The organism is Mesorhizobium sp. LHD-90 (assembly GCF_030929505.1).
Lineage (GTDB): Bacteria > Pseudomonadota > Alphaproteobacteria > Rhizobiales > Rhizobiaceae > Kumtagia.
In genome coordinates this window covers 57,038-169,900 of sequence record NZ_JAVFVV010000009.1, presented here as the reverse complement: position 1 = coordinate 169,900, position 112,863 = coordinate 57,038, and the positions used below count along the sequence as shown (strand labels likewise).

Annotated in this window: 109 protein-coding genes (2 of these 109 only partly in view); 70 read left to right on the top strand and 39 right to left on the bottom strand. The window is 65.9% G+C overall.

Translation table 11 applies throughout. The features are described from left to right. Positions 1–432 carry the end of a dihydroxyacetone kinase subunit DhaK gene (dhaK, locus tag RB623_RS14670; protein ID WP_308057604.1) on the top strand. 555 nt of this gene lie to the left of the window's left edge, so the window shows 432 of its 987 coding nt (coding positions 556–987); its start codon lies beyond the left edge, outside the window; its stop codon occupies positions 430–432. 201 nt (positions 433–633) lie between these two features. Here dhaK and RB623_RS14665 read toward each other — a convergent pair whose 3' ends face one another. From RB623_RS14665 to RB623_RS14655, 3 genes are all read right to left on the bottom strand, one after another. Continuing rightward, the gene (locus tag RB623_RS14665) at positions 634–2,544 is read right to left on the bottom strand and encodes a TIM barrel protein (RefSeq protein WP_308057603.1); all 1,911 of its coding nucleotides are present in this window, start codon (positions 2,542–2,544) and stop codon (positions 634–636) included. Between the two features lie 247 nt (positions 2,545–2,791). Then, positions 2,792–3,718 (bottom strand): hypothetical protein, encoded by a 927-nt coding sequence (locus RB623_RS14660; protein WP_308057602.1) that lies wholly within the window; start codon positions 3,716–3,718, stop codon positions 2,792–2,794. Between the two features lie 189 nt (positions 3,719–3,907). Beyond that, entirely contained in the window at positions 3,908–4,588 is a 681-nt protein-coding gene (locus RB623_RS14655) for a TetR/AcrR family transcriptional regulator (protein WP_308057601.1), read from the bottom strand. Between the two features lie 442 nt (positions 4,589–5,030). Between RB623_RS14655 and RB623_RS14650 the strand changes: the two genes are divergently transcribed. The 10 genes from RB623_RS14650 (at position 5,031) to RB623_RS14605 (ending at position 14,367) form a co-directional block, all read left to right on the top strand. Then, complete coding sequence (locus tag RB623_RS14650) at positions 5,031–5,939, top strand: shikimate dehydrogenase (RefSeq protein ID WP_308057600.1); 909 nt, start codon at positions 5,031–5,033, stop codon at positions 5,937–5,939. Next, a complete protein-coding gene (locus RB623_RS14645) occupies positions 5,936–6,823 on the top strand; it encodes an SMP-30/gluconolactonase/LRE family protein (RefSeq protein ID WP_308057599.1) in 888 nt (295 codons plus the stop codon). Before RB623_RS14650 ends, RB623_RS14645 begins: the two co-directional genes overlap by 4 nt. 22 nt (positions 6,824–6,845) lie before the next feature. Continuing rightward, the gene (locus tag RB623_RS14640; protein ID WP_308057598.1) at positions 6,846–7,832 is read left to right on the top strand and encodes a sialic acid TRAP transporter substrate-binding protein SiaP; all 987 of its coding nucleotides are present in this window, start codon (positions 6,846–6,848) and stop codon (positions 7,830–7,832) included. A gap of 49 nt (positions 7,833–7,881) precedes the next feature. Then, positions 7,882–8,868, top strand: a complete 987-nt coding sequence (gene dctP, locus RB623_RS14635; RefSeq protein WP_308057597.1) for a TRAP transporter substrate-binding protein DctP — start codon at positions 7,882–7,884, stop codon at positions 8,866–8,868. A gap of 119 nt (positions 8,869–8,987) precedes the next feature. Further along, entirely contained in the window at positions 8,988–9,506 is a 519-nt protein-coding gene (locus tag RB623_RS14630; RefSeq protein WP_308057596.1) for a TRAP transporter small permease subunit, read from the top strand. Then, positions 9,503–10,804, top strand: coding sequence for a TRAP transporter large permease (locus RB623_RS14625; RefSeq protein WP_308057595.1), 1,302 nt, complete (start codon positions 9,503–9,505; stop codon positions 10,802–10,804). Before RB623_RS14630 ends, RB623_RS14625 begins: the two co-directional genes overlap by 4 nt. A 10-nt stretch (positions 10,805–10,814) precedes the next feature. Continuing rightward, a complete protein-coding gene (locus tag RB623_RS14620) occupies positions 10,815–11,249 on the top strand; it encodes a type II 3-dehydroquinate dehydratase (protein ID WP_308057594.1) in 435 nt (144 codons plus the stop codon). Between the two features lie 273 nt (positions 11,250–11,522). Then, entirely contained in the window at positions 11,523–12,512 is a 990-nt protein-coding gene (locus RB623_RS14615) for an ABC transporter substrate-binding protein (protein WP_308057593.1), read from the top strand. A gap of 69 nt (positions 12,513–12,581) precedes the next feature. Continuing rightward, positions 12,582–13,628, top strand: a complete 1,047-nt coding sequence (locus RB623_RS14610; RefSeq protein WP_308057592.1) for a ribose ABC transporter — start codon at positions 12,582–12,584, stop codon at positions 13,626–13,628. Beyond that, positions 13,621–14,367, top strand: a complete 747-nt coding sequence (locus RB623_RS14605; protein ID WP_308057591.1) for an ATP-binding cassette domain-containing protein — start codon at positions 13,621–13,623, stop codon at positions 14,365–14,367. The genes RB623_RS14610 and RB623_RS14605 overlap by 8 nt, the downstream gene beginning before the upstream one ends. Before the next feature lie 34 nt (positions 14,368–14,401). On the opposite strand, the gene RB623_RS14600 is transcribed toward RB623_RS14605, so the two are convergent. The 7 genes from RB623_RS14600 to RB623_RS14570 form a co-directional block, all read right to left on the bottom strand. Continuing rightward, entirely contained in the window at positions 14,402–15,130 is a 729-nt protein-coding gene (locus tag RB623_RS14600; protein ID WP_308057590.1) for an SDR family oxidoreductase, read from the bottom strand. 63 nt (positions 15,131–15,193) lie between these two features. Further along, positions 15,194–16,195: a LacI family DNA-binding transcriptional regulator gene (locus tag RB623_RS14595; protein WP_308057732.1), complete on the bottom strand. Its 1,002-nt coding sequence runs from the start codon at positions 16,193–16,195 to the stop codon at positions 15,194–15,196. Between the two features lie 154 nt (positions 16,196–16,349). Then, on the bottom strand, positions 16,350–17,630 hold the full coding sequence (locus RB623_RS14590; protein WP_308057589.1) for a D-tagatose-bisphosphate aldolase, class II, non-catalytic subunit: 1,281 nt from the start codon (positions 17,628–17,630) through the stop codon (positions 16,350–16,352). Then, a complete protein-coding gene (locus tag RB623_RS14585) occupies positions 17,627–18,625 on the bottom strand; it encodes a sugar kinase (RefSeq protein WP_308057588.1) in 999 nt (332 codons plus the stop codon). Before RB623_RS14585 ends, RB623_RS14590 begins: the two co-directional genes overlap by 4 nt. 42 nt (positions 18,626–18,667) lie before the next feature. Then, positions 18,668–19,195, bottom strand: coding sequence for an AAA family ATPase (locus RB623_RS14580; RefSeq protein ID WP_308057587.1), 528 nt, complete (start codon positions 19,193–19,195; stop codon positions 18,668–18,670). A 4-nt stretch (positions 19,196–19,199) separates the two neighbouring features. Next, positions 19,200–20,069, bottom strand: a complete 870-nt coding sequence (locus tag RB623_RS14575; protein ID WP_308057586.1) for an ROK family protein — start codon at positions 20,067–20,069, stop codon at positions 19,200–19,202. 5 nt (positions 20,070–20,074) lie between these two features. Next, positions 20,075–20,995: a tagatose-bisphosphate aldolase gene (locus RB623_RS14570; RefSeq protein WP_308057585.1), complete on the bottom strand. Its 921-nt coding sequence runs from the start codon at positions 20,993–20,995 to the stop codon at positions 20,075–20,077. Between the two features lie 356 nt (positions 20,996–21,351). Between RB623_RS14570 and RB623_RS14565 the strand changes: the two genes are divergently transcribed. From RB623_RS14565 to RB623_RS14545, 5 genes are all read left to right on the top strand, one after another. After that, positions 21,352–22,428: a Gfo/Idh/MocA family oxidoreductase gene (locus RB623_RS14565; protein WP_308057584.1), complete on the top strand. Its 1,077-nt coding sequence runs from the start codon at positions 21,352–21,354 to the stop codon at positions 22,426–22,428. After that, positions 22,428–23,249, top strand: coding sequence for a sugar phosphate isomerase/epimerase (locus RB623_RS14560; RefSeq protein ID WP_308057583.1), 822 nt, complete (start codon positions 22,428–22,430; stop codon positions 23,247–23,249). Before RB623_RS14565 ends, RB623_RS14560 begins: the two co-directional genes overlap by 1 nt. Then, positions 23,246–24,076, top strand: coding sequence for an alpha/beta hydrolase (locus tag RB623_RS14555; RefSeq protein WP_308057582.1), 831 nt, complete (start codon positions 23,246–23,248; stop codon positions 24,074–24,076). Before RB623_RS14560 ends, RB623_RS14555 begins: the two co-directional genes overlap by 4 nt. Next, the gene (locus RB623_RS14550) at positions 24,073–24,795 is read left to right on the top strand and encodes a ribulose-phosphate 3-epimerase (protein ID WP_308057581.1); all 723 of its coding nucleotides are present in this window, start codon (positions 24,073–24,075) and stop codon (positions 24,793–24,795) included. Before RB623_RS14555 ends, RB623_RS14550 begins: the two co-directional genes overlap by 4 nt. 418 nt (positions 24,796–25,213) lie before the next feature. Beyond that, positions 25,214–26,404 (top strand): hypothetical protein, encoded by a 1,191-nt coding sequence (locus RB623_RS14545; protein WP_308057580.1) that lies wholly within the window; start codon positions 25,214–25,216, stop codon positions 26,402–26,404. Positions 26,405–26,425: 21 nt separating this feature from the next. Here the strand turns inward: RB623_RS14545 and RB623_RS14540 are convergent, their stop codons facing one another. Then, positions 26,426–26,857, bottom strand: a complete 432-nt coding sequence (locus RB623_RS14540) for a hypothetical protein (RefSeq protein WP_308057579.1) — start codon at positions 26,855–26,857, stop codon at positions 26,426–26,428. Between the two features lie 374 nt (positions 26,858–27,231). Between RB623_RS14540 and RB623_RS14535 the strand changes: the two genes are divergently transcribed. From RB623_RS14535 to RB623_RS14500, 8 genes are all read left to right on the top strand, one after another. Further along, positions 27,232–27,945 carry a FadR/GntR family transcriptional regulator gene (locus RB623_RS14535; RefSeq protein ID WP_308057578.1) on the top strand — a complete coding sequence of 238 codons (714 nt, stop codon included), beginning with the start codon at positions 27,232–27,234 and terminating at the stop codon, positions 27,943–27,945. Next, positions 27,942–29,123, top strand: coding sequence for a PLP-dependent transferase (locus RB623_RS14530; protein WP_308057577.1), 1,182 nt, complete (start codon positions 27,942–27,944; stop codon positions 29,121–29,123). Before RB623_RS14535 ends, RB623_RS14530 begins: the two co-directional genes overlap by 4 nt. Before the next feature lie 36 nt (positions 29,124–29,159). Next, the gene (locus RB623_RS14525) at positions 29,160–30,422 is read left to right on the top strand and encodes a sugar ABC transporter substrate-binding protein (RefSeq protein ID WP_308057576.1); all 1,263 of its coding nucleotides are present in this window, start codon (positions 29,160–29,162) and stop codon (positions 30,420–30,422) included. Positions 30,423–30,524: 102 nt separating this feature from the next. Then, entirely contained in the window at positions 30,525–31,457 is a 933-nt protein-coding gene (locus RB623_RS14520; protein ID WP_308057575.1) for a sugar ABC transporter permease, read from the top strand. Positions 31,458–31,462: 5 nt separating this feature from the next. After that, positions 31,463–32,293: a carbohydrate ABC transporter permease gene (locus RB623_RS14515; protein ID WP_308057574.1), complete on the top strand. Its 831-nt coding sequence runs from the start codon at positions 31,463–31,465 to the stop codon at positions 32,291–32,293. A 5-nt stretch (positions 32,294–32,298) separates the two neighbouring features. Then, positions 32,299–33,375 (top strand): sn-glycerol-3-phosphate ABC transporter ATP-binding protein UgpC, encoded by a 1,077-nt coding sequence (locus tag RB623_RS14510; protein ID WP_308057573.1) that lies wholly within the window; start codon positions 32,299–32,301, stop codon positions 33,373–33,375. A gap of 133 nt (positions 33,376–33,508) precedes the next feature. Then, positions 33,509–34,033 (top strand): peptide-methionine (S)-S-oxide reductase MsrA, encoded by a 525-nt coding sequence (gene msrA / locus RB623_RS14505; RefSeq protein ID WP_308057572.1) that lies wholly within the window; start codon positions 33,509–33,511, stop codon positions 34,031–34,033. A 336-nt stretch (positions 34,034–34,369) separates the two neighbouring features. After that, a complete protein-coding gene (locus RB623_RS14500) occupies positions 34,370–35,134 on the top strand; it encodes an SDR family oxidoreductase (RefSeq protein WP_308057571.1) in 765 nt (254 codons plus the stop codon). A 151-nt stretch (positions 35,135–35,285) separates the two neighbouring features. On the opposite strand, the gene RB623_RS14495 is transcribed toward RB623_RS14500, so the two are convergent. Beyond that, complete coding sequence (locus tag RB623_RS14495; RefSeq protein ID WP_308057570.1) at positions 35,286–36,086, bottom strand: IclR family transcriptional regulator; 801 nt, start codon at positions 36,084–36,086, stop codon at positions 35,286–35,288. 246 nt (positions 36,087–36,332) lie between these two features. Here RB623_RS14495 and RB623_RS14490 point away from each other — a divergent pair, with 246 nt between their 5' ends. Genes RB623_RS14490 through RB623_RS14475 form a run of 4 tightly spaced genes read left to right on the top strand, consistent with a single transcriptional unit; the run spans position 36,333 to position 40,846 of the window. After that, positions 36,333–37,388 carry an ABC transporter substrate-binding protein gene (locus RB623_RS14490; protein WP_308057569.1) on the top strand — a complete coding sequence of 352 codons (1,056 nt, stop codon included), beginning with the start codon at positions 36,333–36,335 and terminating at the stop codon, positions 37,386–37,388. A gap of 19 nt (positions 37,389–37,407) precedes the next feature. Then, positions 37,408–38,916 (top strand): sugar ABC transporter ATP-binding protein, encoded by a 1,509-nt coding sequence (locus RB623_RS14485; protein WP_308057568.1) that lies wholly within the window; start codon positions 37,408–37,410, stop codon positions 38,914–38,916. Next, positions 38,913–39,884, top strand: coding sequence for an ABC transporter permease (locus tag RB623_RS14480; protein ID WP_308057567.1), 972 nt, complete (start codon positions 38,913–38,915; stop codon positions 39,882–39,884). The genes RB623_RS14485 and RB623_RS14480 overlap by 4 nt, the downstream gene beginning before the upstream one ends. A gap of 17 nt (positions 39,885–39,901) precedes the next feature. Further along, positions 39,902–40,846, top strand: a complete 945-nt coding sequence (locus tag RB623_RS14475; RefSeq protein WP_374121679.1) for an ABC transporter permease — start codon at positions 39,902–39,904, stop codon at positions 40,844–40,846. On the opposite strand, the gene RB623_RS14470 is transcribed toward RB623_RS14475, so the two are convergent. Further along, entirely contained in the window at positions 40,832–41,758 is a 927-nt protein-coding gene (locus RB623_RS14470; RefSeq protein ID WP_308057565.1) for an amidohydrolase family protein, read from the bottom strand. The genes RB623_RS14475 and RB623_RS14470 overlap by 15 nt on opposite strands. A gap of 144 nt (positions 41,759–41,902) precedes the next feature. Here RB623_RS14470 and RB623_RS14465 point away from each other — a divergent pair, with 144 nt between their 5' ends. The 3 genes from RB623_RS14465 to RB623_RS14455 all read left to right on the top strand — a co-directional run bounded on the left by RB623_RS14465 (position 41,903) and on the right by RB623_RS14455 (position 43,909). Continuing rightward, the gene (locus RB623_RS14465) at positions 41,903–42,247 is read left to right on the top strand and encodes a RidA family protein (RefSeq protein ID WP_308057564.1); all 345 of its coding nucleotides are present in this window, start codon (positions 41,903–41,905) and stop codon (positions 42,245–42,247) included. Between the two features lie 5 nt (positions 42,248–42,252). After that, positions 42,253–43,266, top strand: coding sequence for a succinylglutamate desuccinylase/aspartoacylase family protein (locus tag RB623_RS14460; RefSeq protein ID WP_308057563.1), 1,014 nt, complete (start codon positions 42,253–42,255; stop codon positions 43,264–43,266). Between the two features lie 148 nt (positions 43,267–43,414). After that, the gene (locus RB623_RS14455; protein WP_308057562.1) at positions 43,415–43,909 is read left to right on the top strand and encodes a hemerythrin domain-containing protein; all 495 of its coding nucleotides are present in this window, start codon (positions 43,415–43,417) and stop codon (positions 43,907–43,909) included. Here the strand turns inward: RB623_RS14455 and RB623_RS14450 are convergent. Beyond that, complete coding sequence (locus RB623_RS14450; RefSeq protein WP_308057731.1) at positions 43,890–44,618, bottom strand: Crp/Fnr family transcriptional regulator; 729 nt, start codon at positions 44,616–44,618, stop codon at positions 43,890–43,892. The two genes, RB623_RS14455 and RB623_RS14450, sit on opposite strands and share 20 nt — an antisense overlap. A gap of 617 nt (positions 44,619–45,235) precedes the next feature. Here RB623_RS14450 and napE point away from each other — a divergent pair. The 16 genes from napE to RB623_RS14370 all read left to right on the top strand — a co-directional run bounded on the left by napE (position 45,236) and on the right by RB623_RS14370 (position 58,839). Then, on the top strand, positions 45,236–45,427 hold the full coding sequence (napE, locus tag RB623_RS14445) for a periplasmic nitrate reductase, NapE protein (protein WP_308057729.1): 192 nt from the start codon (positions 45,236–45,238) through the stop codon (positions 45,425–45,427). A 4-nt stretch (positions 45,428–45,431) separates the two neighbouring features. After that, a complete protein-coding gene (locus RB623_RS14440) occupies positions 45,432–45,737 on the top strand; it encodes a chaperone NapD (protein WP_308057561.1) in 306 nt (101 codons plus the stop codon). Further along, positions 45,734–48,235, top strand: coding sequence for a periplasmic nitrate reductase subunit alpha (gene napA / locus RB623_RS14435; protein ID WP_308057560.1), 2,502 nt, complete (start codon positions 45,734–45,736; stop codon positions 48,233–48,235). The genes RB623_RS14440 and napA overlap by 4 nt, the downstream gene beginning before the upstream one ends. Further along, entirely contained in the window at positions 48,208–48,705 is a 498-nt protein-coding gene (locus RB623_RS14430) for a nitrate reductase cytochrome c-type subunit (RefSeq protein ID WP_308057559.1), read from the top strand. The genes napA and RB623_RS14430 overlap by 28 nt, the downstream gene beginning before the upstream one ends. Position 48,706: 1 nt before the next feature. Further along, a complete protein-coding gene (locus RB623_RS14425; RefSeq protein ID WP_308057558.1) occupies positions 48,707–49,432 on the top strand; it encodes a cytochrome c3 family protein in 726 nt (241 codons plus the stop codon). A gap of 201 nt (positions 49,433–49,633) precedes the next feature. Further along, positions 49,634–51,274, top strand: coding sequence for a cytochrome-c oxidase, cbb3-type subunit I (gene ccoN, locus RB623_RS14420; protein WP_374121676.1), 1,641 nt, complete (start codon positions 49,634–49,636; stop codon positions 51,272–51,274). Between the two features lie 4 nt (positions 51,275–51,278). Beyond that, the gene (gene ccoO, locus RB623_RS14415; RefSeq protein ID WP_308057557.1) at positions 51,279–52,031 is read left to right on the top strand and encodes a cytochrome-c oxidase, cbb3-type subunit II; all 753 of its coding nucleotides are present in this window, start codon (positions 51,279–51,281) and stop codon (positions 52,029–52,031) included. A 12-nt stretch (positions 52,032–52,043) separates the two neighbouring features. After that, positions 52,044–52,217 (top strand): cbb3-type cytochrome c oxidase subunit 3, encoded by a 174-nt coding sequence (locus RB623_RS14410; protein ID WP_308057555.1) that lies wholly within the window; start codon positions 52,044–52,046, stop codon positions 52,215–52,217. Continuing rightward, positions 52,205–53,086: a cytochrome-c oxidase, cbb3-type subunit III gene (ccoP, locus tag RB623_RS14405; RefSeq protein ID WP_308057554.1), complete on the top strand. Its 882-nt coding sequence runs from the start codon at positions 52,205–52,207 to the stop codon at positions 53,084–53,086. Before RB623_RS14410 ends, ccoP begins: the two co-directional genes overlap by 13 nt. Beyond that, on the top strand, positions 53,083–53,277 hold the full coding sequence (locus tag RB623_RS14400; RefSeq protein ID WP_308057552.1) for a hypothetical protein: 195 nt from the start codon (positions 53,083–53,085) through the stop codon (positions 53,275–53,277). Before ccoP ends, RB623_RS14400 begins: the two co-directional genes overlap by 4 nt. 11 nt (positions 53,278–53,288) lie before the next feature. After that, complete coding sequence (locus RB623_RS14395) at positions 53,289–54,107, top strand: DUF2189 domain-containing protein (protein WP_308057551.1); 819 nt, start codon at positions 53,289–53,291, stop codon at positions 54,105–54,107. Positions 54,108–54,110: 3 nt separating this feature from the next. Beyond that, the gene (locus tag RB623_RS14390) at positions 54,111–56,396 is read left to right on the top strand and encodes a heavy metal translocating P-type ATPase (RefSeq protein WP_308057550.1); all 2,286 of its coding nucleotides are present in this window, start codon (positions 54,111–54,113) and stop codon (positions 56,394–56,396) included. Beyond that, on the top strand, positions 56,393–56,581 hold the full coding sequence (gene ccoS / locus RB623_RS14385) for a cbb3-type cytochrome oxidase assembly protein CcoS (RefSeq protein ID WP_308057549.1): 189 nt from the start codon (positions 56,393–56,395) through the stop codon (positions 56,579–56,581). The genes RB623_RS14390 and ccoS overlap by 4 nt, the downstream gene beginning before the upstream one ends. A 19-nt stretch (positions 56,582–56,600) precedes the next feature. Continuing rightward, positions 56,601–56,732 (top strand): hypothetical protein, encoded by a 132-nt coding sequence (locus tag RB623_RS14380; protein ID WP_308057548.1) that lies wholly within the window; start codon positions 56,601–56,603, stop codon positions 56,730–56,732. Between the two features lie 220 nt (positions 56,733–56,952). Continuing rightward, entirely contained in the window at positions 56,953–57,876 is a 924-nt protein-coding gene (locus tag RB623_RS14375; RefSeq protein ID WP_308057547.1) for a heme o synthase, read from the top strand. 156 nt (positions 57,877–58,032) lie between these two features. Beyond that, the gene (locus tag RB623_RS14370) at positions 58,033–58,839 is read left to right on the top strand and encodes a DUF2189 domain-containing protein (RefSeq protein WP_308057546.1); all 807 of its coding nucleotides are present in this window, start codon (positions 58,033–58,035) and stop codon (positions 58,837–58,839) included. A 54-nt stretch (positions 58,840–58,893) separates the two neighbouring features. Here RB623_RS14370 and RB623_RS14365 read toward each other — a convergent pair whose 3' ends face one another. The 7 genes from RB623_RS14365 to RB623_RS14335 all read right to left on the bottom strand — a co-directional run bounded on the left by RB623_RS14365 (position 58,894) and on the right by RB623_RS14335 (position 71,508). Then, the gene (locus tag RB623_RS14365) at positions 58,894–59,367 is read right to left on the bottom strand and encodes an aminoacyl-tRNA deacylase (protein WP_308057545.1); all 474 of its coding nucleotides are present in this window, start codon (positions 59,365–59,367) and stop codon (positions 58,894–58,896) included. A 146-nt stretch (positions 59,368–59,513) separates the two neighbouring features. Next, positions 59,514–59,903, bottom strand: coding sequence for a cytochrome C oxidase subunit IV family protein (locus tag RB623_RS14360; RefSeq protein WP_308057544.1), 390 nt, complete (start codon positions 59,901–59,903; stop codon positions 59,514–59,516). Positions 59,904–59,912: 9 nt separating this feature from the next. After that, positions 59,913–60,629 carry a heme-copper oxidase subunit III family protein gene (locus RB623_RS14355; RefSeq protein WP_308057543.1) on the bottom strand — a complete coding sequence of 239 codons (717 nt, stop codon included), beginning with the start codon at positions 60,627–60,629 and terminating at the stop codon, positions 59,913–59,915. A gap of 12 nt (positions 60,630–60,641) precedes the next feature. Further along, positions 60,642–61,346: a cytochrome c oxidase subunit 3 gene (locus tag RB623_RS14350; RefSeq protein WP_308057542.1), complete on the bottom strand. Its 705-nt coding sequence runs from the start codon at positions 61,344–61,346 to the stop codon at positions 60,642–60,644. Beyond that, positions 61,343–63,112: a cbb3-type cytochrome c oxidase subunit I gene (locus tag RB623_RS14345; protein ID WP_308057541.1), complete on the bottom strand. Its 1,770-nt coding sequence runs from the start codon at positions 63,110–63,112 to the stop codon at positions 61,343–61,345. The genes RB623_RS14350 and RB623_RS14345 overlap by 4 nt, the downstream gene beginning before the upstream one ends. 83 nt (positions 63,113–63,195) lie before the next feature. Then, on the bottom strand, positions 63,196–64,023 hold the full coding sequence (locus RB623_RS14340; RefSeq protein ID WP_308057540.1) for a cytochrome c oxidase subunit II: 828 nt from the start codon (positions 64,021–64,023) through the stop codon (positions 63,196–63,198). A gap of 168 nt (positions 64,024–64,191) precedes the next feature. Continuing rightward, the gene (locus RB623_RS14335; RefSeq protein WP_308057539.1) at positions 64,192–71,508 is read right to left on the bottom strand and encodes an autotransporter outer membrane beta-barrel domain-containing protein; all 7,317 of its coding nucleotides are present in this window, start codon (positions 71,506–71,508) and stop codon (positions 64,192–64,194) included. A gap of 27 nt (positions 71,509–71,535) precedes the next feature. Between RB623_RS14335 and RB623_RS14330 the strand changes: the two genes are divergently transcribed. Genes RB623_RS14330 through RB623_RS14310 form a run of 5 tightly spaced genes read left to right on the top strand, consistent with a single transcriptional unit; the run spans position 71,536 to position 80,678 of the window. Next, positions 71,536–72,213 (top strand): helix-turn-helix transcriptional regulator, encoded by a 678-nt coding sequence (locus RB623_RS14330; protein WP_308057538.1) that lies wholly within the window; start codon positions 71,536–71,538, stop codon positions 72,211–72,213. A gap of 38 nt (positions 72,214–72,251) precedes the next feature. Continuing rightward, a complete protein-coding gene (locus tag RB623_RS14325) occupies positions 72,252–73,934 on the top strand; it encodes a TIGR02677 family protein (protein WP_308057537.1) in 1,683 nt (560 codons plus the stop codon). Beyond that, positions 73,931–75,214, top strand: a complete 1,284-nt coding sequence (locus RB623_RS14320) for a TIGR02678 family protein (RefSeq protein WP_308057536.1) — start codon at positions 73,931–73,933, stop codon at positions 75,212–75,214. The genes RB623_RS14325 and RB623_RS14320 overlap by 4 nt, the downstream gene beginning before the upstream one ends. Next, a complete protein-coding gene (locus RB623_RS14315; protein ID WP_308057535.1) occupies positions 75,211–79,386 on the top strand; it encodes a TIGR02680 family protein in 4,176 nt (1,391 codons plus the stop codon). The genes RB623_RS14320 and RB623_RS14315 overlap by 4 nt, the downstream gene beginning before the upstream one ends. Then, complete coding sequence (locus RB623_RS14310; protein ID WP_308057534.1) at positions 79,383–80,678, top strand: TIGR02679 family protein; 1,296 nt, start codon at positions 79,383–79,385, stop codon at positions 80,676–80,678. The genes RB623_RS14315 and RB623_RS14310 overlap by 4 nt, the downstream gene beginning before the upstream one ends. Positions 80,679–80,807: 129 nt before the next feature. Here the strand turns inward: RB623_RS14310 and guaA are convergent, their stop codons facing one another. From guaA to RB623_RS14295, 3 genes are all read right to left on the bottom strand, one after another. Then, positions 80,808–82,361: a glutamine-hydrolyzing GMP synthase gene (gene guaA, locus RB623_RS14305; RefSeq protein ID WP_308057532.1), complete on the bottom strand. Its 1,554-nt coding sequence runs from the start codon at positions 82,359–82,361 to the stop codon at positions 80,808–80,810. A 146-nt stretch (positions 82,362–82,507) separates the two neighbouring features. After that, positions 82,508–83,137: a 5'-methylthioadenosine/S-adenosylhomocysteine nucleosidase gene (locus RB623_RS14300; RefSeq protein WP_308057531.1), complete on the bottom strand. Its 630-nt coding sequence runs from the start codon at positions 83,135–83,137 to the stop codon at positions 82,508–82,510. A gap of 133 nt (positions 83,138–83,270) precedes the next feature. Further along, a complete protein-coding gene (locus RB623_RS14295; protein ID WP_308057530.1) occupies positions 83,271–83,495 on the bottom strand; it encodes a hypothetical protein in 225 nt (74 codons plus the stop codon). 506 nt (positions 83,496–84,001) lie between these two features. Between RB623_RS14295 and hisS the strand changes: the two genes are divergently transcribed. From hisS to hisG, 3 genes are all read left to right on the top strand, one after another. Further along, entirely contained in the window at positions 84,002–85,609 is a 1,608-nt protein-coding gene (hisS, locus tag RB623_RS14290) for a histidine--tRNA ligase (RefSeq protein ID WP_308057529.1), read from the top strand. Positions 85,610–85,967: 358 nt separating this feature from the next. Next, on the top strand, positions 85,968–87,071 hold the full coding sequence (locus tag RB623_RS14285) for an ATP phosphoribosyltransferase regulatory subunit (RefSeq protein WP_308057528.1): 1,104 nt from the start codon (positions 85,968–85,970) through the stop codon (positions 87,069–87,071). Continuing rightward, a complete protein-coding gene (hisG, locus tag RB623_RS14280; RefSeq protein WP_308057527.1) occupies positions 87,068–87,778 on the top strand; it encodes an ATP phosphoribosyltransferase in 711 nt (236 codons plus the stop codon). Before RB623_RS14285 ends, hisG begins: the two co-directional genes overlap by 4 nt. Positions 87,779–87,785: 7 nt before the next feature. On the opposite strand, the gene RB623_RS14275 is transcribed toward hisG, so the two are convergent. Then, entirely contained in the window at positions 87,786–88,691 is a 906-nt protein-coding gene (locus RB623_RS14275; protein ID WP_308057526.1) for a hydrogen peroxide-inducible genes activator, read from the bottom strand. Between the two features lie 157 nt (positions 88,692–88,848). Here RB623_RS14275 and katG point away from each other — a divergent pair, with 157 nt between their 5' ends. The 8 genes from katG (at position 88,849) to RB623_RS14235 (ending at position 96,568) form a co-directional block, all read left to right on the top strand. Further along, positions 88,849–91,047 (top strand): catalase/peroxidase HPI, encoded by a 2,199-nt coding sequence (katG, locus tag RB623_RS14270; protein ID WP_308057525.1) that lies wholly within the window; start codon positions 88,849–88,851, stop codon positions 91,045–91,047. Between the two features lie 130 nt (positions 91,048–91,177). Beyond that, complete coding sequence (locus RB623_RS14265; RefSeq protein WP_308057523.1) at positions 91,178–91,459, top strand: type II toxin-antitoxin system Phd/YefM family antitoxin; 282 nt, start codon at positions 91,178–91,180, stop codon at positions 91,457–91,459. Between the two features lie 3 nt (positions 91,460–91,462). After that, positions 91,463–91,876: a type II toxin-antitoxin system VapC family toxin gene (locus tag RB623_RS14260; RefSeq protein ID WP_308057522.1), complete on the top strand. Its 414-nt coding sequence runs from the start codon at positions 91,463–91,465 to the stop codon at positions 91,874–91,876. A 16-nt stretch (positions 91,877–91,892) separates the two neighbouring features. Continuing rightward, positions 91,893–92,402, top strand: coding sequence for a GNAT family protein (locus RB623_RS14255; protein WP_308057521.1), 510 nt, complete (start codon positions 91,893–91,895; stop codon positions 92,400–92,402). Between the two features lie 59 nt (positions 92,403–92,461). Continuing rightward, a complete protein-coding gene (locus RB623_RS14250; RefSeq protein WP_308057520.1) occupies positions 92,462–93,751 on the top strand; it encodes an RsmB/NOP family class I SAM-dependent RNA methyltransferase in 1,290 nt (429 codons plus the stop codon). Positions 93,752–93,845: 94 nt separating this feature from the next. Beyond that, a complete protein-coding gene (locus RB623_RS14245; protein ID WP_308057519.1) occupies positions 93,846–94,304 on the top strand; it encodes a PaaI family thioesterase in 459 nt (152 codons plus the stop codon). A 123-nt stretch (positions 94,305–94,427) separates the two neighbouring features. Next, positions 94,428–95,375, top strand: a complete 948-nt coding sequence (locus RB623_RS14240; RefSeq protein ID WP_308057518.1) for a tripartite tricarboxylate transporter substrate-binding protein — start codon at positions 94,428–94,430, stop codon at positions 95,373–95,375. A gap of 353 nt (positions 95,376–95,728) precedes the next feature. Beyond that, positions 95,729–96,568, top strand: a complete 840-nt coding sequence (locus tag RB623_RS14235; RefSeq protein ID WP_308057516.1) for a hypothetical protein — start codon at positions 95,729–95,731, stop codon at positions 96,566–96,568. 300 nt (positions 96,569–96,868) lie between these two features. On the opposite strand, the gene RB623_RS14230 is transcribed toward RB623_RS14235, so the two are convergent. Beyond that, positions 96,869–97,510, bottom strand: a complete 642-nt coding sequence (locus RB623_RS14230) for a DNA-3-methyladenine glycosylase I (RefSeq protein ID WP_308057515.1) — start codon at positions 97,508–97,510, stop codon at positions 96,869–96,871. A 237-nt stretch (positions 97,511–97,747) separates the two neighbouring features. Between RB623_RS14230 and RB623_RS14225 the strand changes: the two genes are divergently transcribed. Both RB623_RS14225 and RB623_RS14220 read left to right on the top strand, forming a co-directional pair. Next, on the top strand, positions 97,748–98,548 hold the full coding sequence (locus RB623_RS14225; protein WP_308057727.1) for a L,D-transpeptidase: 801 nt from the start codon (positions 97,748–97,750) through the stop codon (positions 98,546–98,548). Between the two features lie 223 nt (positions 98,549–98,771). Then, positions 98,772–99,464 carry a DUF2161 family putative PD-(D/E)XK-type phosphodiesterase gene (locus tag RB623_RS14220; protein ID WP_308057514.1) on the top strand — a complete coding sequence of 231 codons (693 nt, stop codon included), beginning with the start codon at positions 98,772–98,774 and terminating at the stop codon, positions 99,462–99,464. 9 nt (positions 99,465–99,473) lie between these two features. Here the strand turns inward: RB623_RS14220 and glcF are convergent, their stop codons facing one another. The 9 genes from glcF to RB623_RS14175 form a co-directional block, all read right to left on the bottom strand. Beyond that, the gene (glcF, locus tag RB623_RS14215; RefSeq protein ID WP_308057512.1) at positions 99,474–100,796 is read right to left on the bottom strand and encodes a glycolate oxidase subunit GlcF; all 1,323 of its coding nucleotides are present in this window, start codon (positions 100,794–100,796) and stop codon (positions 99,474–99,476) included. Continuing rightward, a complete protein-coding gene (locus RB623_RS14210) occupies positions 100,796–101,146 on the bottom strand; it encodes a hypothetical protein (protein WP_308057511.1) in 351 nt (116 codons plus the stop codon). Before RB623_RS14210 ends, glcF begins: the two co-directional genes overlap by 1 nt. Further along, on the bottom strand, positions 101,143–101,367 hold the full coding sequence (locus RB623_RS14205) for a DUF433 domain-containing protein (RefSeq protein WP_308057510.1): 225 nt from the start codon (positions 101,365–101,367) through the stop codon (positions 101,143–101,145). The genes RB623_RS14210 and RB623_RS14205 overlap by 4 nt, the downstream gene beginning before the upstream one ends. Positions 101,368–101,397: 30 nt before the next feature. Then, the gene (glcE, locus tag RB623_RS14200) at positions 101,398–102,600 is read right to left on the bottom strand and encodes a glycolate oxidase subunit GlcE (protein WP_308057726.1); all 1,203 of its coding nucleotides are present in this window, start codon (positions 102,598–102,600) and stop codon (positions 101,398–101,400) included. 7 nt (positions 102,601–102,607) lie between these two features. Beyond that, positions 102,608–103,186, bottom strand: coding sequence for a Uma2 family endonuclease (locus RB623_RS14195; protein ID WP_308057509.1), 579 nt, complete (start codon positions 103,184–103,186; stop codon positions 102,608–102,610). A gap of 130 nt (positions 103,187–103,316) precedes the next feature. Further along, positions 103,317–103,949: an ASCH domain-containing protein gene (locus RB623_RS14190; protein ID WP_308057508.1), complete on the bottom strand. Its 633-nt coding sequence runs from the start codon at positions 103,947–103,949 to the stop codon at positions 103,317–103,319. A 6-nt stretch (positions 103,950–103,955) separates the two neighbouring features. Continuing rightward, positions 103,956–105,452, bottom strand: coding sequence for an FAD-linked oxidase C-terminal domain-containing protein (locus RB623_RS14185; RefSeq protein WP_308057507.1), 1,497 nt, complete (start codon positions 105,450–105,452; stop codon positions 103,956–103,958). Positions 105,453–105,556: 104 nt separating this feature from the next. Further along, the gene (locus tag RB623_RS14180) at positions 105,557–106,825 is read right to left on the bottom strand and encodes a DUF3422 family protein (RefSeq protein ID WP_308057725.1); all 1,269 of its coding nucleotides are present in this window, start codon (positions 106,823–106,825) and stop codon (positions 105,557–105,559) included. 173 nt (positions 106,826–106,998) lie between these two features. Continuing rightward, positions 106,999–107,226, bottom strand: a complete 228-nt coding sequence (locus tag RB623_RS14175; RefSeq protein ID WP_308057506.1) for a hypothetical protein — start codon at positions 107,224–107,226, stop codon at positions 106,999–107,001. 171 nt (positions 107,227–107,397) lie between these two features. Between RB623_RS14175 and RB623_RS14170 the strand changes: the two genes are divergently transcribed. The 4 genes from RB623_RS14170 to RB623_RS14155 are packed head-to-tail and all read left to right on the top strand — an operon-like array spanning position 107,398 to position 110,382. Beyond that, positions 107,398–108,198: an FCD domain-containing protein gene (locus RB623_RS14170; RefSeq protein ID WP_308057505.1), complete on the top strand. Its 801-nt coding sequence runs from the start codon at positions 107,398–107,400 to the stop codon at positions 108,196–108,198. A gap of 53 nt (positions 108,199–108,251) precedes the next feature. Beyond that, on the top strand, positions 108,252–109,028 hold the full coding sequence (locus RB623_RS14165) for a (Fe-S)-binding protein (protein WP_308057504.1): 777 nt from the start codon (positions 108,252–108,254) through the stop codon (positions 109,026–109,028). Then, positions 109,028–109,594: an O-acetyl-ADP-ribose deacetylase gene (locus RB623_RS14160; RefSeq protein ID WP_308057503.1), complete on the top strand. Its 567-nt coding sequence runs from the start codon at positions 109,028–109,030 to the stop codon at positions 109,592–109,594. The genes RB623_RS14165 and RB623_RS14160 overlap by 1 nt, the downstream gene beginning before the upstream one ends. 50 nt (positions 109,595–109,644) lie before the next feature. Further along, on the top strand, positions 109,645–110,382 hold the full coding sequence (locus RB623_RS14155; RefSeq protein WP_308057502.1) for a metallophosphoesterase: 738 nt from the start codon (positions 109,645–109,647) through the stop codon (positions 110,380–110,382). A 34-nt stretch (positions 110,383–110,416) separates the two neighbouring features. Here RB623_RS14155 and RB623_RS14150 read toward each other — a convergent pair whose 3' ends face one another. After that, a complete protein-coding gene (locus RB623_RS14150; protein ID WP_308057501.1) occupies positions 110,417–110,548 on the bottom strand; it encodes a hypothetical protein in 132 nt (43 codons plus the stop codon). Positions 110,549–110,728: 180 nt separating this feature from the next. Further along, entirely contained in the window at positions 110,729–111,427 is a 699-nt protein-coding gene (locus tag RB623_RS14145; protein WP_308057500.1) for a type 1 glutamine amidotransferase, read from the bottom strand. 87 nt (positions 111,428–111,514) lie between these two features. Here RB623_RS14145 and RB623_RS14140 point away from each other — a divergent pair, with 87 nt between their 5' ends. Next, the gene (locus RB623_RS14140) at positions 111,515–112,159 is read left to right on the top strand and encodes a hypothetical protein (RefSeq protein ID WP_308057499.1); all 645 of its coding nucleotides are present in this window, start codon (positions 111,515–111,517) and stop codon (positions 112,157–112,159) included. Between the two features lie 13 nt (positions 112,160–112,172). Here RB623_RS14140 and RB623_RS14135 read toward each other — a convergent pair whose 3' ends face one another. Together RB623_RS14135 and RB623_RS14130 are read right to left on the bottom strand one after the other, a co-directional pair. Continuing rightward, positions 112,173–112,460 carry a YiaA/YiaB family inner membrane protein gene (locus RB623_RS14135; protein ID WP_308057498.1) on the bottom strand — a complete coding sequence of 96 codons (288 nt, stop codon included), beginning with the start codon at positions 112,458–112,460 and terminating at the stop codon, positions 112,173–112,175. A 69-nt stretch (positions 112,461–112,529) separates the two neighbouring features. Next, a protein-coding gene (locus RB623_RS14130) for a PspA/IM30 family protein (protein ID WP_308057497.1) crosses the window boundary here: on the bottom strand, positions 112,530–112,863 show its end. Its footprint extends 353 nt past the window's final position; only the last 334 of its 687 coding nucleotides appear in the window; its start codon lies beyond the right edge, outside the window; its stop codon occupies positions 112,530–112,532.

The window sequence follows — 112,863 nt, the reverse complement described above, 5'->3', positions numbered from 1 at the left end:
GCGCTGACCTCCTGCACCGTGCCCGCCGCCGGCAAGCCCAACTTCGAGATCGGCGACGACGAGATGGAATTCGGCGTCGGCATCCATGGCGAGCCCGGCCGCCGCCGCGCGAAAGTCGCTTCCGCCGACGCTATCGCCGAAGAAATCTGCGAAGCCATCGCCGGTGATCTCGGCGCGGCCGCCAGGGGCAACGCGCTGCTCTTCGTCAACGGCTTCGGCGGCACGCCATCGATGGAGCTTTATCTCATGTACAACAGCGCGCGCCGGCAGTTCGAGAAACGCGGCATTACCATCGCGCGCTCGCTGGTCGGTTCCTACGTGACCTCGCTCGACATGGCCGGCTGCTCGATCACGCTGTCGATGCTGGACGACGAGGCGGCGCGCCTATGGGACGCGCCGGTGCATACGGCAGCGTTGCGCTGGGGCATGTGAGGACCACGCTGCCAAGCCTGACGGCACGCCGCGAAGCGACGCTCGCTTTGCTCGTGCTCCGACGAGGTGCTGATCGCGCGACAAGGCAAACAGTATTTCGGCCGCCCCACGCAGGATGACGGCAATGCCGAAGCGGCCGGGCATCCGGACGCAAAACTTGATGGAAGCGCTTTCCAGCGCAAGCGGACGCCGCATGAACAGTCATCGGAGAACGTCGCTCGCGACCTTGGGCATGCCCTTCGGCCTCATCAGCCGTTTCTGCGCCGCAATACGAAACGGCGCGTTGGGTGCGCCGTACCCCGCATAGTCTCCTCGCCGTTCCACGATCTCGACGATGAAGCCCTCCGCGAAGGTCGGCGCATAGAGCTGGAAGAATTCGCCCCTGTCGTCGCGGTCGTAGAGGATGTTGGCGGCGCGCAGCCGGTCGGCGGCTTCCGGCTCAAGGCCGAAGCGGGCCTCCACGTCGTCATAGTAGTTGGGGGATATTTCGAGGGGTTTGAACCCGTTCGCCCGCAGCCGCCCGGCGGCCGCGAAAATGTCGTCGGTCGCCAGCGCCAGATGCTGGACGCCGGACCCGAAGGTTTCGGCGATGAAGTGGCCCGCCAGCGTCCTGCGGCTTTCGGCGCCGTTCAGCGTGAGGCGGAAGCGCTTGTCCAGGCCTTCGATCACCTGGCTGCGCACGAGGCCGGCCGGATCGACGACGTCGACCATCGGCGTCTTCGTCGTGCGAAAGATCGAGACATAAAACAGCAGCCAGCTTGGCATTTCCTCCTGGCTCATCGTCTGCCCGACATGGTCGATGCGGGTGAGGCCGACACCTTTGGCGGCGCTTGCCGCCGCGAGCGGCGTGAAGTCGATGTCCCACACCTTCGCCAGGTCGGTCTTGCCGTCGAGGAAATAGATCAGCCCTCCGCCGACGCCGCGGATGGCGGGAATCGACAACTGGCCGGGGCCGACCTGCTGGTCGAACATCTCCGCTCCCAACGCCGTCGCCCGTGCCATGGTCGCTGCGGCGTCCTCGACCTTCAGGCCGATCGCATAGGCCGACATGCCGTGAACCACGAAGGAGGAATGCGCGAAACCCTGTCGATCAGTGTTGACGACGATGTTGATGTCGCCCTGCCGATAGAGTGCGACATCCTTTGAGACATGCCGTCCCGCCTCGACGAAGCCGAGCGTGCCCAGCAGCGATCCCAGTTCGGCGGCTCCCCGGCGATCGGCCGCGAATTCGATGAACTCGACCCCTTCGACGCCGATCCGGTCCGGCATCGCCGGAATGACCACGTCGAGCGCCGGCTCCTCGCGTCGCACCTGGTCCATCAGCCATACCAGCGAACGCCTGCCGTCGGCCGAAATCGCCTTGGCGGAGCCGCCGCGGAACTGGTCGTTGAAGATCTCCAGCGACAGGTAGCCGTCATAGCCGGTCGCCGCCACGGCTTGCATGAATTCCCTGACCGGCAGGTCGCCTTCGCCAGGCATGTTGCGGAAGTGACGGCTCCAATAGAGCAGGTCCATCTCAATCAGCGGCGCGTCGGCGAGCTGGACGATGAAGATCTTGTCGGACGGGATCGAGCGTATGGAGGCGAGATCGATCCTGCGCGCCAGCGTGTGGAAGGAATCGAGGATCAGCCCGATGTTGGGGTGGTCGGCGCGGCGCACGATTTCCCATGCGTCGCGATGGTCGTTGACGTGGCGGCCCCAGGCCAGCGCCTCGTAGCCGACGCGCAATCCGCGGCTGGCGGCGCGTTCGCCGAGTTCATGGAAGTCGGCGGCGGCACGGTCGACCCCGCCGAGCGATACCGGCGACACCGAGGAGCAGACCAGCATCAGGTCGGTTCCGAGTTCCTGCATCACGTCGAACTTGCGTTCGGCCCGGTCGAAAGCCCGGCTGCGTTGCGGCTCGGGCAGGCCCTCGAAGTCCCGGAACGGCTGGTAGAGCGTGATCGTCAGTCCCGCGTCGCGGGCCATGCGCCCGACATCGCGGGGCGAGCCGTCGAACGCCAGGAAATCATTCTCGAATATCTCGACGCCGTCGAAACCGGCCGCTGAAATGGCGCTAAGCTTCTCCGCGAGATCGCCGGCGATCGACACAGTCGCGATAGAGGTTTTCACCGGAGCTCCTCCGCTCAGCCGCCATGTACGAACCAGTTCGTACAATCCTAGAGCAAGGCGCGCGGACGGGCAAGCACGGCCGGATAGCCTGTCAGGGCAACCGCTCGAACCCTTGACCGGGCTAGACGAGCAACAGGAGCGAATACCGCATCGCCCGCTGGTGGCAGGCACAAGCTTCATCGCCGCCACGCCACGAAAAATCCGCGCCGGCGTCGATCCTTCGGGTTTTTTGATCCGGGGCCGCGCGTCAGGACGTGTCAGGGTTTTCCAGCGCGTAGACGGCCAGCGCGTGGGCGTGCGCCAAAATCTCGTCGATCTCGCGGATGTTGCGCGGATGAGTGGCTGTCGGATCGTAGCGCGACAGCCGGCCGCCGGGCGGACGCCCGCGCCGCAGCGGCGAGACGCGGCGAGGCCGCCACGCCTCGCGGCCTTGTTGGTCTTGCGCGCCCATAGCGCGGGCGCGGGCTTGCCTCGCCTGCGCGGCGTCGTCGCGCCGCGCTTTCCAGCGGGCGAACCGCCTGGCCTGGCCCGGCAGGTCGTCCAGTGCCCGACCCAGCGCCTCCAGCCGCAGGGCCAGCCGCGATGCATTGACGGGATCGTCGGGCGATGGCGGGGCAGGCAAGGGACGGAGTTGCGCGCCGAAATCGAGCCCCGAGATGCGCGGCACGCTTTTGGTTTTCGGCCGGATGGGATGGCTCCAGGGCCGTGGCATGCGCAACGGATCGAGCAGCGGCAGGTTGATGCTGCGCGGTGTCGACCAAGTACGTTTCTTCGGCCCGACCGGCATGAAGGCGCGGGGTCCCCGCCGGATCGCGGCTTCTTTGGGTTTTCGCGGGCGCAATGGCGGCAAGGTCACGACGAGGCCCCGCGCCGCCGCGATGATCAGCCGCCGCGCCGTGGATTCGGCCGGACGCAGCAGTTTGAGGATAGCGCGGTAGAGATGGCGGGGAAGGGTAAGTGCCGATGTAAGTGCCGGGGACAGTTTACTTTTTTCCGCCTGCGCCTCGTTCTGAGCTGCCGCGTCCTTCTGCGGAAACAAAGTAAACTGTCCCCCAGCAGTTTGTCCCCCAGCACCCAGTCCGAGCCCAAAACCCAGTTCGGCCATCCCGACAAGCATGGCCAGCAAGCGCTTCAGCGCCTGCCAGTTCTTGTCGATCGCCGCAGTCGCGCCCATCACCGCCCTCCTTCAAGGCGGCGCGATCATCGCACCGATCAGTGAATAAGTAAATAGTCCTAGGAACATATCCCTCTTGACGCTACTGTGAAGGCCGTCTTTGGCGAGAACGCCACTGCAATTTCCGCTTTGCGCGGACATTCGAGTCCTGCCTAAGCACTGCAACTTCAAGCGATTGCCCTGGATACGCTATTCGGCCGGCGCCTCTCCCCTGGCGACGAAGCGCAGCATCATCTCGACGGTGTTTTGCTTGAGGCGCTCCAGTTGCGCCGGGGCGCCGAAATCGCGCCCGAAGATCATCGAGAACGTGGCCCGGTTGGAGACGTTGAAAAAACACAGCGCGCTGACCTGCCAGTGCAGTTCGACCGGGTCGAGCCCCGGCCGGAAGATACCGTCCTCCACACCGCGCGAATAGATGCGCGAGATATGGTCGATGGCCGTCACGTTGAGCGCGCGGATCGCTTCCGACTGTTTGAGATACTGGCCGTGGTGGATGTTCTCGATCATCACCATCCGGATGAACTCCTCGTGCCGGTGATGATGGTCAAAGGTGAACTCGACCAGGCGGGTCAGGGCCGCGACAGGGGAAAGACCTTCGATGTCGAGATGGGCTTCCCCCTCGCGCACCTGGCGGTAGGCATCCTCGAGCGCGCGCAGGTAGAGGCCTTCCTTGTCGCCGAAATAATAATAGATCATGCGCTTGCTGAATCGCGTCCGCGCCGCGATCTCGTCGATGCGCGCGCCCGACAGCCCGTTGAGGGCAAACTCCTTGGATGCGATCTCCAGGATGTTGCGGCGCGTCCCTTCCGGGTCCGGAACGCGCGCCGCGCCGGCATCCGGCTTCGATTTATCAGTCTTGGCGACAGTCATGAACTTTCCAACTCCTCCGGCCGCGCGGGCAATTGACTGTACTATCTAGTTCGTACATCATTCCGACATCGGGTGCATCTGTTTAGAGCAGTTTGCATTCATGTCGACCCATTCTGCCGGCGACGGTTTGGGCCAAGGTCGAGGGCTTCGTCGCAGGTCGGGCTGGTGGCCCGGACAAGACGAAGCCCGATGGATTTGGCCCAAACCGGCCCGGCCCTCCGGGTTTCCGTTTGGCGGGCGCCCACGTCGTCGGATGGACTTGGCCGTGCCACCAGCACGACCCGCGCCATCCTCCTCGTGGATCGCCTCGCCAAACGAGAAACAGAATGAGCCGACCTGAGTGCAAACTGCTCTAACGGCGGCATCCGCGCGAACACAAGTGCGGTCCGGCGGACCGCGTGCGAACCCTGGACCGGTTCGCTTTGGGAGGAACCTGGCGCAGATGGCCGACAAGCTTGTCGACCTGTTCCGTCGCATCGCGGCCGGGCATCGCGGAACGGCCGTATCCGGCCGTGAGCACGTGGTCGTCGGTCTCGTCGGCCGCGGCATCCAATCCTCCCGCACGCCCGGCATGCACGAGCGCGAAGCGCAGCGCCTGGGCATCGGCTATTCCTATCGCCTGCTCGATTTCGACGGGTTGGCGCTGCCGGATGAAGCGATCGGCGACGTGGTCGCGGCGGCGCAGGCCACCGGCTTCCAGGGGCTCAACGTTACCCACCCGTTCAAGCAGGCCGTCATGCCCGCGTTGGACGGCCTGTCGCCGGAAGCGCGGGCGATCGGCGCGGTCAATACGATCGTGTTCGCGGACGGGCGCAAACAGGGCCACAACACCGACGCCTGGGGTTTTGCCGAGAGTTTTCGCGAGGCGATGGCCGGCGCCCCGTTGGAGAGGGTGGCGATGTTCGGCGCCGGCGGCGCGGGGGCGGCGGTCGCCTATGCGTTGATGGAACTCGGCGTGCGCGACCTTGTCGTCGTCGACAGCGATGCGTCGCGGGCCGACGATCTCGCGCAACGGATGACGGCGCGCTTTCCGCGCCGGGTCCGCACGGAGAGGGACGCGGCGGGGGCCGTCGCGGCGGTGGACGGCATAGTCAACGCCACTCCGGTCGGCATGGCGAAATATCCCGGCACGCCGTTCGACACGGCCCTGCTCACGCCGGAAAAATGGGTTGCCGACATCATTTATTTCCCGGCCGAAACCGAACTGCTGCGCGCGGCCCGTGCCGTCGGATGCCGAACGCTGCCGGGCATCGGCATGGCGATCGGCCAGGCCGTCCGCGCCTTCGAACTGTTCACCGGCCGGAAGGCCGACCGGCGCGCGATGGCGGACCATTTCGAGGCGGCGGCATGAACGTGCATGCGGCCGGATACCACATCGAATGTGCCGTGCCGAGCCACGACCGGCTGGGCGAGACGCCGCTGTGGTGCGACCGCACCCGGAAGCTCTGGTGGATCGACATCGAGGAACCGAAGCTGCAGTCCTTCGACCCGGCGACCGGAGCGCACGAACGGACACCGCTGCCGGGAATTTTTGCCGGCACGCAGGCGCTGACCAAAGCCGGCGACCGGCTGCTGGCCGAGGACTTGACGCTCTACGCCCGCGACGCCGACACCGGCTACCGCTGCGATCTGCTCTCGCTGGAGCGCGGGTCCGACAACCGTCTGAACGACGGCAGGGTCGATGCGCAGGGCCGCTTCTGGGTCGGCACGATGGACAACGGCCTGTCCTTGCCGAACGGATCGCTCTACCGCGTCGATCCGGAGGGCACGGCGACACGGATGGAGACGGACATCGTCGTCTCCAACGGCATCGCTTTCGCGCCCGACGGTCGCACGCTCTATTTCACCGACACGCGCCGCTACACAAGCTACGCCTACGATCTCGATCCCGATGACGGAGCGATCAGCAACAGGCGGATTTTTGCCGACTACAGCGCGACCGGCGACCGTCCGGACGGCGCCTGCGTCGACGTCGACGGTTGTATCTGGGCGGCCTTCTTCGCCGGAGGCCGCATCGTCCGCTACCGTCCGGATGGGCGCGTCGACCGGACGATCGCCGTGCCGGTGAGCAATCCGACGTGCCTCTGCTTCGGCGGGCCCGGGTTGAAAACGCTCTACGTGACCACCGCCCGGAAATTCCTGAGCGAGTCACAACTGGCGGCGCAGCCGCTCGCCGGCGCGCTGCTCGCCATAGACGGCGTCGGGCAAGGCTTGCCGGAGCACCGCTTCGGATGACGGAAGCATTCTGGAGGAATTCATGACTTCATTCACGAGACGTACCTTGCTGGCAGGCGCCGCGGCCCTGGGCATGCTTGCGGCCGCGGGCCAGGCGATGGCCGAACCGATCAAGCTGCGCTTCGCCGACTCGACCACCGCCGACGCTCCGCGCTCGGTCGCGCTGGTCGACATCTTCGCCAAGCAGATCGGCGACGACTTCGTCTTCGAGCCGTACTTCGGTTCGACGCTCTACAAGCAGGGCACGGAGATCGTCGCGGTGCAGCGCGGCAACCTCGAGATGGCGCTGATGCCGCCGTCCGACTTCGCCAAGCAGGTTCCCGCCTTCTCGATCCTGACTGCCGCCTACCTTGTGCGCGACGCCGCCCACATGAAGGCGATCTTCGACAGCGAGATCGGCGACGAGTTCAAGAAGATGGCGCGCGACGAGATGGGCGTCGTCGTGCTGGCGCCGGCCTATTACGGCGCGCGCCACGTCAACCTCAAGGGCGACAAGAAGATCAACACGCCGGAAGACCTGGCCGGCGTGAAGTTGCGCATGCCCGGCGGCGAGGCCTGGCAGTTCCTGGGCGAGTCGATCGGCGCCAACCCGGTCGCGATGGACTATGCCGAGGTCTACACGGGGCTTCAGACCGGCGCGATCGACGGCCAGGACAACCCGCTGCCCAACAACAAGCTGATGAAGTTCCACGAGGTGACGAACCAGATCGCGCTCACCGGCCACAATGTCGGCTTCGGGCTGCTGATGATCAACGCCAAGGTGTTCGACGCCTTGACGCCGGACCAGCAGAAGAAGATCCGGGACGCCGCCGACGCGGCCTTCGAATGGAGCAACGCCGAATACCTCAAGCAGGAGGCGGAGCTGATCGACTTCTTCAAGGGCGCCGGGCTGGACGTCTATACGCCCGATGTCGACGCATTCCGGGCCTATTCGAACGAGAAGTATCTGGCTTCTCCGCTTTCAAAGGACTGGCCGGAAGGAATGGTGGAACGGATCAACGCCCTCTGAGAAGCGGGCGCCGGCCACCTGGAAGTTGCAACAGGGAGGAAATGAAACCATGAGCTTCGAAACGACACGCCGCCGGCTGCTGATCGGCGCCGGCATGCTCGCCATGGCGATGGCCGCGCCGGCCTTCGCCCAGGACAAGCCCAAGCTGCGCTTCTCCGCGGTGTTCTCCGAGCAGGACATCCGCGCCGAAATGATGAAGATGTTCGCCGACGCCACGAAGGACGACTTCGTCTTCGAGGGCTACTACGGCGGCAATCTGTTCAAGCAGGGCACCGAGCTGGTCGCGCTGCAGCGCGGCAACCTCGAGATGGGCAACATCGCCCCGCAGGACATCTCCAAGCAGGTTCCGGCCTGGTCCATCGTCACCGCCGGCTACCTATTCCGCGACGCGGCGCACCTCAAGGCGTTCTTCGCCAGCGAGGCCGGCGCGGAGCTGAAGAAGATGGCCGAGGACCAGCTCGGCATCAAGGTTCTTGGCCCGACCTACTTCGGCGTGCGCCAGGTCGGGCTGAAGCCGGACAAGGAGATCAAGACACCCGCCGACCTGGCCGGCGTGAAGCTGCGCATGCCTGGCGGCGACGCCTGGCAGTTCCTCGGCACCGCGCTCGGCGCCAACCCGACGCCGATGGCCTATGCCGAGGTCTACACCGGCCTGCAGACGGGAGCCATCGACGGCCAGGACAATCCGCTGCCCAACGTCGAGAACATGAAGTTCTACGAGGTCATGTCGCAGATCGTGCTGACCTCTCATCTGGTCGGCTTCGATCTCCTGGTCGTCTCCAAGAAGGCATGGGACGAGATGGGCGCGGAGAAGCAGGCGAAGGTGCAGGCAGCGGCCGACGCGGCGATCGACTTCTCGACCGAGAAACACCTGGCGCGCGAGAAGGAACTCGTCGAGACCTTCAAGGGCAAGGGTCTGAAGATCTACGAGCCCGACGTCGCGGCCTTCCGCAAGCATGTGCAGGAGCAGTACCTCGCCTCCGACCTGGCCAAGGCGTGGCCGGCGGGCATGATCGACAAGATCAACGCACTGTGAGCCGAGGAGGGCCGGACGGCGGACCGTCCGGCCCTCCTTTCCGGAACGCAAGCATGGGATAGCTCCGGCTGGCGCCCCGGCGCCGGCCCGGGCAGCGGTGACTTCCCAGGAGGATGACGATGGACCCAAGACTGCGCAGGGCCAGCGACTGGCTATACCGGCGCGCGGAAAACGTGCTGGCGGCGATGCTGGCGGTGATGTTCTTCGCTTTCCTGCTGCAGATCCTGTTCCGCTACGTGCTGAACTGGCCGACCGGCTGGACCAACGAGATCAGCGCCATCCTCTGGATCTGGATCGTGCTCTGGGGAGCCGCCTTCGTGTTGACCGAGCAGGAGGAGATGCGTTTCGATCTCATCTACGCCTCGGTCGGCGCGCGTACCCGTAGCGTCATGTTCCTGATCTGCGCCGCCTCGCTGATCTTCCTCTACGGGATCTCCTTTCCGGCCGTGCTGGACTACGTCACCTTCATGAAGGTCGAGAAGAGCGCCTACCTGAAGATCCGCTTCGACTGGCTGTTCTCGATCTACATCGTCTTCGTCGTCGCCATCATCGTGCGCTACCTGTGGCTCTCCTGGCGGGTTCTGCGCGGTTCCGCGCCTGAAGAATTCGATCCCACCAAGGCAGGATCAGGCGTATGAGCTTCGCCAGCCCGTTCTCAATCTCCATCGTCGCGATCACGGCGCTCGCCCTGCTTGGCCTGCCGGTCGGGCACGCCATGATCGCCGGATCGATCCTCTACCTGCTGATGGCGGGCCTCGACATGGGCACCGCCGCCGAGCAGTTCCTCAACGGGATGTATTCGAACTACATCATCCTTGCCGTGCCGCTCTTCATCCTGGCCGCCGAACTGATGAACATCGGCTCGATGACGGAGCGGCTGATGACGTTCTGCAATGCGATCGTCGGACGTTTCCGCGGCGGGCTGGCGCAGGTCAACGTGCTGCAGTCGATCATCTTCGCCGGCATGAGCGGTTCGGCCATCGCGGACGCCGCCGGTTCCGGCAAGATCATGCAGAACATGATGACGGCCGACGGCAAGTACCCCGCAAGCTACGCGGCGGCCTTGACGGCGGCGACGGCGGTCATCGGGCCGATCATCCCGCCGTCGATCCCGATGATCATCTACGCGCTCGTTTCGGATGCCTCGATCGGCTACCTGTTCCTCGGCGGCGTGATCCCCGGCCTCTTGATGGCGCTGCTTCAGATGGTTCTGGTCGCCATCCACGCGCGCACCCGCAACTTTCCGGTCGAGCCGCCGACGCCGCTGCGCGAGATCCCCGGCATCACCTGGCGGGCCCTGCCGGCGCTGCTGATGCCGGTGGTCCTGCTGGGCGGAATCTATTCGGGCGTAACCACGCCGACGGAGGCCGCCGCGGTCGCGGCAGCCTATGCGCTGTTCATCTCGGTCGTGCTCTACCGGAGCGTCAGTTTCCTGGATTTCTACAAATCGGTGCTGGCGAGCGCCCGCACGACGGCCTCGATCGGCATGCTGATCGCCGGCGCGCTGGTGTTCAACTACGTCGTGACCGTCGAGAACATCCCGCACTCGCTCAGCGTGATCCTGACGAGCTGGGATCTCTCGTCGACCGGCTTCCTGATCCTCGTCAACATCATCCTGCTGCTGCTCGGCTGCGTGCTGGAGGGGACGACGATCATCCTTGTCATCCTGCCGGTGTTCATCCCGACAGCCAACGCGCTCGGCATCGACCTCGTCCATTTCGGGGTGATGTGCGTCGTCAACATCATGCTCGGCCTGGTGACTCCGCCTTATGGGCTGCTGCTGTTCATCATGACCCGCATCGCCAACGTGCCTCTGTGGGACATCGTGCGCGACGTGCTGCCGTTCCTCTACGTGATGATCCTGTCGCTGGTCGTGATCACCTTCTTCCCGGAAGTGGTGCTGTGGCTGCCGCGCCTTTTCGGTTACCAGGGCTGACGGAGGCCAGATGACCAAGCCGATCTTCGTCCTCAACGGGCCCAACCTCAATCGCCTCGGCAAGCGCGAACCCGAGATCTACGGCACGACGACGCTTGCGGAAATCGAGGCGATGTGCCGCCAGGCGGCGGGAGACAGGCCAATCCGCTTCCACCAGTCGAACGCCGAACATCAGCTTGTCGACTGGGTACATGAGGCGATCGACGAGGGCTCCGGCATCCTGATCAATCCGGCGGGACTGAGTTTCCGGTCCATCCCGCTTCTCGACGCGCTCAAGATGTTCCCCGGCCCGATCGTCGAGTTCCACATTTCCAACATACACCGCCGCGAGGAGATCTATCATAAGTCTCTGGTTTCGACGGTGGCCACGGCGGTTCTGGCGGGGCTTGGGCCAGGCGGCTATGCGCTAGCCATCAAATGGCTTCTCGACCAGATGCGCGAGTAGATGTTGCATCCAGGCTACCGACCGGCGTAGCGTCCCGATACCAGCCGGACATTGCTCCAATTGGCTGACTTTTCGACTCAAGACGAGGCCATCCAGCGGCCCCGTGGGACAGCGACATGGCCCGCCTTGCGGGCAGGCGGCCTTGCGCTGCCAGATAGTTTACGCATGTAAAAAATAGAGTTGACGAAGATTAAGAATATTGCAATCCTCATTCTCGGGGACGGCCTGCCTTGGCCTTGTTCCTATGGTTTTCACTCGGGAGGAGAACTGCAAATGGAGCGTCGCTCATTCGTTAAATTTATGGGAGCCGCCGGCCTTGCCGCGCCGGCGATTCTGACCGCGGGACGGGCTTCGGCCCAGGACAAGCCGACGATCGCCCTGATCCCCGGCCTGACCGCCGACGGCTTCTACGTCACCATGCACAAGGGCGCCCAGGCCGCGGCCGAGGCGGTCGGCGCGCAACTGATCTATCAGGGCGCGGCGGAATGGAACGTGTCGCTCCAGGTGCCGATCCTGGAAGCGGTCATCGCCAAGAAGCCTGCCGCCATCCTGATCGCGCCCAACGACAAGACCCAGATGATCGAGCCGCTGCGCAAGGCGCACGAAGCGGGCATCGCGGTCGTCTGCGTCGACACCTTCATCGGCAACGGCGTGTTCCAGACCGGCGCCGGCGACGCCGATTTCCCGATTTCCTATGTCGCCTCCGACAACGTGCTCGGCGGCCGCATGGCGGCGCGCGCGCTCGCAACGGCGATCGGCGAGAAGGGCAAGGTCTACGTCTCCAACGTCAAGCCGGGCATCTCGACCACCGACCAGCGTGAGGAAGGCTTCAAGTTGGAAATGGCCCAGCACAAGGACATCGAGATCCTGGAGACGCAGTTCAACGACGACGACGCCAACAAGGCGGCCGCGCAGTTCCAGGCCGTGCTCGGCCGCGTGCCCGACCTCGCCGGCGTGTTCGGCGCGAACCTGTTCTCGGCCGGCGGCACCGCCAACGGCGCCAAGCAGGCGGGCGTCGCCGGCAAGGTCAAGATGGCCGGTTTCGATGCGCCGGAATCGATCGTCGAGCAGCTCAAGGACGGAACCTTCGAGCTGACCATCGCCCAGCATCCGGCGGAAATCGGCTATTTCGGCTTCATGGCCGGCTACGCCCATGCCACCGGCAATCCGGTCCCGACGCATATCGGCACGGGCTTCACCGTCATGACGGCGGCCAACATCGACGATCCGAACGTCAACCGGTATCTCTACAAGAGCGAGTAGGACCGGGAATGGTCCTTGACCCGGTCGCCGCCAACAGCGGCGGCCGGAGCTTTTGAGACGGGGAGGATTATGGCGACCGCAACGACATTGGCCGGCACGGGCGTGCCGTTGACCCGCTGGCGAAGGATTTTGCTCGTCATCGCCGAGCAGCGCGCCTGGATCTTCCTGGCTGTCCTCGTGCTGTTCTTCGAGATCTGGTCGCAGATCGCCTACGGCGCGACCTTCCTCTTCAACACCTACAATTTGCGCGCCATCTCTGTCGCCGCGGCGGCGCCATTGATCCTGGCGCTGGGCCAGACCTTCGTCATCATCTCCGCCGGCATCGACCTGTCGCTGGGCTTCGTGATGGGGTTCGCGTCGGTGATCGCCGCCCACACCGCGAACTGGGCCGCCCAGCAACTGGGGCTGCCGCCACTCGCCGCAATGCTCGTTGGCGTTTCGGCCGGTGTCGGCATGGCGGCGATCCCGGGACTCGTCAACGGCTGGCTGATCGCGTTTCTCAAGGTGCCGCCGTTCATCGGCACGCTCGGCATGTACGGCGTGGCGCGCGGCGCCGCCTACCTGATCGCCGGCGGCATGACCATCGCCATATCCAACCGCTGGTACTCGTCGGTCGGCAACGACCGGGTGCTCGGACTGCCGGTCCTCGTGATATTGGCGGTGATCTGCTGCCTCGTTCTGCACTACATCCTGTCGCAGACCCGTTTCGGCCAGCACACCTACGCGCTCGGCGCCAGCAAGGCCGCCGCCAGCCGTGCCGGCATCAACGTCAAGCGGCTGACGATCAAGATTTATGTCCTGTCGGCGGTGATGGCCGGCATCGCAGGCGTCCTATACACCGGCCGCTTCTCGGCCGGCGCGCCACAGGCCGGCGAACCGCTCCTGCTGCTCTCGATTGCCGCGGTGGTGATCGGCGGCGCCAGCCTTTTCGGAGGCTCGGGCACTATCTGGGGCACCGTCGCCGGCGCGCTGGTGATCGCGGTCATCGACTACGGACTTGTCTTCGTCAACGTGGAGCCGTTCTGGCAGTTCATCGCAGTCGGTCTCGTCATCATCATCTCGGTTCTGGTAGACCAGGCGCAGCGGCGGTTCATTGGAGGGCGGCAGGTTGAGTGAACAGGCTCCCATTCTTTCGGTCCGCAACGTCTCCAAACATTTTGGCGGCGTGCAGGCCCTGAACCGCGTCTCGCTCGATGTACTCCCGGGCGAGGTCGTTGCGCTGGCCGGCGACAACGGCGCCGGCAAGTCCACCGTGATCAAGGCGATCTCGGGCGTCTTCGGCTACGAGGAGGGCGACATACTGCTCGACGGCAAGCGGGTGGCATTCTCGACCCCCGAGGAGGCCCGCGACAACGGCATCGAGACGATCTACCAGGACCTCGCGCTCGCCGACAATCTGTCTATCGGCGCCAACATCTTCCTGGGCCGCGAGCCGATGACAAAACTGTTCGGCTTCCTGCCGATCCTCGATCGCAAGAAGATGGCCGAGGCGGCGCGCGAGACGATGCATCGCCTCGACTTCCACGTCGACCGGCTCGATGCGCCTGTGGCGGCGTTCTCGGGCGGGCAAAGGCAGGCGGTGGCGATCGGCCGGGCGATGTACTGGAATGCGCGCCTGGTGATCATGGACGAGCCGACGGCGGCGCTTGGCGTGCCCGAGCAGCGCAAGGTCATGTCGCTGATCCAGTCGCTGAAGGCCGCGGGCAAGGGGGTCATCTTCATCTCGCACAATCTGCGCGACATTTTTGAGGTCGCCGACCGCATCGTGGTGTTCCGGCGCGGCGAGAATGCCGGCGAGCGCATACCGACGGAGACGACGGGCGACGAGATCGTCAGGCTGATGGTCGGAAAATAGGCGCGGGCCTCGGCGGACGCGCCCGTTCCGCGGTTCAGATATCCTGGTTCTGGGGCAGGATTACCAGGTCGCGGATGGTGACGTTGGCCGGTCGCGTCAGCATGTATAGGATCGCGTCGGCCACGTCTTCCGAGCGAAGCCCTTCATGCGCCTCGGCCTTGGCTTCGATCGCGGCCGGATCGTGGTAGCCCCACAGCTCGTTGAGCACGACGCCGGGCGCCACCGCTCCGACGCGGATGTTGTGCGGAGCCACCTGCCTGCGCAATCCGTGCACGAAGGACTGGATCGCATGTTTGGAGGCCGAATAGACCGGTTCCCAATGAAGGGCCTGATGCCCGGAAATCGACGAGGTAACGATCACGTCGCCGCTTCTGCGCGCGATCATGCCCGGCAGGACGGCACGTACCAGCCGAAACACGCTGTTGACGTTGACGGACAACATTGTGTCCCATGCGTCCGCGTCGCCGTCGACGACATCTCCCGGGATGTAGAGCCCGGCATTTGCAAGCAGGATGTCGATCCGGCCGAAGCGGGCGAGGGCGTCGGCGACGACCCGATCGACATCGGCCGAGCGTGAAAGGTCCGCCGGCAGGACCAACGCCTTGCCGCCGGCATTTGCCGCCACCGCCTCCAGGCGGTCCGCCGAGCGCCCAACCAGTACCAGATCCGCTCCTTCCTCGGCGAGCGCCAGTGCGGCGGCGCGCCCGATGCCCGAACTGGCGCCAGTGACGAGCGCAACCTTCCCTGAAACCGATTGATGCATGTCTGACTCCCCTCTCGATCTCGCCCCCGATCCATACCTGCCGTCTGGCCGGCGAACGTCGCGTCAGGCCGACTTGCGCAGCACCAGCGCACCGGCCAGCAGGATCTTTTGGCCGCCGGCAACCTGATCGTCGCCGGCGATATGATCCAGCAGCATGCGGACGGCGACCCGTCCCATCTCGTCGCAGTCCTGCGCGACCGTCGTCAGCGGCGGCGCCGTGTAGGCGCTGAATCGCTGGTTGTCATGGCCGGCGACGCGGTAGTCGCAGTCCGGACCGTAGCCGACCTTCAGCCCCGCCTCGTACATGGCAGCAAGCACGCCGAGGGCCATGCGATCGTTGGGGCAGAGCACGGTGCGGGTGGCAAAACCGCCCTCGCGCAGGATGCGCGCGGTCTCTTCGAACGCCACCCTCTCGAAATCCCAGTCCGACGCCGGCACGCCGGCATAGCACGGCTCCAGCCCGAGCCGATCCATCGTGGCGGTATAGGCGGCGCGCCGGTCGGAGGAATTCCTGTTGGTGCGGGGCATTTCCAGATAGGTCGGCGGCTCGCCCGACCGGCACAGATATTCGGTGATGAGCGGAATGGTCTGATGGTTGTCGGTGCCGACGAAGGGACCGTCTTCATCGAGCGGAGCATCGACGAAGATCAAGGGCGTCTCGCGCGCCAGGCTCTTCAACTGTGCACGGTGCGACGTCTCGCCCAGCGGCGCGATAAGGGCTCCAGCGACGTTGAGCGCGGTGATCGTCTCGATGGCGCGCGCCTCGATCTCCGGGCGCCCGTTGGAACTCAGCACCAGGGCAAGGTAGCCCGCATTGGTCGCCTCGGTCTCCACGCGCTGCGCCAGCGTCATGTAGAACGGGTCGGTGGGATCGGGGATGATCAATCCGATGATCTTGGACCTGCGCCGGTTCAGGTTCACGGCGAAGAGGTTCGGCCGGAATCCCGATTTCTTGAGGACGGCCTCGATCCTGGCCCGCGTCTTGGGGCGGACGGACATCGGATCCTGGAAGAATTTCGAAACGGTCGGCCGCGACAGGCCGACCGCCTGCGCAAACTCTTCCATCGTGCCGATCTTCTTCGATTGCAAGGCTTGGATTCCGGCTGTCCCATCTGACTAACAGTCGCCTCGTAAGTTTACAACGGTCAGAATAAATTTACGGGTGTAAACTTTAAGGTTACCTCGGCGCATTTTCTGCCGCGGCCGGTTCCTGCTGCCGTCAGCTTGCAGCCACCTCACCCATACAAGCAAAACGATAGTCGTCGAGTGCGCGCTGAACCGCGGCCACCAGCAGACTCTCGGGATCGAGCGCCCTGCCCGCGAAATCCGAGAACGCGGGGAGATGCTGCCGCATCAGCGTCGCCGGAACGTTCCTACCGCGCAAGGCGTCGAGCAACCGCGCAACCGCGGCCTCCGCCTCGGGCTGGTTCCAATAGTAACGGATACGGTCGGAATAGGAATAATGGCGCTGCAACCGCCGTTCGCCCGGCGGACCGTGATAGTGCCCCTGCCAATGGCCGGGCAGAGCCAGCATCAGCCGCTCCATGGCATGATACAGCGGACGCTCGCCATAGTCCGGCACAAGGTCGGAAGCCACGAGATCCAACCCATACAGCGCCTCGCGCAGCACGAAGGTCAGTTCCGGCCCGACCTTGAGGATCGGAAAGCCGTCCTCGACGAGCTGGCGGAGCGGCGCACGGCCCTGGTAGTCGGTCGAATGCGCCTCGTAGACGAATTGCGGGACCGCATCGAGCAGGCGCGTCAGGCCGGACGCCTTGGCGCGGTCGTAAAGCACGACGTTCTCGTTGCCGAACTCGACGCCGGGTTGCACGGCGAGCGCGATGACCCGTGAGAACGCCTGGTGCAAACCGTTTTCGACAAAGATCGTGCGATGGATCTCGATCGTCCGCCGCGCCGCGGCCGGGCCGGTCGGTTCAAGCGCGCCGATCGCATGGTCGGCGCCGCCGGGCGGAGGCACTTCGGTACCGATGATGTAGACCGGCATCGGCCCACCGGTCGAAGCCGCTGCGTCCTCGGCTGCCCGAGCCAGGCGCGCGGCACGCGTGGCGGTGGTGGCGTCGTCGAGTGCGGCCGGCTCGCCGGCGCAGCCCATCGAGGCGTCGAGATGGATTTTTCGGAAACCCGCCGCGACATAGGCGGCCACCATGGCTTCAGCCTTCTCCAGGGCGCTGTCGGCGCTTTCCTTGCGCCACGGATTCGGACCGAGATGGTCGCCGCCAAAAATGATGCGCTCGCCCGGCAGTCGCTCCTCCGTCGCGATGCGGTTGACCAGCGCGACGAAATCCGCCGGCTGCATGCCGGTATAGCCGCCAAACTGGTTGACCTGGTTGCAGGTCGCCTCGATCAGCAGCGTGTCGTCATGTTTCGCGGCATTGCGGGCCGCAGCGCGGATCACCAGCGGATGCGCGGAACAGACCGAGACAATTCCCTTCGGCGAGCCGTTGCGGCGCGAGGCGGCAAGGTCCATCAGAATTTTCATGCGCCGCGCCTCGGCGTGGTCGCGATGAATGCGTCGAGTTGTTGCCGCGAACCGGCGCCTTCCATGGGGCCAAGCACCGCGACGTTGCGCGCGCCGGCGGCGTTGGCGTAGTCCAGCGCGATCGCCGCCGGCATGCCAAGCCGCCGGCAGGCGACATAGGCGCCGCCGAAACAGTCGCCGGCCCCCGTCGGGTCGACCTCGTCCACCACGAAGGCCGGGCAATCGACGCGAAAACCGTCGGCGCCGAAGAAGGTCGAGCCGGCCTCGCCGCGTTTCAGTACGATCTCCGTGGCATGCTTGGCGAACAGGGCCGCCGTTGCAGCCGCCTCGCCGTCGGCCCGCGCGGCAACGAACAGCTCGTCGCCGGAGGGCAGCAGCAGGTCGGCAACTTCGATCAGTCTCGCGAACCGCTCCTCGGTCTGCCCGCCAAGCAGTTCCTTGCGCAGGTTCGGATCGAGCGAGATGCTGCCGCCGCGCCGCTTGATAACGCCGATGGCGTGCTCGAGGATCGCCCAGACTTCGGGAATGGCCAGCGCCGTGCCCATGACATGCAAATGGCCGGCGCGCGCGATCATGGTTTTGGCTTCAGCCGTCAACGCCAGAAGCCCCGCCGCGGATTTGGCGATGTTGTAGACGAAGTCGCGCGAGCCGTCGGCGCGGTAGCGGACGAAGGCGCTACCGGTCGGATAGTCGGGATTTACGGAGATCGCCGAGACATCGGCGCCGTCGGCGCGCAGCCGCTCGACGTTGAGGCGGCCGAAATCGTCGTCGCCGACCGAGGCGATTATGCCCGCCGCCCCGCCGATCTTTGCGCATTGGTCGATGAAGATCGCCGGCGCGCCGCTGGGAAAGGGACCGACCAGGTTGATCGGCTCGAGAAAGCCGTTGCCGCGTGTGCGGGCCATGATCTCCACCAGAATCTCGCCAACCACGATGGTGGGCCCGAGCGCATCGGGCGCCAGCCTGGTCCGGGTGTCGATCGACTCTGCGGGCATCGCCAAGAACTCTGTTGCTGAACGCCGGCGTGGCGGTGACGGTTATTGGAGGGACTCGACCCAGTCCATCAGCCCGGGAAGGTCCAACGGCCGCGTCGTGTCTACCCTAAACAGCGGCCAGGCGCCAAGCGGGGCGGCGCGGCCGGCGAGTTCGATCAGTTCGGGCACGTAGGACTCGCCGAGATGGCCGGCATGGCGCTTCGACAGCCTGGACCCGTAGCGTTTTCCGATCACAGCCGGCGGCGCGTGGCACCAGACCTCGGCGACGCGGGATATTTTTGCCTTCTCCAGATGGGTGTTCAGCACATCGGTCGGCTGGAAGCCGAACCAGGCGTCGACCACGGCCGTGCTGCCTTCCGGAAAATCGCCGATGAGGGCAAAGATCGCCTGATAGCTGGCCTTGCCGAGCAGGCGGTTGTAGTCGCGGTCGCCGGTTCCGAGATGCGCGAACAACGCCTCCTTGACCGTGTCGAGCGTGAGCAGCGGCCAGCCGCCGGCCTGCGCCAGAACGCGGGCGACGCTGCTCTTTCCCGATGCCGGCACACCGTTGACCAGAAGCACGCGCTTCATCGGCTCATCCTTGCCGGCTCAGCGCCGCCAGGCCGGCGCCGATGACGCCGGCGCGGTCGCCCAGCGCCGCCGGCACGACGGGGCAGCGATACCACACCGCTTCGTCTGGAATCTGCGCCAGGGCCTCGTGCATCGCGGCACCCAGGCCGCCGCCTAGAACGACCATTTCGGGATCGAAGGCGGCGATCGCCGTATCGATGGCGAACCGCATCGGCCCGGCCCAGGCGGCCAGCACCGACCCGGCAGCCGCGGACGCATTGCGGGACTCTTCGAGCAGCTTGTCCACGGAGGTCGCCGCTGGCAGCCCCGCCGCAGCCAGATGGCCGGCCAGGGCGGTGCCGGAACTGGTCGTCTCGACGCAGCCGCGCCGTCCGCACAGACAGCGCGCACCGTTACTGTCGACGGTCAGGTGCCCGAGCTGGCCGGCGGCCGCCCTGCCCCGCAAGATCCTGCCGTCAGCAAGGACGGCGCCGCCGATGCCGGTGCCGATGGTGAACATCACCGCCGTTCCGGCCGACCGCGCAGCGCCGATGGCATGTTCGGCGTAAAGCGCCATGTTGCCGTCATTGTCGAGCACGACCGGCCGCCCGAAGGTTTTCGCAAGGATACTGCCTAGGTCAATGGATGAGAGATCGACGTAGCCGCCGGACATCATGCGGTTGCGGCTGATATCGACGCGTCCCGGCACACCGATGCCGACCGCTTCCACCGTCGCATCGTCGAGGGCGTGGACGAGGTCTTCGATCTGCGCGCAGACCAAATCCGGCGCGCCAGCCGTCGGCTGTTCCAGCCGGACCAGCACCTGACCGGCCGCATCGACCCGCGCGACGCGGACGCGGGTTCCGCCGACGTCGACGCCGATGGCGGTGGCCATATGGATCAGGCGGCCGCGCCGAGCGGCAGGTTGCGGGGATAGCGATCCAGCACAGCCTGGATCTGCCTGAGCCGCGGCACCGCCCGGCTGACCAGCAACTCGCGCTGGCGGTCGCGGTCGAGCGAAACACAATCCTTCCACAACGCGCGGCCGGCGATGACGCCCGCCGCGCCGTTCGCCATGGCGACCTCGACCTGGCCGAGAAAGGTCTCGTGGTCCACGCCCGCCGACAGCACCGACCACGGCACAGCGCCGCACATGGCGGTGATCGCCGCGCAGGACTCCGCGCTGCCGGGATAAGGTAGCTTCAGCACTTTTGCGCCGGCATCGAGGCAAAGGCGCGTACCGCCCTCGATCAGCGCCGGGAACTTTTCCGCATAGGCCGCCTTGTCCTCGCCCGGCAGTGCATAGGTCAAAAACTCCACCACCAGCAGCAGATCCTCGCGGGCGAAATCGGCGATGCACTGCTCGATGATCGCCATGTTGTGGCGATTGGCTTCCGGCCGGTCGGCGCGCAGATAGACCATGATCTTGCCGCCGGTGCCGCCCAACTCGCGGACGCGCCGCGCGGTCAGGCCGGGTGTCAGCCGCGACTGCCAGAAACCGTTGTCGTCGGTGTCGTAACCGGATGCGTCGAGGCCGATCAGCAGCGCCACGTCGCGCAGCAGCACGCCCTCGTCGACGACGCGCGGCACGGCGCAGACCGCATCCAGCAATATGCAGGGCGCATGGCTGGCGAGATAGCGCACCACGTCGGCCTTGGTGTCGCCCAGCATGCCGTCGGTGATTTTCGCCTCTTCCTCCGGCGTCGCGGCGAGCAGCTTGCGGATGCCGCCGCGCTGGTCGCAGGCGATCGCCATGATCAAACCATTGGCGCCGCAAATCTGCTGGTAGCCGCGTCGTTCGGAGGTGGTCATTTCGGACATGGCGGCATTCCAATTGAGGTGTCGGCAGGGCCGCGATAAGCCGTGCGGGCCCATTGCGGCAAGCGGGCGGATATTCCAGTAAAAATTTACTCGTGTCAATATTGAAATCGCCGTGCGTAAAGTTTATCCGACGCCAAGCGACCTGTCACGGCTGGTGGCGCGCGCAGGAATGTCCCCGCGACGGCAGCACGGCGTTCGGGCGCCCATAGGCGAGGTTTCCCGGACGTAACCAAATTTTACATGCGACAAGAATTTGCGCTACCTACCAGATGTGTCGAAATTCGCCGTAAGAGTTTGGCCTTGCGGCGCGTCGTCGACGCGCCGTATCTGATCGGACATTGCTCTAAGGACCGACCATGATCAAAAAAGACGAACGCCGTCTGCGCGTGGGCGTGCTGGGCGCCGGGCCGATCGCCCAGTTCGCGCATTTCGAATCCTGCACCAAGGCCAGGAATGCCGACCTCTATGCCATCTGCGATGTCGCGCCCGATCTGCTCCAGCGCATGGGCGCCGCCTGGGAGCCGCAAAAGCTCCATGACGACTACGACAGGATGCTGGCCGATCCGGAGTTGGACGCGGTGATCGTCGCCACCTCCGACGCCTATCACGTGCCGATGTCGATCAAGGCGCTGGAGGCGGGCAAACATGTGCTGTGCGAGAAGCCGATCGGCGTCTCCGTCGAGGAAGGCCAACAACTCGCGGAGGCGGTGAGGCGCACCGGAAAGATCCTGCAGGTCGGCCATATGAAACGCTTCGACCAGCCGATCGAGGCGGCGCGCGATTTTGTCCGCGACGAGATCGGCGAGGTGCTGGCGCTGAAGGCGTGGTATTGCGATTCCACCCACCGCTATACCAATACCGACGCCGTGCAGCCGCTGCCGGTCACCAGCAAGCTGGCCAGAAAACCGTCCGGCAACCCGAAGGCGGATCTGCGGCAATATTTCATGCTGGCGCACGGCTCGCATCTGGTCGACACGGCGCGCTTCCTGTGCGGCGACATCGTCGCCGTGCGTGCCCGCCTCGCCGAGCGCTTCGGCGCCTATTGCTGGTTCGTCGAGACGGAATTCGCCTCGGGCGCGCTCGGCCATCTCGACCTGACGGTGGCGGTGCGCATGGACTGGCACGAGGGTTTTCAGCTCTACGGCGAGAACGGGTCGGTGATCGCGAAAACGTTCAATCCCTGGTTCTTCCGCTCGAGCGAGGTCGAGATTTTCCACGAGAAGGACGCGACCGTGCGAAAACCGCTCGGCGCCGACGGGCATTTTTATCGCCGCCAGCTCGAGGGTTTTGCCGACACGGTGCTGACAGGCGCGCCGATGCGCGGCGCCGACGTCGAGGATGGCATCGCCTCGATCCGCGCCATGGTGGCGATCGCCCGCTCGGTGGAAAGCGGCGAGCGGGTCGAGCTCGCCTCGGTGACGGGCGCGGTCTGATGCAGATCGGGATTTTCGCCAAGACGTTTCCAGGCACCGACCCCACCGGCGTGCTCGCGGCGGTGCGCAAGGCGGGTTATGCGACCACGCAGTTCAATCTCGCCTGCGCCGGCCTGCCGTCGATGCCGGAGGCGGTGCCGGCGGAAACGATCGCCGCGATAGCGGCAGCGGCAAAGGCATCCGGCGTGTCGCTGGCGGCGCTGTCCGGCACCTACAACATGGCCCATCCCGATAAGGTTGTCCGGGACGACGGAATGCACCGGCTGGGCGTGGTGATCGAGGTCGCGGCGACGCTGTCGATACCGCTGGTCACGCTGTGCACCGGCACCCGCGATCCCGACGACCAGTGGGCGCACCATCCCGGCAACGCCGATCCTTCCGCCTGGGCCGACATGGCCGGCGAGATGGAAAAGGCGCTGGAGCTCGCCGAACGCTGTCATGTCGACCTCGGCATCGAGCCGGAACAGGCGAACGTCGTCACCTCGGCCGCCGACGCCATGCGCTTGATCGCCGAGATGGGATCTTCCCGGCTAAAGATCGTGCTCGACCCGGCCAACCTGTTCGAGCAGGCGACGCCCGGTCAGGCCCGCGTCATCGTCGCGGACGCGGTCGAGCGCAGCGCCGGCCATGTCGCCATGGCGCATGCCAAGGACCGGCACGCCGACGGCCGCTTCGCCACGGCCGGCCAGGGCGTCGTCGATTTTTCCGATTTCGCCGCCCGGCTGAAGAAAACTGGCTTCGATGGTCCGCTGGTCACCCACGGTCTCTCGTCCGAGGAGGCGCCCGGTGTAGCCCGATTCCTGACGGGGCTGATGCGATGACCGTAGCCACGCTCGGCCGCGACGATGCCGCGCTAAAAATCTTCGACACCGGGCAAGGCCCGGCGGTGGTGTTCCAGCACGGCCTGGGCGGCGACGAGGCGCAGGTGGCGCAGACATTTCCGGCATCGCTCCCCTGCCGGCGGCTGACGCTGGAATGCCGGGGTCATGGCGGCTCCAACCTGGGAAGCAAGCGCCCCTTCTCCTTCGCCCTGTTCGCCAACGACATCGTTGCCGCCGCCGATCGGGCCGGCATCGGGCGCTTTGTCGCCGGCGGCATTTCGATGGGTGCGGCGCTGGCGCTGCGGCTTGCCGCCCGCCATCCGGATCGCATCGGTGGCCTGATCTTGGTGCGTCCCGCCTGGACATTTTGTTCCGCCCCCGAAAACCTCGCGCCGATCGGCGAAGTCGCGCGGCTGATCAAGAACCATCCGCTCGCCGAGGCGCGAACCACCTTCGAGTGGTCGAACACGGCAGCACGGCTGAAAGCCGAAGCCCCGGACAACCTGAACTCGCTGCTCGGCTATTTCGACCGGCCCGACATTTTTCGGTTCGCCGAGGTACTGGCGGATATTTCCAGCGACGGACCGGGCACCTCCGAAGCCGAAGCTGCCGCGCTCGCCATTCCGACGCTGGTGATCGGCAACGAGATGGACGCCATCCATCCGCTGCCCATGGCGCGGACACTCGCCGCAGCCATTCCCGGCGCCGCCTTCCGCAAAATCACGCCCAAGGCCGGCGACAAGGACCGCCATTTCGCCGAGGTGCAGGCGGCGATCGCCGCCTTCCTGAACAGCCATTTCGACATCCCCAACGGTGCATCCTCATGACGACCAAACCCCTTTCCGGCCGCGCCGCGATCGCCGCCCTGCCCCGCGACCGGCTGCTCGGCGAGTTCTCGCTGTGGTCGGCCGACCTCGCCAACATGGAACGCGACCTCAAGCGCATCGAAGATCATGTCGATCTGCATCATATCGACGTCGCCGACGCCCGCTTCACCCCGGGTTTCCTGTTCTTTCCCGATTTCGTCGCGCGCATCGCCAAACTGACCGACAAGCCGATTCATGTTCATCTGATGGTCGAGAAGGAGATCGTCGAGGAACAGACGCGCCAGTTCATCGAGGCCGGCGCCGACCTGATCAGCGTCCACGCCGAGAACGGCGAGACCGGCCTGCGCGCGGTCAGGCTGGCGCATGAGCTCGGCGCCGAGGCCGGCGTGGTGCTGCGGCTGGAAACGCCGGTGGCCGCGGCCGCGCCGTTCATCCCGCATGTCGCCTTCTTCACGCTGCTCGGCACCTCGATCGGCGTCAAGGGCCAGAGCCTGTCCGACCAGGCCTGCCCGCGCCTCGCCGAAGCGCGCGCGCTGATGCGGCAGGCCGGCCGCGAACAAGACATCGTGCTGGCGGCCGATGGCGGCATCCGCCACGAGACGGTGCCGCGCCTGCGCGCCGCCGGCGCCGAGACCGTGGTGCTGGGCTCGCTGGCCTTCGGCGATCCCGATCTCGCCCAGCGCATCGCCTGGCTGCACGGGCTGGAGGTCGCAGCCTGATGGCAAAAGTCGCCCTCGCCTTCGATCTCGGCGGCACGGAGTTGCGCGGCCCGGCTCGGCGGCAATGCCGGGCTCATCGGCGCCGCCAGCCTGATTCTTTGGGAAGGCGAGCCCGGCGCGCCGATTGCGATCGCGCAGGACGAGGACACATCCGACCGCTCCGTTTCCGGCGAAGCACTCCACGGCTGAGCGCGCGCTGCGCAGCCCTGCGAAAATCCTACGGAGCTGTCGAGATCATCAAGAGTCAGTTCTGGACAAGCCAATCTGTCACGCCATACACCGGCATCTGCCGGACGTGTCATGGCGTCGGAGCTGGGCTTGCCTCGGCTGCCGCGGCTCACCTCCTCCGGCGTTTTGCCGCCAATCGGCATACGGGCCCGGGCCCTTGATCGGACCAGAGAGCAGGAGACGAGCGACGATGCATCTTTCCATGTGGGCCTATCCCTGGGACATCCAGGACCAGGGGATCGAACGCACCGTCGCCGACCTCTCCGCCCGCGCCGGACTGAACACAATCAGCCTCGCCACCTCCTACCATGCGGGCCGCTTCCTCCAGCCGCGCAGCCCTTCCCAGAAGGCGTACTTTCCGGAGGACGGCACGGTCTACTATCGCCCGGACGAGGCGCGCTGGACCGGCAAGGAGATCCGCCCGCTGATGGCGCGGAACGTGGCCGAGCGCGGCGACATGCTGGACCTGCTTGTGCGCCAGCGCGAAGCCGGCGGCGTGAAGGTTTCGTGCTGGACGGTGTGCCTGCACAACACCCGGCTCGGCATGCTTCATCCCGGTCATGTGACGCGCAACGCCTTCGGCAATCCGAACTATTACAACCTCTGCCCTTCCAGCCCGGCCTCGCGCGACTACGTCGTGACCATGGTGGAGGAGGTGACCCGCCGCTACCGGCCCGACATGCTGGAGCTCGAAAGCCCGAACTTCATGGGTTTCGCGCATGAGTTCCACCACGAGAAGGACGGCGTCGGCATGCTGGCCGAGGACGATTTTCTGCTTTCGCTCTGCTTCTGTCCTCACTGCATGGCACGCGCCCGGCAGGCAGGTGTCGACGCCGAGGCGGCGCGCAAAATTGTCGCGGAGCTGATCGCCGCCATGTGCGAACGCGAGGTGCCGCAGGCGCAGTTCCCGGATTTTCCCATGGCGGGCATCGGCGCATTCAGCCGCCACGCCGCTCTCCACGACTTTCTCATCTGGCGCACCGAGCCGGTGACCAGCCTGATCGGCGAGATCCGCGAGCGCGCCGACCCCGCCACACGCATCGTCCTGATCGACCTCAAGGACGGCTGGCTGGGCGGTGTCGACCTCGAGGCCGTCGGCGCATTGTGCGACGGCGCGATCCTGTGCTGCTACTTCATGCAGCCGGACGCCGTCGACGCGCTGATGCGGGAAGGGCGGGCAGCACTGGGACCCGACAAGTACCTGGGCGCCGGGTTCCGCGTGTTCTATCCGGAGTTCCACTCCGGCGGCGAACTGGCCGCGCGAGCCCGCGCCGCCGTCGCGGCGGGGGCGGACGGCATCAACTTCTACAATTACGGACTGATCCCGCAAAAGCGGCTGGACTGGGTGCGCAAGGCGGTCGACGGCCTGCCGGTCACTTGAGCGCCACGAATTCTTTCGTACTCACTTGGTGGCGCCAAGCAGGTAGCCTCCGTCCCAGTGCCAGATCTGCTTGTCATCGACCGTCACCTTGACGACCGCCTGGAACCCGGCGAGCGTCCCGCTGCCGGCATGGAACGCACAGGTTCCGAGCGGCGGGCTGGCCGTGTCGTAGGTGACGCAGTACCCGACCGCCGAGTCGCCGTTTCCGACGGCGATGACCGCCGTGCTGCTGCCGAAATTGGGATTGCTTGTCACCGGCCCATAGTAGAGGATCTTGGTGCCCACCGGGATCGCCGCGAGATTCGATTCCGTAATGGTGCAGAAGCTCGGGGTATCGCCGGTGTACTGGCTGCATTCCTTGGAGATCTTCAGCGGTTGCATAACCGGCGCAGCGGACGACACAGATGTTAGCGTCAGGATGGCGCCAGCCAACAGGATCAAAGGTCTGCTCATGGCCTACTCCTTACGGTCAATTTAACATTTGATGTTCTACCCGCTATCTCTTTTCGTCGCAATTGTTTGCTTCCAATCTGCTTTCAATCTTCTTGCCAAGGGGTTGCCGTCTACCTCGCCGCTTCCATCGTCTGCGCGTGCCGGTATTACACGGCCGCCGCCCGCAAGATGTCGGAACCAAGGGCCATTTCATCGCCGCCTCGCTCGAGACGCCGCTGGCAAAAGCGGCAGTGCGGATTTCGCAGATCGGAGCCGTCCGCCAGATCGAAGCGCCAACTGCCGGCTTGACTAAACATCGGCCGCACGACAAATTGCTAGGATGTCAGACCAATTTCTTGCGTAGCGCCGTGCGTGCGGATGACGAGCCATCGTCGATGCAGGATGCGCGCGTGGCGATCACGCCGCTTCCCTCAATCGACCGCGGCAAGCAGGTCATGCATGCGCTGGCAGACTATGTCGATCGCGCCGCTTTGAAGGCCGGCGACAGGCTGCCGACCGAGCGCGAGCTGATGGCGGCGCTGTCTGTAGGCCGCTCGACCATCCGCGAGGCCCTCGGCCGTTTCGAGGCACTCGGCGTGACCGAGACCCGCAAGGGCAGCGGCACCTATCTCTTGAAGCCGATCTCGGCTGGCACGATCCACATGCCGCTTTCCTTCGACGCAGCCGAGTTGCGCGATGCGCTTTTGCAGACGCTGGAGGTGCGGCGCGGCATCGAAGCCGAGGCGAGCATGGTCGCGGCGCGGCGACGCACCAGGGCCGACATCGGAACGATCGAGGAAAAGCTCGACGAGATGGAGCGCGTGCACCTCGCCAAGGGCACGTCGGGGCCGGAAGACCTCGCCTTCCACCTCGCCATCTACGACGCCACCCACAACCCGCTGTTCCGGCAGTTTCTGGAGCAGATGCGTGGATTGTTCGAGCGCTTCTGGGACCATCCGTTCGACCGGATCGATTTCGCACGCCGCTCCTTCCCGTACCACCGCGAACTGTTCGACGCGATCGTCGCGCAGGACGCGGAGCTGGCGCGGGCGAAGACGCTGGAGATCCTGCGCGTCGTCGAGGAGGATATCGTGGAAATGTCGAAATGAACGACAGGGCCGACTTCTTCGACGAGGCCTCGCTGATCGGCGCGCATGACGAGGGCAACGCCTTCGACGCGGTGGTGCCGCCGATCGTGCAGACCTCGCTGTTCACCTTCAAGGACTATGACGAGATGCTCGCCACCTATCGCGGCGAGAAGGTGCGCCCGACCTACACGCGCGGACTGAACCCGACCGTGCGCATGTTCGAGGAGATGCTGGCGAAACTGGAAGGCGGCGAGGACGCCATCGGTTTTGCCAGCGGCATGTCGGCGATCTCCTCCGCCGTGCTTTCCTTCGTCGAGCCGGGCGACCGCATCGTCGCGGTGAAGCACGTTTACCCGGACGCCTTCCGGCTGTTCGGCACGCTGCTGAAACGCATGCGCGTCGAGGTGACCTATGTCGACGGCCGCGACGAAGAGGCGGTCGCCAGAGCGCTGCCCGGCGCAAAGCTGTTTTACATGGAGAGCCCGACAAGCTGGGTGATGGAGGCGCACGATGTCGGCGCACTGGCCGCGCTGGCGAAAGCGCAGGGCATCCCGAGCATCATCGACAACAGTTGGGCAAGCCCGATCTTCCAGCGGCCGCTGACGCTCGGTGTCGATATGGTCGTGCACTCGGCCTCGAAATATCTCGGCGGCCACAGCGACGTCGTTGCCGGCGTGGTGGCCGGCTCGAAGGAACTCGTCGGCCGCATCCGCGCCGAGGCGTACCCCTATCTCGGCGGCAAGCTGTCGCCGTTCGACGCCTGGCTGCTGATCCGCGGCCTGCGCACGCTGCCGGTGCGCATGCGCGCCCACCAGGCTGCCGGGCTCACGGTCGCCAAGCGCCTCGCCGAGCATCCGCTGGTCGAAAAGATCTGCCATCCGGGCCTCGCCAACCGGCTGCCACCGGGGCTCACCGGCACGTCCGGCCTGTTTTCTTTCATCTTCCGCGAAGGCGTCGACATCCGCGGCTTCGCCGACCGCCTGAACCTGTTCAAGCTCGGCGTCTCCTGGGGCGGCCACGAGAGCCTGGTCGTGCCCGGCGAGGTGGTGCTGCAGCAGAAAGCCCAACCCAATTCCGCGATGGCGTTCGGCGTCCATCCGCGGTCCGTGCGTCTCCATGTCGGCCTCGAGGGAACCGAGGCGTTGTGGAGTGACCTGGAAGCGGCGATCGCGGCCGCTTCTTCCAACGACAAGAAATGAGCAACCGACAATGAGCAACCGACAAAGGGAACGGAAATGAAAAAGCTCCTGCTCGCCGCAATCGCCACCGCGCTGATGTCGACGACCGCGCTTGCCGACACGACGCTGAAGCTGGTCGAGGTGATCACCAGCCCCGAGCGCACCGAGACGCTGAAGTCGATCGTCGGAAAGTTCGAGGCCGCCAACCCCGGCACCAAGGTCGAGATCATCTCGTTGCCGTGGGGCGAGGCGTTCCAGAAATTCGCCACCATGGTGTCGGCCGGCGAACTGCCGGATGTCATGGAGATGCCCGACACCTGGCTGTCGCTATCCGCCAACAACGGCCTGCTCGAGAGTCTCGAGCCGTATCTGGCCAAATGGGAACATACTGCGGGCCTGACCGAGCGCGCGCTGGAACTCGGCCGCGACGTCAACGACACCGCCTACATGCTGCCCTACGGCTTCTATCTCCGGGCGATGTTCTACAACAAGAAGCTGTTCCAGGAGGCCGGCGTCGCCGAGCCGCCGAAGACGATGGACGAGTTCGTGGCGGCTTCCGAAAAGGTCGCCAAGCTGCCGGGCAAATACGGCTACTGCCTGCGCGGCGGGCCGGGCGGCCTCAACGGCTGGGTAATGTTCGGCGCGACCATGGCCGGCTCCAACAAGTTCTTCAACGACGACGGCGCCTCGACCATGAACAGCGAGGGCTGGGTGAAGGGCCTGACCTGGGTGATCGACCTCTACAAGAACGGGCTGGCGCCGAAGGACAGCGTCAATTGGGGCTTTAACGAGATCGTCGCCGGCTTCTACACCGGCACCTGCGCCATGCTCGACCAGGACCCGGACGCGCTGATCGCCATCGCCCAACGCATGAAGCCGGAGGATTTCGGCGTCACCAAGATGCCGAAAGGTCCGGGCGGCAAGGCCTTCACCACCATCGGCTTCGCCGGCTGGTCGATGATGGCGGCGAGCCAGAACAAGGACCTCTCCTGGAAGCTGATCGAGACGCTCGAGGGGCCGGAAGGCAACGTCGAGTGGAACAAGCGCACCGGCGCCCTGCCCGTGCACAAGTCGGCCGAGAAGGACCCGTTCTACGCCGGCGACCAGTTCAAGGGCTGGTTCGAGGAACTGGCCGATCCGGACATCGTGCTGACCGTGATGCCGACCTATCTGGAGGAATTCGCCTTCTTCAAGGACTCGCTCGCCATCAAGACCACGCAGCAGGCGCTGCTCGGCGACATCACGCCCCAGCAACTGGCCGACCAGTGGGCCGAGTACCTGACCAAGGCGCAGCAGAAGTTCCTGGCCAAGAAGCCTTAGCCGCGGCGGACCGCGCTGCAGCCGGAGCCGTCCGCCGTCATGGCGGGCGGCTCCGGCTGATCGCCCGCCGGCCGATCAATCCTTGAGACGAAGCTTCACCCGATGGCCATCGCCACCGCGAGCCTTTCACCGCCGCCCGGTCGGTCGCTTTTCGACCGGATGGCGCGGCGCGCCGAGCCCTACCTCTACGCAGCGCCAGCGCTCATCCTGATCGTCACGATCATGCTGGTGCCGCTGGCGCTCGGCCTGTCCTACGCTTTTCGCGACGTGCAGCTCTTGAAACCATTCTCCGGCGGTTTCGTCGGACTCGACCATTTTCGTACCCTCTACGGCGACGACAATTTCTACCGGGCGCTGCGCAACACGCTGTGGTGGACCGGCGCGTCGGTGTTCCTGCAATTCGCGTTCGGGCTGATCCTGGCGCTGCTGCTCGACAAACCGTTCGCCGGCCGCGCGCTGGTGCAGGCGCTCGTATTCCTGCCCTGGGCCGTTCCGACCTTCCTCACAGGCCTCAATTGGGCATGGCTGTTCAACCCGGTGATCGGGCCGCTGCCGCACTGGTTCTACGCACTGGGGCTGATGAGCGAACCGGCCAACATCCTCTCCGATCCGCGGCTGGCCATGTGGGGGCCGATCGCCGCCAATGTCTGGTGGGGCATCCCGTTCTTCGCCATCACCATGCTGGCCGCGCTGCAGGCGATCCCGCGGGATCTCTATGAGGCCGCGGCGATCGACGGCGCGGGCGCGGTGCGCCGCTTCACCTCGATCACCCTGCCCTTCCTGGCGCCGACCATCGCCATCACGGTTCTGTTGCGCACGGTCTGGATATCCAACTTCGCCGACCTGATCATCGTTATGACCAATGGCGGGCCGGCCGACCGCACGCAGATCGTGGCGAGCTACATCTTCACGCAGGCCTTCAAGGCGCTCGACTTCGGCTATGCCTCGGCGATCGCGCTGGTGCTGCTGGTGCTGCTGCTCGCCTATTCGATGCTGATCATCATCCTGCGCCAGATGATGATGGACCGGGGGTGACGCTCTTGAACGCCTCGCTCCTCGGCACCGTGCTGCACCGTCTCGCGATCCTGGCCTATGTGGTGTTCGCGCTTTTCCCGCTGTTCTGGCTGCTGAAGGTCTCGGTCACGCCGAACGACCTGCTCTATTCGGAAGGCATAAGGCTGTGGCCATCGCGCACCGGCTTCGAGCATTTCAATTTCGTGCTGGCACACAGTTCCTTCCCGATCTTCTTCCGCAACAGCCTGATAGTGGCCGGCACCACCGCCTTCATCGTGACGGTGCTTGCCTCGCTCTCCGGCTACGCGCTGTCTCGCTTCAATTTTCGCGGCAAATACTGGCTGGTGGCGCTGCTCTTGCTCACGCAGATGTTCCCGCTGGTGATGCTGGTCGCGCCGATCTTCAAGATGCTCTCGCCGCTGGGGCTCACCAACAGTTTGACCGGCTTGATCATCGTCTACACGGCTTTCAACATCCCCTTCGCGACTTTCCTGATGCAGTCCTTCTTCGACGGCATCCCGAAAGATCTGGAGGAAGCTGCCAAGATCGACGGCGCCACGCAGTTCATGGCGTTCCGCCAGATCATCCTGCCGCTGACCCTGCCCGGCATCGCGGCGACGCTGGGCTTCGTCTTCACCGCGGCCTGGAGCGAGTTGCTCTTCGCACTGATGCTGATCTCCGGCAACGACGCCGCCACCTTCCCGGTCGGTCTGCTCACCTTCGTGTCGAAATTCTCGGTCGATTTCGGGCAGATGATGGCGGCCGGCGTGCTGGCGCTGATCCCGGCCTGCCTCTTCTTCCTGTTCATCCAGCGCTATCTCGTCCAGGGCCTCACGGCCGGCGCTGTGAAAGGCTGACGCTCATGGCATCCATCGACATCAGCAATGTGCGCAAGGACTTCGGCATCGTCCAGGTGCTGCACGGCGTCGACCTAGCAATCGGCGACGGCGAGTTCGTCGTGCTGGTTGGGCCGTCCGGCTGCGGCAAGTCAACGCTGCTGCGCATGATCGCCGGGCTGGAGGAGGTTACGGCCGGAGAGATCAGGATCGACGGCGCGCGCGTCAACGAGCGCGCGCCCAAGGACCGCGACATCGCCATGGTGTTCCAGTCCTATGCGCTCTACCCGCACATGAACGTCGCGCAGAACATGAGTTACAGCCTTCGGCTGAGGAAAGCCGCGAAAGACAAGATCGAAGCGGCAGTCAGCAATGCTGCCGGCAAGCTCGGGCTGCAACCGCTGCTCGAAAGGCGGCCGAAGGCGCTGTCCGGTGGCCAGCGCCAGCGCGTCGCCATGGGCCGGGCCATCGTGCGGCAGCCGAAAGCCTTCCTGTTCGACGAGCCATTGTCGAACCTCGACGCGCGGCTGCGCGAGCAGATGCGAGCCGAGATCAAGAAGCTGCACAAGGACCTCGGCGCGACCTCGATCTACGTCACGCACGACCAGATCGAGGCGATGACGCTGGCCGACCGCATCGTCGCCATGCATGCCGGCGTGGTGCAGCAGGTCGGCAGCCCGCTGGAGCTCTACGACCGCCCGGCCAATCTGTTCGTGGCTGGCTTTATCGGCTCGCCGGCAATGAATTTTCTCTCGGCGCGCTACGAAGCCAGAGACGGCAAAGGCGCCGCACGGCTGTCGGACGGCACGCTGATCGAATTGCCTGCGACTTACCTGATCGAGGAAGGCGCACCGATTACGCTCGGCATCCGGCCGGAGCATGTCGCGATGGTGCCGGCCACGCCGGGCGGCCTGCAAGCGACGGTGGACCTGATCGAGCCGACCGGCTTCGGCATCATCCTGCATCTCGGCCTGCACGGGCTGCCGTTCAACGTCTTCACCCTCGATCGCGAGGCGCTGATGGCTGGCCCCACGGTGACGGTTTCTTTCCCACAGCAGCACCTGCACGTGTTCGACCATCAAGGAAACCGCGCAACGCAATAAGTCTTGGGGCGATGTCGCCTTGCTCCCCAGGGAGGCGCGATAGGTCGGAAATTGATCCGACGCCTGCCGTTCACCTGAAAATGGACGGGCACCATGCCTATATCCCGGGAAAGCCAATAGCGAGGAGAGACATATGACTGTCACGAGCGAACGCGCAGTGCTTGCCGGCGGCTGCTTTTGGGGCATGCAGGACCTGATCCGCCGCTATCCCGGAGTGATTTCGACTCGCGTCGGCTACACAGGCGGCGACGTGCCGAACGCCACCTATCGCAACCACGGCAGCCACGCCGAGGCAATCGAGATCGTGTTCGATCCGAAAAGGATCAACTACCGCGACCTGCTGGAATTCTTCTTCCAGATTCACGATCCGACGACACGCAATCGCCAGGGCAACGATGTCGGCGCAAGCTACCGCTCGGCAATCTTCCATACGAACGAAGAGCAAAAACGCGTCGCGGAAGACGCCATCGCCGATGTCGACGCCTCAGGCATCTGGCCCGGCAAGGTGGTGACCGAGGTGACGCCGGCCAGCGATTTCTGGGAAGCCGAGCCGGAGCACCAGGACTATCTGGAGCGATATCCCAATGGCTATACCTGCCATTTCCCACGGCCGAACTGGAAGCTGCCAAAGCGCGCGGAAATCCGCCGCGCCGTGTGATCGTGTCCGCTGATCCTGGCGGCGTTTGGCAGACATGAGGTCCGCCGCCGCGGCGTCACCGGCGCCGCGGCGGCACGCATCAACCGTCTTCGAAAACTCCCCAGACAAAAAGTCTTTCGATTTGCGCGGCGGCGGATCATTCTGCTGTCCCGATGACGGCAGCGCGGCATCGTCGACCGGGCCAGACGAGCAGCGTCGCCATGATGGGTGGGCGACGAGCCGGGAGAATAAACGCGAGAGGCAATTCCTTCGAGCACTCGAACGCGCCGGGGCGCCAGTCCACTCCCTGCTGGCGCACCGTCCTTTCGAACCAAGGGGGTTGGGAGGGAATCATCCATGGACCTGTTCAGACTGGATGGCGATGTTGCGCTGGTTACCGGCGCCGGCAGCGGCATCGGCCAAGCGATCGCAATCGGGCTCGCGGAAGCCGGAGCCGACGTCGCCTGTTTTGGCCATCCCTCGAAAGGTGGACTTGACGAGACGGCGGCAAGCATCGCCGCGCTTGGCCGCAAGGCGCTTGCGATTACCGGCTCGGTGACTTCGGAGGTCGATCTCGCAGACGCCGTCGAGCGCATCGAAAAGGAACTTGGCGCGCTGACAGTCGCCGTCAACAATGCCGGCATAGGCGGAGCGCACGCCGCCGAATCCATGCCGCGCGAAACCTGGGAACAGCTCTACGAGATCAATGTCAGCGGCGTCTTCCTCTCGTGCCAGGCGGAGGCGCGCGTCATGCTGCCACGCCGCAAAGGCTCGATCGTCAACGTCGCCTCGATGTCCGGCAGCATCGTCAATCGCGGCTTGCTACAGGCCCACTACAACTCGTCCAAGGCGGCGGTGATCCACATGTCGAAGAGCCTGGCGATGGAGTGGTCGGGCCGCGGCCTGCGCGTCAATGTACTCAGCCCGGGCTACACGCTCACGCCGATGAACCGCCGGCCGGAAGTGGCCGAGCAGGTGAAGATTTTCGAGCGCGACACACCGATGGGCAGAATGGCAACGCCGGAGGAGATGGTCGGTCCGACCGTCTTCCTCGCGAGCCGCGCAGCATCTTTCGTGACCGGCATCGATCTCATAGCCGATGGCGGGTTCGTCTGCTGGTAGCGGACGCACCACTGAGAAAGGAAGCATTTCGGAGGGGTTGTCGTCTTGCCGGCCAGCGGTGATGCCGCCAACATCACCGCTCAGACCGCCGATAGCCGACACGTCTCAGGGCTAGGCCCTTGGCATTCCGTCGGCTTCGCTGCCGCCGCCGTCAGTTGCCTTCGAGCGAAAGTCCCCTCGCCCGATCGCGCAACTGCGACAGCAGTTCGCCGCGCCGCGCCTCCGGCGTGTCGACCGGCAGCACCAGGCATAGTGTCCGCGTTATCGCGCCGGACCGGTCGCGAATGGGCGCGGCCATGCACCAGGTGAAGCGGTCGGCGAGCGCCGACGTCTCGCTGAAGCCTTGCGCCCGCGACGTTGCGATGTCGGCCAGGAAACCAGCCTCGGAGATCACGCGGCCGTCGGGCAGGCGGTAGTCCTGCTTCGGCACGAAGGCGCGCACTTCCTCGTCGCTCATGTGGCCGAGCAGCAAGCGGCCCGAAGCCGTCCACGGGATCGGCACCTCGACGCCAACATCGCTGGAGATGCGGAACGGACCCGGCGAGTCGCGGCAGTCGAGCACGACATATTTGTTGCCGCGCAGACCGCAGAGCTGCACCGTTTCGCCGGTCTCCGACGCCATGGCGTCCATCGTCTCGATGATGCGGCGGTAATGTGCGTTGTGGTGGCTGTAAGCCCAGCCGAACAGATGCATGGCGCGGCCGAAATAGACATGGCCATCCGAACCGACGGTCTCCAGCATCTCGGCATCGAGCAGGCTGTTGACGATCTCGTAGGTGGTGGAGCGCGGCGCGTTGATCATCTTGGCGATGTCGCCGACGCGCGCCGGCGAACGATGCTTGAGCAGGGCCTCGAGCAGCATGATGACCCGGTCGATGCCGCGCTTGCGCTCGCCGCCGCGTGCCTCGCGGCCGGCATCGGGCTCGCCGAGTGCGATCGTGTCCTTCGTCATGAAATCCTGCTCGCCGCATTCATTTTTCCGGCTCCTCGTCTCAAGGCGCTTGAAAACTGTCAAGACCGGGTCTAGCATCCATTTTGTCCGATATACAGACACATTGTCTGAAATATTGGACAAAAACAAGCCCTGGCGCAAGCAGGCCCAGACGAGATCGAGGCGATTTCCGCGACACGGAAACCGGCGGATTTATTGTCGGGATGGCGCGCGCCGCGCTGCAACTGAAAAAGGGGAACAACAGTCATGACGAGAGCATCGATTTTCGCATCCGCCAGTGCCCTTTGCCTCGGCCTTCTGCTGAGCATCGGCGCCGGCTCGCAGGCCGAAGCGGCCGCAAAATGCATCAAGGGCGATCGCAAGGCGCCCTATACGATCGGCTGGGCCAACATCTATTCCGTGCCGACCTGGATGAAGCAGACGCAGGGAACGATCGAGGCGCAGGTCGAGGAACTGAAAAAGAAGGGCCTGGTTGATAAGCTCGTCGTCACCGACGCGCAGGGCGACGCCAACACGCAGATCCAGCAGATCCAGTCGATGATCGATTCCGACGTCGACGCCATCATCCTGATCGCCGGCTCCTCGTCCGCGCCGGCGCGCGTGCTAGCCGACGCCTGCGCGAAGGGCATCGCGATCATCAACTTCGACAGCCTAGTCGACACCGACGACGTCACCGCCAAGGTCAACACGGACTCCGCCCAGTGGGGCGAGCAGGCCGCGAAATTCCTGATCGATTCCATGGGCGGCAAGGGCAAGATCCTTGTGCTGAACGGCCCGGCCGGCATCTCGGTCAGCGACGACCGCCGCAAGGGCGCCCAGCCCGTGCTGGACGCCAACAAGGACAACGTCACCGTTCTCGCCGAGACGAACACACCCTACAACGTCGCGCCGGCGCAGGAAGCGGTCACCAGCCTGCTCTTCGCCAATCCGGAGATCGACGGCATCCTGTCGCTGGGCGGGGCGCTTTCGGCGGGCGCCGTGCTGGCGCTCGACAAGCAGGGTCGCGAGCAGGTGCCGATTTCTGGCGAGAATGCCCGGCAGTTCCTGGAACTGTGGAAGGAGAAGGGGCTGAAGTCCTGGGCGACGATGCAGCCGAACTGGCTCGGCGCCTTCGCGACCTACGTCGCCGTACAGGCGCTCGAAGGCAAGGACGTGCCGGCCTTCGTGAAGGTCCCGCTGCCGGTCATCGACAACTCCAACATCGACGAATATCTGGCCCGCGCCAAGGATTTCCCGGCGGACGGCTACATCTACTCGCCTTACGACCAGGCCCTGTTCGACAAGCTGCTCGCGCAGCAATAATCGCAAGGGCCGAACCCAAGTGACGGATGCGGCACCGGTCCTGGCTGCCCGCGGGGTGTCGAAGTCTTTCTTCGGCAACCCCGTGCTGCGCGACGTCTCCATCGCCCTCCTGCCTGGCCGCGTGCATGCGCTGCTCGGTGAGAACGGCGCCGGCAAGTCGACGCTGATCAACATTCTGTCTGGCGCCTTGCCGGCGGATGGCGGCAGCGTCGAGATCGACGGGCGCGCGGCGGCGCGGATAACGCCGCCGGAGGCGCGGCAAGCCGGGATTGCGGTGGTCCAGCAGGAACTCAGCCTTACCGCCAGCCTGTCCATCGCCGAGAACATCGGGCTCGGCGACTATCCGCGCCGTTTCGGCATGATCGACTACCGGGCGTTGGCCGACAGAGCCAAGTCCGTCTGTGCGCTGGTGGGGCTGGACGAGGCGCTGTCGACCCCGGTTGGCACGCTCCCGCTCGGCCGCCGGCAGATGGTCGAGATCGCCAAGGCACTCTACCGCAAGCCTCGGGCGCTGATCCTGGACGAGCCGACGTCGTCGCTATCGGCCACCGAGACCGCCATCCTCACCGCACTGCTCGTCAGGCTCAGGGCGGAGGGGGTTGCGATCCTCTACATCTCGCACCGGCTGAACGAGGTGATGGCGCTCTGCCAGCACGTCACGGTGCTGAAAGACGGCGGTGTCACCGCCGACCGACCGCTCGCCGGAACCGACGCGGACGGGCTGGTGCGCCTGATGGTCGGACGCGACCCCGGCGACCTGTTTCCACGCTGGCAACGTTCGCCATCGGCAAGCGACGTCGTTTCAGTGAACGGCTTCTCGGCCGGTCTCGCGCGTGACATCGATCTCGACATCCGCACCGGAGAGGTGCTGGGCATAGGCGGGCTGGTCGGGCAAGGTCAGGAAGACCTGCTGCTCGGGATATACGGGGCCATTCCCGCGAAGGCCACTACAGCAAGTGTCAACGGCGCCCCGGCGCTGCCTTCCAGCCCGCCGAAGGCGAATGCGCTCGGTCTTGCCTATGTGCCCGCCGACCGCAAGCGCGAGGGCCTGCATCTCATCCATTCGATCGCGACCAACCTGCTGCTGCCGGCCTTCGCCCGACTGCCGGCGCTGACGTTGCGCCACCGTTCCGCCGAGCGCGAGACGGTGCGCGAACTCGCCGCCCGCTTCGCCATCAAGGGCGATCCCGCGCGGCAGGCACAGGCCTTGTCGGGCGGCAACCAGCAGAAGGTGGCGCTGGCGAAATGGATGCCGCACGACCCGCTGGTGCTGCTGCTCAACGATCCGACCCGAGGCGTCGATGTCGAGACCAAGCGCGAGATCTACATCATGCTGCGCCAGTTCGCGGCGGCGGGAAAGGCCGTGGTGCTCTTGAGTTCGGACACGCCGGAACTGGTCCATGTCTGCGACCGCGTCGCGGTCATGCGCGAAGGCCGGCTGGTCGCCATGCTGGACCACGGCGAACTGAGCGAGGAGGCGATCGTCGCGGCCGCCGTCGGCGCCGAAAGGCGGAGGCAAGCCGCATGAGCGCGACCACCGATACCGAGGGCGGGCGGACGATCCCGCTCTACTGGCCGGTGCAGGCAAACCGCAATGCCGGCCTGGGCGGCCTGTTCGTCGTGGTGCTGCTGTTCGCCATAGCCTATGGCGTGCTGTTCCCCGGCCTGTTCACGCTTTCCGGCTTTTCCAAATTCACCCAAAGCTGGTTTCCCCTGGCGCTGGTCGCGATGGCGCAGGCGCTGCTGATGCTGACGGGCGGCATCAGCCTGGCGATCGGCGCCACCGTCAGTCTTGGCGCGGTGATCGCGGCGACGACCATGTCGGGTCCGCTCGGCGTTGCCGGCGGCAGCGTAGTGGTCGCTCTCGCTGGCCTGGGGTTCGGCGCAGCAACTGGCTTGATCGTGGTCAAGCTCAGATTGCCGGCGATCGTGGTCACGCTGGCCGGCTCCTTCATCGTCGGCGGCGCCGCCCTGCTTATCCTGCCGCGGCCGGGCGGCGCGGTTCCCGGCTGGTTGTCGGACCTGCTCGCCGGCAACACGCCGACGGCATTCGTCCTGCTCCTGGCCGTCGCGCTCCTGTGGAAGCTCTATCTAGCGACGCCGCTGGGGCTCGGGCTCTACGCGGCGGGCGATAATCCGGTCGGAGCCTATCGTTCCGGCGTGCCCGTCGACGCAGCGCGCATCGCCGCCTATGCGATCAGCGGCCTGTTGTCGACCGGCGCCGGGCTGTTCGTCGCCGCCCAGACGGGCTCGGGCGATCCGGTAATCGGCACTGCGTTCACGCTGAACTCCATCGCGGCGGCCGTGCTCGGCGGCATCGGTTTCCTCGGCGGTCAGGGCACGATGCGCGGCGCGATCGCAGGCAGCCTGCTGCTCAGCCTGATGATCAGCGTCATGTTCTTTCTCGGCTTCACACCGGTCGCGCAATATGTCGCGCAGGGCCTGATCATCATCGGCGCGGTGGCGTTGCCGCAATTGCGGAGGCTGAAACGATGAGCGCTGCCGGTTCCGTCATGCCGCGCGTGTCGGCGATCCTGCGCAGCAGGCCGTTCCTGACGGTTGCCGTCGTGGCGGCGGTCTGGATCGTCGCCGGCGTCACCATGCGCGGCTTCGGGGCCTTCGGCCATCTGCGCTACCTGGTCGAACTCGCAGCGGTGATCGGCCTTGTCGCGGCGGGGCAGACGTTCGTTGTCGTCGCCGGCGGCATCGATCTGTCGGTGGCGGCGATCGTCACGGTCAGTGCCGTCGCCCTGCCGCTCCTGTCGTTGCCCGGCGATCCAACCGGGATGTCGGCAGTGCTGGCAACGCTCGCATTGTCAACGGCGATCGGGCTCGCCAACGGGCTCGGCGTCGCCTTCCTGCGCGTCCACCCGATGATCATGACGCTCGCCATGGCGACCTTCCTGCAGGGATTGCTCATCCTCATCGCCGGCGGCACGGCGATCAGCCTCGACAACCCGCTGGTCACCTGGCTCGGCAATGCGCGGCCGGCGGGAATTCCGGTCGGCATACTGCTATGGCTCGCCATCTCGGCAGCAGTGCTCGTGGTCATGCACGCGACTGCGTTCGGCGCGCGCATCTTCGCGCTCGGTGCAAACCCGCTCGCCGCGGCGCTTTCGGGGGTGCCGGTCAACGCCACGACGATCGCTGTCTACGGCATAAGCGGCTTCACGGCGGGACTGGCCGGCGTGCTGGTGCTCGGCATGAACGGGCAAGGTTACGTCGGCATCGGCGACCCGTATCTGCTTGCCTCGATCGCTGCCGTCGTGCTCGGCGGCACCTCGATTCTCGGCGGCCTCGGAACCTATGCCGGAACCATGCCCGGCGCGCTGCTGCTCGTGACCATCACGGCGCTGATCACCGTGGTCAACGCGTCGCCGGGCTGGCGCAGCATCCTGTTCGGGTCCCTGATCCTCGGGCTGCTGCTCCTGTCCGGCAGAGAATCAGCCCGCCGATGAAAGCGCATCCAGGCGATAGATCCGTTTGGCCGTGCCGAAGAACAGCGCGCCCTGCTCGTCCCCGGACAGAGGCGAGGCGATGGTTTTGAAACTGTCATACACGTCGTCGAAGGAAGCATGCAGCCGCGCGACCGGAAAGTCGCTGGCGAACATCGCCCGGTCAGACCCGAAGCAGTCGATGCAATGCATGACGACCGGCGTCAGGCTGCCGAGGCTCCAGTCATGATCGTAGGCGACAAGGTCGGAGACCTTCACCGCGACATTTTCCCGGCGCGCGAGTTCCCTCAGGCCGTCCCGCCAGCGCCGCATGCCTTCCGCGTCGCGATCGATCGGGCTGCCGCAATGATTGAGGACGAACTGCTGCTCGGGGAAGTCCGCCGCGAGCCGCGCCGCGCCGGCAAGCTGACGCGGAAACACCATAAGGTCAAAGACCAGATCGTGCTGCCGAAGGTGCGCCAGGCCCGCCCGCCATGCGGGCTCATCCATGATGCCATCGCGCGCGGCGAAGCGCCGGGCGGGATCGGGGTCCCAGCTCAATATGTCGCGAATGCCCACGACGCGATCGAAGGCGGCCTGCGCCTCGACAAGGGCGGGCGCGTCGGGCGACGCCAGCGGCACCTGAGCGACATAGCGCGCGGCAACCCCGTCCGCCTTGTCGAGGGTTTCCAGCCAGCGCGTTTCGCCAAGGCAGTCGTCGCTTGCCCAGCCCGCCTCGACATGCACGGTGGCGACCACGTTGTGGCGTGCGGCATCGTGCAGATAGTCGCGCGGCAGGTAGTCCTGGCGGAGCGGGGCGAGGTCGCCGAGCCCGCCGCGCTCGGCGGCCGCCGCGCTCAGCCAGGGATGCCGGCCGAGCCGCAGGTCCCACAGATGATGATGAGCGTCGATGATCGGGCCGGAATAGGTGGTCACGGGAAATCCTCGCCGATGGTTGCGGACAGACTTTCGCGCAGGCTGCCGGCTGCCCGGGCGTGCGAAGAGATAACATCGGACGATTGGCTTTCCGAGCCGTTTCCCCGACTGGCCTCATCGAAAGAAAAACGGAAAGGTTCCCTTATGATAAAATACTACCAGTCGGGCCCGCGCATGTCGCAGGCGGTGGCCTATGGCGGCCTCGTGCACATCGCCGGACAAGTTGCCAACGACCGCAAGGCCGGCATCGAGGCGCAGACCAGGGATGTGCTGGCCAAGATCGAAGCGCTGCTGGCGGAGGCTGGCACCAGCAAGTCGAAGCTGGTCGCGGTCAACGTCTTCCTGCCGCAGATCGGCGACTTCGAGGCCATGAACCGCGTCTACGACGCCTGGGTCGACCCCGAGCGGGTGCCGGCGCGCGCCTGCGTCGAGGCGCGGCTGGCCGATCCCGACCTGCGCATCGAGATCACTGCCGTGGCGGCGGTCTGAGCGCCATGCACACAGGGCTCGTCCATCGGCTGGATCTCGAACGCGACGGCAAGGTGCTCGACTATCTGAGCATACCGTTCTCGATCGACCGCTCCCCCTATTTCCAGGTGAAAGTGCCGATCTGTGTCGTCCGCAATGGGGATGGCCCGTCTGTGCTGCTGATGGCCGGCAATCATGGCGACGAGTATGAGGGCGAACTGGCGCTGGCGCGGCTGATCCGCCACCTCGACCCCGCCAAAATCCGGGGGCGCGTCACCATCCTGCCCATGGCGAACGCGCCGGCCGTGATGGCAGCAAGGCGCCGCTCGCCGCTCGACGACGGCAATCTGAACCGCGCTTTCCCCGGCGACGCCAAGGGTCGCCCCACCAGCCGGCTGGCCTGCTTTCTGGAGAATGAACTCTTTCCGCGGCACGACGTCGTCTTCGACATCCACTCCGGCGGAACGTCGATGGAGCATTTGCCGGTTGCCCTTATCGAGCGGGACGAGGATGCCGGCCGCCATCAACGCACGATGGCGCTGATGAAGGCGCTCGGCATGCCGCATGGGTTCGTCGCCGACAACGGCGCGGCAGCCCCGACATCGCTTGGCGCCGCCCGGCGCGCCGGTGTCATCGGGCTGAGCGGGGAGTTCGGCGGCGGCGGCACGGCGACCGTGGACAGCATGGCGATCACCGCGCGCACCATCGACAACCTGCTCGTGGCCCTGGGTATCGTCGAAGGACCGGTGCTCGGCGAACGCCAATCCGCTTCCGGACCGATGCGGATGATGTCACTGACCCGGCACAGCCAGGGAATCTACGCCACGCGCCGCGGCTGGTTCGAACCCGCCGTGCGGCTCGGCGACCTGGTTGCCGCCGGCCAACTCGCGGGCTGGTACCATGACCTCGAACGGCTGGATGTCGCGGAGGAGGAGCTGCGTTTCGCCGAACCGGGCATCGTCATTTCGCGGCGCCTTCACACGATGTGCGAAGCGGGCGACTGTCTCATTCAGGCGGCAGAACTGGTGGACGAGACCTGACCGCAATGGGTACCGAGTCGACCGGCTCACGCGCTTCCGGAAAGCCCATGTCACCGCTTTGGCCACGTCTCCGCAGAGGCCGTGATTGATCAGGATCAAAGCGGCTCGCGCGATTCTCGAATAGCTCTCGGCAGTATCGGACGCGACGATGCGGCCGGGGGGAGCATCCATGACGCAGGGCCTCGGCAATGACAGGGAGACTAGCATAGTCATGAGGTGCCATGACATGCAGCTCCTGCTTTGCGACGAGTTGGAAGCGCTGGCGGACCGCCTTCCGTCCGGCGCCGACCGTCAGCATTGCCTGCATCTGGCGCGCGCGGTCTATCCGCTTGTCGTGTCCACGCACGAGATCGAGGAGGCGCTGCTCTTCGACCCGCTAGGCTCCCTCGCCGGGCGCGTGCCCGACGTGCCGGCGACACTGGAACGGCTTCGTTTCGAGCACCAATCCGACCTTTGCTTCGCGGAGGAGATCCACGACGCACTGCTCGCCTTCGGACGCGGCGAGCCCGTGATGACGGCGGACGCCGTCGGCTACTTGCTGCGAGCCTTCTTTGAAGGCGTCAGGCGGCACGTGGCATTCGAGAAGGAAATCCTTGTTCCTCTGCTGGCGCTGGTCCGCCCGGTCAGCCGCAGCGCTTCCTGAGCCGCTCCAGATCGGCCACCTCCACGCGTGTCACCGCGGTGATCGCGATGACCTTGTCCGCGCGAAGTCTGGACAATTGCCTCGAGACCGTCTCGAGCGTCAGCCCAAGGAAGTCGGCGATGTCTCCGCGCGTCAGCGGCAGGTCGAACTTGCGACCCTTGGCGTTTGCGTCTGCCGAGGGATCGAGGTGGGTCGCGATGAGGTACAGGAAGCTTGCGACCTTCTCCGCCGCGGTCTTCCGTCCAAGCGTGACCATCCATTCGCGTGCTTCGTCGAGTTCCCGGAGCGTCTGCTGCATCAGCCGGTGCTCCAGCCTGGGATTGGCGGCCACAAGCCGCTCCAGCGCGCCCTTCGGCACGCGGCAGAGATCCACCTCCGACGCGGCCTCGGCGGTCACCGCGCTCTCCCGAGCGAAGAGACGGCCAAGGAAGTCGGGAGCGAACTGAAGTCCGACGATCTGCTGGCGGCCGTCTTCCAGCACCTTGGTGAGCTTGACGACCCCTCGCATGACGTTCGCATAGGATTCGGTCGGCTCGCTCTCGGCAGCGAGTTCGTCGCCGGCCGCGTGCCGGACGATGCGCGTATGGCGCGATAGCGCGACGAGTTCGGCCGAATCGAGCGCGCCACACATGCCCTTGTGCCGGGCGTCACAACTCCGGCAGAGCACGGGAATGTCGGAGTTGTGAATGTCCTTGCGGTCGGTATCCATGGTGCTGCCGTCAATATCGGACACTGCGACCGAGAACGCCAGCGCAGGCGGCCGGGATACGACCTCGCATATTGCCGCATGGAGACCACGGGAAACACGGCGGCCAGCGAGATGCTGGTGCGGCGGCTTTTGATCCTGATCAAGGCCATTCCGTCCGCCAACGGATAAGGCTTCCGCATGGAGCTTTACATGGGTCGCAAAATCCTCGCACGGCGCTCGGCGCGGGCTGGACGCATACTAGGTCCCGGCCCTGCTGTTCCTCGAGCACGAGGCGCCGACCATGCCGCAGTTGTCAGCCTTGTAGCCGTCTGCCGTGGACGTGGCCTGGCAACCTGCCGAAGCGAGCAAGGCGGCTGCAATGAGCAGCAGGATGGATTTGGACATATCGAGCTCCTTTTCAGTCGTCTCGCCATTGCAACCTATGACGGCAACCCTCGCACTTCCAGTCCGATTCTCCAGGGAAGCGGATGCACTGTGTTCGCTTCTTCAACCCTGCCAATTAACATAGAAATCCGCAGGGTTCGAAAAGACCTTGATTATGTTCACGAACGCGGTAGCGTTTCTACAACGCTCCAGATTGACGGTGCGTCCGTATGTCCAAGGCACATGAGGTGGTCATGACCCAGGACAGCCAGCAGGCGCTTTCCCGCGCGGCACGCGCGAAGGCAAGGCGACGGGAACTGCTGGCCTTCTTCATCCTCGCATTCGGCATATGGCCCGTCGTCGCGGTCGGCGTCGTCGGCGGCTATGGTTTCCTTGTCTGGATGTACCAGATCGTGTTCGGGCCGCCTGGCCCGCCGGGAGGTTGAACCGATGCGGGATGTTCCGAACATCGACCGGCGGTCTGTCCTCAAGGGCCGTGTTCACGTTCCACACCACATTTCGAGCGCCGTGGTCGTCGCGCTTCCCGCGCGAAGGGACGAGATCGGCGGCCGTCTCGCCGCGATGCCTGGCGTGGAGGTTCACGCGGGGGACGGCAGCCGGATCGTCGTCACCATCGAAGGTCCGAGCAGCGGTATGCTGGGAGAAACATTGACCACCATCTCGATGATGGACGGCGTGATCTCGGCCAACATGGTCTTCGAGCACATCGAGCAAGGGGAGGATCTGGAGCCATGACGGCAAAGATCAACCGTCGCGATCTGCTGAAGGCGCATGCGGCGTCGCTCGCCGCGGCGTCGGCGGGAATAGCGCTTCCCGCCAGCGCGCAGCCGGTTCCCGGCGGGGTCGAGGCGCTGGAGATCAAGTGGTCCAAAGCGCCTTGCCGCTTCTGCGGCACCGGCTGCGGCGTGATGGTCGGGGTGAAGGACGGCCACGTCGTCGCCACCCACGGCGACATGCAGGCGGAGGTCAACCGCGGCCTCAACTGCGTGAAGGGCTATTTCCTCTCCAAGATCATGTATGGCGAGGACCGCCTGACCACGCCGCTCATGCGCAAGCGGAACGGCGCCTACGACAAGGACGGGGAGTTCGAGCCGGTCTCCTGGGACGAGGCCTTCGATCTCATGGCCGAGAAGTGCAAGGCGGTGCTCCGGGAAAAGGGTCCGGAGGCCGTTGGGATGTTCGGCTCCGGCCAGTGGACGATTTTCGAGGGTTATGCGGCCACCAAGCTGATGCGAGGCGGCTTCCGGTCGAACAACCTCGATCCCAACGCGCGCCACTGCATGGCGTCCGCCGCGGTCGCCTTCATGCGCACCTTCGGCATGGACGAGCCGATGGGCTGCTACGACGACTTCGAGCATGCGGACGCGTTCGTGCTGTGGGGGTCGAACATGGCGGAGATGCATCCGATCCTGTGGACGCGCGTGGCGGACCGCAGGCTCGGCCATCCGCACGTGCGCTGCGCGGTGCTTTCGACCTTCACGCACCGGTCGATGGATCTCGCCGACATCCCGGTCGTCTTCAAGCCGGGCACGGACCTGGCGATCCTGAACTACATCGCCAACCACATCATCCAGACCGGCCGTGTCAACGAAGCCTTCGTGCGCGACCATGCGGTGTTCATGAGCGGCGCGACCGACATCGGCTACGGGCTCAGGCCCGACAATCCCGTCGAGATGGCGGCGAAAGGCGCGGCCGACCCGGGAAAAACGGAACCGATCGACTTCGAAGCATTCAAGACGATGGTTGCGGACTATACGCTCGACATGGTCTCGAAACTGTCCGGGGTCGAGCCCGCGTTCCTCGAGGAATTGGCGGAGCTCTACGCCAATCCGGACGTCAAGGTGATGTCGCTCTGGACCATGGGCTTCAACCAGCACGTCCGCGGCGTGTGGGCCAACCAGATGGTCTACAATCTCCACCTCCTGACCGGGAAGATATCGGAGCCGGGCAACAGCCCGTTCTCGCTGACCGGGCAGCCGTCGGCCTGCGGAACCGCGCGCGAGGTCGGCACTTTCGCCCATCGCCTTCCGGCGGACATGGTGGTCACAAACCCCGAGCACCGGAAGCACGCCGAGGAGATCTGGCGGCTGCCACATGGGCTGCTGCCGGAAAAGCCCGGCTTCCACGCCGTCGAGCAGGACCGCATGCTGAAGGACGGCAAGCTCAACTTCTACTGGGTCCAGGTCAACAACAACGTTCAGGCCGCGCCCAACAACAGCAACGAGACCTATCCGGGCTACCGCAACCCCGACAACTTCATCGTGGTCTCCGATGCTTATCCGACCGTCACCGCGCTTTCGGCGGACGTGATCCTGCCCGCGGCCATGTGGGTGGAGAAGGAGGGGGCTTACGGCAACGCCGAACGCCGGACGCATGTCTGGCATCAACTGGTGAACGCGCCCGGCGAGGCGCGCTCCGACCTTTGGCAGCTCGTCGAGTTCTCGAAACGCTTTACGACGGAAGAGGTCTGGCCAGCCGACCTCCTGAACGCCAATCCGAATTACAAGGGCAAGACCCTGTTCGACGTGCTGTTCCGGAACGGCAAGGTCGACCGCTTCCCGCTCGCCGACCTCGACGGCGAGTACGAGAACCGGGAATCGCGCGAATTCGGCTTCTATCTCCAGAAGGGCCTTTTCGAGGAATATGCGGAGTTCGGCCGCGGCCACGGTCACGACCTCGCGCCTTACGACGTCTATCATCAGGTGCGGGGGCTTCGCTGGCCTGTCGTCGACGGCAAGGAGACGAAGTGGCGCTACCGCGAGGGGCTCGATCCCTACGTGAAGCCTGGCGAGGGTGTGAAGTTCTACGGCAGGCCGGACGGCAAGGCTGTCATTCTCGCCGTGCCCTACGAACCGCCCGCGGAGTCGCCGGATGAAGAATACGACGTCTGGCTGGTGACCGGACGGGTGCTCGAGCACTGGCACTCCGGGTCGATGACCATGCGCGTTCCCGAACTCTACAGGGCGTTCCCGGGCGCGGTGTGCTTCATGAATGCCGACGACGCGCGGCGACGCAGGATCAACCAGGGAGCCGAGGTCCGCGTCGTCTCGCGGCGCGGCGAGATCAGGGTCCGCGTCGAAACCCGGGGACGCAACCGAATGCCGCGCGGCGTTGTGTTCGTGCCCTGGTTCGACGCCAGCAAGCTCATCAACAAGGTTACCCTCGACGCCACCGATCCCATCTCCAAGCAGACGGATTTCAAGAAATGCGCGGTCAAGGTCGTCCCCGTCTGACGCGCCGGACGCGCGTCGCGCTCGTCGCCGGGGCGCTGTTCGTCATTGGCACGGCGGCGCTGGCGCAGATGTCGGCTGAGATCGTCCCGCCGCTCACCGGGGCGGAGCAGCCCATGGAGGACCTTCCGGCCGTCCCGACGCCAAAGTGGACGGTCGACGATATCAGACAGATGCGCGCCTATCCCGATCAGCCGCCCGTCATCCCGCATTCGATCGAAGGCTACCAGCTTTCCGTCAACACGAACCGGTGCCTGTCTTGCCACAAGCGCGAGTTCACGCAAGGGTCGGGCGCCCCGATGATCAGCGTCACGCACTACGCCACCCGCGAGGGACAGATGCTGGCCGACGTCTCGCCCCGGCGCTATTTCTGCACCGCCTGCCACGTGCCGCAGGCCGCCGCCCCGCCGCTCGTCGGCAACACCTTCACCGACATGAGCAAGCTGGGCGTCGGCCACGCGGGAGACCAGTAGGATGTGGTCACGCATCAAGGCCGTGGCTCTCTGGGCGTGGCGCATCCTGACGACTCCCGCCGCGACTCTCAGCCTGGGCTTCCTGACGCTTGGCGGCTTCGTCGGCGGCGTGATGTTCTGGGGTGCGTTCAACACCGCCCTGGAACTGACCAACACCGAGCAGTTCTGCATCTCCTGCCACGAGATGGAGGCGAACGTTTACGAGGAACTCACCCGCACCGTTCATTTCTCCAACCGTTCCGGCGTGAGGGCGTCGTGCCCGGACTGTCACGTCCCGCACGAATGGACCGACAAGATCGCCCGCAAGATGCAGGCATCCAAGGAAGTCTGGGGCAAGATCTTCGGCACCATCAACACGCGCCGAAAATTCCTCGACCACCGGCTGGAACTGGCGCAGCACGAATGGGCGCGGCTGAAGGCGAATGACAGCCTCGAATGCCGCAACTGCCACTCGTCGGTAGCGATGGACCTGTCCAAGCAGACAGAGCGCGCGGCCACGATCCACACGCGTTACCTGTTGCCGGGCGAGGCGACCTGCATCGACTGCCACAAGGGCATCGCCCACGAGCTTCCGAACATGGAGGGCGTCGATCCCGGCTGGAAGGTGCCGCCAGAGTTTCAAGGCAAGGAACTGCCGGCGGCGTCGGTGTTCGATCGCCTGGAGATGTATGCAGGGACGCACATGACCGGCCCGGCGATCGAAGAGCAGCCTCGAGGCTCCGATTGATCCTTGTGCATTTTGATCTGGATCAAGATTTCGCGGGTGGGCGAGGCGTAGGGCTGTCTTCAGCCAGGCTCTTGGGGTCCAGGGGTCTCTCGGGCGGACAGGTCACATTGCACCGTTCCGGCCTGACCGGCGGAATTGCTTGAAATGCCACGCGTTTCGGCGAAGATAGCCCTATCGTGCGCGGTGCCTGGAGGGGAATGAATGATCGCAAACCTTACGTCCTCTGAGCGGCAGCAGGCTTTCGTGCTCGCGGTGGGCGTCGTTCTCGCAGGCGGCGCGATGACCATACTGGGTCGCTCCGACACGCTCGGCGTGCACGGCGCGATCGTCATGCTTTTCGCGGGCGTCGTGCTCTACCTGATCATGTCCTCTTTCTACGACCCTGAACCCGTCGAGGACCGCGAATCCTCCTACTACGACGACCCCATCAAGGCCGGCATCGTGCTGTCCATGGCCTGGGCGGTGTTCGGCATGTTCATGGGTGTGTGGGTGGCCGCGCAACTGGCGTGGCCGGACCTCGCATTCGACGCAGCGTGGTCCAGCTTCGGCAGGCTTCGCCCGACGCATACGACAGGTGTGATCTTCGGGTTCGGTGGCAACGCCCTCATCGCCACCTCCTTCCACGTCGTCCAGCGCACGTCGCGCGCACGCCTGGCAGGCCAGGTCAGCCCGTGGTTCGTGCTTCTCGGCTACAATTTGTTCTGCGTGCTGGCGGTTTCCGGCTACCTGCTCGGGGTGACCCAATCGAAGGAATATGCCGAGGCCGAGTGGTACGCCGACCTCTGGCTGGTGATCGTCTGGGTCACCTACTTCGTCCTGTACCTCCGCACCATCGCGCGGCGGAAGGAGCCGCACATCTACGTCGCCAACTGGTATTTCATGGCGTTCATCCTGGTCGTGGCGATCCTCCATATCGTCAACAACCTTGCCCTTCCTGTCTCGTGGGGGCATGCCAAGAGCTATACGATCTGGCCCGGCGTGCAGGACGCGATGGTCCAGTGGTGGTACGGCCACAACGCTGTCGCCTTCTTCCTGACGGCTGGTTTCCTCGGCATGCTCTACTACTACCTGCCGGTCAGGGCGCAGAGGCCGATCTTTTCCTACCGGCTGTCGATCCTGAGCTTCTGGGGCATCACCTTCTTCTACATGTGGGCCGGTTCGCACCACCTGCACTACACGGCGCTGCCGCACTGGGTGCAGACGCTCGGCATGACGTTCTCGGTCATGCTGCTGGTTCCCTCATGGGCCTCGGCCGGCAACGCCCTTCTGACGCTCAACGGCGCCTGGCACCGGGTCCGCGACGACGCCACGCTGCGCTTCATGATGGCCGCGGCCGTCTTTTACGGGCTCTCGACATTCGAGGGCTCCTTCATGGCGATCCGGCCCGTCAATTCGCTCAGCCACTACACGGACTGGACGGTCGGCCACGTCCATGCCGGGGCGCTCGGCTGGGTGGCGCTGATCACCTTCGGCTCGCTCTACACGCTGGTGCCGGCCCTGTGGAAGCGCGAGCGGATGTACTCGGCAGCGCTGATTGAGGTCCACTTCTGGCTCGCGATCGCCGGGACGCTGATCTACGTCTTCGCGATGTGGAACTCCGGCATCATCCAGGGGCTGATGTGGCGGACCTACACGGAGGACGGCGCGCTGGCCTATTCCTTCGTCGACTCGCTGGTGGCGATGTACCCTTACTACATCGCCCGCGCCTTCGGCGGACTGCTCTTCCTGATCGGGGCGATCGTCGGCTGCTACAACATCTGGATGACGGTCCGGGCCGTTCCGGTGGCTGCGGCGCGTGCGGCGGACGTGCCGGTCACACCAGTTGCCGTGCCGGGGGAATGACGAGATGGCCGATACTTACCACCGCAAGCTCGAGCGTTCCGCGATCGGCCTCGTCATCGCGATCATCGCGGCGGCCAGCGTCGGCGGCATCGTCGAGATCGCGCCCCTCTTCACCATCGACGAAACGGTCGAGCAGGCTCCGGACATGCGGGTTTACACGCCGCTGGAACTGGCCGGGCGTAACATCTACGTCCGCGAGGGCTGCTATGCGTGCCACAGCCAGATGATACGGACGCTTCGGGACGAGGTGGAGCGCTATGGCCCGTTCTCGCTGGCGGTCGAATCCCAATACGACCGGCCGATGCTTTGGGGATCCAAGCGGACCGGACCCGACCTGGCGCGCGTGGGCGGCAAATATTCGGACTTCTGGCATGTCGCCCACCTGACCAATCCGCGCGACGTCGTCCCGGAATCGAACATGCCCGCCTATCGCTGGCTTGCCCGCACCACGCTGAAGACGGACGACCTTCCGCAGCATCTGGCGGCCCAGCGCGCGCTCGGCGTGCCCTACACGGAGGAGATGGTGGAGAACGCCGCCCGCGACGCCTATGGGCAAGCGACGCCCGACACCGATTTCGCGGCCGGCGTGACCGAACGCTACGGAGACAAGACCCAGGTGAGCGCCTTCGACGGCGTGACCACGCACGTCACCGAAATGGACGCGCTGGTGGCCTATCTCCAGGTGCTGGGCCGGCTGACTGGAGCCGCCTTCGAGGGCACGGCGGCTCCCGAGGAAAAGCCGGATCCGGAAGGCTGAGGAGGAGCGGTGATGGATTTCGACCACCAGGCCGTTGTCGCCTTCTCCAAGAGCTGGGGCCTGTTCTACCTGATGGCGCTGGCGCTCGGCGTGCTCGTCTACACCTTCTGGCCGTCGAACCGTAAGCGGTTCGACCGGGCCAAGCACAGCATCCTCGATCGGGACGACAGGCCATGGCAGAAGTAGAACGCGATTCCGTCAGCGGCCGCGAGACCACGGGCCATGAGTGGAACGGCATCAAGGAACTGGACACGCCCGTCCCGCGCGGCGTTCTGATGTTCCTCATCGTCACGCATATCTGGGCGATCGTCTGGTGGTTCCTCGTGCCCGCCTGGCCACTGGGAACCACCTATACGAGGGGTTTTCTCTGGACCGACCAGAGAACGACGGTCGAGGCGCAGGTCGTCGAGGGCCAGCAGGAGCGCGCCGCGTGGATGGCGCGCATCGAGACTGAACCCTACAATGCCATCATGGCCGACGAAGCGCTGATGCAGACGGTCCGCCACACCGGGCGGCAACTGTTCGGCGACAATTGCGCCGCCTGCCACGGACGCGACGGCAAGGGCCGCGCGAACTATCCCGACCTGACTGACGGCGACTGGCTGTGGGGCGGCAGCCCCGAACTGATCGAGCAGACATTGCGCGTCGGCATCAACACGGCTCATCCGGACAGCCGCATCGCTCAGATGCCGGCTTTCGGCCGCGACCAGATGCTCGAGCGCGAACAGGTGCGCAGCGTGGCGGCCTACGTCTATTCGCTGACCCACCCCGACTATTCGACGCCGCAAAACATCGACCGCGTCAACGCCGGGCGGGAAGTATTTGTCACGACCTGCGCAACCTGCCACGGCGAGAATGCCGCGGGCAACCTGGAGGTCGGCGCTCCGAACCTGACCGATGCCCATTGGGTCTACGGCGGAGACCTCGATACCATCATCGCCTCCGTGCATGGCGGCCGGCAGGGCCACATGCCGACCTGGGACGAGCGGCTGACCAAGGCCGAGATCAGGACGCTCGCGCTCTACGTTCACGACCTCGGGGCACAGCAGCCATGAGCGGACGCGGGCGAACGCGCCTCCCCGGCGGATGGCTTGCCTGGCTGCTGATCCCGGCGGGTCTGCTGCTGTTCGCCGCAGGCAACGCGCATCTCGTCTATGTGGCGTTCCAGTCGCAACCGGACTGCGTCGCGCATGTGAAGGACGCTGGCGACGGCGGCGGCTACCGCGCCGCCAAGTCGGCATGCTGAAGGAGAAGGACATGGGCGAGACCGACAAGCCGTACTGGCTGCTCAGCGAAACCTCCGGCATCGGCGAGACGCGCGACCCGCGGCTCCAGCGCAACCTGCCGCTGCTGGAGGGCTTCCGCTGGCTTTCCGCCGGCTGGCGGGATTTCTGGACCCACCCGTCCTCCAGCATCGCCTACGGCCTTGGTGTGTTCGTGCTGTCGGCCGCTTTCGTCTGGACGCTTGTCGGGTTCGGGCGCGACTACATCCTCTTCCCGGCCCTGGCCGGGTTCCTGATCGTGGCCCCGTTCCTGGCGATCGGGCTCTACGAGAAGAGCCGGGCGATCGGCGAGGGCAGGCAGATCGGCCTTGGCGTGATGCTCAGGGTGCGTCCGCGCGCCGGCGCGCAGGTCTTCTTCACGGGCCTGCTCCTTTGCATGCTGATGCTGCTGTGGACGCGCGCGGCTGTGCTGCTGTGGGCGCTGTTCTTCGGCGTGACCGCGTTCCCCGGCCTCGACCACGTTGTCGGCGTCCTGTTCGGCACCGTCTACGGCTGGACGATGGTGATCGTCGGAACCGCGATCGGCGGGCTGTTCGCCGCCTTCGCCTTCGCCATCAGCGTCTTCGCGGTTCCCATGCTGCTCGACCGACGCGTCGACGCGTTCACCGCCATGGGCACGAGCATGAAGCTGGTGTGGAACAACCTGCCGCCGATGATCGCCTGGGGGGCCATGGTGCTCGTGCTCTTCGGTGTCTGCGTTGTGACCGGGCTCATCGGCATGATCGTCATCTTCCCGTTGCTGGGACACGCGACATGGCATGCCTACAAGGCCATGGCCCTTCCGGAGGGCTGATCGATGAGCTGCTGCGCGCCGGGAACGGAATCCGCCCTGCTGATCGGGCCCGGGCGCGAGATCGCTCCGCAGGAGGTCATTCTGGCGAGCCGAGACCTCGGCGACGGCACGTTCCAGACGGACCTTTCCGTGCCCCAGGCGCACTGCGCGGGATGCATCGGCGCGATCGAAGGCGCGCTCGGCCGGCTTGACGGCGTTCTCTCCGCGCGGGTGAACCTCACCGCCAGGCGCGTCGCAGTGAAATGGCGGCAGGACGGCGCCGTGCCGCCGATGATCGAGGCGCTGCGGCGGGCGGGATACGAGGCGACCCTGGCGGAGCCCGATACCGGGCGCGGCGATCCGGAGATGGGACGGCTGTTGCGCGCGACGGCCGTCGCCGGCTTTGCGGCGATGAACATCATGATGCTGTCGGTTTCGGTCTGGTCCGGTTCGGATGCCGCGACGCGGCATGCGTTCCATCTGATTTCCGCCGCGCTGGCGCTGCCGACCCTGGCCTATTCGGGCCGGATCTTCTTCGCTTCCGCATGGAGCGCGCTGCGGGCCGGGCGGACGAACATGGACGTACCGATCAGCGTAGGCGTGCTGCTGGCTTTCGCCCTCAGCACCTACGACACCTTTGCCGGCGGGCCGCATGCCTATTTCGACGCGGTGACATCGCTACTGTTCTTCCTGCTGGCTGGGCGCGCGGCCGACCAGGCGATGCGCGGCCGCGCCCGCGAGGCGGTAAGGTCGCTCGCCCGGATGATGCCGCGGGGCGCCACAGTCCTGACGCCGGAGGGCGGCCGCGAATACCGCGAGACATCCTCGATCCGGAAAGGCGAGATCGTCCTCGTGTTTGCCGGAGAACGGGTGCCGGCCGACGGCACCGTGGTGTCGGGAACCGCCTCGCTCGACCTCTCCGTGGTCACGGGCGAGTCCGCTCCGGAGCCGGCCGGACCGGGAGCCGTCGTCCTCTCGGGCGCCCTCAACCTCGACGGGCCGCTGACCGTGCGCGTGGACCGCCCGCAGAACGACTCGTTCCTCGCCGACATGATGAGGCTGATGGAAGCCGCGGAAGGCGGCCGCGCCCGCTACCGCCGCATCGCCGACCGTGCCGCCGCGCTCTATTCGCCCGTTGTGCATCTGGTCGCATTGGCGACCTTTGCCGGCTGGATGATGGCCACCGGTGACCTGCACCATTCGCTAACAGTGGCGATCGCCGTGCTTATCATCACCTGCCCGTGCGCGCTCGGCCTCGCCGTCCCCATGGTCCAGGCGGTCGCGGCGCGGCGGCTGTTCGCTCTCGGCATGACGCTGAAGGACGGCGCGGCCCTGGAAAGGCTCGCCGAAGCCGACCACGTGGCGCTGGACAAGACGGGCACCCTGACCTCCGGACTGACGAAAGTGGCGTCCTTCACGGTGCCGGACGATGAGATCGAAGCGGCCTCCGCGCTTGCGCGGTTCTCCCGGCATCCGGCCTCGCGAGCGGTGGCCGCACTGCGCCCGGCCGGGCAGCTTGCAGTGGAGCATCTTCGCGAGGAACCCGGAAGCGGCATCGAAGGCACGGTCGGCGGCCGCGTCTACAGGCTCGGCCGCCGGTCCTGGGTCGGCGCCCGCTCCGCCGCGGGTTCCGCGTCGGCCGAGACATGGCTCTCGGTCGACGGCCGCGTCCTCGGCGCGTTCCGGATTTCCGACAGCCTGCGTCCGGGAGCCGCCGCCGCGACAAGGCGCCTGCGCGGCCTCGGCCTCGGCGTCGAGATTTTGTCCGGAGACGCGGAAGCGGAGGTGAGGAAGGTGGGCGGCATTGTCGGCGTGGAAGCCGCCGCCGCCGGGATGCTTCCTCGCGACAAGGTCGCGCGGCTGGAAGCCCTCCACGCCGAGGGACGTAAGGTCCTGATGGTCGGGGACGGCCTCAACGACGCGCCGGCGCTCGGCGCGGCTTACGTGTCGATGGCTCCTTCCTCGGCTGCGGATGTCGGGCGCAACGCGGCCGATCTGGTATTCCTCGGCTCCAGCCTGGAAAGCGTCCCGGAGGCGATCGCCATCGCGCGCAAGGCCAAGCGGCTTGTCAGGCAGAACATCGCGCTCTCGATCGCCTATAACGCGCTCGCGCTTCCGCTCGCAATTGCCGGTCACATCACGCCGCTGGTCGCGGCGGTCGCCATGTCCACGTCGTCGATCCTCGTCGTCGCCAACGCGCTGCGTCTTTCGGCTTCCGTCAAGGTTTTGGAACCGGCACGCGGGTCGGAGACCCCCATGCGCCTTGCGGAGGCAGGCGTCGGTACGCAGTTCGCTGGGAGAGCCGCATGAGCTTGCTGGCGTGGCTCGTCCCGGTGGCGCTCGGCATGGGGCTGGTCGGACTGATCGCCTTTCTGTGGTCCATGAAAAGCGGGCAGCTAGAGGATCTGGACGGGGCTGCCGAACGTGTGCTTCTCAACGAAGCGGCGGACGCCCCGCTGCCGGGTCCGGAACGGTCGCGGCGCAAGCGGCATTGAAAACGGAAGGGAATGGAACATGGGCGAGACCGCCGACAGAAAGTTCGACTGGGTCGCGGGGCTGGCGTTGGCGTCCGGAGCCGCGGTGATGGTTCCGAGCCTTGCCGCGCTTGCCATCGCGCTGATCGCGGTAGTCGCCGTGTTCTTTTAGAGCCCCGCATCCATGCACCGGTGAAAAAATCTTCCTTCCGTTGATGACGGGCAAGCGGCGGTAGAAAACATCAGGTGGACCGCGCACCGGCAAAAGAAAACCGCATCGCTGAACCGAACGGTGGCCGGCGGATGGAGTTGGACTAGCGTCCGAGGCGGACATCGCGTTGCCAATGGCACATGGACTGGCTAGGCTGCCTGTTCCCAGCGGCCGGCTAAAAATGTCCATCGAGGAAAGTCGCCCCAAGGTCAATGAGAGCCGTCGCTTCGGCGATTTTTTCGCGCTCCTGAAACCGCGGGTCATGGCCTTGGCTGTCTTCACGGCTTTCGTCGGCTTGATGGCGGCACCAGGCGCGACCGATCCGGCGACCGCCATCGTCGCCCTCGCGACCATTTCGGCAGGAGCCGGAGCGGCCGCTGCCCTCAACATGTGGTACGACGCGGACATCGACGCTGTGATGTCGCGCACATGTCACAGGCCGATCCCGTCCGGCCGGGTCATCGCGAACGAGGCAGTCGCTCTCGGACTGCTGCTCTCCGTTCTGTCCGTCGCGACGCTCGGTATTCTGGTGAACTGGCTCGCAGCCGCGCTGCTCGCCTTCACCATCTTCTTCTACGTGGTTGTCTACACGATGTGGCTGAAGCGCTCGACGCCGCAGAACATCGTCATAGGCGGGGCTGCAGGCGCACTGCCGCCGGTCATCGGCTGGGCGGCCGCGTCCAATCAGATCGGCGTCGAGAGCCTCGTCCTCTTCCTGATCACCTTCTTGTGGACGCCGCCGCATTTCTGGGCGCTCGCACTGTTCAAGGTCGGCGACTACGGCAAGGCCGGCATTCCCATGATGCCGAACGTCGCCGGCGAGCTTTCGACCCGCAGACAGATCTTCGTCTATTCGCTGGTGCTCGCTCCCGTCGGCCTGCTTCCGTGGGCGTCCGGCTTCGCGACCGGGGTCTATGGCGTGGTATCGGCAGGCCTCGGCGTCGGGTTCATCTGGTACGCCTGGAAGCTGCTTGCCAGCCGCAGCGACGACAAGAACCCGGCCAGGGCGCTGTTCGCCTACTCGATCCTCTATCTGTTCGCGATCTTTGCCACGCTCCTCATCGACATCGTCGTGACGCGCGCGGTGACGGCCATGGGAAGCTAACATGTGGCGTGGCTGGAATTGGCAGTCCGTTGTGGGCAAATCCTGCGAATGGGAGTATGTTGGTGAGGCAAAAGGTCGCGGTCGTAAGCGTGGCCCGACACGCTGAGCGATATTGCGAGCCGCGGCCAACTGGACCTGGTCTGGAAGGAGTCGTCAATGGCAAGCTTTCACGTGATTGCAGGCGCCAACGAAGCGCAGGAACATATCCGCGTGCGGAAGATCGGCGTTCACGACCTGGTCGATGCCCTACGGCGTGGCATCGACGATTTCATGGTCAAACCGTCTCACCTCGTCTTCCTTTGCCTGATCTATCCTATCGTCGGGGTTTTCCTCGCTGCGTGGACATCAGGCAACAACGCGTTGCCGCTGCTGTTTCCGCTGGTGTCGGGATTTGCACTCATCGGCCCGTTCGCGGCTATCGGTCTCTACGAGATCAGTCGCAGGCGGGAGCTTGGCATGGACGCGTCATGGCGGCACGCGTTCGATATCCGGCATTCACCGGCGCTGCCGGCGATAGCGGCGGTCGGAGGCATGCTCTTTGTCATCTTCCTGGCGTGGCTGCTGACGGCGCAGGCCTTCTACCAGAACCTGTTCGGCCGCATACCGCCGGAGTCCATCGCTGACTTTGTCAGGGAGATCTATTCCACCGAACGCGGCTGGACACTCATCATCGTTGGTCATGCCATCGGCTTCGTCTTCGCCGTGGTGGTGCTATGCACGACGGTCATAGCGTTTCCGTTGCTGCTCGATCGCGACGTCGGCGCCTATGAGGCCGTCCACGCCTCCGTGCGAGCTGTTCTGGCGAATCCGGTCACGATGGCGATTTGGGGCCTCATGGTCACGATAGGCCTGATGATCGGTTCGCTGCCGCTATTTGCCGGACTGGCGGTCGTGCTTCCCGTTTTCGGCCACGCCACTTGGCACCTCTACAGGAAAGTGATCGAACCGGAGCCGTCTGCCTGACGGCGGCACTGCGTATCCGAACCGGCAAATCGAAAGATGCCGGTTCGGGTTCTGCTACTGTGCCCGATGACTGAAACGGGCCAGTCGGGCGTCCTTGGTCAGGTTGCGGAAGTCCCGACCGGTAACGTGCACGAGCGTCTTGTGGTCGCCGCCCTCGAAATAGATATCGGCGAGATCGCCGAAGCTTTCATCGAGGACCACCGGGACACCATAGGCGGCTCCGATGGGCGGGATGGCGCCGATTTCGCAATCCTCGAACAGCAAACCGGCCTCGTCCTCGGAGGCGAGTCCGAGGCGCTTGTCCATTATGTCCTGCAGTTTCCCCAACTCGACCCTGTGCGTGCTGGGCACCACCGCTAGCGCGTAGCCGAGTTCGTGATGGACAACCACGGTCTTGGCCAATGTGCTTCCCGGCACATGTGCCGCTATCGCCGACTGCCGGCTGGTAGAGGTGCGCTGATGCCGCAGGGTGTCATAAGAAACCCCGGCGCTTTCGATGTAGTCTTTCAGTCTGGTTGCGATCGTCATCTCAGGCGTCCTTTGCTGGCTTGCATGACGCTATGGAAGCGAAGCGTTCATTCTGCTCCACTCGATTTCGAAGTCAACGCATTATCACGAAAGGATGTCGCGGCCGGAAATGTCCGGTCACGGCGAGACTGGTGGCCGGCAGGCGGTCAGGGGTTGGCGCCGAAGAAAGTCAGCCTTGTCAGAAGCGTGTATTCGGATTCGATGGCCATGATCCAGACGAACACCAGCACCGCGACCGGTGGGACAAGAATCGCATAGACCATGGCCAGCCGCTCCCAGGCCATGTGCATGAAAACGGCAACGATCAGGCCGGCCTTCAACACCATAAAGATCAGGATCAGGGTCCAGCGCAGGTATCCCTGCACATGGAAGTAGTCGACCATGTAGGAGCCGGCGCTCAGGATGAAGAGCCAGACCCAGACGACCATATAGAGCTTGATCGGGTGCTCCTGGTGGGTGTCCGCATGAGGCGCGGCGGTCGCGGGCGCATCATGCCCATGCAGGGCGGTGATCCCGTTGGCGGTCGCTTCAGACATGTCCCTTCCTCACCACAGATAAAAGAACGCGAAAATGAACACCCAGACCAGGTCGACGAAGTGCCAGTACAGACCCATGATCTCGACGCTTTCGTAGTTGCCCTTCCGGCTCGTGAAGAAGCCGCGCCTTCCGGTGTCGTAGTCGCCGCGCCAGACCTTTCGCGCGATGATGAGCAGGAAGATCACGCCAAAGGTGACATGTGTGCCGTGGAAGCCGGTGATCATGAAGAAGGAGGAGCCGAACTGCGCTGCGCCCCACGGATTGCCCCAGGGCCGCACGCCCTCCGAAATCAGCTTCGTCCATTCGAAAGCCTGCATGCCGACGAAGGTCGCGCCGAGGACTGCGGTCAGCAACATCAGGATCGCCGTCTTGCGGCGGTCGCGGCGGTAGCCGAAATTGACCGCCATCGCCATGGTGCCACTGGAGGAGATCAGCACGAAGGTCATGATGGCGATCAGGATCAACGGGATATTCTGGCCGCCGATATGCAGCGCAAACACCTCGCTCGGATTGGGCCACGGCACTTTCGTGGACATGCGGGCGGTCATGTAGGAGAGCAGGAAGCAGCCGAATATGAAGGTGTCGGACAACAGGAAGATCCACATCATGGCCTTCCCCCAGGAGACGTTCTTGAACGCCCGCTGGTCGGAGGACCAATCCGCGGCGACGCCGCGCAGGCCTTCAGGCCTTGGGATGCCTGTGTGGGTCACGGTCGTCTCGGCCATCCGCTTCCTCCTTCAGGTCAGCAACTGGCGGCAGAGGTCGATGAAATCGTTGGCCCATCCGGCGAGCAGCACGAGCAGCGCCAGCCAGACCAGCAGCAGGAAATGCCAATACATGGCGCAGAGCTCGACGCGTTGGCCAAGCCGGGCGGATGCGCCTTCGCGCCAGGCGCCGGCGGTCGTCCAGCCGAGCGCCACCAGGCCGCCGACGATATGCAGCGCGTGCATTCCGGTGAGCAGATAGAAGAAGCTGGTTGCCGGGTTGCCTGCCAGAAAATACCCTCCGTCGGCGAGCGTCCGCCAGGCCGTCAACTGTCCGGCGAGAAAGGCGAGCGCCGTGAGCCCGCCCGTGACGAGCGCCAAGCGTAGCATCTCCCGCTGGCCGCGACGTGCCGCGACGACGGCGACATGCAGGGCGACGCTGCTCAGGATCAGGATCGCGGTGTTGAGCCATAATACGCCGGGTATGGGCGGCGCGCGCCAGTCGGACAGCTCCATGCGCATGAAATAGGCGCTCGCGAACAGTGCGAAGAGACAACCGACGACGGCAAGAAACACGCCGAGCCCGAGCTTGGCGGTCGGGATGCCGGTGGATTCGAGACCCGGCAGCACGCCGGCCGCGCCCGGCTCGAGCCACGGCTTCGACATCAACCGCTGCTGCGCCAGCCACCAGAAGGAGATGCCGGCAATCACCAGGATGAAGACGATGACGACGCTCATGCCGGCGCCGCCTTCCCGGGCCACGGGTCGTTCTGCGCGATGAAATCCTGCGGCGCGCCGGGCACGCTGTAGTCATAGGCCCAGCGATAGACCAGCGGTACCTGCTTGCCCCAGTTGCCGTGCGGCGGCGGCGTGGTCGGCGTCTGCCATTCCAGGCTGGTGGCGCGCCACGGATTGCCGCCGGCGTCGCGACCGTAGCGCAGGCTCCATAACATATTGAAAAGGAACACCAGTTGGGCGAAGCCGACGATGAGGGCGGCGACGGTGATGAAGGCGTTCAGCGTGTGGACCGAGTCGGGGATGAAGGCGGTTTCGCCGAGCTCGGGATAACGCCGCGGCACGCCCACCAGGCCGACATAGTGCATCGGGAAGAATATCGCATAGGCGCCGACGAAGGTGACCCAGAAGTGGAACTGGCCCATCCACTCGCTGAACATGCGGCCGGTGATCTTCGGATACCAGTGGTAGATCGCGCCGAACACCACCATGATCGGCGCGACGCCCATCACCATGTGGAAATGCGCCACCACGAACATGGTATCCGACAGCGGCACGTCAACCACGACGTTGCCGAGGAACAGGCCGGTCAGCCCGCCATTGACGAAGGTGACGATGAAGGCGAGCGCGAACAGCATCGGGATGGTCAGGTGGATGTCGCCGCGCCACAGCGTCAGCACCCAATTGTAGACCTTGATCGCCGTCGGGATGGCGATGATCAGCGTCGTTGTGGCAAAGAAGAAGCCGAACCACGGATGCATGCCCGAGACATACATGTGGTGCGCCCAGACGATGAAGGACAGCGCACCGATGCCGACGATCGCCCACACCATCATGCGGTAGCCGAAGATGTTCTTGCGCGCATGCGTGCTGATCAGGTCCGACACGATGCCGAAGGCCGGCAGGGCGACGATATAGACCTCGGGGTGACCGAAGAACCAGAACAGGTGCTGGAACAGGATCGGACTGCCGCCGCCGTAGGAGAGTTGCTCGCCCATCTCGACCAGCGCCGGCATGAAGAAGCTGGTGCCGAGCAGGCGGTCGAACAGCATCATGACGCAGGCGACAAACAGCGCCGGAAAGGCGAGCAGCGCCATGACGGTGGCGGTGAAGATGCCCCAGACGGTCAGCGGCATGCGCATCAGCGTCATGCCGCGGGTACGCCCCTGCAGCACCGTCACCACATAGTTCAGGCCGCCCATGGTGAAGCCGATGATGAACAGGATCAGCGAAGCCAGCATCAGCAGGATGCCGGCCTGCTGGCCGCCCGGAGTGCCGGAAAGGATCGCCTGCGGCGGATAGAGCGTCCAACCGGCGCCGGTCGGGCCTCCGGGCGCGAAGAAGCTCGCCACCAGCACCAGCACCGCGAGCAGGTAGATCCAGTAGGAGAGCATGTTGACATAGGGGAACACCATGTCCCGGGCGCCGACCATGAGCGGGATCAGGTAGTTGCCGAAGCCGCCGAGGAAGAGCGCGGTGAGCAGGTAGATCACCATGATCATGCCGTGCATGGTGACGAACTGGTAATAGGCCTCGGGCGTGATGAAGTCGAAGGTGCCGGGGAAGCCGAGCTGCAGGCGCATCAGCCAGGACAGCACCAGCGCCACCATGCCGATCGCCATCGCCGTGCCGGCATACTGGATGGCGATGACCTTGGCGTCCTGCGAGAAGACGTAGGTCGTCCACCAGCTATGGGGGTGATAGAGCTCGACATCGGGGACTTCCGCGGGCGCGATCGCGTCGGCTGCGCGGGGCGTGATATCGACCATCACGTCACCTCCTCATCCTCCGGCGCGGCCCGAGGCGGCCCGGGCCGCGTCACATGTAGAATTCCGTTATGCCGCCTCCCTGCTCATGGCTGCACCATCTCCGCCGCGCCCACCTTCTCGGGAGCGGTGAGCTGGGCAAAGGTCGACTGTTCCTGCAGCCAGGCCTGGTAGTCCTGCTCCGTGTCGACGGCGACCACGCCGCGCATGAAACCGTGACCCGTGCCGCAGAGTTCGGCGCACAGCACCTCGAAGCTGCCGGTGCGGGTCGGCGTGAACCAGAAATAGGTGACGGAGCCCGGGATCATGTCCATCTTGGCGCGAAACTCGGGCACATAGAAGTCGTGCAGCACGTCGATCGAGCGCAGCAGCATCTTGACCGGCTTGCCGATGGGCAGATGCAGGTCGGCGGCCTCGACGACGACGTCATCCTGGCCATTCGGATCCTCGGGATTGACCCCCAGCGGGTTTTCCGCGCTGATCAGCCGGCTGTCGGAGGTGCCGAGCTTGCCGTCGGCGCCGGGCAGGCGGTAGCTCCACTGCCACTGCTGGGCGATCACCTCGACGTCGGTCGCGTCGTCCGGAACGGTGATGAACTGGCTCCAGACATAAAGACCTGGGGCGAGCATCGCCGCCACGCCTATCCCGGTGACGACCGTCAGCCAGGTCTCCAGCCGCTTGCTCTCCGGCTCGTAATGCGCCTTGGAGCCCTCCTTGTGGCGGAAGCGCCAAACGCAATAGGCCATGAACAGGACGACGGCGGCGAAGACGACGCCCGTTATCCAGAAGGTGATGACGAGGGTGTGGTCGATATAATCCCAATTGGACGCGATAGGCGTCCACCACCATGGGCTCAGCGCGTGAAAGAGCACGGAGCCCACGACGACAAGAACGAGTACTAGCGCGATCGCCATACCCTTGTTCCTCCGACATTCGGAGCGCTGATTCCCTCCCCGCCCGGAACGTCGATCGTCATCATGCGCGATTTTTGATTGCAAATTCCTGCGTCAGAACGTCGCGGCCGTTCGATCGTCCAGGATCATCATAAGGCAGGGCCGGACCGGATGCGCGAAATCGGTGCATCAGAAGCGGTAGGCAAGCCGTGCGCTGGCGGTTTGGCTCAGGAAGGATTCTCCGATGTCGGCCGTATATCCTGCCTTCACGTCGAAGCCGCTGCCGCTGTAGAGCTGCAGGCCAAGGTCGATGCGCCCCAGAAGCTCCGGCGTCTCCAGTTGGTCGGTGAAGGTTCCATTGTCGGAGGTTGCGCTGGCGAAGCGCCCGTCGACCGTGCGTGTGTTGTCCGGCAGGTAGCTGACGCCAATGGCGGCGTAGGGCCTGAGCGTCGTCTGTGCGTCGAGATCGATGCGGCCTCCGAACTCCGTCATCAGTGAGAGCCTGACATTGGTCTTGCTGCTGCCGTCCAGATCCAGTGCATAGAGCGGGGATCCCGACTCTTCGACCGACGACAGATCGGTGTACACCACGTCGAGATCGCCATAGGGACGGGCATACCAGTCGCCGAATGTGAATTGGTAGCCGACGCGCAGCCGTGCCCCCCCGAGGAAGATGCTCGGATCGCTCTCCAGCGGGTAAGTGAAGCCCGGCAGGTTGACCTGGCGGTTCACGTCGAACGCGCCATGGGCCAGCGCAACCGAAGCGGCGAAGAGCCACGGGCCCGGCGTGTGCTTCAGCGAGATGGATCCGTCGAAGGTATCGCCGTCGCCGGAGGAGCCGCCGTCCATCGCCGCCGAGCTGTGCCCGTAGGCAAAAGAGCCGCCGAGATACAAGTCGGGAGCGATCGCATGCTGGGCGCCGATGCGGTAGGTCGTGCTCGATACGTCGTAGCCCTGTATGTCGCCGGTCGCATCCTGTTCGCTCCAGCGCCCCGTGACCTCCAGCCAGAGGCAGTCGTCTTCCTTGAGCAGCACGTTCCGGTCGGCGAAAACGGGGCAGCTCATCGAGGAACCCAGGATCGCCCCCGCCGAGTTGACCAATGCAAGCGACTGCGCGTGGATGTCCTTGCTCGAATATTCGTCCAACGCCGCCGCGTAGCTTCCAGAATCGACGATCTGAGACAGGTTGGCGAAATGCGTGGCGAAGCCCGTATCGGCATTTTCCCACGCCCGGGCAAAGTGGTCGGCGAGCGAAGCCTGGCTGGCGGTCAGGGACACGCCGCCCGGATTGAAATTGGAGCGCGGCGTGAGCGTGAGCGTGTTGCCGGACTGTGCGGTATCCCAATGGAACACCAGCGAATCCAACCCCTCGACCGTGGAGTCGAGATTTCCGGCGGTCACCACCGACACCGAGCCGGGCAGCAGCGTGATCGCGGTCGGCGCAACGACGCCATCGATCGAGGCGCTGCCGTCGACCTTGAGGTGGCTCACGGCGCCGTTGAGGGAATCGATGGTCACGCCGAGTTGGCCATCGTCGGTCTGGGTGAAATCGCCGGCTATACTGGTGACGCGTGCCTCGCCGGGCATGCCGACATTCACCACCCCGCTGTTGAACAGCGTCCCCTGCATCACGGCGCCGGCATGATAGGTGCCGTGATTGTCCATGGTCAGTACGCTCGAGGGGCTGGCAGCGGACACCGCATCCGAATCGGTCGAGCCATGGATCGAACCGGTGATCGTGCCGGTGTTGGTAATGGTCACTGTCCCAGACGTGGTCCCAGACGTGGCCGTGACGGCCGTGCCATCCGTTCCGTCCACGGTGGTGACCGTTCCGCTGACTTTGAGCTGATTGGACGAGCCGCCGTCGAACCAAATGCCGGCAGCGCCGGTGCCACTCCCGCCGGTTACGGTGCCATCCACCGTGACGATGATCTGCCCGTTCGTCCCGTAACCCTGGCTTTGCGCGAAAACGCCGATGCCGTTCTCACCGGTAGCCGACACCGTGCTACCCGCGTCCACCCACGCCGTGACGGCACCGCCGCTGCCGCAAGTCCCGATGCAGTCGCCGAGAACAACCTGGGAGGAGCCGGCAAACATCGAGTCGTCGTCGATGACCAGCCCGCCGCCGCCGCCGATACTCTGCGCCAGGATGCCGACCGCCCCCGCGCCGCTCACCGCAATGCTGCCACCGCCGCCGGCATAGACGTACACGAGTTCTCCGCCACTTCCGCTTCCCTGGTTCAGGCCCAGGTTGACCCCGTCCGAGGAGGTCGTCAGCGCAGGACTATCGTTGCTCGCATCCGCCACGCGAACGAGACCGCCGCCGCCGCCGATCGACTGCGCGACAATGCCATGCGCTGCTATGCCTTCCGTGGCGATCGTGACGTTGGTGGCGAAGACTTGTACGGTTCCGCCGTCACCGCTCCCCGCCGTGCCGCCGAGTTCTGTCGTCACGGTCTCCGCGCTCGGTTGAACGGTCACGAGGCCGCCGCCGCCGCCGATCGACTGCGCAACGATGCCGAAGGCGAAATCGCCGCCCGTCGAGATGTCGAGCGTGTTGTCGACGCTGAAGTAATTCTCCTCAAGCGTCACGTCGCCGCCGTCGCCACCCACGGCCGAACTGCCGCCCGCGGTGAGGGACAACGTCTTGTCGGACATCAGGAACGAGGGAATGAAGAGGCTGCTGCCCGCGCCTGCGATGCCGCCGCCGCCGCCCACGGACTGCAGGATGATGCCGTCGGCCGCGTCGCCGGTGGTGATGACATGGGTGCCGCTGGCGTTCCCGTAATTCAGCGTCACCAACTGACCATCGCCGCCCCCGCCGCCGCTGCCGCCATCGGAACCGCCCACGGAAATCAGGCCCGCCGCACTGTCGGAGCCGTCGGCGCCCATGCCGCCGCCGCCGCCGATGCTCTGCGCGACCACGGCCGCCGCCGCGTAGCCGGCCGTGCCGATTGCCGTGTCGCCCTCGTCCAGATGGACGGTCACGTCACCGCCGTCACCACCGGCGCCACCGCTGCCTCCCAGGGCCACGTCGGCGTTGATGGTGATTTCGGGAATTCCGCCCGTGCCGCTTGCGGCGGCGGTGCCGCCCTTGCCACCACCGCCGCCGATCGATTGCGCCACGATGCCGTTGGCCCAGTCGCCCGCTGTGGTGATAAGGGCGGAGAGGTCGACCGCAACGGTGCCGCCGATGCCGCCAGCGCCGCCCGAGCCGCCTATCGTAAGCGAGAAAGTGGCATCGACCGTCGGAAGCGACGGGTCTCCGCCTTCGAAGTAGTTCTGGAGAAAATTGGCGACTTCGCTAGCGCCTTCGCGCGCCGCAAGGCCGGGCACGATCGGATTGTCGGCCGACGCTTCGGCGCCGGCCGAGCCGCTGAGCCCGCCGCCGCCGCCGATCGACTGCGCCAGCACGCCGGTCGCGTCGCCGCCATGGGTCGCGATAGCGGCCGCGACCGTGACCGAAACGTCGCCGCCGGCGCCGCCGCCGGCGCCAGTGGTGCCCATCTCGATGTTCAGTCCGGGCTTGTAGTCCTGGCCGCCTGCCTTGAAGCTCTGGGCAACGCTGACGGAGCCGCCCTGGGACGTGCCGCCGCCGCCGCCGACCGACTGCGCCAGCATGCCCACGGAACCCGAGCCATAGGTCGTGATGCCGTTTCCGGCAAAAAGATAGGCCTCCACCTGGTCGCCATCGCCGCCGCTTCCCCCGGCCGAGCCCTGGACAACGCCGATCGACGTGGTGGTGCCGGTTCCGAAGGACTGCGTATTGCCGCTGCCATATCCGGCATCGCCGCCGCCGCCGCCGATGGATTGCGCTGTCACGCCGTTCGAATAGTCGCCATAGGTGACGATGGTGGTCGCGGCGCTGCCGGCCGGATCCTGCGAGGGGGTACCGTCCGCTGTTATCGTGCCGCCGAGCGCCACCAGCACCTCGCCGCCATTGCCGGCGACACCGCCAGCGCCACCCGTCGTGAAGGTTGCCGTGACGGCGAGCGACGTGGTGCCCTCGTCCTCGTCGCCATATCCAATCACGGTGGCGAGCGCAGAGGCATTGCCACCGACGCCACCGCCGCCGCCGACGCTCTGCGCCAGCACGGCCGTGGATCCCTGGCCGCTGGTGACGATCGCGCTGCCGTCCGACAGGGCGAACTGAGCCGTCCCGCCAACGCCGCCGCCGCCGCCCGTCCCGCCGACCGCGGAGCCCGCGGCAACACCGACCTCGACATCCTCCGACACCGGGATCGCGATCGCGACCGCCTCGGCGGTCGCCGAGCCGCCGAACCCGCCGCCGCCGCCGACGCTCTGCACCACGACGCCGTAGCTGTTGACCGGAAGGGTGTTGCAGTACGACGACGAGGTGCAGGAACCTTGACCCGTCGCGATCAGGCTGCCGCCCGAAACGGTAGCCGCCGCCGTGTAGGCGCGGCCGCCGTCGCCGCCGCTGCCGCCGACCGATACCGCATAGGCGACACCCGGGCCGACCGACGTGGCAAGTGCCTGGCCGCCGACGCCGCCACCGCCGCCGATCGACTGCACCAGAAGGCCGGCCGAGGTCGACCCGCTGGTCACGATCGTCGTCCCGTCAGCGCTGATCGTGGCATCGCCGCCGACGCCGCCGCTGCCGCCGCTGCCGCCGATGGCGACAGACGTGAACAGCCCATCGCTGCTGGCGTTGCCGGCGTTGCCGCCGCCGCCGCCGATCGACTGCATGATGACGGCCGCCGAGGAGTCGCCCTGCGTGACGATCTGCGTGCCGGCGCCGAGCGTTGCCGTGACCGTCCCGCCGTCGCCGCCGGCGCCGCCGCTGCCGCCCACGCTGGCGACGATGCCCGAGGCACCGCCTCCGTCGCCGCCGCCGCCGCCGATGGACTGGCCCAGCACCCCGGTTGCGGAGATGCCGGTCGTCACGATGCTGCCGCCGTCCGACGTGAAGGTGACGCTGTTGCCGTCGGCCGCAAGCGGATTGGTGTCGGCGTTGCCGCCGACCGAGTCGAACAGGCCGCTGGCCTGCCCGCCGGCGCCGCCGCTGCCGCCGATCGATTGCAGCAGGATGCCCTGCGCATTCGATCCGCTGGTGGCGATCGAGCCGTCATTCGTCACGCTGACGGCGCCCACCACGCCGGCCGAGGCGCCCGTGCCGCCGCTGCTGTGGATAGGGGACCACGCTGTGCCTCCCGAGCCTCCCGAGCCGGCGAGCGATTGCACGAGGATGCCGCGGGCCGTATCGCCGGCCGTGGTGATCGCGCCGTCGTTCTCCACCGTCACGCTCCCGGCGGTGCCGCCGGCGCCACCGCCGCCGCCAGCCGTGGTCCCCCGGCTGGTGACCGAGCCGCCATTGCCGCCGCCGCCGCTGATGGTCTGCGCCAGGATTCCCGTTGCTTCCGTCCCCTGCGTGGATATTCCCGAAGCGCTGTCGAGCGTGACCGTCACGTTGCCGGTATCGCCGCCGGCGCCACCGCCTCCGCCCTGTCCGTCGCGGCCGCCGACGACCGAGCCTCCCTCCGCACCCGTGCCTCCGTCGGACAGGGCGACAATGCCGGGAGAAGAGGTTCCCTGCGTGGCGATGGAAGCGGACGTCAGCGTGACGTTGACGGCGCCGCCGGTTCCACCGGAACCGCCGTCCGAGGCGGTGCCTTTGAAGAATTCGACCTGGCCGCCGCCGCCGGTGCCGCCGTCACCGCCGATGCTGGCCGCATAGATGCCAGGCGAGTTATCGCCCGCCGTCGACGCCGTGACCAGGTTCTGGCCCGTGCCGCTCAGCGTGACGCCGACCTGCCCGAGGACGGCGCCGCCGCCGCCGCCCACGCCCGACGTGCCGCCGTCGACGGTGTTGTCGTCGCCGCCGTCACCACCTGTCCCGCCCAGCATCAGCGCCTGGATGGCCGCCGACTGGCCGCCGGTGGTCGACACCAAGACCGGAAGCGACGACGCGGTGACCGTGATCAGGCTGCTCGTGCCAGCAACGACCTGCCCGCCATAGCCGCCGTTCTCGCCCCCGTGGCTTCCCGTCACGCTACAGCCGCTGCCCTCCTGGCAGCCGCCGTCCCCGCCCTCCCCGGCCAGCATGATGGCCGAAAGGCCAGGCAGCATGTCGCCAGTCGTTCCGACACTTGCATCGGTGACCGAGATCTGTGCCGTCCCGGTCAGGCCCGCGCCAAAACCGCCGCTGTAATATTCGTCGCCCGCTCCCGCCCCGCCGTTGCCGCCAATCACCGCCGCCAGGACGCCGGCGCTGGGCGCACTGGAGCTTGGCGGCGTGCCGCTCACATTGACGGTCACATCGCCGCCCTCAACGAGCGTGACCGACGCCGAACCGCCGCTGCCGCCGGTACCGCCGCCGCCGTCATCGTTGCTGCCGCCATTGCCACCCACGGACGTTGCCTCGATGCCGGAGACGCCGTTGTTGGTGCTCCCTACATCCTGCCAGGTCCAGGTGACGTCCACCGCCGCCGAGTTGACGATCGAGGCCGCGCCCGCGGACCCGCCCTGTTCGCTCGGGCCACCTTCGCCACCAAACGAAACCGCCTGGATGCCGGCAAAACCCTGCTGTCCGGACAGTGTAGCGGTGATCGCGCCGCTGTTGGTGACCGAAGCACCCGTGGAGGCTCCAGTCGATGCGCCGCCCTGGTCCGTTGCCCAGATGGCGGCTCCGCCCCATGCTTGGACACCCGACAGGTTCATGTCGATCGCGGCGGAGTTTGTGAGGGTTACGCCGTTCTCGGAGGAGCCGCTCTCAGCGGCCGACTGCAGCACGTAGATGCCGAAAACATAGCTGTCCACCACCGTCGCCGTGCCCGGCGTAAGGCCGATCGCGCCCTGATTGGATATGCTCAGTCCGTAGGTGTCGCCATTGCTGGCCCCTCCCAGGTAGAGCCCAGTGGCAGTGGCGGACAATGCGGCGAGGCCCCAGGCGCCGGCGGGCTCCGACGACGATGTGATGTTGATGCCGCCGAGGTTCGTGACGGACATGCCCTGCTGCTGCAAAATGCTGTCAATATCTTCGACGACGCTGACCGGGGAGGTATAGGGTCCCGCGGGTATGCTGCAGCTATAGACGCTGTTCTGGACGCTGCAGTAGTTTTCCTGCGCCAGGGCCTGGCCGGGGGCGGCGAGCCAGGCCGCGGCGGCGAGCAGTCCGACGATCAGGCTGCGGCGCTCGCTTCCGATGCAAACGTTGCGGATGGATACCGGCTCGGCCACGTCTACCCCCGTCGACTTGCATCTGCGCGACTCGGCGGCCGGCCGCGCGCAAAAGTTGTCGCGCACGCCCCGCCTTTGTCGTAACCTACCCACAACCGTGGATGGTTGATTCTGGTGGGTGATCATGTGATGCAATCCGTGGAACCTGCAATTACCCCAAAGAGTAAGCACGGTGACGCTGATCTCGCGCACCAGATCGTGGCCCTCTACGAGGCCGAGCCCGATCTCATCGACCTTCCAGCGGCCCTCTTCGGCGGAGTTGGACACCTGACCGACGCAGACGTCGTGACCTATTCCGAGTTGCATCACGCAACCGGAGAGGTCCGCTCGGTCATGTCCGTGGAGGACGACCCCTCGCGGCGCGCCAAGGCGATGGCCGCCTTCGCCCGTCACATGCACAGCCATGCCTTCTGGCGCAGCGATCCGACCTTCTTCGGCGAGCGGGCGCTCCGCGAGTCGGACTTCTTCAGCGACGAGGAATTCCTCACCCTGCCGATCGCCCGGGACGTGTTCCTGCCCTCCAACGCACGGCGCGTGATATCGATCGTCATCCAGCACGAGGATTACGTGCTGACCGTCGCCGGGCATCGGGTGGTCGGCCGCCCGCCATTCAGCGACGAGCAACGCGACCGGCTGGAGGCCTTCCGGCCGCACGTCCTGCGCAGCTATCGGCAGGCGCGGGAGCGCACCCTCGCCAGGCTGACGCCCATCGACCGTCTGCGCATCGCCTTTCCCGCGTTGACGCCCCGCCAGCTCGAAGTCGGCTCCTGGATCGCGCAGGGCAAGTCGAACGAGGACATCGCGACGATCCTCGATGTCGGGGTCGACACCATCAAGGCGCATGTCAAGGCGATCCATGCCAAGGTCGGCGCCAATGGACGACTTGCCATCGCCGTCATCGCCCATACGATCCCGCCCTTCGCCCGCATGCCGCCGCTATGGCGGATCGGCCAGGACGTCTGGGCCGGGGCCCGGCCCGGTTCGCCGAACCATGTGTCAGCGCCGATGTGAACTGGCATTTGCATCAACGATCAGGGGAGCGGGAAAAGTTGGGAGGCAAGCAGCCAATGAGTGTCTCTTCCGAAAAGGGTTCCGGCTACGCCAAGTTTCTTTACCCCACCTTCCCCGTTCCCCGCGACCACACCCATCTTGACGGGATGCGAGAACAAAGCGAAAACATTCGAAATGGGTTGGGGAGGCAGCGCTTGCCTGAGCACATTGCGAATGACCCGGCGGATCTTTTTCGCCATGTGAGCGCCGAGAAGGCCGCCTTCTACCGATGCATCATGGATGTGTTCGCGGCGGCCAAGCGGCAATACCGTCTGCAGTTGAGGCCGGACGACGTGCTTGCCGAGGCCCGATGGCCGGATGGGCCGCCGCGCATCGAGGAAGTCAATGTGGCGCTCGGCCAGCTTGCGGAATGGGGAAACCTCGAATCGCATCCGGACACCGCGCGGGTTTCCAGCCTCAGCGACTTCTATCGCGCCCGCTTCCTCTACCGGCTGTCGCAGGGTGGCGAGGCGGTGGAATCGGCACTGGCGGTGTTCGTGCAGACCTTGCAACGGCGCGCCGAACTGCAAACCGTGGCGCTCGAGGACATAGCGAGCCGGTTGCAGGCCCTTCAGGCGCTGGCTGGCGCTGCGGAGCCCGACGTGGCCAAGATCCACGAAACGCTGCGGGATCTCGTGCGCGTCTTCGAAGGCCTGGCCGAGAACGCCCAGGCCTTCATGGCCGGGGTCGCGCGCAGCATCGAGCTGCAGCAGGCCGAAGCAGGCGCGGTCGCGAACTACAAGAAGCGGCTGATCGACTATCTGGAACGCTTCATGGGCGATCTGGTGCGCCGCTCCGACACCATCGCGCGCCTCATTACCGCCCTGGAACCGAGCATCGACGCCCTGCTGGGCCAGGTGGCCGAGCGTGAATCGCGCGATGCGGCTCCCGGCGGCGCGCGGGACCAGTCCGATGCGCGCGACCGCGCCCTGCAAGCCTGGCGCGAGCGATGGAAGGGCCTGCGCGGCTGGTTCCTCAGCACCGGCCACGAGCCGCCGCAAGCCGAACTGCTGCGGGCGCGGGCACGGTCGGCAATCCCGCAGCTCCTGGCCGCGATCGCAGCCCTCAACGAGCGGCGCAGCGGCCGCAGCGATCGCTCGGCCGATTTCCGCCTGCTCGCCGGCTGGTTCGCCGCTTGCGCCGACAATGGCGAGGCGCATCGGCTGGCGCGCGCCGCCTTCGCCCTCAATCCGGCGCGGCATTTCTCGCTCAACGCCGACGCGGACGCGGAATTGCCGGCCAGCACCTCCTGGGCCGATGCCGCGCCGCTCCGGATTCATCCGCGTTTGCGCGAATACGGCGAAGCCGCGGCGCGCGGACCGCCGCCCCGCGTGCGCGACCGCGCCGAGGACCGCGCGTTTCTGGCGCTGCAGTTCGCGGAAGAATCTCTGCAAGTGGAAGCGGCGCGCAAGCGGCTCGCCACCAGCCACCCCGCGCGGCTTTCGGATCTGGGCGAACTGGACACGCATACCTTCGGCCTGTTTCTGGGGCTGCTCGGAGAAGCGCTGAGCGAGCAGGCCGGGCCGGAAGCCCCGGTTGAACGGCAGACGGGCGACGGCCTGCTGCACATTCACCTGAGGCCGCTTGCCCGTGACAGCCACGCCAGGATCGATACGCCGCATGGCGTCTTTGCCGGGCGCGACCACCTGATCACCATCACGCCCTTGCAGGACGGCCGATGAAAGCGGCAAACAAATCAAACGACGGCCGCGCCATCGGCCTGCAGCAGCAGCGCTTTCAGCGCGAGGAGTTTCGCGCCTGCGTGCGCGCGCTGCTGATGACACCCTTGATGAGCCCGGCGGACGAGGATTTCGCCGCCGTGCGCCGGCAGGCCGAAGCATTGCGCGAATGGTTTTCACGCGAAACGGGCTGGATATTGCAGGTCGAGCGCGAGGGCGCGCGCCTCTACAAGCGTCCGGGAAACCTGACCGACGCGATGCGCGGGCTTCCCGGCTACGACCGTCGCCGCTACGTGCTGCTTTGCCTCGCCTGCGCGGTGCTCGAACGCGCCGACCCGCAGATCACCTTGCGGCTGCTGGGCGAGCGGCTGCTGGAACTCGCCGCCGAGCCGGCGCTCGACTTCACCTTCACGCTCGAGGCGCAACACGAGCGGCGCGAACTCGTTTCGGTGTGCCGCACATTGCTGAGCCTCGGGGTGCTGCACCGCGTCGCCGGCGACGAGGAGACGTTCGTGCAGGCCGGAGGCGATCAGGCCGATGCGCTCTACGACGTGCAGCGCCGCATGCTCGCCGGCATGCTGGCGGCGGTGCGTGGCCCATCCACATGGACACAGGAAGAAGCCCCCGCCACGCTCGAAGCGCGGCTGCGCGCCATGGTCGACGAACACGTGGCGGACAGCGAGGAGGGACGGCGCGCGGCGTTGCGCCACCAGCTAGCGCGCCGGCTTCTCGACGACCCGGTCGTCTATGTCGAAACGCTGGATCCGGAAGCCCGCGTCTATTTTCTCAACCAGCGCGGAACGATGGCCGCCCGCCTGTGCGACGCCACCGGCCTGGTGGCGGAACAGCGCGCGGAGGGTTTGGCGCTGGTCGACGAAGGCGGCCTGCTGACCGATGTGGCGATGCCCGCCGAAGGCACCGACGCCCATGTGACGCTGCTCGTCGCCGAGCATCTGGCCGCCGGCCAGAGGCAGCGGCGAAAGGACGGCGCCGACGCGGCCCAGGCTCCCGTCATGCGGGAGCACGACATCGCCGACTTCCTGCACGAGGCCAAAGGCACGTATGGACGTTACTGGCGTAAATCCGCGCGCGAGCCCGGCGCCGAACGCGAGCTCGCGGCAATCGCCATCGATCGGCTGGAAAAGCTGCAACTGGCGGTGCGAAAAGCCGGCGCCGTGCATCCGCTGCCGGCACTCGCCCGCTTTGCCCTGGGCGAGGCCGAAATCCGCGAAACCCGCAATGCGCCCGCCCCGGCCACCGGCTCTCTGTTCGGACCGACATGAACGACCGCTTCACCCTGTTCGCTTCGCCATTGGAAAAACCCGCTCTGCCGACACCGACGCGGCAGCGCTGGCAACCTCTGCTTCTGGGCCTGGTGGAACTCTTCCACTACGACAGCGAGGAATTCTGGTTCCGCGACGGTCATCTTTTGCTGCGCGGCAACAACGGTACCGGCAAGTCCAAGGTGCTGTCGCTGACGCTGCCGCTCCTGCTCGACGCGCAGTTCAAGCCCTCGCGCATCGAGCCCGACGGCGACGCGGGCAAGAAGATGGCCTGGAACCTGCTGATGAACAGCTACGACCGGCGCATCGGCTATGCGTGGATCGAGTTCGGCCGCATCGCCGAAGACGGCACGCCACGTTTTCTCTCGCTTGGCGCCGGGCTGTCGGCGACAGCCGCGCGCCCGCAGGTCGACAGTTGGTTCTTCCTGCTGGAGCACGCCGACGCCGCGCCGCGCATCAACCAGGACCTGTGGCTGACGAGCGCACAGCGGGTGGTGCTGACCAAGGAGCGCCTGCGCGATGCGCTCGATGGCCGCGGCCAGGTGTTCGACACCGCCGCCAGCTATCGCCGCGCAGTCGACGAGCGCCTGTTCCATCTGGGCGCCAAGCGCTACGACGCGCTGATGGATACGCTGATCCAGCTTCGCCAGCCGCAGCTCTCCAGGAAACCCGACGAAACCGCGCTGTCGAACGCGCTGACCGAGGCCCTGCCGCCGCTGGCGCCCGAACTGCTCGGCGACGTCGCCGAGGCGCTCGGGCAACTCGAGGAAGACCGCCGGCAGCTCGACGAGTATCAGGCGCTGGCCAAGGCCGTCAGCCGCTTCGAGGAGCGCTATCGCGTCTATGCCGGCACGCAGACCCGCCGGCAGGCGCGCCTGCTGCGCCAGGCCCAGACGGAGTTCGACAATGCGAGCCGGGCGCGTGGCGAAGCTCAGGCCCGGTTCGACGATGCGCAAGCGCGGGAAGGGCTCGCCCAGACGGCCCATGACGACTCCGAAATTACGCTGGCGCGCGGGCGGGCGCGGCTCGACGCCTTGCGCTCCGATCCGACGATGCAGGACGCCAACCGCCTCGAAAGCGCCGAGAAGGAGATGGCGGCGCGCCGGCAAGCGATGCAGAAAGCCGCGGCGGCGGTCGAGCAGGCAGGCCGGCGGCTGGGAGTGAGCACCGAGGAAACCGCGAGCACCGCCCGGCGCGCCGAACAGGCGGAACGCGCCCTGGCCGAGCTACGCCGGCAAAGTGCCGTTCATGCCGACGCGGCAGGTATCGCCGGCCAGCACACCGCAAGTCCGCTTGCCGCATTGGAGGCTTCCGCGCTGGTCGAGTTGACGCAGCACCTCTTCGACAGAGCCTGCGGCGAGCTTCGCAATCTCGTTGCCGGCCGGCGCGAGCAGATCGCTCTTTTGCGTCGCCGACACGGCGAAATGGCGCGAGCCGAGGCGGATTATGTGCGCCGGCGCGAAACCCGGGACGAGCGGCAGGTCGAAGCCGAACAGGTTGCCGAGCGCCGCACGCAGGCCGATGCCGAGGTCGAACGGCAAGGCCGGGATCTGGCGGAAAGCTGGGATCGCCATTTCATCGGCCTGAAGCAACTGCAAGTCGATGCAGACTCCAGGTTCGCGGCCCTGACAGCCCTGGCGGAGTGGGCGGCGGCGCTGCAAGGCGACAATCCTGCCCGGCGTCTGCTTCAATCGGCGCATGAAACGGCCAGCTTCGCGCTGACCCAGCGTCGCGCGGCGCTCGACACTCAACGGCAGGCGCTGGAGACGGAACGCGGGAGCCTCGAAGACGAACGTCGGCGCCTGGAGGCCGGCGACGACATCGCGCCGCCCCTGCCCTACACGCGCGACGCCTCCGTCCGGGACGCGCGTCAGGGCGCTCCATTCTGGCAAGTGGTGGATTTTCGCGACGCGGTGGCCGCCCCGCAGCGCGCCGGCCTCGAAGCCGCCCTTGAAGCCGCCGGGCTGCTCGATGCCTGGATCTCGCCGGACGGGCGACTTCAGGCCGGCGACGATGGCGCGCCGCTCTACGACACGCAGGCGCTGGCACGGCAAAACTCTTCTCCATCGCTTGCCAAGTTTCTGGAAGTCACCGTGCCGGCCGGCTGCACCGTATCGGCCGATATCGTCGCGCGCGTGCTGTCCGGCATCGCCTGCGCGGATGACGACCCGGTCGACACCGAGGCCTGGATCGCCGTTGACGGCCGCTTTCGTCTCGGCGCGCTCACCGGCGCCTGGGGCAAGCCGGCGGCGGTCTATATCGGCCACGCCGCCCGCGAGGCCGCCCGCACACGGCGGTTGGCCGAGATCGCCGATCGCCTGGCGCAGCTTTCCGGCGAATTGGCCGCCGTGCAGGAGATGGCGACGCAACTCGCGCTGGATCGCGGGCAGGCCGACGAAGAATGGCGCAAGGCGCCCGCCGACGAGGCTCTCCGCGACGCGCATCTAGCCGCTGCCGCCAGTGCCCGCGCGGCGCGTCTCGCCAGTGAAAGGCTGGCCGAAGCGGATATAAGGTGCCGCGAGGCCGAACAGGCGCTCAAGGCCGTGCGAGAGCAGTGTGCCGCGGATGCGGCCGACCTGCGGCTACCCGAAACGCCCGAGGCGCTGCCCGCCGTCGAAACGGAACTGGATCATTATCGCGACACGCAGGTCCGGCTCGGGCAATCCGCCCACGAGCTGCGCCTGGCGCTGCCCGAATGGCAGCGCCAGCTTGCCAGGGAGACCGAGGCGCGGAGCGACCTTCAGCAGCGCGAGCAGGAGTCCGCGGCGGCCCGCGTCGAAGCGGAAGAGGCCCTTGCCCGGCTCGAAGTGCTGCGCGACATGGTCGGCGCCAAGGTTGAGGCGTTGCAGCGGCAGCTCGCCGAAGCACGTGTCGCGGTCGAAGCCGGCGACGTCGCGCTGAAGCTCGCCGGTGACGCCCTGCGCAAGGCGGGCGAGGCGCGGGCGGTGGCGAACCAGCAGGCCGAGACCGCGACCAGCGTCTTGCAGGAGCGCGGCGAGGCGCGCGCCCAGGCGATCTCCAAATTGCAGCAGTTTGCCGGAACCGGCCTGCTGTCGGCGGCGCTGCCGCGTGTCGAACTGCCGGACATGGATGGCCAATGGACGATTGATCCGGCGCTGACGCTGGCCCGGCGGGCGGAGCAGGAACTGTCGAGCCTCAAGGACGACGACGACACATGGGCACGCGTGCAGCGGCAGATCGCCGAGGAACTGACCGAGCTGCAGCGCGCGCTCGGCGCGCTGGGCCACCAGGCCCAGGCTGACCCCAGCGATTGGGGGTTCAGCGTCGACATCATCTACCAGAACCGGCGCGAGCGGCCGGACCGCCTCGCCGGGCGGCTCGCCGAAGAGATATCTCAACGCAGCGAACTGCTGACCGCCAACGAGCGGACCGTTCTGGAGAACCATCTGCAGGCCGAGATCGCCGCTGAAATCCAGCGTCTGCTGCAGGCCGCCGAACGGCAGGTCGACGCCATCAACAGGGAGCTGCACAAGCGCCCGACCTCGACCGGCGTGCGCTATCGGCTGCTTTGGCAGCCACTGTCCGAGGAGGAAGGCGCGCCGGTGGGTCTCGACGTGGCGCGCAAGCGCCTGCTCAACACCAGTTCGGATCTCTGGTCGGCGGAGGACCGGCGCGTCGTCGGAGCCATGCTGCAGCAGCGCATCTCGGCCGAGCGGGAGCGCGCCGATTCCAGCAGCGGCACGGACAGCGGCACCCTGCTCGACCAACTCGCCCGCGCCCTGGACTATCGCCACTGGCACCGTTTTCGCGTCGAGCGCTGGCAGGATGGCCAATGGCGCAAGCTTTCCGGCCCGGCGTCGAGCGGCGAGCGGGCGCTCGGCCTGACGGTGCCGCTGTTCGCCGCGGTCGCCAGTTTCTACAGCCAGGGCAGCTATGCGCTCGCGCCGCGGCTGATGCTGCTCGACGAAGCCTTCGCCGGCATCGACGACACGGCGCGCGCGCATTGCATGGGGCTGATCCGCGAGTTCGACCTGGACTTCGTCATCACCAGCGAGCGCGAGTGGGCCTGCTACGCCGAACTGCCGGGCGTCGCCATCTGCCAGTTGCAGCGGCGTGAAGGCATCGATGCCGTGTTCGTGTCGCGGTGGAGCTGGGACGGCCGGGAAAAGACGTCCGAGGCCGATCCCGATCGCCGATTTGCGCCGGCATGAACGAGCAGGCCGATCCGCGACTGCAACGCCTGCTCGGCGGCGAGCATCTCGCCGCGCTGCGCAAGCGGCTGCGCCAGCGTTTCGAGCGCGCGCCGCTCGACGAGGCCGTCGAAACCATTCGTATCGGCGAACTCAGCGCGGAGGAACATGCAGCACTCGCCTCGCTGCTCGGCCGCCCGCAGCGGCGTTCCCGATCCTTGCGGATCGACATCAGCCGCATCGACGCCGACCTGCGGCGCGCCGGGCTCGCCACGTCCCTGCGCGAGGCCCTGGAGAAGCTCGACGGTCCCATCCCTCACCTGGCCAGGGCGCGCCTGCGGCTGCAAACGCTGTGGTCGGGCGTCATCGACAGGTGCGGCCACCCCGCATTGGCCGGCCTGCTTGGGACGCCGTCGGGTGTCGGCCTGCTCAAGCGGCTCGCCCGGCAGGAGCCGGCGGAGGCGGCGCGGCTCTGCCGGCAAGCCGAAGATGTGCTGCGGCACCTGCCGGCAAACGGCATCACGCGTTCGCAACTGGCCGCAGACGTGCTGGGCGATGCCCACGCGCTCGACAATGGCCGAAGGGTCGCGGCGCTCGTGCTGGCGGTGTGGCGCCGGACCACTGCGGTTGACGACGCCGCGCCCGTCATCGACGACGATGGTGGTACAGTGCGGGAATCCGGAGACGGCGTCGATCCTGAACCGGCTGGCAGCGCCGAGCGGGCGCGCGATACGTGGGCCAGAGCAGGCGTCCTGGTCAACGAGCTGGCGCGCCCGGCCCTGTTCCTGAACCTGCCGACAAGCGGGGCCGAAGGCGGTCGCTGGCCCGCGGGCGAACCCGCCTATGCGTCGTTGCGATCGCTACTGCGCTCGCCGCCGCGATGGGATGCGGCAGGCCGCGACGTTTATGTGTGCGAAAATCCCAATCTGCTCGCCATCGCAGCGGACCGGTGGGGCGCCGGCTGCGCCCCGTTGGTCTGCACCGATGGCATGCCCGCCGCCGCGCAACGGTGTCTCCTGTCGCAGCTTGCACAGGCGGACGCGCGGCTTCGTTATCACGGCGATTTCGACTGGCCCGGACTGCGTATCGGCAATCACGTCATGCGCGAACATGGCGCGCAGCCGTGGCGCTTCGGCGCCGTCGACTATCTTGCCGCTGCGCGGACGGCGCCGAGCCCGGCCCGCGCGCTCGCAGGGAACCCGGTCGAAGCATCATGGGACGGAGCGCTGACGCTGGCCATGATCGAGCATCGCGTGGCCATCGCCGAGGAGGCTCTGGCCGTCTCGTTGTTGCAGGATCTCGACGATCGATAACCCCGGTGCTCGGCACGTTTCCGTCAGGTCGACCGGCTTGGAGGCGCGTATGCAAGGGCCTGGGAGCGTCGACGTGGGACAAAGGAGAAAGCCCACCGGACTCACGCGCTATTGCCGCCGTTTGTACCCTCACTCCCACTCGATCGTGCCGGGCGGCTTGCTGGTCACGTCGTAGACGACCCGGTTGATGCCGCGCACCTCGTTGATGATGCGCGTCGCCGTCGCGCCCAGGAAACCCATGTCGTAGTGGTAAAAATCCGCCGTCATGCCGTCGACCGAGGTCACGGCGCGCAGCGCGCAGACGAACTCATACGTCCGCCCGTCGCCCATGACGCCTACGGTCTGCACGGGCAGCAGCACGGCAAAAGCCTGCCAGATGGCGTCGTAGAGGCCAGCCTTGCGGATCTCGTCGAGATAGATCGCGTCGGCCTCGCGCAGGATGTCCAGCTTCTCGCGCGTCAAGCCGCCGGGGCAGCGGATGGCCAGCCCCGGCCCCGGGAACGGATGGCGGCCGATGAAACTTTCTGGCAGGCCGAGTTCCTTGCCGAGTGCCCGCACCTCGTCCTTGAACAGTTCGCGCAGCGGCTCCACCAGCTTCATGTTCATGCGGTCCGGCAGGCCGCCGACGTTGTGGTGGCTCTTGATGGTCACCGACGGTCCGCCGGAAAACGACACGCTCTCGATCACGTCGGGATAGAGCGTGCCCTGCGCCAAAAAGTCGGCGCCGCCCAGCTTCTTCGCCTCCTCCTCGAACACTTCGATGAACAGCCGGCCGATGGTTTTTCGCTTCTTCTCGGGGTCGCTCTCGCCTTCCAGGGCGGAGATGAAACGGTCGGCGGCGTCGACCAGGATCAGCGGCAGGTTGTAGTGCTCGCGGAACATCGAAACGACGCTCTTCGCCTCGTCCTTGCGCATCAGCCCGTGGTCGACCAGGATGCAGGTCAACTGGTCGCCCACCGCCTCGTGGATCAGCAGCGCCGCGACGGAGGAATCGACGCCGCCCGACAGCGCGCAGATCACCTTGCCCTTGCCGACTTTTTCGCGGATGTCAGCCACCGCCTTGTCACGATAGGCAGACATCGTCCAGTCGCCTTCGATGCCGGCAACGCCGTGGACGAAGTTGCGCAGCAGCTTTGCCCCGTCCGGCGTGTGCACCACCTCGGGGTGGAACATCAGCCCGTACATCTTCTTCTCGACATTGCCGAAGACGGCGAAGGGCGCGCCTTCCGAGCGGCCAAAAATCTGGAACCCTTCGGGCAGCGAGATCACCCGGTCGCCATGGCTCATCCACACCTGGTGGCGCTGGCCGGTCGCCCACAATCCTTCGAACAGCGGGCAGTCCTTCTCGACCTCGACAAAGGCGCGGCCGAACTCGCGATGGTCCGACGCCTCGGCCACGCCGCCCATCTGCACGCACATCGCCATCTGGCCGTAGCAGATGCCGAGCACCGGAATGCCAGCCTCGAAGACGATCTGCGGAGCGCGCGGCGAGCCCGCCTCATGGGTGGAGGCCGGGCCGCCGGACAGGATCACCGCTTTCGGATTGATGCGCCGGAACGCCGCCTCGGCAGACTGGAACGGCACGACCTCGGAATGAACCCCTGCCTCGCGCACCCGCCGCGCGATGAGCTGGGTGACCTGGCTGCCGAAATCGACGATGAGGACGGTGTCGGTGTTCTTCATGGCGGGCATTTAGAGAAGAAGTCGAGTCGGCGCAATGGGTTGGCGACGGCGGCGAACAGACCGATTCAACCTCTTCCCAAACCGGTTGATCGCCTTCACAAACTGATTCAACGGTTCGGATCGCGCGCCCGCAGGTTCGCCGGCTTTCAGAGCCTGACCGTGCCGTCCATGATCGCCCGCTCCAGCAGGCCCACCGCTTCAGCAAGCTTCTCGTCGATGACATGCAGATATTCGGTCCAGTCGCCGACATGGCGAAGCTCCGCCTTGCCGTCGGAAATGCCGCGCAGCGCCACCAGCGGCAGGCAAAACATCTGGCAGGCGCGCAGCACGGCAAAGGTCTCCATCTCCACCATGTCCTCGGCGACCGTGTCATAGGCCGCGCCGGAGATGATCATGCCGCCGGTCGACAGCGTCGCCTCGCGGATGCCGGGGATCCTGTGCGGCAGCGGAACCGTCGCCGGCAGGTCGAGAAACGGCGTCGTGCCTTTCTCGAACCCCAGCGGCGAGGCATCCATGTCGCGATAGGTCACGGAGACCGCCTGGTAGATTTCGGTCTGCTCCAGCGAGCGGCTGCCGGCCGATCCCAGCGAAACGACGAGATCAGGCAGCGATTTTTGCGCCTCCAGTCTGGCCAGCGCCACGCCCATGGCAAGTGCCGCCTCCACCGGGCCGACGCCGGTCATCAGCGGCTTGAACAGCCGCTTGAGATGCGGCCCGTATTCGGCGTCCGCCGCCATGGCGAACAGGATTTTTTTGCCCGCGATCGTCTCGATCATACCGCCGCCCCTCTAGCGCCGTTGTCGTGAATCGGACTCTTGTCCGGCGCAACTCTTGTCGGCGGCGGGCAGAAAAGGCAACGGGCCACGGGCAGCAAAGCCATCCGGACGGGAATGCGGCGGAAACCGCCGGTCAGACGCTGGGGGCGGCGCCCGACAGCATAAACGCCGCCAGCACGACGGCAACCGACGCCACCGCCGGATAGAGCACCAGCAGCACGGTCAGCGCGGCGCCGCCAAGATTGCCGCCCTCGCCGCCGATGTCGAAGCCGCCGTGCCTGTCGGCCACCCTGCGCGCGCGCCCTGCCGAAGCCGCGAGGCTCGACGGCGCCGGGGTGTTTTTGACGAGGGCGGTCATGGTCTTGGCTTTCGGGTTGTGCGATTGCGCCGGTTTCTGACAGGCGCCGGTATCCGGCTCATGCCGCACAACCCTCGCCCATGTTTCGACATAGTTTCGGATGGGCGCGAAATAAGGGCCGGTTTGTGGCGGCCGGGCGGAATGATCGCGGCATGACCCGCCGCAATGGTTAACGGGCAAAATGCCGACCTCCCCTCCCCCTTGAGGGGGTGAGGAATGGTCCGCGAAGCGGACGAAAAGCCAACGATTTGGCTTTTCGAATGACGAACGCCCGGAGCCCTAGCGGAGGGCTGACCCGCGAAGCGGCCGGGAGGGGTCGCCGCGGCCAAACGCCAACGTCGCCTTGCGTCGGAGCACTTCCGCACGTACCCCTCCCCCGGCCTTCGGCCGGACCCTCCCCTCAAGGGGGAGGGAAAACGCGCAGCCCCAAACCCTTGCCGCACCCGGCGCCATCCGCTAGGACGGCGGCGCCGCAAAGACCCCGAAAAGACGAAGCGAAAACTGCCATGACCAACTCGGAAAAGACGAAGGCGCGCCTGCCGCGCGGGTTTGCCGACCGCTTTCCCGACGACATCCGCGCCGTCGAGGAGATGATGGCGAAGATCCGCGCCGTCTACGAACTCTACGGGTTCGAGCCGTTCGACCAGCCGTTGATCGAATACACCGACGCGCTCGGCAAATTCCTGCCCGACCAGGACCGGCCCAACGAGGGCGTTTTTTCGTTCCAGGACGACGACGAGCAATGGCTGTCGCTGCGCTACGACCTCACCGCGCCGATGGCGCGTTTCGTGGCGGAGAATTTCGAAAAACTGCCGAAACCGTTCCGGTCGTATCGCTCCGGCTGGGTGTTCCGCAACGAGAAGCCGGGGCCGGGCCGGTTCCGCCAGTTCATGCAGTTCGACGCCGACACGGTCGGTACGCCGGGGGTGGCCGCCGACGCCGAGATGGCGATGATGATGGCCGACGTGATGGAGGCGCTGGGCATTGCGCGCGGCGACTATGTCATCCGCGTCAACAACCGCAAAGTGCTGGACGGCGTGCTGGAGGCGATCGGCCTCGGCGGTGCGGAGAATGCCGGCCGGCGGCTCATCGTGCTCCGCGCCATCGACAAGCTGGACAAGTTCGGCGCCGAAGGCGTGCGCCTGCTGCTCGGCCCCGGCCGCTGGGACGGCGGCAAGGAAGGCGAAGGCGATTTCACCAAGGGCGCGGGGTTGGGTGAGGAGCAGATAGCAACAATAGAAGCAACAGTTCTCTTCTTTGCGACGGGTGCTCGTTTTACGAAGTCCAAAACCCCGGCGCTCGAAGATGACATCGTACTCGACGATCGTCCTAGAGATGATCCTAACACGCTCAGGTTGAACAACCGCGATCTGGTTGACATGATCCGCAATCGCGGAGCGCAGAATTCGATTGGACAACAAGCAGCCGATGAGCTCGAGGCGATCGCAGGCCTTTTAGAGGCATCAGGTTACGGCACGAAGCGTGTGCAGATCGACCCCTCCGTCGTGCGCGGCCTCGAATATTACACCGGCCCGGTCTTCGAGGCCGAACTGCTGGCCGAAATCCCCAACGAGGACGGCCAGGTCGTGCGTTTCGGCTCGGTCGGCGGCGGCGGGCGTTATGACGGCCTGGTGTCGCGTTTCCGCGGCGAGCCGGTGCCGGCCACCGGTTTCTCCATCGGCGTTTCCCGCCTGATGACGGCGCTGAAGAATCTCGGCAAGCTCGACACGTCCAACGTCGTCGGCCCGGTCGTCGTGCTGGTCATGGATCGCGACACAACAAGCCTCGGCCGCTACCAGAAGATGGTGGCCTCGCTGCGCCAGGCCGGCATCCGCGCCGAAATGTATCTCGGCGGCTCAGGCATGAAGCCGCAGATGAAATACGCCGACCGGCGCGGCGCGCCCTGCGTCGTCATCCAGGGCGGCGACGAGCGGGCAAAAGGCGAAGTGCAGATCAAGGACATGGCGCTCGGCGAGCAATTGTCGAAGGAGATCACCGACAACGCCGCCTGGCGCGAGGGCCGCCCGGCGCAGTTTTCGGTGCCGGAGGCCGAACTGGTCGAGGCGGTGCGAAAAGTGCTCGATGCGCAGGCGAAAGACAGGACGCAAGGGTGAGCGCCGTACGTTGCCCCCCTCTGTCCTGCCGGACATCTCCCCCACAAGGGGGGAGATTGGCCGGCAGCCTTGCCTTCGCCAATCGTCAACGTTGCAGGAAGAGCGGCAGAGCCGAAGCCGCCGATCTCCCCCCTTGTGGGGGAGATGTCCGGCAGGACAGAGGGGGGCAACGTAGAGCGCCAACGCCTCCCCTCCCCCTTGAGGGGAGGGTGCCGCCGAAGGCGGCGGGTGGGGTCGCCTCGGCAGTGCTCGACACCTTTTTTGACACCGCAAGATCAGGTCGGCTCGCTGCCGCTTTGCCCCCCTCTGGCCGCTTCGCGGCCATCTCCCCCTCAAGGGGGGAGAGGACGTCGGCGCCATGACCACCCTCCCCTCCGACATCAAAACCCTGTTCGCCTCCCGCAGCGCCGACCTCGTCGAGGTGGCGGTGCTGCAGCCGGCCGATCCGTTCCTCGACATGGCCGGCGAGGACCTGCGCCGCCGCATCTTCTTGACCGAAAGCGAGACCGGCGAGCAGCTTTGCCTCAGGCCGGAATTCACCATCCCCGTCTGCCTCGACCATATCCGCACCCAATCCGGCACGCCGCGCCGCTACGCCTATCTCGGCGAGGTTTTCCGCCAGCGCCGCGAAGGCCGGGCGGAATTTTTCCAGGCCGGCATCGAGGATCTGGGCGACACGGATATCGCGTTCGCCGACGCAAGGCTGATCGCCGACGCCCACGCGCTGCTCGAATTGGCGCTCCCGAAAACCCCAAAGACCGTGACGCTGGGCGACCAGGCGGTGTTCGAGGCGGTGCTGGCCGCGCTCGGCCTGCCGCGTGGCTGGCAGAAGCGGCTGGCGCGCGCCTTCGGCGCGCCGGAACAGCTTGCCGCGGCGCTCGACGACCTGGCCAACCCGCAGCGCAAGCGCGGCCTCGGCCAGCCGGCGGCGCGGCTGGTGGCGGCGCGCGACCGCGCAGCGCTTTCCGCCCATATCGGCCAGACCATGGAAGAACACGGCCTGGCGCCGTCCGCCGGCCGCACGCCCGACGACATCGCGCGGCGCCTGATCGAGAAGGCTGAGCTCGGCGCGGTGCGCCTGTCGGAAGAGGCCTTCGCCGCGCTGAAGACGTTTTTGGCGATCCGCGTGCCGCTTGCCGAAGCGACCGAGACGCTGGCGCGTTTCGCCGACGAGGCCGAGCTTTACCTCGACACGGCGCTCGACCTGTTCAAGGCGCGCGCAAAAACCGTGGAAGCGCAAGCGATCGGCGACGTCACCTACGACGCCGGCTTCGGACGCCCGCTCGATTACTACACCGGCATGGTGTTCGAGATCGCCGCCCCGGGTGCCGCCCAGCCGCTCGCCGGTGGCGGCCGCTACGACCGCCTGCTCACCTTGCTCGGTGCCGCCGAGCCGATCCCGGGCGTTGGCTTTTCCGTCTGGCTCGACCGCATCGAGGCGCTGCGCGAGGGCTCGGCATGACGCTCACCCTCGCAATCCCCTCGAAGGGCCGGCTGCGCGAGCAGGCGCTGGAACTGCTGGCCGCCGCCGGCCTTGCCGTCAGCCTGCCCGGCGACGAGCGCAAATACCGGGCGCGCGTCGAGGGCCGCGACGACATCGAGATCGCTTTCCTGTCAGCCTCGGAGATCGCCGGCGAACTCGGCCAGGGCAATGTCGACCTCGGCATCACCGGCGAGGATCTTGTGCGCGAGAGCCGCGCCGACTGGGACGCGCGCATGGAGATCGCCGCACGGCTCGGCTTCGGCCATGCTGACGTGGTGGTGGCGGTGCCCGAAGTCTGGCTGGACGTCGACACCATGGCCGATCTCGACGACGTCGCCGCCGATTTCCGCCAGCGTCACGGCCGGCGGCTCAGGATCGCCACCAAATACTGGCGGGTCACCCAGCAGTTCTTCTCGCAAAAACACGGCATCCAGGTCTACCGCATCGTCGAAAGCCTTGGCGCCACCGAGGGCGCGCCGGCCGCCGGGTCTGCCGACGTGATCGTCGACATCACCTCGACCGGCTCGACCTTGCGCGCCAACCACCTGAAAATCCTGTCCGACGGGGTAGTCCTGCGCTCCGAGGCCTGCCTCGTTGCCTCGCGGCGCAAGCGAGACGCAGCGGATCAGGCCGCGCTGGCGGAGATAGCCGGGAGGGTGAGAAATGTCGCCGGCCCGAAGCAATGAGGTCCGATCACGACATCACCGTTTCCCGCAATGCGCGCAGGATGCCGGCGAGCTCGCGGCATTCCTCCTGCCGGGGGCTGTTCCGGCGCCACGCCAGCGCGATCTCGCGCGAGGGCATCGGCTCGGCGAAAGGCACGATCTTGAGATCGCGGATGACGCGGCTGGATTCGGCCGCCATTTCCGGAATGAGCGTGACGCCAAGGCCGTGGCCGACCATCTGCAACAGCGTCGTCAGGCTGGTCGCGCCATAGCTGGAAAGAGCCGTCGGCCGCACGGTGCCGCAGATTTGCAGCGCCTGGTCGCGCAGGCAGTGGCCTTCCTCCAGCAGCATCAGCCGCTCCAGCGCCGGACTCTCCGGCGGCACCGGCGGGGCGACGAAATCCGCGTCCTGCTCCGGTACCGCAAGAAAGAAGCGGTCGTCGAACAGCGTCTCCGTCACCAGTCCCGGATGATCGAGCGGCAGCGCGGCGACAAATCCGTCGATGCGGCCGGCGGCGGTCTCGGTCACCAGCGACATGGTCACCGCCTCGCGCAGCTCCAACTGGAGCTCGGGAAAGCGTGCTTTGAGTTCCGGCAGCACCTGCGGCAGCAGATAAGGCGCCACCGTCGGGATCATGCCCAGCCGGAAGCGGCCCTGCATGGTGCGCCGGCCGCGCCTGGCGACGGCTTCGACCTCGCGTATCTGCGCCAGGATCGATTCGATGCGCGGCTGCAAGGCTGCCGCCTCCTCGGTCAGCCGCACCAAGCGCCCGCCGCGTTCGAACAGGCGGCAGCCCAGCCGCTCCTCCAACTCGGCGATCTGCGCCGACAGCGCCGGCTGCGTCACGCCTGCAAGTTCGGCGGCGCGGCCGAAATGCAATGTCTGGGCCAGCGCGTCGAAATACAGCATCTGGCGGATGGTCAGGTTTGTCATAACCAAAACCTATCGCAAAAATCAGGAAAGGCAATTTGTCATTATCGACGGAAGGTCGTAGTCTGGAATTGTTCCAGATTGCTCGGCCTTCCCCGCCCGGCGTCTGGTCGATCATTTCAGCAAGAACCCACCAAGACGAGGGAGGCAGGAGAAAGCCATGGACGCGAAGACGGATGACAAAGGCCCCGGCAAGTGCCCGGTGGATCACGGCCCCAGGACCAACCGCGAGTGGTGGCCCAGGCAGCTCAACGTCGATGTCCTCCACCAGCATTCCTCGCTCTCCAACCCGCTGGGCGAGGCGTTCGACTATGCCGAGGAGTTCAAGAAGCTCGACTTTGAGGCGCTGAAGAACGATCTGCGCAAGCTGATGACCGACTCGCAGGACTGGTGGCCGGCGGACTTCGGCCATTATGGCCCGCAGTTCATCCGCATGTCCTGGCATGCCGCCGGCACCTATCGCCTTGCCGATGGCCGCGGCGGCGGCGGACGTGGCCAGCAGCGCTTCGCGCCGCTCAACAGCTGGCCGGACAACGTCAACATCGACAAGTCGCGCCGCCTCCTCTGGCCGATCAAGCAGAAGTACGGCAAGGGCATTTCCTGGGCCGACCTGCTCATCCTGACCGGCAACGTGGCGCTCGAGACCATGGGCTTCCGCACCTTTGGCTTCGCGGCCGGGCGCGCGGACACCTGGGAACCCGATCAGGACATCAACTGGGGCGATGAGGGCGCGTGGCTCGCCCATCGCAAGCTGGAGCAGTTCGCCAGCCCGCTCGGCGCCACCGAAATGGGCCTCATCTACGTCAACCCCGAGGGACCGAACGCCAGCGGCGACCCGCTCGAGGCGGCCGCCTTCATCCGCGAGACATTCGCGCGCATGGCCATGAACGATGAGGAAACCGTCGCGCTCATCGCCGGCGGCCATACGTTCGGCAAGACGCACGGCGCGAGCGAAACGTCGTTCGTCGGTGTCGTTCCAGAGGATGCAGACGTCGAGGCGCAAGGCCTGGGCTGGATCAGCAGCTATGGCACCGGCCACGGCGGCGACACGATCAGCAGCGGCATCGAGGTGACCTGGACGCAGTTGCCCACCCAGTGGACCAACCTCTTCTTCGAGAACCTGTTCAAGTATGAGTGGGTGCAGACGCGCAGCCCCGCTGGCGCGATCCAGTGGGAGGCCAAGGACGGGCCGGAGGATGTTCCGCTCGCGCAGGACAAGTCGAAGAAGCAGAAGCCGCGTATGCTGACGACCGACCTGTCCCTGCGCTTCGATCCGATCTACGAGAAGATCTCGCGCCGCTTCCTGCAGAACCCGCAGGCTTTCGCCGAGGCCTTTGCCCGTGCCTGGTTCAAGCTCACCCATCGCGATCTCGGGCCGCGCTCGCGCTATCTCGGCCCGGAAGTGCCGAAGGAAGTGCTGATCTGGCAGGATCCGGTGCCGGCCGTCGACCATCCGCTGGTCAACGCCGCCGACGTTGCCGCGCTCAAGGCAAAAGTGCTGGAATCGGGCCTGACCGTGTCCGAACTGGTCGGCACGGCCTGGGCTTCGGCCTCGACCTTCCGCGGCGGCGACAAGCGTGGCGGCGCCAACGGCGCGCGCATCCGCCTGGCGCCGCAGAAGGATTGGGAGGTCAATAGCCCCGACCAGCTCGCCAAGGTTCTCAAGACGCTCGAGCGCATCCGGTTCGAGTTCGGCCAGGAGGCGACAGGCGGCAAGAAGATCTCGCTCGCCGACCTGATCGTGCTGGCCGGCAATGCCGGCGTCGAGCAGGCGGCGAAGGCTGCCGGCCATGACGTGACGGTTCCGTTCTCGCCGGGCCGCACCGACGCCTCGCAGGACCAGACCGACGTCCATGCGTTCGACGTCATGGAGCCGCAGGCGGACGGCTTCCGCAACTACCAGACGGCTACGCTCAGGGTGCCCGCCGAGGTGGCCCTGATCGACAAGGCGCAGTTGCTGACGCTGACCGCACCTGAACTTACCGTTCTGATCGGCGGCCTGCGCGCCATCAACATCAACGCCGATGGCTCTACGCACGGCGTGTTGACCGACCGGCCGGGTGCCCTGACGACAGACTTCTTCGTCAACCTGCTCGACATGGGCACACAGTGGAAGGCGGTCTCGGAAGCCAAGGACCTGTTCGAAGGAACCGACCGCAAGACCGGCCAGCTGAAGTGGCTCGGCACCCGCGTCGACCTCGTCTTCGGCTCGAACTCGCAGTTGCGAGCGCTGGCCGAGGTCTACGCCGAGAGCGACGCGAAGGGGAAGTTCGTCAAGGATTTCGTGGCGGCCTGGACCAAGGTGATGAACGCCGACCGCTTCGATCTCGGCACAGAATCGCTGCGGGAAGCCGCGTAGTCCGGCCAACCGCCGAAACGAGGTCGAACGAAGATGGAAGGGCCGGGGCAAGTCTCCGGCCTTTCTGCTTTCGGGTCAGCCTTGAAGCAGGCATTCGGCTAGCCTACAATCTAGCCAGATGGAGAGTTCCATGGGCAAGGTCTGGACGCTTCAGGACGCCAAGAACAGGTTTTCCGCCGTGGTCGAGGCCGCGCAACGCGGCGAGCCGCAGCACGTCACCAAGCGCGGCGTCGACGCTGTGGTGGTGCTGTCGGCGGAGGAATACGAGCGGCTGTTGCACAGAACCCCGAAGCCAAAGAAGACGTTTATCGAGCACATTCTTAGTGCCCCAAAACTTCCGGAAGGCATGGAGGATGTCTTCGACGATCGCGACCAATACCCGTCCGAATACCGCGACATCGATCTCGACTGAGCCATGTTCTTGATCGATACGATGGTTTTGTCGGAGAGCTTCAAGGCTCGTCCGCATCCAGACGTAATTTCGTGGATGAGATCGGTTCCGGATCGACCGATCTTCATCAGCGTTGTCGCTGTCGGCGAGATTTCGCGCGGCGTTCGAAAGCTGGAGCAGCAAGATCCGAACCGTGCCGCCGGCTATCGTGACTGGCTGGAAACCATTTTGGAAGACTACGACGGTCGCATACTGCCGATTGCAGTCGGTACCATGCGGGTGTGGGGGCCGCTGACATACGACTTGCGTCATACAAATCCCGACCTCCTCATCGCCGCCACCGCGCTCGAACACGATCTGACGCTCGTCACCCGCAATGTCCGGCACTTCGAGCCGACCGGCGTCAAGCTCTTCAATCCTTATGAACAGCCGACCTGACATTCACCGGGACCACATGACATCCGAAAACTTCGTGCTGCGCCGTGCAACCGCCGCGGATATCCCCTTCATCATGGCGACCGAGCGGCTGGAAGGCTACGAAAAACTGGTCGGCCGCTGGGAAGCGGATGCCCATGCAGCGGCGTTCGCCGATGCCGCCTACCGCTATTTCATCGGCGAGATCGCCGACCGGCCGATCGGCTTCGCCCTGTTGCGCGACTGGGCCACGCCGGCAAGGGTCACCTGCATCAAGCGGCTGGCGGTGGCCGAACCGGGGCAAGGCCGAGGCTCCCTTATCCTGCGCCACGCGATCGACGCCGTGTTCGAGCAGACCGATACGCACCGGCTGTGGATCGGCGCATTCCCGGAAAATCTGCGCGCCCGCAAGGCCTACCGCAATGCGGGTTTCGAGGAGGAAGGCGTGGCGCGCGGCAGCGCCTATTTCGGCGGCGTCTTTCGCGACGAGACGATCCTGTCCATCCTGCGGCCCGAGTGGAACGCGCGGCGGGCAGGCGGCGGCTTGTGAAACCGCCCTGCCCTCGCTAACAAGCACCCGTTCGGGTTGGCCGAAAACGGGATACCGATATGCGACTGGGTGGAAGGCTGGCTGCGGCCATCGAGGTTCTGGACGACATCGAGCGTCGGCACAGGCCGGCAGCCGATGCGCTGAAGGACTGGGGCCTGTCGCACCGTTTTGCCGGCGCCGGTGACCGCGGCGCGATCGGCAACATCGTCTACGACGCGCTGCGGCGAAAGCGTTCGGCCGCCTGGCTGTTCGGCACAGACACCGCGCGCGCTCTCGCCTTCGGCGCGCTGCTGCTCGAATGGGGCGAGACCGCCGAAAAGCTCAACCGCGCCCTCGACGGCGACCGTTTCGCACCGCCGCCTCTGGACGCCACCGAACTCGCCGCCTTGAAGGCCAACGGCCTCGACGACGCCCCGCCGGCCATCCGCGCCGACTGCCCGGACTGGTGCGCCCCGCTGCTCGAGCGCAGCTTTGGCGATGCCTGGGTGGAGGAGGCGCGCGCGCTGGCCGGCCGGCCGCCACTCGACCTGCGGGTCAACACGCTCGCCGCGAAAGCTGACCGGGTTCTCGCCGAACTCGACCAGACGGCTGCCTCGGTTACCACGCTCGCGCCGCACGGCTTGCGCGTCCCGCCCATCGAGGGCGACGGCCGCCATCCCAACGTGCAGGCCGAGCCGGCCTTCCAGAAAGGCTGGTTCGAGGTGCAGGACGAAGGCTCGCAGGTGGCTGCCGAACTCGCCGGCGCAAAACCCGGCATGCAGGTGCTCGACCTCTGCGCCGGGGCCGGCGGCAAGACGCTGGCGCTCGCGGCGGCGATGGAGAACAAGGGCCAGATCTTTGCCTATGACGCCGAGAAGGCGCGGCTCGCCCCTATCTTCGACCGCATCCGCCGCGCCGGCGTCCGCAACGTCCAGGTGCTCTCCAAACCGGCGGAAGTGGCCAGGCTTGCCGGCCAGATGGATCTCGTGCTGATCGACGCGCCCTGTACCGGCAGCGGCACCTGGCGGCGCCGGCCGGACGCAAAATGGCGGCTGACCCAGCGCCAGCTCGAAGTACGCATCGGCGAGCAGGCGCGGATTCTGGAACACGCCAAGGCCTATCTCAAGCCTGGCGGGCATCTGGCCTACATCACCTGTTCGGTTTTCCGCGAGGAGAACCACGACCAGGTCGCCCGTTTCCTCGACGCCGATCCGGCGTTCTCGCCGGTCGATCACGAGGCGCTGTTCGCAGGGCGGTTTCCGGGAAAATCGGCCGCCGCCCGGATCGAGAAGGAAGGCGGCATCGTGCTCTCGCCGCTCCGCAGCGGCACCGACGGCTTCTATTTCGCCATGCTCCGCCGCGCCGGCTGAACCTCGGAGCGTGTCTCATCCATGCTGCGACGCAGCAAAATGATTTGCCTGCCCGTCACTGCTTTGTCATAAGCGAGGTCAGGAGGCGAAGGCGATGTCGGCAAAGATTGTTCCCAATGCGGATTTCGAGGAGCGCGTGCGCGCTTCCTTCGCGCGGCAGAAAGTCATGACGACGATGCGCGCCGAGCTCACCAGCGTGACGCCGGGCATCGTCGAGATCGAGATGCCTTTTTCCGACGAACTCACGCAGCAGCACGGTTTTTTGCATGCCGGCATCATTTCCGCCGCGCTCGACTCGGCCTGCGGCTACGCCGCCTTCTCGCTGATGCCGGAAAACGCCGCGGTGCTCACCATCGAGTTCAAGGTCAATCTGCTGGCGCCCGGCAGGGGCGAGCGTTTCCTGTTCCGCGGGTCGGTGACCAAACCCGGCCGCACCATCATCGTGGCGGACGGCCAGGCCTATGCGTTTGCCGCCGACGGCGAGGCGAAACTGATTGCCACCATGACCGGCACGATGATGACTGTCACCGGGCGGCAGGGCATCGAAGGCTAGACATGCCTGGCCGGCCGATCGCCGGCAGATGCGGTTCGGAGAGCTTCGTGGGACTGACGCACTTCGATCAATTGCGTTGCTTTTGCTTTTCTCGTTGAATGCGCCGGGGGACATGAGGACACGATGACCAGCGCGCCAGATCCGGCCGCGTCCGCGCACGTCTATCCGACCAGGCCGGTGCGCATAATCGAGCCGTTCGGGGCAGGCGGCGGGCCCGATCTCTTGGCCCGTGCGCTGGCCCCAAAACTTTCGTCGCTGTGGGGTCAACCGGTAACGGTCGAGAACCTCCCGGGTGCGGGTGCCACTGCGGCTCCTGCACTGGTGGCGAAGTCGCCAGCCGACGGTCACACGCTGCTGATAAGCACAAGTGCCCAGGCATACGGTGCAGCGCTCCTCAAGGACCTCCCGTATGACCCGTTGAACGACTTCACCCCGATCATTCCGCTCACCAGGCAAGGCTACGTGCTCGTCACGGGCAGGGCGACTGGCGTCACCACCGTCGGCGGGCTCATTGCGGCGGCGAGGGCGGGCGAACTCAGGTTTGGATCCACCGGCATAGGCACCGGCACACATGTCGGAGTCGAGAAGTTCAATCAAGCGGCGGCAATCAAGGCGCTGCATCTTCCTCCCTCGCCGAACGATTCGAACGCCGATACGATCGCCAACGCGATAGCGGGGCGCTTCACGTACTATCTGGTGCCGATCTCTCTCGCCCTGTCGCACATTCGCGACGGCACGCTCGTTGCGCTGGGGGTGAGCACCGCGCGGCGCTCAACCTTGCTCCCTGAGGTGCCGACAATCGCGGAGGCGGGCGTCGCCGGATTCGACTTTCCGATCTGGTACGGGATGTGGGTGTCGGCTGGCACTCCGGCCGGCGTGGTTGACAAGCTTGCGTACGACATCGGGCGCGTGCTCGCCGGGCCGGACCTGCGCGAATGGATCGCCAAACACGGGGGCGAGCCAATGAGCATGACGCAGCCCGAGTTTGAGCGCTTCGTGGAAAGCGAGAGTGAAGGCGCGGCGCGCCTCATGAAAGCCGCCAGCGTCAAGCCCTCATCGCCGACGGTCTGAGGAACTGGCGGCGCGCAATCGGGCCGAACCCAATGCAGGCATCCCAGACTCGCAAGGGAAACCCAAGCCGGAAACTTATGTCGGGTCGGCAGGATCGATGCCGTAACGATGACGAAGCGTTCCGGCGGACCCGACAAAACGCACGGCGGCGATCTGAAAACGGGGGATGGAATTTTCGCTGCACCGGAAAACTGTCCAGAATGTCGGGCTGCATAAGCCGCCAAGCCATTGCTTTTGCTGATCCAACCTTCTTCCGCCCGAAGCGCGAAACGCCAGCGCACAAGATTCTTATCCCCCTCCCCAAGACCTGCCTCATACTCATCGGCCGGACGAGGTGGCGAAGGGAATTGGCAATGGACGGGAGTGGGGCAATCGAGAAGAATCGGGAGGCGCTGAAGCGCATCCTGTTGATGCTCGTGTCCATCGCCGGCTTTGCCGACGGTGGGTCGACCCTGCCGCGCCAGCTTCATCGCGCCATCTTGCGGCTGCTGCGTCCGGCCGAATCCGCGGCGCGGCGCCTCATCATCGCGGCGGCGCGCGGGATCGTGGTGACCCTGCCGCCGGTTCGCCCGCGAAAGCCAAAACCCGTTACCAACGAGGCCGTGCTGCGCAGCCTCGGCATCGCCGTCACAATGTCGCACGACGACATCAGGCGCGCCGCCGCGGCCAAGAGAGCCGCCGCCAAACGCGCCGCCCGCCCGCGTACAACAAACCTGTCGCTGCTCGATCCGCTGAAACACCCCTTCCGCGTCCGGCGCCGTTATGTGCCGGCGCATGCCGTGCCGCGAATCTCGGGGCTCGATTCCAGCTCGCCGTACCGCCCGCTGCCACCAAGACCATCGCCCGACGACGCAGTCGACGCGTCGCGCCTCGGCCAGCGGCTGGAGGCGCTGGCCGCAGCACTCGACGACCTGCCGGGCCAGGCACAACGGTTCGCCCGCTGGAAGGCGCGCCACGAGGCAGCGCTCGCGCGAGACAGGCAAGCCCGCGCCGCCGCGGTCGCGCAAGGCAGGCAGGCCGCGATCCGCTTCCGCCGCCTCTCGCCGCTGCGGCGCGGGCGTCCGCCCGGCGGCCGGCTGTCCCGCTACGATCCGACCGCCACTCATCCCCGCAACATCCGCGAGGTCGACGAGATTCTGGCGCACGCCCACGCGCTGGCCGTCTACGCGCTGGAATGTCCCGACACGTCATGACCGCGCGTGCGTCGCACCCCCCTAACCCCTCCCCACAAGGGGGAAGGGGACAAGCTGGCATGTCCGCTCGGCGCAGACCTTCGATGGTCTCACTCGGCATGGCGGCCGCAAAGTCCCCCTCCCCCTTGTGGGGGTCCGAAGGACGGGCGAGACGCGTGGCTCGCCCCGGCAGGGTAAGGGGTGGGGGTAAAATCACGAGCAAAAGAGCGACGGCCTTCGCGGTTTTTCCGCAGTCCGGCGGCGATCCTTGCTGTCTGCAACGACCTTGCGCATGGCGAGGTCGGCAAAACCTTTGTTAGGTCACGGCCTCCCGCGCAACGCGGGCCGCTTGAAGCCCGCCCTCATCTCCTCGATCGGCGCGCGGCAGTGGCAGCCCTCGATATGGTCGTTGACCAGGCCCATCGCCTGCATGAAGGCGTAGACGGTCGTCGGCCCGACAAAGGTCCAGCCGCGTTTCTTCAATTCCTTCGATATTTTCGCGGAAACCTCGGTCTTCGGCATAGCGACGACCGCCGCATGATCCACCTTCGCCGGGCGCTGCCCGGCCTGTGGCTCGAACTGCCAGAACCATGCCGCGAGCGACCCCGCCTCCGCAATCAGTTCCCTGGCGCGGCGGGCGTTGTTGATGGTCGATTCGATCTTGCCGCGATGGCGCACGATGCCGGCGTCCTTGAGCAGCCGTTCGACATCGGCCTTGCCGAATTCTGCGATCCGGTCGAAATCGAAGCCGGCGAAGGCGGCGCGAAAATTCTCGCGTTTGCGCAGGATGGTCAGCCATGACAGGCCGGACTGGAAACCCTCCAGGCAGATCTTTTCGAAAAGCCGGCGGTCGTCGGTCACGGGGCGGCCCCATTCCCGGTCGTGGTAGCGCCGGTAGTCGTCGAGTTCGCCCGCCCAGGCGCAGCGGATCACGCCGTCCGATCCCTCCAGCAGTCCCGTCATACCCGCCCTCTCCTTGCAGAAACCTGATCGTTAACGCGGTTTTTGCCCGCATTGACCGGGCCTTTACCAAGCCGCTGAACCGGCCGGTAACCACACTGAAAGGTTTAGGGAAATCCCGGCGTTTTAGCCAACCCGATTCACTTTTCGGTTTCCGCTTGCCGTCACGCTCCTGACATGACGGGCAGACAGGCCCGCCGTGTCACCGTTGAGTTCTTTCGTTTGACGAGTACGCGTATGATGAACAGCAGGATCGTTCTCTTGACTTCGGCCTTGCTGCTCGGCCTCGCGGCTGTGCCCGCCGCCGGGCAGAGCCGCTACGGCGAGCGCCCGCCGGTGGTGGTCAGCCCCGACCTTTCGGCCCCTTGGGTCATGCAGCTCGGCAACCAGCCAGGGCGCAGGATCGTACGCGGCGAGGCCGACTACGGCGTGCGTGTGCAGCCCGGCGCGCGCCGCGTGATGCGCGCCGAGCCGCCGGTGCAGCGCCGCGTCGTGCGCCGCCAGGGCCTCAATATCTTCGGCACCGACGAGGTGCGCACCGCCGCCGTGCCTGCGCCGCGCCGCAAACAGATGCAGCCGCAGATGGACCCGATCTACCTGCCGCAGCAGGTCGAGTACACCGGCTCCGAGAAGCCCGGCACCATCGTCATCGATACGAGTTCGAAATTTCTCTACCTCGTGCAGGCCGGCGGAAAGGCCCGCCGCTACGGCGTCGGCGTCGGCCAGGAAGGCATGGTGTGGACGGGCACGCAGAAGATCTCGCGCAAGGCTGTATGGCCCGACTGGCGTCCACCCTCGGAAATGATCGTGCGCGAGCGCGCCAAGGGCCGCCATCTGCCCACCTACATGGCAGGCGGTCCGGAAAATCCGCTCGGTGCGCGCGCACTCTATCTCGGCTCGACGCTCTACCGCATTCACGGCACCAACGCACCGTGGACGATCGGCACCAACGTCTCGTCGGGCTGCATCAGGCTGCGCAACGAGGACGTGGTCGACCTCTACGAACGTGTCGGCGTCGGCACCAGGGTGGTCGTCATATAGCGGACCGGGGAGACCGCGCTCGCGGGGGCGGCGCGGCAAGGAAGCGGTGGGGGCCGCTTCCTTCGACCGGGGGCAAGGGCAGCGCGGGCAACCGCGCTGCCCTTTCGTTTTGCTGCGACTGTTCGCCGACATGGTGCAGCCAGATGATCGCCGGCTACCCTTGGCAAGATGACGTGCGCGGCCGAATCGGCCAGTCTCGCGGTTTCCAAAGCATGACGAGACTATGCTCGAAACTGCCCTTTATCTGCCGGTGAAACGTTTCCTCGAAGGCTTCGGCTATTCGGTCAAGGGCGAGGTCGGCGGCTGCGACCTGGTGGCGCTCGGCCCCGACACGCCGCCAGTGGTCGTCGTGTGCGAGTTGAAGCTGCAATTCAACCTCGAACTGGTGCTGCAGGGTGTCGACCGTGCCGCCGCCAGCGACGAAGTGTGGTTGGCGGCGCGTCTGTCGACGCGCGGCAAGGGACGCGAGGCCGACCGGCGTTTCCGCAATCTGTGCCGGCGGCTCGGCTTCGGCCTGCTTGGCGTCACCGCTGATGGCGAGGTCCAACTCCTGCTCAGCCCGGCCGCCTTGCCGCCGCGTCGCGATCCGCGGCGACGCTCGCGACTGGTCGACGAACATCGCCGCCGCCAGGGCGATCCGGCGACCGGCGGCGGCTCGCGCGCGCCGATCATGACTGCCTACCGCCAGCAGGCGCTGGCCTGTGCCGCGGCCCTCGCCGAAGGGCCGAAGCGGCCGCGCGACCTGAGGCCCGGCGCACCGAAGGCCGCTTCGATCTTGCGCCGCAATGTCTACGGCTGGTTCTTGCGGGAGCAACGAGGCGTCTACGATCTCACCGAGACCGGACGGCAGGCGTTGGAGCGCTGGCCGCAACAAGCGGCTATGAGCGAGGCGCCCTCCCCGACCGGCTCTGCGTAGAGCGTCGGATTACTGTGCTGTCGCGTGCGGCGGCGCAATGCCTTTGGGCTTCGGCCCCCCATAAGCCCAGTCGAGCAGCGCCACCGTATGCACCACGGGCAGCTTCGCCGTGCTGGCGATCTGCGTGATGCAGCCGATGTTGCCGGTGGCGACGAGCGCGGCGCCGGTCGCTTCGATGTTCTTTACCTTGCGGTCGCGTAGTCTTGCCGAAATCTCCGGCTGCAAAATGTTGTAGGTGCCGGCCGAACCGCAGCACAGATGGCCCTCGCGCGGTTCCTTCACGACAAAACCGGCGCGCGCCAGCAGTTCCTTCGGCTGCCGCGTGATCTTTTGGCCGTGCTGCATAGAGCAGGCGGAATGATAGGCCACCGTCAGGCAGGGCTTGACTGACGGCTCCGGCAGGTCGAGCGTCGCCAGAAATTCGGTGATGTCCTTGGCGAGTGCCGAAACCCTTGCCGCCTTCTCCGCATAGGCCGGATCGAACCGCAACATGAAGCCATAGTCCTTGATTGTCGTGCCGCAGCCGGACGCCGTGATCACAATCGCGTCTAGCCCGCCCTGTTCGATCTGCCGCACCCAGGCGTCGACGTTTTTACGCGCAGCGGCAAGCGCGGCATCTTCCTTGCCCATGTGGTGGACCAGCGCGCCGCAGCAGCCCTCTCCCTCCGGCACCACGACCTCGACGCCCAGCCGGTTCAGCAGGCGGACCGTCGCCTCGTTGATGCCGGGCTCCAGCACGGATTGCGCGCAGCCGGTGAGCAGCGCCACCCTGCCCCGCCTTTCGCCATTGGCTACGTGGCGACCCGGCCGCGACACCGGCGAAGCCGCCGGCACGGAGGCTGGCGCAAGTTTCAGCATCGCGGTCAGCGGCTTCAGCGCCGACATGCCGGCCAGAAGGCCGGCGAAGGGCCGTCCCAGCTTCGCCAGCGACAGCGCCGCGCGAAACCGTCGGGGATAGGGCAAGGTGAAGGCCAGAACCTGCCGGATCAGCCGGTCGACAAGCGGCCGCTTGTAGGTCTGCTCGATATGGGCGCGGGCATGGTCGACCAAATGCATGTAGTTCACGCCCGACGGGCAGGTCGTCATGCAAGAGAGGCACGACAGGCAGCGATCGATATGGGTGACGATCTCCTTGTCCGCCGGACGGCCGTTCTCCAGCATGTCCTTGATCAGGTAGATTCTTCCGCGCGGGGAATCCAGCTCGTTGCCGAGCGTCACATAGGTCGGGCAGGTCGCGGTGCAGAACCCGCAATGCACGCATTTGCGCAGGATCTTTTCCGATTCCGCGACATGCGGATCGGCGAGTTGGGTGGGGGAGAAGGTTGTTTGCATCAGGACTTCTTTTCGGGCGTGCTTGAGGACGCTCCAATGTGAAAGAATGTGCCAGCCGACACGGCTCGGATCGCGTCGGCAATCATTGGAACGAGCTTCAAAACGTCGATGCGGGTGTTGGTCGGAAGCACCACGATCGCGATCCGCTTGCCGCGAAGGTTCTGCTGGAACTGCATGCGCTTGTCGTTGGTGACAAGTACCTCGAACCCTTGCTTCTCGATCTCATTGAGCAAGTTGCCATTGCTCAACTGCTTCCAGCCATTCGGAAATGCTGACGCATCGAGTCCCAGCGCACGAAGTTTGCCTGCAAGCGTCTTCGGTACGCCCTCATCAAGAATAACTCGCTTCATGCAGCGTTTCGCTGAAAGCGTTCGGACGCAAGCATGATCGCGGCTTCCGCCCGTTCGCGACCAATACCGGGAAAGTCTTCGAGGATTTCGTCAAGCGACGAACCGGCCGCGAGGTTAGCGAAGAGAGCATCCACCGGAATGCGCGTTCCCTTGAACACCAGCGCGCCGCTGACGACATCCGGCTTCGATTCAAACAGATCGGCTTCGGTCACGGGAGCCATGGGACTTCTCCAGATCAAACATTGCGCATTCTACCCCATCCGTCCCGGGTTGAGGATGTTTTGCGGATCGAACTGTTCCTTTAGCCGCACCGACAGCGCAGCCAACGCCGGCGGCTGCGGCTCGAAGACCGGGATGGCCGCACGGTCGGCAACGCTGGCGCGCACCAGCGTCGCATGGCCGCCGCCGAATTTTTTGATCAGTCCCCGCAGCAATTCGGCTTCCGGCTCGCCTTCCATGCGTAGCCAGGCCAGCCCGCCGGCCCAGTCGTAAAAGACCTCGACCGCTGCCGCCATGCGCAGCGCCATGATCGCCTTGTGTGCTTCGCTCGGCGCCATCGACATGCGCCAGACGGGTTTTTGACTGCCGTCGGCGAAGGGCAGGCAGTCGCGAACCGCGCGCCAGAGCGCTTTCGACCTGTCGCCTGAAATCTCGTCGAAGCGTGCGTCACCGCCGAACGCCTCGCGCAGATGTTTCACGCGGTAATCGACCGACGGGCCAAAACCCTCGATGCGCAGCAACGTGGCTGCGCCGCCTGCAAGCGCGCCCTCGCCGACCTGCGCGGCAACCATTTCCGGAAGATGCGCGGCGCCGGAAACTTCCGCGGAAGATCCCATGGCGAGCGCCATCGCCGCCACCGCCGCGTCGTCGTAGAGACCGGGCAGCACCAGCGTCGTCTCGGTCTCCGCCGCCGGCAGCACCTTGAAGGTCACGTCGGTCGCCACCGCCAGCGTGCCCCACGACCCCGCCATGACTTTCGACAGATCGTAGCCGGTGACGTTCTTGACCACGCGCCCGCCCGACTTGAACGCCTCACCGCGCCCCGAGACGGCGTGGATGCCGAGGATATGGTCGCGCGCCGCGCCCGCCCTGATGCGTCGCGGGCCGGAAAGGTTCGCCGCCAGCGTGCCGCCGATCGTGCCGCGCCCCGCCGCGCCACCCAGCAACGGGCCGAAATCCATCGGCTCGAAGGCGAGTTCCTGGCCGCGTTCGGCCAGCATCTTCTCGATCTCGGAGAGCGGCGTGCCGGCCCTGGCCGACAGAACCAATTCCTCCGGCTCATAGAGCGTCACGCCCCTCAGCTTCGACAGGTCGAGCGCGTGTTCGGTCTGTGGCGGTCGGCCGATGCCCCGCTTTGAGCCGTGGCCGAGGATTTCCAGCGGGGCGTTTTCCGAAACCGCCCATTGGACAGCGGACAGGACTTCGTCGGCGGAGGTGGGGATGAAGGTGGTCAGGGATGGCTCATTTCATCGAAACGCCGCGATAGAGGTCGGCGAGGCGGCAGGAGAACCCGAATTCCGGCAGGTCGATCAGATCGCCGGCCGAACGGTAGACATGACCCTTCCAGCCATCGGCGCGGGACCACACCTCAACGGCAAAATCCTTCTGCGACAGGATCAGAATGTACTGGCAGTCGGGTGCGTCGGCGTAGATCTCCCGCTTGCGGCTGATATGTTCGCGGGTGTTGGAGTCCGACAAGACCTCAGCGGCGAGGAAGAAGCGGGTGCAGTAAACCACGTTCTCCACCTCGAAATCGACCACCGCCACATCCGTGACCAACCGCGTGTTCGGATGGCTTTCGACCCTGACGGCGACCTCATGCATCGCAACGACATCGGGACGATGGATTTCAAGACAAGCGTTAAGACGCTGGATCAAATTTAGCCCAATCCGCTGATGCGGAAGCATGGCTGGCGACATCATGAGAAACGGCACTCCGTCGATCAGTTGCCAGCGTTCCCCGCGCGGGCGGTCTTCGATGAACTCGAGGAATTGCTCCGCAGTGAGTTTGCCGGGAGGCGGGGCGATGTGGGTGTTCATGTCAGTGCGTTCCTGCCTTTAGGCAGAAAGCCTACCACAATGGGGGTCCAGTCCCAACTCGCGGAAGAATGAACGGCCGCACGCGGAGGTACTGAGAAGAACTCGCGGGTTGAACTCTTCGTAGAGCCAATCATGAACAAGCAACACCTCCTGTCCCCAGCCCGCTCGAGCTCTCCCGAGAGGGGCCAGGGCTTTTCAGGCGTGCGAGCACCGACTCTCCCCTCCGAGACAGCCGATAGCCGACATCGAGGCTTTCGGTCAGGCCGAGTTCCTTCAGCTTGCGAACGTCCTGCTTGAACTTCAGTTTCTCGACCCGGAGCGCCGTTGCCAATCCGCTGGCGGCGACCATTGGCTTCGCGGCGATCAGTCGCAAGATCGACGGGAAATAGCCGGGCGCGGCCTTTTCCCAGCGCTCGAACCGGGATCGGATGTCGGCCCATTCCTGCTCGGACGGCTCGGCCGTTTCCCGCCTCGCCACGCGCTCGTCCGGCTCGATGCCATCGAGCGCAATACGGTAGACGGGGTCGCCATTGTCCGGTCCGAGCGTTTTCCGCAGGGCCGCGAGCGAGGGGAAGCCGGCGGCGCAAGCATCTGCTTCGGTCAGTTCAGTTGGGCTGCATGGCGCGATCATGCCGATCCGGACTGCGCCGGCCACCGAGCGCAATCGTCCGCCGGCTTTTACCGTCGGCTGCTTCCAGCGCCGGAAGGCCAGCGTGACGGCGCCCGCCGCGATGCCGTCGAGGATGGCCTGCTTGAACAGCATGGATCCCTAAAACCTCGGAATGTCCGGGAACGGCATTTTTCCCGCATGGATATGCATCCGCCCAAGTTCGGCGCAGCGGCGTAGCTGCGGAAAGACCTTTCCCGGATTGAGCAGGTGGTTTGGATCGAAGGCGCATTTCACCCGCATCTGCTGGTCGAGATCGGCTTCCGAAAACATCTCCGGCATCAGGTCGCGCTTTTCCACTCCCACCCCGTGTTCGCCGGTCAAGACGCCGCCGACTTTGACGCACAGCCGCAATATGTCCGCGCCAAACCCTTCCGCCTTTTCCAGTTCGCCCGGCTTGTTGGCGTCGTAGAGGATCAGCGGATGCAGATTGCCGTCGCCGGCATGAAAGACATTGGCGACGCGCAGTCCGTATTGCTCCGAAAGCGAGCGCATGCCGGCTAGCACCTTCGGCAGTTCCTTGCGCGGGATCGTGCCGTCCATGCAGTAATAGTCCGGCGAGATGCGGCCAACGGCAGGGAACGCGGCCTTGCGGCCGGCCCAAAAGGACAGCCGCTCCTGGTCGGAAGTCGAGATGCGGCAGGTGGTCGAGTCGTTGCGCAGTGCGATCGCCTCGACCAGCCCGATCAGGTGATCGACCTCGACGCCAGGCCCGTCCAACTCGACGATCAGCAGCGCCTCGCATTCCAACGGATAGCCGGCATGGACGAAATCCTCGGCGGCGTGGATGGCCGGCCGGTCCATCATCTCCATGCCGCCGGGAATGATGCCGGCGCCGATGATGTCGGCGACGCATTGCCCGCCCTGCTCGCTGGTCGGAAAACCGATCAGCAGGGCGCGCGCCGTCTCCGGCTTCTTTAATATGCGCACCGTTACCTCAGTGACGACACCCAATAGCCCCTCTGACCCGGTCATGACGCCGAGCAGGTCGTAACCTTCCGAATCCAGATGCTTTCCGCCCAGCCGCACGACCTCGCCATTCATCAGCACCATCTCGATGCCAAGCACGTTGTTGGCCGTCAGTCCGTATTTCAGGCAATGTACGCCGCCGGAATTTTCGGCGACATTGCCGCCGATCGAGCAGGCGATCTGCGAGGACGGATCGGGCGCGTAATAAAAGCCGTCGTCTTCGACAGCGCGGGTGATGCCGAGATTGGTCACGCCCGGCTGCGCCACCACGACGCGATTCATATAGTCGATTTCGAGGATCTCGTTGAAACGGCTCATCACCAGCAGGACGGCGTCCTCCAGCGGCAGCGCGCCGCCGGACAGCGACGTTCCCGAGCCGCGCGGCACGACGCGGATGTCGCGTTCGTCGCAATATTTGAGAATCTTCGAGACTTGCCGCGTGGTCTCCGGAAGCACGACCACCAGCGGAAGCTGGCGATAGGCGGTCAGCCCGTCGCTCTCGAAAGCACGCATCTCGTTGACCGCATCGACCACGCCCTCGCCCGGCACGATCTGCCGCATGTCGGCAATGATCTCGGCGCGGCGGCGCAACGTCGCGGCATCGGGAGTCGGCATGGCTAGTCCGGACATGGCTTTGCGCAGCCTTGGTGAGCGAGTGGTAAAAATCTTTTACCAACAATTCAGGCCTACGGCAAGCAACGAAATCGGCTTGATATGCATGTTTTTTCAAATACTTAGCGTTTTGTTGCGCCTTCATGCTCGCTGTGTGACCGACGGATTCGGCGTACGGCCCACCACACCGCAAGGATGGCGATCGGCACGGAGGCAGCGGTGACCAGTTCCGGCTTCAGTTCCATGCCGAAGATGGAGAAACCCTTGGCCAGGTAGCCGACCAGGCCGACGACGTAATAGGAGACGGCGGCGACCGACAGGCCCTCGACGGTCTGCTGGAGGCGGAGCTGCAATTTGGCGCGGTCGTTCATCGAGGCGAGCAGCGCGCGGTTCTGCGCCTCGACCTCGACGTCCACCCAGGTGCGCAGCAGGGTCGTGGCGCGGCTGAGCTTTTCCGAAAGGTTTTCTTGCCGGCTCTCGACCGATTGGCAGGTGCGCATGGCCGGCGCGAGGCGCCGCTGCAGAAAACCCTTCCAGGTCTCGCCGCCGGCGATCGCCTCCTCGCCGAGTGCCTCCAGCCGCTCCCGGACGATGACGTCATAGGCGCGGCTGGCGCCGAAACGGTAGAGGCTGGAGGCCGCGTCAGCCTCCAGCTCGGCGGCAAGCTCCGTCAGCTCGGCGAGAAGGTCCTGGCTGTTGCGGCGCGGGCTGGCCCTCATCTCGGCGGTGATGGCGGCCAGCCGGTCCTCGATGCGCCGCACCCGCGCCGACAGCGATTGCGCCAGCGGCAGGCCGAGCAAGGCCAGCGTCCGGTAGGTTTCGATCTCGATGAGGCGCTGCGCCAGGGCGCCGCTGCGCGCCGGCGTAAGCCCTTGATCGAGAACGACGATCCGCGTCAGGCCGTCACGGTCCTGGCGAAAGTCGGTGGCGATCGCCGCGTTGCCGCCTTCGACCGTGGAATAGCAAAGCGCCGACGGATCGAAAGCGCCGGCAAGCGCCTCGCCGGCGCCAGTCCAGGCGCGGAGCTCCAGGCGAAGGCCGGAAATCACGGTGCCGGGCGGCGAAAACCCATTGCCGAAAGGCATGTCCTCCGGCTGGCGGCCGTTCTCGTCGAGCGGCCCTTCCCATAGATAGGTCGAGAATTCGGTATGACGCTCCCAGCGCAGCGTGCCCTGGCCCCAGTTCATGGTGTAGTGCCGCGCCTGCCGGTCGGGCGCGGCGACGCCGAGACGCCGCGAAAGCTCGCACAGCACGGCATGGTCGACCGCAAAACCGCCTTCGGTCATGAAGGCGAGCTGGATCAGAACGCGCGGATGCGCCAGCATCGGATGCGGGCGGGCGTGCACCTCGCCGAGGGCGACCGCGCGGTCGCGATGCGCGGGGAAACCCATTACCGTCCCGGCCAGGGGCGAGGCAAAATCTGGTTCGGGTTCGTCGGCCACAGTCGCATCCACCGCCTGAGAACAGCCTGTTATGACGGCCAGCCGAGGCGAAGCCAACTGCCAACCATGGCGCGGCGAGCAATATTCTTTTCGCGCCGCAACATTAGACATCGAAAATGAACCTAAGCCTCTGCATCCGCAGAATTTTCCGGCAGCGCGCGCCAGTCGATGCTTGCCTGTGCGATAAGGCAGAACGTTTGCAAAAAGACCGCGTGAAGTCCGGAAAATCCAGCAAATGCAATGGGTTGGTGAAGCGCCCCAGGAATTCGACCGCAACGGACTTCAAAAACGTCCTGAAAAATCGACCGCACCGGCCGTTTTGGGGACATGCGGTTTACAAAAATCGACATTCGTCTTCACCGCTCCGCCATGTCGCCGGCATGTTCTTCGGTCTATTGTCGGCGGCAAGGTGGATAGACGTGCTGCCTTGCCGCCGGTCAGCTCTTCCAAACTGGATAATTTGTTTGACCAGTTGCGAGGCATTCTCCTATTCTCGGCGCGGCTGCTGAACGGGAACCGCTTTGGGCGAAATCTTTTCCAGGATCGTGCATTCTCGAACCGCCGACGAGGTGGTTTTGCAGATCGAGCGCCTGATCCTCGAGGGCGTGCTCGGCAGCGGCGACCGGCTGCCGGGAGAGCGAGAGCTGGCGCGCCAGTTCGACGTATCGCGGCCGGTCCTGCGGGATGCATTGAAGATCGTCGAAGCTCGCGGGCTGGTCGCCACGCGCCATGGCGGCGGCACCCATGTGGCCGACGTGGTGGGCCAGGTCTTCGCCCCTCCCGTGGCGGAACTCATCGTGTCGCACACCAGGGCGCGCGCGGACTATCTGGAATACCGGCGCGAGTTGGAAGGGATCGCCGCCGAATACGCGGCGCGGCGGGCGACGGCGGACGACCATGCGCTGCTGGAGGGCATCATGGAGCGCATGACCGCGGCGCACGGGCGCAGCGATTTTCAGGAAGAGGCGGAGATCGACGTCGAGTTCCACAACGCCATCGGCGAATGCGCGCACAACATCGTGCTGCTGCACACGCTGCGCTCCTGCTACCGGCTGTTATCCGACGGCGTGTTCGAGAACCGGCTGATCGTCTTCACCATGGTCGATGCGCGCGAAAAGCTGCTTGCCCAGCATCGGGCAATCCACGCGGCGGTCGTCAACGGCGATCCGGCGGCGGCACGGCAAGCCGCGATGGACCACATCGGCTTCATCGAGCAGGCAATGACGCAGGCCGAGCGCACCGGCGAATGGCAGCGGGTTTCGAAGCTGAGACTGAGCAGGCGGCTAGACGCCGACGGCAAACGGGCGCAGAGAGCCGGCTGACCAGCCTGCATCGATCGAGCCGCACCCTGACCAACCAGCCCGACACATCGGCGATGCCAACGTCTTGCGGCCAGCACCGGCCGCGCGCCGGCCTGTTCGTGACGTGCCTCGTCGACCTGTTCCGGCCGAGCGTCGGGCTCGCGGCCGCCCGGCTTCTGGAGGCTGCGGGATGCGGGGTCGAAATCCCGCGCGCCCAGACCTGCTGCGGCCAGTCGGCTCTTGCCTCGAACGACCGGGCCGAAGCCCGGGCGGCGGCGGAAAGCACGATCGAAACCTTCGAGGGTTTCGACTACATCGTCGCGCCGTCCGCCTCCTGCGCCAGCATGCTGCGGCACCGCTATCCGACGCTGTTTGCCGGCGACGCCGCATGGGAAGCGCGCGCCAAGACCTTCGCAGCCAAGGTTCATGAGCTGGTCAGCTTTCTGACGGACGTGCTCGGCATTGAAAAGATCGCGGCGGGGCTCGACGCCTCCGCCACCTATCACGATTCCTGCGCGGGCCTGCACGCGTTCGGCATCCGGCGCCAGCCGCGCGCCCTGCTTGAATCCGTCGAAGGGTTGGACTTGATCGAGATGCGGGACGCAGGATCATGCTGCGGTTTCGGCGGATCCTTCTGCACACCTTACGCCAAGGCCTCAAAAGTGTTCGCAGAACGCAAGGTCGGCGAGATCGGCGCAACCGGCGCCGAAATCCTGCTCGCCGGCGAGCTTGGTTGCCTGATGCACATGGCCGGCCGGTTGAAACGAAACGGCTCGACGGTAGAAGTCAGGCATATCGCCGAGGTGCTGGCCGGTATGACCGACGCGCCATCGATCGGAGGAAACGACTGATGGAAGAACCGAAGAGTATCCGGCACGGCGACACCGTCCTGTCCATACTGGTCGGCGACATCACGACGCTTGATGTCGACGCCATCGTCAACGCCGCCAACAGTTCGCTGCTCGGCGGTGGTGGAGTCGATGGCGCGATCCATCGCCGCGCCGGTCCGGAGCTTGTGGCCGAATGCCGGACGCTGAACGGCTGCAAGGCCGGCGAGGCCAAGATCACGCGCGGCTACAGGCTGCCCGCGCGCCATGTCATCCACACAGTTGGCCCCGTTTGGCGCGGCGGCGAGCACGGCGAGGACGCGTTGCTGGCGGACTGCTATCGCAATTCCCTCGAACTGGCCGGAGAATTCGGGCTTGCGAGCATCGCGTTCCCGGCGATATCCACGGGGCGCTATCGCTTTCCCCAGGACCGCGCGGCCCAAATCGCTGTGACGGCGGCATGCGAAGCAGCGACGGGTTCGAGCCTGCAAAAAATCCTGTTCTGCTGCTTCGACCAGATGGCTGCCGCAGCCTATCAGGTGGCTTTCGCACGGTTGCAAAGCACTTCTAGGACCGGCGACGAGTTCTAGTCGTTGCCGGTTTGAACAAGATCGAGAAACCATTCCTTTGCGGATCAATCATGGCCGAAGGCATCCATTTCCTCGACGCGTGCGGACCGGAGGGAATCCGGCTCTACGCCATCGGCGACGTGCATGGCCGGCTCGACCTGCTCGAAAAGATGCACGCGCGCATCGCCAACGAGATTTCTCGGGACAAGGTCGCCGACTGGCGCATCATCCATCTCGGCGACTATGTCGACCGCGGCCCGAATTCACGCGGCGTCATCGACTTCCTGATCGCGGCCTGCGCGCGCGACCGGCGCATGATCACGCTCGCCGGCAACCACGACATGGGATTTCTGGAATTCCTGGTGGCGCCGGCGAAAGAATCGCTGTTCATGCAGTGCGGTGGCATCGAAACGGCGGCGTCGTACGATGTGCGGTTCGGGCGTCTTTTCCGTGATCTGGAGCGCTTCCACGCCGATCTTGCGCTGGCGATGCCGCCGGAACACGCACGCTTCATCCATTCATGCCGATTCAGCGTGTCGTTCGGCGATTTCTTCTTCTGCCATGCCGGCATCCGCCCCGGCGTGGCTCTCGACCTGCAGGACCCCGACCATCTGATCTGGATCCGCAACGAATTTCTGGATTATCCGGGCCTGCATCCGAAGGTGATCGTGCACGGCCACACCATCACCGACGAGCCGGAAGTGCTGGCCAACCGCGTCAATGTCGACACCGGCGCCTTCCGCTCCGGCGTGCTCACCGCGCTGGTGGTGGACGGCGCGCAAAAACGCCTGATCACCGCGGAAGCCTGAGTTTTTCGGAAAGCTCGGGCTGACGCCCGAACGCTCAATGCGTGGCGGCGACCACGCCGTAGCCGTCGACGACGGCCTGCTCGCTGCCGGCGTCGACCGAATAGACGCCCATCCCGAACAGGACAATGGCGACAAGCATGGCAAGGGAAAGAAGCGCGGAACGCAAGGCGGTTATCCCGGTTGGTTTCTCTTAAACTCTTAGGGGCTCACGGTTACGATTGTGTTGCCGGCCGCCTGACGCGGCGGCCTTCTAAGCCGGGCAAACGCCCAAAGCCACGCAAATATCCGCCGCCGATGCAGAGTGTTTTGGACCGTGATCTTTATGTCACGGTCGGGTCAGGGAACCTCAGATCGTCGCGACCCAGGCGCGTGCCAGCGCCAGCCCGGCGGCATCGGCGCCCGGCCCGTGGCGCGCCGCCTCCGTCTCGAAGCGGCCCGGCCAGTCCGGCTCGCGTTCGGCGATGGTACCGGCAAAAGCCTGTTTCCACTCGCGCACCAGTGTCGTGTCGGCCTCGAAATGGAACTGGATGCCGTAAGTGGCGCGGCCTATCCGGAACGCCTGGTTTTGGGCGACGCCGCTGGTCGCCAGATGCAGCGCACCATCCGGCAGCGAAAACGTATCGTCGTGCCATTGGAAGATCGAAAAATTGCGCGGCGCGTGGCTCAGCACCGGATCGGCCGCGCCCTCGTCGGTCAGGCTCACGGGACACCAGCCGAATTCGCGCGCACCGCCGATCTGGTTCGTTCCACCGAAGGCCCGGGCCAGAAGCTGGCTGCCGAGGCAGATGCCCAGCACCGCCTTGTCCTTCTTCGAGAAGTCGCGGGAGAGGTCCAGCAGCGCGGGGATGTAGGGAAAGTCGTCGTCCGCCAGCGCGTTCTGCCCGCCGCCGAGCAGCACTGCCGCGTCGTATCCGTCGGAACTGTCCGGCAATGCCTCGCCATGATGCGCGCGGCGCAGGTCGATCTCCGCGCCGGCCTCTTCCAGCGCCTTCGCCACCTGCCCCAGCCCGGTGCCTTCAAAATTCTGGACGACGAGAACCTTCATCAACGTGCCTGTTTCGGAATGCAGCCATTTTGGCGTTGGATATCATGCGGCCGGACCAGAATGAATAGACCACAACGGGACCCTGCCATGCCCTTGCAGAACCGCGTCGATCCGTTCGGCGAAATCCATGCGGTGGCCGCGCGCGGCCTGTTCACCGGAAACCGCGGCGTCATCCACGACCCGGATACGAAGACGCTGCTGAAGCGCCGCTGGACGACAAAGGCGTGGCTGATCTGCGAATGCGAATTTCGCGGCCGCAAACGCGAGGTCATGGGCCGCAACGCCCTCTCCGGCAACGCGGGCTGGACCGAACTGTTCTTCCTCGACGAGGTGACGGCGCTGGCCGCCGGCCACCGCCCCTGCTTCTACTGCCGGCGCGAGCGGGCGACGGAATTTTCCGACTGCTTTGCCGCCGGCAACGGACTGGTCCGACCTAAGGTTTTCGACATCGACGCGCGGTTGCACGGCGAAAGGCTGGCCAGCGGTGGCAAAGCGCTGCGGCTTTCGGGCGAAGATCTGGGAATCCTGCCTGACGGTGCGATGGTGGCCGACGGCGGGACAGCCTATGCCGTCCGCCACGGCCGGGCATCGCGCTGGACGTTCGATGGTTATGCGCAAGCCGTCGCGCTCGATGCGCTCGGCGCGCCGCGCCTACTCACCCCGCCGGCAACGGTCGCGGCGCTGCGGCAGGGGTACAGGCCGGCGTGGAGCGACCCGGCAGCCCGCCGATGACTGTCCTTGGCGCTTACGCGCCGTCGCCGCGCTGGATGTCCATCAGCAGGCGCTCGGTCTTGGCGTCCTCGACCCGGTTGATGAAACGCGAGGCCTCTTCCGCGTCGCGCAGCGTCTTGGTGATGGTGATCGAGGTGTGCACCAGCATGATCGCGGCCATGGCGTAAAAGCCCTTGGCGGCGAAGCTTGCCTCGAGGAAATAGATGCCGCCCGCCATCATCGCGGCGGCGACGCCGAAACTCAGCATGGTGAAGGTCTTCCAGGCGCTGGAGTCTTTTGGGGTGTAGGAATTGACAGACATTTTTCGATCCTTTCCGGTCGAGTGTTTCAGGATTTGGGGTTGAGGTTTCAATTCAGGGCCGGCGCGGTCTCACGCCGCGCCGCTCATGCGCTTGGCCAGCCGTTCGAGAACCGCATCGGCGCCGGTCTTCAGCGGCGCGCCGCAGCCAGCGGCGGCCAGTTTCTCGCTGAGGGCGGCGGGATCGCCGCTCTGCTCCATCTCGTCCAGCGCATTCGCCGCCGCGTCGATCTGGGTCTGCCGGGCGCGCAGCCGCGACAGCGTCTCCTCGGCGTCGCGCAGGCTCGACAGGGTCGAGCCGGCGCCGGTCTCGCGCAGCCGCTGCGTCGAGTCGGCCGCCGAGGCGATGCGCTGGCCGCGCTGCAGGTCGCGCAACCTGATCTCCGAGGCGGTGACGATGCGCTTC

Coding starts and splice junctions, on each gene's coding strand:
- RB623_RS14365 (WP_308057545.1), bottom strand. CDS start 59,367: ATGACGATCGCAACCAGACTGAAAGACTACATCGAAAGCGCCGGGGTT.
- RB623_RS14625 (WP_308057595.1), top strand. CDS start 9,503: ATGAGCTTCGCCAGCCCGTTCTCAATCTCCATCGTCGCGATCACGGCG.
- RB623_RS14585 (WP_308057588.1), bottom strand. CDS start 18,625: ATGCCCGCAGAGTCGATCGACACCCGGACCAGGCTGGCGCCCGATGCG.
- RB623_RS14590 (WP_308057589.1), bottom strand. CDS start 17,630: ATGAAAATTCTGATGGACCTTGCCGCCTCGCGCCGCAACGGCTCGCCG.
- RB623_RS14610 (WP_308057592.1), top strand. CDS start 12,582: ATGGCGACCGCAACGACATTGGCCGGCACGGGCGTGCCGTTGACCCGC.
- RB623_RS14430 (WP_308057559.1), top strand. CDS start 48,208: ATGCGCGGTCAAGGTCGTCCCCGTCTGACGCGCCGGACGCGCGTCGCG.
- RB623_RS14475 (WP_374121679.1), top strand. CDS start 39,902: ATGCCGCGCGTGTCGGCGATCCTGCGCAGCAGGCCGTTCCTGACGGTT.
- RB623_RS14570 (WP_308057585.1), bottom strand. CDS start 20,995: ATGTCCGAAATGACCACCTCCGAACGACGCGGCTACCAGCAGATTTGC.
- ccoO (WP_308057557.1), top strand. CDS start 51,279: ATGGCCGATACTTACCACCGCAAGCTCGAGCGTTCCGCGATCGGCCTC.
- msrA (WP_308057572.1), top strand. CDS start 33,509: ATGACTGTCACGAGCGAACGCGCAGTGCTTGCCGGCGGCTGCTTTTGG.
- napA (WP_308057560.1), top strand. CDS start 45,734: ATGACGGCAAAGATCAACCGTCGCGATCTGCTGAAGGCGCATGCGGCG.
- RB623_RS14275 (WP_308057526.1), bottom strand. CDS start 88,691: ATGACAAACCTGACCATCCGCCAGATGCTGTATTTCGACGCGCTGGCC.
- RB623_RS14230 (WP_308057515.1), bottom strand. CDS start 97,510: ATGACGGGACTGCTGGAGGGATCGGACGGCGTGATCCGCTGCGCCTGG.
- RB623_RS14140 (WP_308057499.1), top strand. CDS start 111,515: ATGCCCTTGCAGAACCGCGTCGATCCGTTCGGCGAAATCCATGCGGTG.
- RB623_RS14310 (WP_308057534.1), top strand. CDS start 79,383: ATGAACGAGCAGGCCGATCCGCGACTGCAACGCCTGCTCGGCGGCGAG.
- RB623_RS14155 (WP_308057502.1), top strand. CDS start 109,645: ATGGCCGAAGGCATCCATTTCCTCGACGCGTGCGGACCGGAGGGAATC.
- RB623_RS14195 (WP_308057509.1), bottom strand. CDS start 103,186: ATGAACACCCACATCGCCCCGCCTCCCGGCAAACTCACTGCGGAGCAA.
- RB623_RS14555 (WP_308057582.1), top strand. CDS start 23,246: ATGACCGTAGCCACGCTCGGCCGCGACGATGCCGCGCTAAAAATCTTC.
- ccoP (WP_308057554.1), top strand. CDS start 52,205: ATGGCAGAAGTAGAACGCGATTCCGTCAGCGGCCGCGAGACCACGGGC.
- ccoS (WP_308057549.1), top strand. CDS start 56,393: ATGAGCTTGCTGGCGTGGCTCGTCCCGGTGGCGCTCGGCATGGGGCTG.
- RB623_RS14615 (WP_308057593.1), top strand. CDS start 11,523: ATGGAGCGTCGCTCATTCGTTAAATTTATGGGAGCCGCCGGCCTTGCC.
- RB623_RS14360 (WP_308057544.1), bottom strand. CDS start 59,903: ATGTCTGAAGCGACCGCCAACGGGATCACCGCCCTGCATGGGCATGAT.
- RB623_RS14495 (WP_308057570.1), bottom strand. CDS start 36,086: ATGACGAAGGACACGATCGCACTCGGCGAGCCCGATGCCGGCCGCGAG.
- RB623_RS14440 (WP_308057561.1), top strand. CDS start 45,432: ATGCGGGATGTTCCGAACATCGACCGGCGGTCTGTCCTCAAGGGCCGT.
- RB623_RS14540 (WP_308057579.1), bottom strand. CDS start 26,857: ATGAGCAGACCTTTGATCCTGTTGGCTGGCGCCATCCTGACGCTAACA.
- RB623_RS14465 (WP_308057564.1), top strand. CDS start 41,903: ATGATAAAATACTACCAGTCGGGCCCGCGCATGTCGCAGGCGGTGGCC.
- RB623_RS14165 (WP_308057504.1), top strand. CDS start 108,252: ATGCCAACGTCTTGCGGCCAGCACCGGCCGCGCGCCGGCCTGTTCGTG.
- RB623_RS14580 (WP_308057587.1), bottom strand. CDS start 19,195: ATGAAGCGCGTGCTTCTGGTCAACGGTGTGCCGGCATCGGGAAAGAGC.
- RB623_RS14335 (WP_308057539.1), bottom strand. CDS start 71,508: ATGCAACTCGGAATAGGTCACGACGTCTGCGTCGGTCAGGTGTCCAAC.
- RB623_RS14425 (WP_308057558.1), top strand. CDS start 48,707: ATGTGGTCACGCATCAAGGCCGTGGCTCTCTGGGCGTGGCGCATCCTG.
- RB623_RS14220 (WP_308057514.1), top strand. CDS start 98,772: ATGCTCGAAACTGCCCTTTATCTGCCGGTGAAACGTTTCCTCGAAGGC.
- RB623_RS14245 (WP_308057519.1), top strand. CDS start 93,846: ATGTCGGCAAAGATTGTTCCCAATGCGGATTTCGAGGAGCGCGTGCGC.
- RB623_RS14630 (WP_308057596.1), top strand. CDS start 8,988: ATGGACCCAAGACTGCGCAGGGCCAGCGACTGGCTATACCGGCGCGCG.
- guaA (WP_308057532.1), bottom strand. CDS start 82,361: ATGAAGAACACCGACACCGTCCTCATCGTCGATTTCGGCAGCCAGGTC.
- RB623_RS14185 (WP_308057507.1), bottom strand. CDS start 105,452: ATGTCCGGACTAGCCATGCCGACTCCCGATGCCGCGACGTTGCGCCGC.
- hisG (WP_308057527.1), top strand. CDS start 87,068: ATGACGCTCACCCTCGCAATCCCCTCGAAGGGCCGGCTGCGCGAGCAG.
- RB623_RS14500 (WP_308057571.1), top strand. CDS start 34,370: ATGGACCTGTTCAGACTGGATGGCGATGTTGCGCTGGTTACCGGCGCC.
- RB623_RS14190 (WP_308057508.1), bottom strand. CDS start 103,949: ATGCTGTTCAAGCAGGCCATCCTCGACGGCATCGCGGCGGGCGCCGTC.
- RB623_RS14400 (WP_308057552.1), top strand. CDS start 53,083: ATGAGCGGACGCGGGCGAACGCGCCTCCCCGGCGGATGGCTTGCCTGG.
- napE (WP_308057729.1), top strand. CDS start 45,236: ATGACCCAGGACAGCCAGCAGGCGCTTTCCCGCGCGGCACGCGCGAAG.
- RB623_RS14375 (WP_308057547.1), top strand. CDS start 56,953: ATGTCCATCGAGGAAAGTCGCCCCAAGGTCAATGAGAGCCGTCGCTTC.
- katG (WP_308057525.1), top strand. CDS start 88,849: ATGGACGCGAAGACGGATGACAAAGGCCCCGGCAAGTGCCCGGTGGAT.
- RB623_RS14660 (WP_308057602.1), bottom strand. CDS start 3,718: ATGGGCGCGACTGCGGCGATCGACAAGAACTGGCAGGCGCTGAAGCGC.
- RB623_RS14315 (WP_308057535.1), top strand. CDS start 75,211: ATGAACGACCGCTTCACCCTGTTCGCTTCGCCATTGGAAAAACCCGCT.
- RB623_RS14480 (WP_308057567.1), top strand. CDS start 38,913: ATGAGCGCGACCACCGATACCGAGGGCGGGCGGACGATCCCGCTCTAC.
- RB623_RS14455 (WP_308057562.1), top strand. CDS start 43,415: ATGCGGCCGGGGGGAGCATCCATGACGCAGGGCCTCGGCAATGACAGG.
- RB623_RS14240 (WP_308057518.1), top strand. CDS start 94,428: ATGACCAGCGCGCCAGATCCGGCCGCGTCCGCGCACGTCTATCCGACC.
- RB623_RS14345 (WP_308057541.1), bottom strand. CDS start 63,112: ATGGTCGATATCACGCCCCGCGCAGCCGACGCGATCGCGCCCGCGGAA.
- ccoN (WP_374121676.1), top strand. CDS start 49,634: ATGATCGCAAACCTTACGTCCTCTGAGCGGCAGCAGGCTTTCGTGCTC.
- RB623_RS14180 (WP_308057725.1), bottom strand. CDS start 106,825: ATGGGTTTCCCCGCGCATCGCGACCGCGCGGTCGCCCTCGGCGAGGTG.
- RB623_RS14575 (WP_308057586.1), bottom strand. CDS start 20,069: ATGGCCACCGCCATCGGCGTCGACGTCGGCGGAACCCGCGTCCGCGTC.
- RB623_RS14370 (WP_308057546.1), top strand. CDS start 58,033: ATGGCAAGCTTTCACGTGATTGCAGGCGCCAACGAAGCGCAGGAACAT.
- RB623_RS14340 (WP_308057540.1), bottom strand. CDS start 64,023: ATGGCGATCGCGCTAGTACTCGTTCTTGTCGTCGTGGGCTCCGTGCTC.
- RB623_RS14285 (WP_308057528.1), top strand. CDS start 85,968: ATGACCACCCTCCCCTCCGACATCAAAACCCTGTTCGCCTCCCGCAGC.
- RB623_RS14210 (WP_308057511.1), bottom strand. CDS start 101,146: ATGAAGCGAGTTATTCTTGATGAGGGCGTACCGAAGACGCTTGCAGGC.
- RB623_RS14535 (WP_308057578.1), top strand. CDS start 27,232: ATGCAGGATGCGCGCGTGGCGATCACGCCGCTTCCCTCAATCGACCGC.
- RB623_RS14160 (WP_308057503.1), top strand. CDS start 109,028: ATGGAAGAACCGAAGAGTATCCGGCACGGCGACACCGTCCTGTCCATA.
- RB623_RS14250 (WP_308057520.1), top strand. CDS start 92,462: ATGCGACTGGGTGGAAGGCTGGCTGCGGCCATCGAGGTTCTGGACGAC.
- RB623_RS14355 (WP_308057543.1), bottom strand. CDS start 60,629: ATGGCCGAGACGACCGTGACCCACACAGGCATCCCAAGGCCTGAAGGC.
- RB623_RS14380 (WP_308057548.1), top strand. CDS start 56,601: ATGGGCGAGACCGCCGACAGAAAGTTCGACTGGGTCGCGGGGCTGGCG.
- RB623_RS14460 (WP_308057563.1), top strand. CDS start 42,253: ATGCACACAGGGCTCGTCCATCGGCTGGATCTCGAACGCGACGGCAAG.
- RB623_RS14645 (WP_308057599.1), top strand. CDS start 5,936: ATGAACGTGCATGCGGCCGGATACCACATCGAATGTGCCGTGCCGAGC.
- RB623_RS14565 (WP_308057584.1), top strand. CDS start 21,352: ATGATCAAAAAAGACGAACGCCGTCTGCGCGTGGGCGTGCTGGGCGCC.
- RB623_RS14395 (WP_308057551.1), top strand. CDS start 53,289: ATGGGCGAGACCGACAAGCCGTACTGGCTGCTCAGCGAAACCTCCGGC.
- RB623_RS14490 (WP_308057569.1), top strand. CDS start 36,333: ATGACGAGAGCATCGATTTTCGCATCCGCCAGTGCCCTTTGCCTCGGC.
- RB623_RS14295 (WP_308057530.1), bottom strand. CDS start 83,495: ATGACCGCCCTCGTCAAAAACACCCCGGCGCCGTCGAGCCTCGCGGCT.
- RB623_RS14510 (WP_308057573.1), top strand. CDS start 32,299: ATGGCATCCATCGACATCAGCAATGTGCGCAAGGACTTCGGCATCGTC.
- RB623_RS14655 (WP_308057601.1), bottom strand. CDS start 4,588: ATGACTGTCGCCAAGACTGATAAATCGAAGCCGGATGCCGGCGCGGCG.
- RB623_RS14265 (WP_308057523.1), top strand. CDS start 91,178: ATGGGCAAGGTCTGGACGCTTCAGGACGCCAAGAACAGGTTTTCCGCC.
- RB623_RS14255 (WP_308057521.1), top strand. CDS start 91,893: ATGACATCCGAAAACTTCGTGCTGCGCCGTGCAACCGCCGCGGATATC.
- RB623_RS14330 (WP_308057538.1), top strand. CDS start 71,536: ATGTCCGTGGAGGACGACCCCTCGCGGCGCGCCAAGGCGATGGCCGCC.
- RB623_RS14620 (WP_308057594.1), top strand. CDS start 10,815: ATGACCAAGCCGATCTTCGTCCTCAACGGGCCCAACCTCAATCGCCTC.
- RB623_RS14390 (WP_308057550.1), top strand. CDS start 54,111: ATGAGCTGCTGCGCGCCGGGAACGGAATCCGCCCTGCTGATCGGGCCC.
- RB623_RS14350 (WP_308057542.1), bottom strand. CDS start 61,346: ATGAGCGTCGTCATCGTCTTCATCCTGGTGATTGCCGGCATCTCCTTC.
- RB623_RS14595 (WP_308057732.1), bottom strand. CDS start 16,195: ATGGAAGAGTTTGCGCAGGCGGTCGGCCTGTCGCGGCCGACCGTTTCG.
- RB623_RS14175 (WP_308057506.1), bottom strand. CDS start 107,226: ATGTCGATTTTTGTAAACCGCATGTCCCCAAAACGGCCGGTGCGGTCG.
- RB623_RS14145 (WP_308057500.1), bottom strand. CDS start 111,427: ATGAAGGTTCTCGTCGTCCAGAATTTTGAAGGCACCGGGCTGGGGCAG.
- RB623_RS14520 (WP_308057575.1), top strand. CDS start 30,525: ATGGCCATCGCCACCGCGAGCCTTTCACCGCCGCCCGGTCGGTCGCTT.
- RB623_RS14525 (WP_308057576.1), top strand. CDS start 29,160: ATGAAAAAGCTCCTGCTCGCCGCAATCGCCACCGCGCTGATGTCGACG.
- RB623_RS14550 (WP_308057581.1), top strand. CDS start 24,073: ATGACGACCAAACCCCTTTCCGGCCGCGCCGCGATCGCCGCCCTGCCC.
- RB623_RS14530 (WP_308057577.1), top strand. CDS start 27,942: ATGAACGACAGGGCCGACTTCTTCGACGAGGCCTCGCTGATCGGCGCG.
- RB623_RS14600 (WP_308057590.1), bottom strand. CDS start 15,130: ATGCATCAATCGGTTTCAGGGAAGGTTGCGCTCGTCACTGGCGCCAGT.
- RB623_RS14205 (WP_308057510.1), bottom strand. CDS start 101,367: ATGGCTCCCGTGACCGAAGCCGATCTGTTTGAATCGAAGCCGGATGTC.
- RB623_RS14650 (WP_308057600.1), top strand. CDS start 5,031: ATGGCCGACAAGCTTGTCGACCTGTTCCGTCGCATCGCGGCCGGGCAT.
- RB623_RS14545 (WP_308057580.1), top strand. CDS start 25,214: ATGCATCTTTCCATGTGGGCCTATCCCTGGGACATCCAGGACCAGGGG.
- RB623_RS14235 (WP_308057516.1), top strand. CDS start 95,729: ATGGACGGGAGTGGGGCAATCGAGAAGAATCGGGAGGCGCTGAAGCGC.
- RB623_RS14225 (WP_308057727.1), top strand. CDS start 97,748: ATGAACAGCAGGATCGTTCTCTTGACTTCGGCCTTGCTGCTCGGCCTC.
- RB623_RS14450 (WP_308057731.1), bottom strand. CDS start 44,618: ATGGATACCGACCGCAAGGACATTCACAACTCCGACATTCCCGTGCTC.
- RB623_RS14135 (WP_308057498.1), bottom strand. CDS start 112,460: ATGTCTGTCAATTCCTACACCCCAAAAGACTCCAGCGCCTGGAAGACC.
- RB623_RS14410 (WP_308057555.1), top strand. CDS start 52,044: ATGGATTTCGACCACCAGGCCGTTGTCGCCTTCTCCAAGAGCTGGGGC.
- dctP (WP_308057597.1), top strand. CDS start 7,882: ATGAGCTTCGAAACGACACGCCGCCGGCTGCTGATCGGCGCCGGCATG.
- RB623_RS14320 (WP_308057536.1), top strand. CDS start 73,931: ATGAAAGCGGCAAACAAATCAAACGACGGCCGCGCCATCGGCCTGCAG.
- glcF (WP_308057512.1), bottom strand. CDS start 100,796: ATGCAAACAACCTTCTCCCCCACCCAACTCGCCGATCCGCATGTCGCG.
- RB623_RS14560 (WP_308057583.1), top strand. CDS start 22,428: ATGCAGATCGGGATTTTCGCCAAGACGTTTCCAGGCACCGACCCCACC.
- hisS (WP_308057529.1), top strand. CDS start 84,002: ATGACCAACTCGGAAAAGACGAAGGCGCGCCTGCCGCGCGGGTTTGCC.
- RB623_RS14300 (WP_308057531.1), bottom strand. CDS start 83,137: ATGATCGAGACGATCGCGGGCAAAAAAATCCTGTTCGCCATGGCGGCG.
- RB623_RS14260 (WP_308057522.1), top strand. CDS start 91,463: ATGTTCTTGATCGATACGATGGTTTTGTCGGAGAGCTTCAAGGCTCGT.
- RB623_RS14640 (WP_308057598.1), top strand. CDS start 6,846: ATGACTTCATTCACGAGACGTACCTTGCTGGCAGGCGCCGCGGCCCTG.